The 114,887-nt window shown below is 73.0% G+C and carries 93 protein-coding genes, 1 tRNA gene and 1 pseudogene (2 of these 95 only partly in view); 35 read left to right on the top strand and 60 right to left on the bottom strand.

Annotation, left to right across the window (positions count from 1 at the left end; all coding sequences use genetic code 11):
- Positions 1–695, bottom strand: the 5' portion of a protein-coding gene (locus tag ACIGZJ_RS02690; RefSeq protein WP_396455557.1) for a LysR family transcriptional regulator. The gene continues 190 nt to the left of window position 1, outside the view; only the first 695 of its 885 coding nucleotides appear in the window; its start codon is at positions 693–695; its stop codon lies off the left edge, out of view.
- Positions 696–793: 98 nt separating this feature from the next.
- On the opposite strand from ACIGZJ_RS02690, the gene ACIGZJ_RS02685 reads away from it, so the two are divergent.
- On the top strand, positions 794–1,531 hold the full coding sequence (locus ACIGZJ_RS02685; protein WP_396455556.1) for a hypothetical protein: 738 nt from the start codon (positions 794–796) through the stop codon (positions 1,529–1,531).
- A 72-nt stretch (positions 1,532–1,603) separates the two neighbouring features.
- Here ACIGZJ_RS02685 and ACIGZJ_RS02680 read toward each other — a convergent pair whose 3' ends face one another.
- From ACIGZJ_RS02680 to ACIGZJ_RS02670, 3 genes are read right to left on the bottom strand one after another with little or no spacing between them, the layout of a single operon-like run.
- Positions 1,604–2,143, bottom strand: coding sequence for a GNAT family N-acetyltransferase (locus ACIGZJ_RS02680; RefSeq protein WP_396455555.1), 540 nt, complete (start codon positions 2,141–2,143; stop codon positions 1,604–1,606).
- A 38-nt stretch (positions 2,144–2,181) separates the two neighbouring features.
- Positions 2,182–2,778, bottom strand: coding sequence for a dephospho-CoA kinase (coaE, locus tag ACIGZJ_RS02675; RefSeq protein ID WP_396455554.1), 597 nt, complete (start codon positions 2,776–2,778; stop codon positions 2,182–2,184).
- A 32-nt stretch (positions 2,779–2,810) separates the two neighbouring features.
- Complete coding sequence (locus tag ACIGZJ_RS02670) at positions 2,811–3,452, bottom strand: MBL fold metallo-hydrolase (protein ID WP_396455553.1); 642 nt, start codon at positions 3,450–3,452, stop codon at positions 2,811–2,813.
- Between the two features lie 62 nt (positions 3,453–3,514).
- Here ACIGZJ_RS02670 and ACIGZJ_RS02665 point away from each other — a divergent pair, with 62 nt between their 5' ends.
- The gene (locus ACIGZJ_RS02665) at positions 3,515–3,955 is read left to right on the top strand and encodes a MarR family winged helix-turn-helix transcriptional regulator (protein ID WP_396455552.1); all 441 of its coding nucleotides are present in this window, start codon (positions 3,515–3,517) and stop codon (positions 3,953–3,955) included.
- A 16-nt stretch (positions 3,956–3,971) separates the two neighbouring features.
- Here the strand turns inward: ACIGZJ_RS02665 and ACIGZJ_RS02660 are convergent, their stop codons facing one another.
- Both ACIGZJ_RS02660 and rpsA read right to left on the bottom strand, forming a co-directional pair.
- A complete protein-coding gene (locus ACIGZJ_RS02660; RefSeq protein WP_396455551.1) occupies positions 3,972–6,206 on the bottom strand; it encodes an MMPL family transporter in 2,235 nt (744 codons plus the stop codon).
- Between the two features lie 234 nt (positions 6,207–6,440).
- The gene (gene rpsA / locus ACIGZJ_RS02655) at positions 6,441–7,931 is read right to left on the bottom strand and encodes a 30S ribosomal protein S1 (RefSeq protein WP_392927853.1); all 1,491 of its coding nucleotides are present in this window, start codon (positions 7,929–7,931) and stop codon (positions 6,441–6,443) included.
- Positions 7,932–8,346: 415 nt separating this feature from the next.
- Here rpsA and ACIGZJ_RS02650 point away from each other — a divergent pair, with 415 nt between their 5' ends.
- Both ACIGZJ_RS02650 and hrpB read left to right on the top strand, forming a co-directional pair.
- The gene (locus tag ACIGZJ_RS02650; protein WP_396455550.1) at positions 8,347–9,210 is read left to right on the top strand and encodes a class I SAM-dependent methyltransferase; all 864 of its coding nucleotides are present in this window, start codon (positions 8,347–8,349) and stop codon (positions 9,208–9,210) included.
- 74 nt (positions 9,211–9,284) lie between these two features.
- Entirely contained in the window at positions 9,285–11,795 is a 2,511-nt protein-coding gene (gene hrpB / locus ACIGZJ_RS02645; RefSeq protein ID WP_396455549.1) for an ATP-dependent helicase HrpB, read from the top strand.
- A 174-nt stretch (positions 11,796–11,969) separates the two neighbouring features.
- Here hrpB and ACIGZJ_RS02640 read toward each other — a convergent pair whose 3' ends face one another.
- The 3 genes from ACIGZJ_RS02640 to polA all read right to left on the bottom strand — a co-directional run bounded on the left by ACIGZJ_RS02640 (position 11,970) and on the right by polA (position 17,083).
- Positions 11,970–12,743, bottom strand: a complete 774-nt coding sequence (locus ACIGZJ_RS02640) for a GNAT family N-acetyltransferase (protein ID WP_396455548.1) — start codon at positions 12,741–12,743, stop codon at positions 11,970–11,972.
- 129 nt (positions 12,744–12,872) lie between these two features.
- Positions 12,873–14,045 (bottom strand): DUF3103 family protein, encoded by a 1,173-nt coding sequence (locus ACIGZJ_RS02635; protein WP_396455547.1) that lies wholly within the window; start codon positions 14,043–14,045, stop codon positions 12,873–12,875.
- A 353-nt stretch (positions 14,046–14,398) separates the two neighbouring features.
- Entirely contained in the window at positions 14,399–17,083 is a 2,685-nt protein-coding gene (gene polA, locus ACIGZJ_RS02630; RefSeq protein ID WP_396455748.1) for a DNA polymerase I, read from the bottom strand.
- A gap of 346 nt (positions 17,084–17,429) precedes the next feature.
- Here polA and ACIGZJ_RS02625 point away from each other — a divergent pair, with 346 nt between their 5' ends.
- From ACIGZJ_RS02625 to ACIGZJ_RS02600, 6 genes are all read left to right on the top strand, one after another.
- Positions 17,430–17,906 carry a PaaI family thioesterase gene (locus ACIGZJ_RS02625; RefSeq protein ID WP_392927841.1) on the top strand — a complete coding sequence of 159 codons (477 nt, stop codon included), beginning with the start codon at positions 17,430–17,432 and terminating at the stop codon, positions 17,904–17,906.
- 716 nt (positions 17,907–18,622) lie between these two features.
- On the top strand, positions 18,623–19,855 hold the full coding sequence (locus ACIGZJ_RS02620) for a branched-chain amino acid ABC transporter substrate-binding protein (protein WP_396455546.1): 1,233 nt from the start codon (positions 18,623–18,625) through the stop codon (positions 19,853–19,855).
- Between the two features lie 130 nt (positions 19,856–19,985).
- Positions 19,986–20,915: a branched-chain amino acid ABC transporter permease gene (locus ACIGZJ_RS02615; protein WP_392927838.1), complete on the top strand. Its 930-nt coding sequence runs from the start codon at positions 19,986–19,988 to the stop codon at positions 20,913–20,915.
- A 5-nt stretch (positions 20,916–20,920) separates the two neighbouring features.
- Entirely contained in the window at positions 20,921–22,855 is a 1,935-nt protein-coding gene (locus ACIGZJ_RS02610) for a branched-chain amino acid ABC transporter permease (RefSeq protein WP_396455747.1), read from the top strand.
- Positions 22,856–22,863: 8 nt separating this feature from the next.
- The gene (locus ACIGZJ_RS02605; protein ID WP_396455746.1) at positions 22,864–23,706 is read left to right on the top strand and encodes an ABC transporter ATP-binding protein; all 843 of its coding nucleotides are present in this window, start codon (positions 22,864–22,866) and stop codon (positions 23,704–23,706) included.
- Positions 23,703–24,419: an ABC transporter ATP-binding protein gene (locus tag ACIGZJ_RS02600; RefSeq protein WP_392927836.1), complete on the top strand. Its 717-nt coding sequence runs from the start codon at positions 23,703–23,705 to the stop codon at positions 24,417–24,419. The genes ACIGZJ_RS02605 and ACIGZJ_RS02600 overlap by 4 nt, the downstream gene beginning before the upstream one ends.
- Positions 24,420–24,491: 72 nt before the next feature.
- Here ACIGZJ_RS02600 and ACIGZJ_RS02595 read toward each other — a convergent pair whose 3' ends face one another.
- Positions 24,492–25,175, bottom strand: a complete 684-nt coding sequence (locus tag ACIGZJ_RS02595) for an ANTAR domain-containing response regulator (RefSeq protein ID WP_396455545.1) — start codon at positions 25,173–25,175, stop codon at positions 24,492–24,494.
- 70 nt (positions 25,176–25,245) lie between these two features.
- On the opposite strand from ACIGZJ_RS02595, the gene ACIGZJ_RS02590 reads away from it, so the two are divergent.
- Both ACIGZJ_RS02590 and ACIGZJ_RS02585 read left to right on the top strand, forming a co-directional pair.
- Positions 25,246–25,319 (top strand) — tRNA-Leu (locus ACIGZJ_RS02590).
- 118 nt (positions 25,320–25,437) lie between these two features.
- Complete coding sequence (locus ACIGZJ_RS02585) at positions 25,438–26,211, top strand: transcriptional regulator (RefSeq protein ID WP_396455544.1); 774 nt, start codon at positions 25,438–25,440, stop codon at positions 26,209–26,211.
- Between the two features lie 39 nt (positions 26,212–26,250).
- Here the strand turns inward: ACIGZJ_RS02585 and pyk are convergent, their stop codons facing one another.
- The 4 genes from pyk to ACIGZJ_RS02565 form a co-directional block, all read right to left on the bottom strand.
- On the bottom strand, positions 26,251–27,681 hold the full coding sequence (gene pyk / locus ACIGZJ_RS02580) for a pyruvate kinase (protein ID WP_392927831.1): 1,431 nt from the start codon (positions 27,679–27,681) through the stop codon (positions 26,251–26,253).
- A 146-nt stretch (positions 27,682–27,827) separates the two neighbouring features.
- Complete coding sequence (locus ACIGZJ_RS02575) at positions 27,828–28,988, bottom strand: Dyp-type peroxidase (protein WP_396455543.1); 1,161 nt, start codon at positions 28,986–28,988, stop codon at positions 27,828–27,830.
- Between the two features lie 204 nt (positions 28,989–29,192).
- Positions 29,193–29,549 carry a hypothetical protein gene (locus ACIGZJ_RS02570; RefSeq protein WP_392927828.1) on the bottom strand — a complete coding sequence of 119 codons (357 nt, stop codon included), beginning with the start codon at positions 29,547–29,549 and terminating at the stop codon, positions 29,193–29,195.
- A gap of 14 nt (positions 29,550–29,563) precedes the next feature.
- Entirely contained in the window at positions 29,564–38,503 is an 8,940-nt protein-coding gene (locus ACIGZJ_RS02565; RefSeq protein WP_396455542.1) for an RHS repeat-associated core domain-containing protein, read from the bottom strand.
- A gap of 319 nt (positions 38,504–38,822) precedes the next feature.
- Here ACIGZJ_RS02565 and ACIGZJ_RS02560 point away from each other — a divergent pair, with 319 nt between their 5' ends.
- The 3 genes from ACIGZJ_RS02560 to ACIGZJ_RS02550 are packed head-to-tail and all read left to right on the top strand — an operon-like array spanning position 38,823 to position 42,153.
- Positions 38,823–39,932: a hypothetical protein gene (locus tag ACIGZJ_RS02560; protein WP_396455541.1), complete on the top strand. Its 1,110-nt coding sequence runs from the start codon at positions 38,823–38,825 to the stop codon at positions 39,930–39,932.
- A gap of 18 nt (positions 39,933–39,950) precedes the next feature.
- The gene (locus ACIGZJ_RS02555; RefSeq protein WP_396455540.1) at positions 39,951–41,612 is read left to right on the top strand and encodes a VWA domain-containing protein; all 1,662 of its coding nucleotides are present in this window, start codon (positions 39,951–39,953) and stop codon (positions 41,610–41,612) included.
- Positions 41,599–42,153, top strand: a complete 555-nt coding sequence (locus ACIGZJ_RS02550; protein ID WP_396455539.1) for a hypothetical protein — start codon at positions 41,599–41,601, stop codon at positions 42,151–42,153. The genes ACIGZJ_RS02555 and ACIGZJ_RS02550 overlap by 14 nt, the downstream gene beginning before the upstream one ends.
- 92 nt (positions 42,154–42,245) lie before the next feature.
- Here ACIGZJ_RS02550 and ACIGZJ_RS02545 read toward each other — a convergent pair whose 3' ends face one another.
- Complete coding sequence (locus ACIGZJ_RS02545; RefSeq protein ID WP_396455538.1) at positions 42,246–45,320, bottom strand: AAA family ATPase; 3,075 nt, start codon at positions 45,318–45,320, stop codon at positions 42,246–42,248.
- Positions 45,321–46,028: 708 nt separating this feature from the next.
- On the opposite strand from ACIGZJ_RS02545, the gene ACIGZJ_RS02540 reads away from it, so the two are divergent.
- From ACIGZJ_RS02540 to ACIGZJ_RS02500, 9 genes and pseudogenes are all read left to right on the top strand, one after another.
- A complete protein-coding gene (locus ACIGZJ_RS02540) occupies positions 46,029–46,652 on the top strand; it encodes a LuxR C-terminal-related transcriptional regulator (RefSeq protein ID WP_392928319.1) in 624 nt (207 codons plus the stop codon).
- A gap of 211 nt (positions 46,653–46,863) precedes the next feature.
- Positions 46,864–48,690 (top strand): bifunctional metallophosphatase/5'-nucleotidase, encoded by a 1,827-nt coding sequence (locus tag ACIGZJ_RS02535; protein WP_396455537.1) that lies wholly within the window; start codon positions 46,864–46,866, stop codon positions 48,688–48,690.
- A 221-nt stretch (positions 48,691–48,911) separates the two neighbouring features.
- Positions 48,912–49,136, top strand: coding sequence for a hypothetical protein (locus ACIGZJ_RS02530; RefSeq protein WP_396455536.1), 225 nt, complete (start codon positions 48,912–48,914; stop codon positions 49,134–49,136).
- On the top strand, positions 49,117–49,632 hold the full coding sequence (locus ACIGZJ_RS02525; protein ID WP_396455535.1) for a DUF6879 family protein: 516 nt from the start codon (positions 49,117–49,119) through the stop codon (positions 49,630–49,632). The genes ACIGZJ_RS02530 and ACIGZJ_RS02525 overlap by 20 nt, the downstream gene beginning before the upstream one ends.
- A 5-nt stretch (positions 49,633–49,637) precedes the next feature.
- Positions 49,638–50,492: a helix-turn-helix domain-containing protein gene (locus ACIGZJ_RS02520; protein ID WP_396455534.1), complete on the top strand. Its 855-nt coding sequence runs from the start codon at positions 49,638–49,640 to the stop codon at positions 50,490–50,492.
- A gap of 199 nt (positions 50,493–50,691) precedes the next feature.
- On the top strand, positions 50,692–50,922 hold the full coding sequence (locus ACIGZJ_RS02515) for a DUF397 domain-containing protein (RefSeq protein ID WP_396455533.1): 231 nt from the start codon (positions 50,692–50,694) through the stop codon (positions 50,920–50,922).
- A gap of 81 nt (positions 50,923–51,003) precedes the next feature.
- Positions 51,004–51,483 (top strand): hypothetical protein, encoded by a 480-nt coding sequence (locus ACIGZJ_RS02510; protein ID WP_396455532.1) that lies wholly within the window; start codon positions 51,004–51,006, stop codon positions 51,481–51,483.
- 139 nt (positions 51,484–51,622) lie between these two features.
- A pseudogene (locus ACIGZJ_RS02505) lies at positions 51,623–51,847 on the top strand (M15 family metallopeptidase); the annotation flags it as partial.
- Between the two features lie 72 nt (positions 51,848–51,919).
- Positions 51,920–52,942, top strand: a complete 1,023-nt coding sequence (locus ACIGZJ_RS02500) for a phosphotransferase family protein (protein WP_396455531.1) — start codon at positions 51,920–51,922, stop codon at positions 52,940–52,942.
- Between the two features lie 84 nt (positions 52,943–53,026).
- Here ACIGZJ_RS02500 and ACIGZJ_RS02495 read toward each other — a convergent pair whose 3' ends face one another.
- The 3 genes from ACIGZJ_RS02495 to ACIGZJ_RS02485 form a co-directional block, all read right to left on the bottom strand.
- A complete protein-coding gene (locus ACIGZJ_RS02495) occupies positions 53,027–54,484 on the bottom strand; it encodes an aldehyde dehydrogenase family protein (protein WP_396455530.1) in 1,458 nt (485 codons plus the stop codon).
- A gap of 47 nt (positions 54,485–54,531) precedes the next feature.
- Positions 54,532–55,431, bottom strand: coding sequence for a helix-turn-helix domain-containing protein (locus ACIGZJ_RS02490; protein WP_396455529.1), 900 nt, complete (start codon positions 55,429–55,431; stop codon positions 54,532–54,534).
- Positions 55,432–55,511: 80 nt separating this feature from the next.
- Positions 55,512–56,762, bottom strand: a complete 1,251-nt coding sequence (locus tag ACIGZJ_RS02485) for an MFS transporter (RefSeq protein ID WP_396455528.1) — start codon at positions 56,760–56,762, stop codon at positions 55,512–55,514.
- Between the two features lie 104 nt (positions 56,763–56,866).
- Here ACIGZJ_RS02485 and ACIGZJ_RS02480 point away from each other — a divergent pair, with 104 nt between their 5' ends.
- A complete protein-coding gene (locus ACIGZJ_RS02480) occupies positions 56,867–57,841 on the top strand; it encodes a helix-turn-helix domain-containing protein (protein WP_396455527.1) in 975 nt (324 codons plus the stop codon).
- 142 nt (positions 57,842–57,983) lie between these two features.
- On the opposite strand, the gene ACIGZJ_RS02475 is transcribed toward ACIGZJ_RS02480, so the two are convergent.
- The 18 genes from ACIGZJ_RS02475 to ACIGZJ_RS02390 all read right to left on the bottom strand — a co-directional run bounded on the left by ACIGZJ_RS02475 (position 57,984) and on the right by ACIGZJ_RS02390 (position 76,787).
- Complete coding sequence (locus ACIGZJ_RS02475; RefSeq protein ID WP_396455526.1) at positions 57,984–59,444, bottom strand: glutamate synthase subunit beta; 1,461 nt, start codon at positions 59,442–59,444, stop codon at positions 57,984–57,986.
- Positions 59,437–64,038 carry a glutamate synthase large subunit gene (gene gltB / locus ACIGZJ_RS02470; RefSeq protein WP_396455745.1) on the bottom strand — a complete coding sequence of 1,534 codons (4,602 nt, stop codon included), beginning with the start codon at positions 64,036–64,038 and terminating at the stop codon, positions 59,437–59,439. Before gltB ends, ACIGZJ_RS02475 begins: the two co-directional genes overlap by 8 nt.
- Before the next feature lie 532 nt (positions 64,039–64,570).
- Positions 64,571–65,263 (bottom strand): VIT1/CCC1 transporter family protein, encoded by a 693-nt coding sequence (locus tag ACIGZJ_RS02465; protein ID WP_392928313.1) that lies wholly within the window; start codon positions 65,261–65,263, stop codon positions 64,571–64,573.
- Between the two features lie 193 nt (positions 65,264–65,456).
- Positions 65,457–66,437 (bottom strand): prolipoprotein diacylglyceryl transferase, encoded by a 981-nt coding sequence (gene lgt / locus ACIGZJ_RS02460; protein ID WP_396455525.1) that lies wholly within the window; start codon positions 66,435–66,437, stop codon positions 65,457–65,459.
- A gap of 206 nt (positions 66,438–66,643) precedes the next feature.
- Positions 66,644–67,507: a DsbA family protein gene (locus ACIGZJ_RS02455; protein ID WP_396455524.1), complete on the bottom strand. Its 864-nt coding sequence runs from the start codon at positions 67,505–67,507 to the stop codon at positions 66,644–66,646.
- Positions 67,508–67,593: 86 nt separating this feature from the next.
- Positions 67,594–68,115: a MauE/DoxX family redox-associated membrane protein gene (locus tag ACIGZJ_RS02450; RefSeq protein WP_392927800.1), complete on the bottom strand. Its 522-nt coding sequence runs from the start codon at positions 68,113–68,115 to the stop codon at positions 67,594–67,596.
- Positions 68,116–68,284: 169 nt separating this feature from the next.
- Entirely contained in the window at positions 68,285–68,542 is a 258-nt protein-coding gene (locus tag ACIGZJ_RS02445; protein WP_396455523.1) for a hypothetical protein, read from the bottom strand.
- 233 nt (positions 68,543–68,775) lie between these two features.
- Complete coding sequence (gene trpA / locus ACIGZJ_RS02440; RefSeq protein ID WP_392927796.1) at positions 68,776–69,585, bottom strand: tryptophan synthase subunit alpha; 810 nt, start codon at positions 69,583–69,585, stop codon at positions 68,776–68,778.
- Positions 69,586–69,587: 2 nt separating this feature from the next.
- Positions 69,588–70,838, bottom strand: a complete 1,251-nt coding sequence (trpB, locus tag ACIGZJ_RS02435) for a tryptophan synthase subunit beta (RefSeq protein ID WP_396455522.1) — start codon at positions 70,836–70,838, stop codon at positions 69,588–69,590.
- Between the two features lie 48 nt (positions 70,839–70,886).
- Positions 70,887–71,036 (bottom strand): tryptophan biosynthesis modulator TrpM, encoded by a 150-nt coding sequence (trpM, locus tag ACIGZJ_RS02430; protein ID WP_392927793.1) that lies wholly within the window; start codon positions 71,034–71,036, stop codon positions 70,887–70,889.
- Positions 71,037–71,046: 10 nt separating this feature from the next.
- The gene (gene trpC, locus ACIGZJ_RS02425; RefSeq protein ID WP_392927791.1) at positions 71,047–71,853 is read right to left on the bottom strand and encodes an indole-3-glycerol phosphate synthase TrpC; all 807 of its coding nucleotides are present in this window, start codon (positions 71,851–71,853) and stop codon (positions 71,047–71,049) included.
- 258 nt (positions 71,854–72,111) lie between these two features.
- Positions 72,112–72,558 carry a DUF2752 domain-containing protein gene (locus tag ACIGZJ_RS02420; protein ID WP_396455521.1) on the bottom strand — a complete coding sequence of 149 codons (447 nt, stop codon included), beginning with the start codon at positions 72,556–72,558 and terminating at the stop codon, positions 72,112–72,114.
- A gap of 84 nt (positions 72,559–72,642) precedes the next feature.
- A complete protein-coding gene (locus ACIGZJ_RS02415; RefSeq protein WP_392927788.1) occupies positions 72,643–72,894 on the bottom strand; it encodes an HGxxPAAW family protein in 252 nt (83 codons plus the stop codon).
- A 147-nt stretch (positions 72,895–73,041) separates the two neighbouring features.
- On the bottom strand, positions 73,042–73,680 hold the full coding sequence (locus ACIGZJ_RS02410; RefSeq protein WP_396455520.1) for a TIGR02234 family membrane protein: 639 nt from the start codon (positions 73,678–73,680) through the stop codon (positions 73,042–73,044).
- 32 nt (positions 73,681–73,712) lie between these two features.
- Positions 73,713–74,273, bottom strand: coding sequence for a Uma2 family endonuclease (locus ACIGZJ_RS02405; protein WP_396455519.1), 561 nt, complete (start codon positions 74,271–74,273; stop codon positions 73,713–73,715).
- A 41-nt stretch (positions 74,274–74,314) separates the two neighbouring features.
- Positions 74,315–75,835 (bottom strand): anthranilate synthase component I, encoded by a 1,521-nt coding sequence (locus ACIGZJ_RS02400; protein WP_396455518.1) that lies wholly within the window; start codon positions 75,833–75,835, stop codon positions 74,315–74,317.
- Positions 75,836–75,873: 38 nt separating this feature from the next.
- Positions 75,874–76,245: a phosphoribosyl-AMP cyclohydrolase gene (hisI, locus tag ACIGZJ_RS02395; RefSeq protein WP_392927781.1), complete on the bottom strand. Its 372-nt coding sequence runs from the start codon at positions 76,243–76,245 to the stop codon at positions 75,874–75,876.
- Between the two features lie 71 nt (positions 76,246–76,316).
- Positions 76,317–76,787, bottom strand: a complete 471-nt coding sequence (locus tag ACIGZJ_RS02390) for a hypothetical protein (protein ID WP_396455517.1) — start codon at positions 76,785–76,787, stop codon at positions 76,317–76,319.
- 122 nt (positions 76,788–76,909) lie between these two features.
- Here ACIGZJ_RS02390 and ACIGZJ_RS02385 point away from each other — a divergent pair, with 122 nt between their 5' ends.
- The 3 genes from ACIGZJ_RS02385 (at position 76,910) to ACIGZJ_RS02375 (ending at position 79,095) form a co-directional block, all read left to right on the top strand.
- Positions 76,910–77,488 carry a hypothetical protein gene (locus ACIGZJ_RS02385; RefSeq protein WP_392927776.1) on the top strand — a complete coding sequence of 193 codons (579 nt, stop codon included), beginning with the start codon at positions 76,910–76,912 and terminating at the stop codon, positions 77,486–77,488.
- 45 nt (positions 77,489–77,533) lie between these two features.
- Positions 77,534–78,181, top strand: coding sequence for a TIGR03085 family metal-binding protein (locus ACIGZJ_RS02380; protein WP_396455516.1), 648 nt, complete (start codon positions 77,534–77,536; stop codon positions 78,179–78,181).
- 128 nt (positions 78,182–78,309) lie between these two features.
- Positions 78,310–79,095, top strand: a complete 786-nt coding sequence (locus tag ACIGZJ_RS02375) for a VOC family protein (RefSeq protein ID WP_396455515.1) — start codon at positions 78,310–78,312, stop codon at positions 79,093–79,095.
- 48 nt (positions 79,096–79,143) lie between these two features.
- Here ACIGZJ_RS02375 and hisF read toward each other — a convergent pair whose 3' ends face one another.
- The 8 genes from hisF to hisD all read right to left on the bottom strand — a co-directional run bounded on the left by hisF (position 79,144) and on the right by hisD (position 84,985).
- Positions 79,144–79,914 (bottom strand): imidazole glycerol phosphate synthase subunit HisF, encoded by a 771-nt coding sequence (gene hisF, locus ACIGZJ_RS02370; RefSeq protein WP_387940530.1) that lies wholly within the window; start codon positions 79,912–79,914, stop codon positions 79,144–79,146.
- Positions 79,911–80,342 (bottom strand): RidA family protein, encoded by a 432-nt coding sequence (locus tag ACIGZJ_RS02365; protein ID WP_396455514.1) that lies wholly within the window; start codon positions 80,340–80,342, stop codon positions 79,911–79,913. Before ACIGZJ_RS02365 ends, hisF begins: the two co-directional genes overlap by 4 nt.
- Positions 80,339–81,064 (bottom strand): bifunctional 1-(5-phosphoribosyl)-5-((5-phosphoribosylamino)methylideneamino)imidazole-4-carboxamide isomerase/phosphoribosylanthranilate isomerase PriA, encoded by a 726-nt coding sequence (gene priA / locus ACIGZJ_RS02360; protein ID WP_392927766.1) that lies wholly within the window; start codon positions 81,062–81,064, stop codon positions 80,339–80,341. The genes ACIGZJ_RS02365 and priA overlap by 4 nt, the downstream gene beginning before the upstream one ends.
- Positions 81,065–81,086: 22 nt before the next feature.
- On the bottom strand, positions 81,087–81,722 hold the full coding sequence (hisH, locus tag ACIGZJ_RS02355) for an imidazole glycerol phosphate synthase subunit HisH (protein WP_396455513.1): 636 nt from the start codon (positions 81,720–81,722) through the stop codon (positions 81,087–81,089).
- An 85-nt stretch (positions 81,723–81,807) separates the two neighbouring features.
- On the bottom strand, positions 81,808–81,960 hold the full coding sequence (locus ACIGZJ_RS02350) for a hypothetical protein (protein WP_392927762.1): 153 nt from the start codon (positions 81,958–81,960) through the stop codon (positions 81,808–81,810).
- Positions 81,957–82,550, bottom strand: coding sequence for an imidazoleglycerol-phosphate dehydratase HisB (gene hisB / locus ACIGZJ_RS02345; RefSeq protein ID WP_209411986.1), 594 nt, complete (start codon positions 82,548–82,550; stop codon positions 81,957–81,959). The genes ACIGZJ_RS02350 and hisB overlap by 4 nt, the downstream gene beginning before the upstream one ends.
- A gap of 6 nt (positions 82,551–82,556) precedes the next feature.
- Positions 82,557–83,654: a histidinol-phosphate transaminase gene (locus tag ACIGZJ_RS02340; protein WP_396455512.1), complete on the bottom strand. Its 1,098-nt coding sequence runs from the start codon at positions 83,652–83,654 to the stop codon at positions 82,557–82,559.
- Positions 83,651–84,985 (bottom strand): histidinol dehydrogenase, encoded by a 1,335-nt coding sequence (hisD, locus tag ACIGZJ_RS02335; RefSeq protein WP_396455511.1) that lies wholly within the window; start codon positions 84,983–84,985, stop codon positions 83,651–83,653. The genes ACIGZJ_RS02340 and hisD overlap by 4 nt, the downstream gene beginning before the upstream one ends.
- Before the next feature lie 91 nt (positions 84,986–85,076).
- On the opposite strand from hisD, the gene ACIGZJ_RS02330 reads away from it, so the two are divergent.
- From ACIGZJ_RS02330 to ybaK, 3 genes are all read left to right on the top strand, one after another.
- A complete protein-coding gene (locus ACIGZJ_RS02330; protein WP_396455510.1) occupies positions 85,077–86,657 on the top strand; it encodes an oxidoreductase in 1,581 nt (526 codons plus the stop codon).
- Positions 86,658–86,756: 99 nt separating this feature from the next.
- The gene (locus ACIGZJ_RS02325; protein WP_387940663.1) at positions 86,757–87,428 is read left to right on the top strand and encodes an LON peptidase substrate-binding domain-containing protein; all 672 of its coding nucleotides are present in this window, start codon (positions 86,757–86,759) and stop codon (positions 87,426–87,428) included.
- 44 nt (positions 87,429–87,472) lie between these two features.
- Positions 87,473–87,967, top strand: coding sequence for a Cys-tRNA(Pro) deacylase (gene ybaK, locus ACIGZJ_RS02320; protein WP_396455509.1), 495 nt, complete (start codon positions 87,473–87,475; stop codon positions 87,965–87,967).
- Between the two features lie 5 nt (positions 87,968–87,972).
- On the opposite strand, the gene ACIGZJ_RS02315 is transcribed toward ybaK, so the two are convergent.
- From ACIGZJ_RS02315 to ACIGZJ_RS02290, 6 genes are all read right to left on the bottom strand, one after another.
- Positions 87,973–88,773, bottom strand: coding sequence for a hypothetical protein (locus ACIGZJ_RS02315; RefSeq protein ID WP_396455508.1), 801 nt, complete (start codon positions 88,771–88,773; stop codon positions 87,973–87,975).
- Positions 88,774–88,849: 76 nt separating this feature from the next.
- Positions 88,850–89,662 (bottom strand): ABC transporter permease, encoded by an 813-nt coding sequence (locus tag ACIGZJ_RS02310; RefSeq protein WP_392927751.1) that lies wholly within the window; start codon positions 89,660–89,662, stop codon positions 88,850–88,852.
- 76 nt (positions 89,663–89,738) lie between these two features.
- Positions 89,739–90,737, bottom strand: coding sequence for an ABC transporter ATP-binding protein (locus ACIGZJ_RS02305; RefSeq protein ID WP_396455507.1), 999 nt, complete (start codon positions 90,735–90,737; stop codon positions 89,739–89,741).
- A gap of 211 nt (positions 90,738–90,948) precedes the next feature.
- On the bottom strand, positions 90,949–92,169 hold the full coding sequence (locus ACIGZJ_RS02300) for an NYN domain-containing protein (protein WP_392927748.1): 1,221 nt from the start codon (positions 92,167–92,169) through the stop codon (positions 90,949–90,951).
- 251 nt (positions 92,170–92,420) lie between these two features.
- Positions 92,421–93,449: an aspartate-semialdehyde dehydrogenase gene (locus ACIGZJ_RS02295; protein WP_392927746.1), complete on the bottom strand. Its 1,029-nt coding sequence runs from the start codon at positions 93,447–93,449 to the stop codon at positions 92,421–92,423.
- A gap of 114 nt (positions 93,450–93,563) precedes the next feature.
- Entirely contained in the window at positions 93,564–94,499 is a 936-nt protein-coding gene (locus tag ACIGZJ_RS02290; RefSeq protein WP_396455506.1) for a dihydrodipicolinate synthase family protein, read from the bottom strand.
- Positions 94,500–94,571: 72 nt separating this feature from the next.
- Here ACIGZJ_RS02290 and ACIGZJ_RS02285 point away from each other — a divergent pair, with 72 nt between their 5' ends.
- Complete coding sequence (locus tag ACIGZJ_RS02285) at positions 94,572–95,459, top strand: LysR substrate-binding domain-containing protein (protein WP_396455505.1); 888 nt, start codon at positions 94,572–94,574, stop codon at positions 95,457–95,459.
- 26 nt (positions 95,460–95,485) lie between these two features.
- Here the strand turns inward: ACIGZJ_RS02285 and dnaE are convergent, their stop codons facing one another.
- Complete coding sequence (gene dnaE / locus ACIGZJ_RS02280; protein WP_396455504.1) at positions 95,486–99,019, bottom strand: DNA polymerase III subunit alpha; 3,534 nt, start codon at positions 99,017–99,019, stop codon at positions 95,486–95,488.
- Between the two features lie 188 nt (positions 99,020–99,207).
- Here dnaE and ACIGZJ_RS02275 point away from each other — a divergent pair, with 188 nt between their 5' ends.
- Positions 99,208–100,536 carry a DUF2252 domain-containing protein gene (locus ACIGZJ_RS02275; protein ID WP_396455503.1) on the top strand — a complete coding sequence of 443 codons (1,329 nt, stop codon included), beginning with the start codon at positions 99,208–99,210 and terminating at the stop codon, positions 100,534–100,536.
- 10 nt (positions 100,537–100,546) lie between these two features.
- On the opposite strand, the gene ACIGZJ_RS02270 is transcribed toward ACIGZJ_RS02275, so the two are convergent.
- The 3 genes from ACIGZJ_RS02270 to ACIGZJ_RS02260 all read right to left on the bottom strand — a co-directional run bounded on the left by ACIGZJ_RS02270 (position 100,547) and on the right by ACIGZJ_RS02260 (position 103,644).
- Positions 100,547–101,764: a hypothetical protein gene (locus tag ACIGZJ_RS02270; protein ID WP_396455502.1), complete on the bottom strand. Its 1,218-nt coding sequence runs from the start codon at positions 101,762–101,764 to the stop codon at positions 100,547–100,549.
- Positions 101,765–101,872: 108 nt separating this feature from the next.
- Positions 101,873–102,877: an alpha/beta hydrolase gene (locus ACIGZJ_RS02265; RefSeq protein ID WP_396455501.1), complete on the bottom strand. Its 1,005-nt coding sequence runs from the start codon at positions 102,875–102,877 to the stop codon at positions 101,873–101,875.
- Between the two features lie 176 nt (positions 102,878–103,053).
- The gene (locus ACIGZJ_RS02260) at positions 103,054–103,644 is read right to left on the bottom strand and encodes a dienelactone hydrolase family protein (protein WP_396455500.1); all 591 of its coding nucleotides are present in this window, start codon (positions 103,642–103,644) and stop codon (positions 103,054–103,056) included.
- Between the two features lie 191 nt (positions 103,645–103,835).
- On the opposite strand from ACIGZJ_RS02260, the gene ACIGZJ_RS02255 reads away from it, so the two are divergent.
- Positions 103,836–105,470, top strand: a complete 1,635-nt coding sequence (locus ACIGZJ_RS02255) for an alkaline phosphatase D family protein (protein ID WP_396455744.1) — start codon at positions 103,836–103,838, stop codon at positions 105,468–105,470.
- Between the two features lie 89 nt (positions 105,471–105,559).
- On the opposite strand, the gene ACIGZJ_RS02250 is transcribed toward ACIGZJ_RS02255, so the two are convergent.
- The 6 genes from ACIGZJ_RS02250 to ACIGZJ_RS02225 form a co-directional block, all read right to left on the bottom strand.
- Positions 105,560–106,417 carry an ABC transporter permease gene (locus ACIGZJ_RS02250; protein ID WP_396455499.1) on the bottom strand — a complete coding sequence of 286 codons (858 nt, stop codon included), beginning with the start codon at positions 106,415–106,417 and terminating at the stop codon, positions 105,560–105,562.
- The gene (locus ACIGZJ_RS02245) at positions 106,414–109,218 is read right to left on the bottom strand and encodes an alpha/beta fold hydrolase (protein ID WP_396455498.1); all 2,805 of its coding nucleotides are present in this window, start codon (positions 109,216–109,218) and stop codon (positions 106,414–106,416) included. Before ACIGZJ_RS02245 ends, ACIGZJ_RS02250 begins: the two co-directional genes overlap by 4 nt.
- Before the next feature lie 336 nt (positions 109,219–109,554).
- On the bottom strand, positions 109,555–110,025 hold the full coding sequence (locus ACIGZJ_RS02240) for a GNAT family N-acetyltransferase (protein WP_392927727.1): 471 nt from the start codon (positions 110,023–110,025) through the stop codon (positions 109,555–109,557).
- 11 nt (positions 110,026–110,036) lie between these two features.
- A complete protein-coding gene (locus ACIGZJ_RS02235) occupies positions 110,037–110,975 on the bottom strand; it encodes an RluA family pseudouridine synthase (RefSeq protein ID WP_396455497.1) in 939 nt (312 codons plus the stop codon).
- Between the two features lie 68 nt (positions 110,976–111,043).
- Positions 111,044–111,595 carry a signal peptidase II gene (gene lspA / locus ACIGZJ_RS02230; RefSeq protein ID WP_392927724.1) on the bottom strand — a complete coding sequence of 184 codons (552 nt, stop codon included), beginning with the start codon at positions 111,593–111,595 and terminating at the stop codon, positions 111,044–111,046.
- A 208-nt stretch (positions 111,596–111,803) separates the two neighbouring features.
- The gene (locus ACIGZJ_RS02225) at positions 111,804–112,310 is read right to left on the bottom strand and encodes a TraR/DksA family transcriptional regulator (RefSeq protein WP_396455496.1); all 507 of its coding nucleotides are present in this window, start codon (positions 112,308–112,310) and stop codon (positions 111,804–111,806) included.
- Between the two features lie 585 nt (positions 112,311–112,895).
- On the opposite strand from ACIGZJ_RS02225, the gene ileS reads away from it, so the two are divergent.
- Positions 112,896–114,887, top strand: the 5' portion of a protein-coding gene (ileS, locus tag ACIGZJ_RS02220) for an isoleucine--tRNA ligase (protein WP_396455495.1). Its footprint extends 1,137 nt past the window's final position; 1,992 of the gene's 3,129 nt are visible here — the first part of the coding sequence; its start codon is at positions 112,896–112,898; its stop codon lies off the right edge, out of view.

The following is a 114,887-nucleotide window of genomic DNA, read 5'->3' as shown; positions in this document are numbered from 1 at the left end:
CGGACATCGGTGCCGAGATAGCGGGTCGCGCAGCGGAAGCCGTCCACCCCGGTGGCCGCACGCAGGCGGTCCGGGCGCGGGGCGAGGTCCGGGGCGTCGAGCCAGCGGGCGGCGGAGAGGTCGGCGAGGGCGAGGCCGGGGCGGCCCGCCAGCGGGTGCCCGGTCGGGAGCGCCACGGCGAGCGGCTGCTCGGCGACGGCCACCGTGCCGAGCGGGCCGACGTCGGGGAGCGGAAGCGGGTCGCTGGGGGCGGCGAGGCCGTCGATCAGGGCGAGGTCGACCCGGCCGGTGGCGACCTGCGCGGGCAGCGCCTCCTGGGCGAGCACCCGGACGACGAGGTCGACCCGCGGGTGCACCCGGCGGACCTCGGCGAGGGCCTGCGCCAGTCCGGCGGTCACCGCCAGCGGGGTGGCGCCGAGTACCAGGCGGGCGCTCGGGGCGCCGACCAGGCGGGTGATGTCGGCGCGCGCCGCGTCCAGCCGGACCAGCAGCGGGCCGGCGTGCTCCAGCAGCCGCGCGCCGGCCTCGGTCGGGCCGACCGGGCGGCGGTGCAGCAGGGCCGCGCCGAGATCACCCTCCAGCGCGGCGATCTGCTGGGAGACGGCCGACTGGGTGTAGCCGAGCTCCCGGGCCGCCTCGGAGAAGGAGCCGAGGCGGGTGACGGTGACGAAGGTGCGCAGCAGGTGCGGGTCCATGGGGACAGGAGTATCAGAGTCCCGGCATCAGATCCTCTGATCGATGGGTAAGAAATCATCGTTGGTGCTGATCCGCGGGCGGGGGCGAGGATGGCCGCATGACGTACCTGACCCCCCGCATCGCCCTGGTCGGCGACCGCTCCCCCGCCGTCCGCTCGCACGCCCGGATCCCCGGTCTGCTCGACGCCCTCGCCGAGCGCGACCAGCTCGTCCTGGACGCCTACTGGATCCCGACCGAGGACGCCGGGACGCCCGCCGCGCTCGACGGCTTCGACGCGATCTGGCTGCTGCCCGGCAGCCCCTACCGCAGCGAGGCAGGCGCCCTGGCGGCCGTCCGCACGGCCCGGGAGCGCGGCATCCCGTTCCTCGGCACCTGTGCCGGCTTCCAGCACGCCGTGCTGGAGTACGCCCGCAACGTCTGCGGCATCGGCGGCGCCGCGCACGGCGAGTCCCACCCCGAGCTGGACGAGCTGCTGATCGTGCCGCTCACCTGTTCCCTGGTCGGGCACGAGGGCGCGGTGGAGATCGCCCCGGGCTCGCTCGCCGAGCGCGTCTTCGGCACCACCCGGACGCTGGAGCGGTACCACTGCGCGTACGGGCTGAACGCCGACTACCTGGAGCGGCTGCGCGAGCGCGGGCTGCGGTTCAGCGGCATGGACGACTCCGGTGAGATGCGCGTCCTGGAGCTGCCCGGCCACCCGTTCTTCCTGGCCTCGCTGTTCCAGCCCGAGCTGGCGGGCGACGGCACCCGGGCCCACCCCGCCGTCCGTGCGCTGGCGGCGGCCGCGGTTGAGCACGCCGCCGCCGCGGAGCGTGCGGCGGCCGTCCGGGCCTGACGCGGCCCGGCCCGCGAGCACCCGCGCCCGTGCCCGCGCCCGCGCCCGCGCCCGGCAAGGTCCGACCCGGGCTCACATGGGCAGCGAGCGCAGCCGGACGGCTCCCACGGGCCAGTCGGCGCCGTCGTGCAGGGGCGTCCACATCGTCCGCAGCGGCATCACCACCACCCGCCCCTCGGGCTGCTCCACCGCCACCTCCCCGTCCAGCTCCCGCCAGCCGAGCCGCCGGTAGAGCGCGACCAGCGGCGGGCGGCAGAACAGCAGCGCGTGCCGCGGACCGAGCGTGCGGGCGTGGCCCAGGGCCGCCCCGACGACCGCGCGCGCCAGGCCGCACCCCCGCAGGTCGGGGGCGACGGCCACGCCGCCGACACCCACCACCTCGGTGTCGAGGCCGCCCACCGTCAACGGCAGCCGTCGCAGCCCGGTGTGGGCGGCCAGCCGGCCGTCCTGCCGCCGGATGCCGAAGTGGATCTCCTTGGGCAGCCAGGTCAGCCCGGTGTCCGCGACGCCGAACGGGTCGGTGCCGGAGCCGAGGATCTCGTCCTGGTCGGCCCTGGTGTACTGCGCGAGCGGCGTCACCGCCGGAGGTATGGAGGCAAAGTGATCGGTCATCGGACCATGATCCCCCGCCCGGCCGTGCCATGGCCAGGTCAGGCCTGACGCCCCTTCAGCTCCGCCCAGAGCTCCGCGACCCGGGGGGCCAGGTCCTCCAGCGGGCCGCTGTTGTCGATCACCAGGTCCGCGATGGCGAGCCGGTCGGCCCGGGTGGCCTGGGCAGCCATCCGGGCCCGGGCCTCCTCCTCGGCCATGCCGCGCAGCCGGACCAGCCGGTCGATCCGCACCGGGTCCTCCGCGTCGACCACCACGACCAGGTCGTAGAGCGGGCCGAGCCCGTTCTCGGCGAGCAGCGGGACGTCGTGGACGACCAGCGCGCCCGGGGCCGCGGCCGCCTCCAACTCGGCGGACCGGGCCCGGACCAGCGGGTGCACGATCGCGTTCAGGGCCTTCAGCCGCTCCGGGTCGGCGAAGACCACGGCCCCGAGCGCCGGGCGGTCCAGCGAACCGTCGGCCCGGAGCACGCCGGGCCCGAACTCGGCGGCCACCGCCGCCAGGCCCGGCGTCCCGGGGGCGACCACCTCACGGGCGATCACGTCCGAGTCCACGATCACCGCGCCGTGGGCGGCCAGCAGCCGCGACACCTCGCTCTTGCCGGCACCGATACCGCCCGTCAGTCCGATCTTCAGCATGGCGTCAGGCTACCGGCGTCCACGGCGCCCGGTCAGCCCAGGTCGAGGCTCTCGCCGGCGGCCAGCGCCGATACCTCCGCCCCGGTGCCGGGCCCGCCGGGACCGACCAGCCGGGTGTGCACCGCGAGGCCCGCCGGGCTGAGCACCGCGTCGTGGATCGGCAGCGCCCGGCTCGGGCCCGCCTCCCGGACGTAGTCGATCAGCTCGGACACCTTGGTCCACGGCCCCGCGATCGGCAGCAGCAGCGTCTCCACCGCGTGCGGCGGCACGGTCAGCGCGTCCCCGGGGTGGAAGACCCGGCCGTCGACGAGGAAGCCGATGTTGCGCACCAGCGGGATCTCGGGGTGGATCACCGCGTGCCACTCGCCGTGCACCGAGACGCCGATCCCGCCGATCTCGAAGGCGTCGCCCTCGCCGACCACGGTGACCCGCTGCGCCACGCCGTCCAGCTGCTCGGCCACCGCGCGGTTGGTGTACACCCGCAGCTGCGGGTCCGCCGCCAGGGCGGCGCGCAGGGCGGCCGCCTCGAAGTGGTCGGCGTGCTCGTGGGTGATCAGCACGGCGTCCGCACCGGCGAGGGCGGCGGGCTCGGTGAACATCCCGGGGTCGATGACGAGGGTGGTTTCGCCCTGTTCCAGGCGAACACAGGCATGGCCGAACTTGGTCAGTCGCATGGGCCAGACAATACAGCAAAGCTGTACAGCTGCGCTGTATAGTTTCCGGGTAGGATTCCGCCATGACCGAAGAGCCGAACAGCACCCCGGGCCCCGAGGCCCTGGAGCTCGCCGCCGACCTGCGCACCGCCGTCGGCGAGCTGGTCCGCGCCCTGCGCTCGGACGACGGGCTGCCGCAGAACCAGGCCGCCGTCCTCGGCCTGCTGGTCCGCGACGAGCGCGCGTACACCGTCGCCGAGCTGGCCGCCCGCCAACACGTCCGCCACCAGTCAATGGCCCGCACGGTCACCCTGATGACCGGATCCGGGCTGGTCGCCCAGCAGCCGCACGCCACCGACGGCCGCAAGCTGCTGATCGCCGCCACCGAATCCGGCCGGGCCGCACTGTTCGAGCAGCGGGCCCGACGGGAGGCGCGGATCGCGGCGGCCATCGAGGCACGGCTCACCCCCGAGGAGCGGCGGACCCTGCGCGACGGCGTCGAACTGCTGCGCCGACTGCGCTGAACCGGTTGCCCCCGGGCTACTGCGTCGAGACCGCGGGCCCCGAACCCGCCAGAACGGGCGCCGGGCGCTGCCCCGGCAGCACGGCCGGCTCGATCGTCGGCAGGTCCACGTGCTCGCTCAGCCCGAACCGGTTGTGCAGGCGGCGCAGCGGCGCCGGGGCCCACCAGTTGAACTCGCCGAAGAGGCTCATCGCGGCCGGCACCAGCAGGCAGCGCACCAGCGTGGCGTCGACGGCCACGGCGACGGCGAGCGCGATGCCCATCTGCTTGACCATCAGCATGTCCCCGAGCGCGAAGCCGGCGAAGACGATCACCATCAGCAGCGCCGCCGAGGTGATGATCTTCCCGCTGCGCTGGACGCCCAGCTCCACGGCCCGCGTACAGCTGTGGCCCTTGTCCCGCAGCTCCTTGATCCGGGCCAACAGGAAGACCTCGTAGTCCATCGACAGCCCGAACGCGAAGGCGAAGACCAGCACCGGTATGAAGGTCTCCAGCCCGCCGGTGGGACTGAAGCCGAGCAGCCCGCTGAAGTACCCGTCCTGGAAGACCAGGGTGAGCGCGCCGAGCGAGGCGCCCAGCGAGAGCAGGTTCATCAGCAGCGCCTTGACCGGCATCACCACCGAGCCGGTCATCAGGAAGAGCAGCACCAGCGTGCCCAGCGCCACCAGGCCGAGGGCGATCGGCCCCCGGGTGAGCAGTTCGTGCTGGAAGTCGACGATCGAGGCGGCTCCGCCGGTGACGTGGGTGGTGAGACCGCCGCGGTCGGCACGCAGCTCCTCGACCACCTTCTTGGCCTCGCCGCCCTGCGGGTCGCCGTGCACCAGCACGTCGATGGTGGAGACCTTGTCGCTCACCGGGCTCACGGCACGGACGGCGCTGACGCCGGGCAGCTTGGCCACCACGTCGTCCGCGTAGGCCTGGGCGACGGGGGCGCCGCCCTCGACGACCACGGTGATCGGGGCCGCCGAGGCCAGCGGGAAGCGCTGGTCGACGGTCTCGGCCACCTGGCGGCCGGCCGAGGAGGCGGGCAGGACGGCGGCGCCGGAGCTGCGCATGTCGGCGTGCAGGAACGGCGCCCCGGCGGCCATCAGCAGGGCGACGCAGGCGAGCGCGACCGGCACCGCGCGCTTGCTCACCCGGCGGACGGTGCGGCTGAAGAAGCCCTCGTCGGGGACGGGCGCGGTGGGGGTCTTGATCCGGCTGCCGGCGAAGCCGAGCAGTGCCGGGACGAGCGTGAGCGCGGCCGCGACGGCGATCACCACCACGCTGACCCCGGCGGCGGCGACCGCACCGAGCACGGGGCTGGTGAAGACGAAGAGGCCGGAGAGCGCGACGGCGACGGTCAGTCCGGAGAAGGCGACCGTCCGTCCGGCGGTGGCGGCGGTCCGCTCGACGGCCGCGGCGATACCCGCGCCGTGGCCGCGTTCCTCGCGGAAACGATTCACCATGAGCAGCGCGTAGTCGATGGAGAGGCCCAGCCCCAGCACGGTGGCGATCGGCAGCACGCTGGTGTCGATGTCCATGATCTTGCTGAAGCCGAACATCGCGAGCAGCGCACCGCCCACCGAGGCGACGGCGCCGATCACCGGCAGGCTGGCGGCGGCCAGACCGCCGAAGACCAGGACCATGACGATCAGGGTGAGCGGCAGGGTGACGATCTCACCGAATCTGGTGTCCCGCTCGGTCTGCTTCTTCACCTCGTCCTGGAGCACGAGGTCGCCGCCGACGGTGACGTGCGCGCCGTCGGCGCCGATACCCGCAAGGCGCTGGGTGACGGCGTCGGTCTGGGCGGTGGTGCTGTCGTCGGCCATCCGGACCGAGACCAGGCTCGCGGTGCCGTCCGCCGAGCGGAGCGCGGCGCCGGCCGGGCCGGACCCGTAGGCGTCGGTGGCCGAGGAGACCCCGGGCAGGGCCGCGATCTCGGCGGTGGCCCGGGTGACGGCGTCCCGGACGGCCTGGTCCTCGACGGGCCTGCCGTCCACCACGGCCGTGACGGTGCCCTTGGCCGGATCCGCCGCGGTGACCACCGCAGAGCCCCGGTCCGCCTCGGAGGCGGCCGAGGAGGCCCCCGCCACCGAGCCCTCGAACACCCGTCCGCCGATCAGCACGCCGACGACCAGGACCACCGCCCAGAAACCGAGCACCCAGCGCCGGTGCCGGAAGCAGAACCGGCCGAGGGCGGCAAGGCGTCCGGCGACCTTCGGGTCGTCGGACGTACGGGGGGAGGGGGTCACTGCGGTGCTACGGCGCATGTGTGGGGGGTGCCTAGCGTGTGGGGCCGGGTGAGCGACCCATCGGGCAACTCATCCCAAGGTAGGCGCCAGCTCCCAAAACACCCAGGGGCATCTAATGAGCCCCTTATCACAAAAAACCATTCGCATAGGGGATAAATAAGTCAGGGGAAAAAACAATGGCCCCCACCCGGAAAACCGGGTGGGGGCCATTGGTGACGCTATGCGCTAGGCGCTAGCAGAAGGGGCAGAGCCTCAGCTCTGGCCACCCGCCAGCTTCTCACGCAGGGCGGCCAGGGCCTCGTCCGAAGCGAGAGCGCCGGAGCCCTCGTCGCTGCTGGAGGAGTACGAGCCACCGGCGGCGGCGGCAACAGCGTCGCCACCCTCGGCAGCGGCCTCGGCGTCGGCCTCGCGGCTCTTGATGACCTGGGCCTGGTGCTGCTCGAAGCGGGTCTGCGCCTCGGCGTACTGGCGCTCCCACTCCTCACGCTGCTTCTCGAAGCCGGGCAGCCAGTCGTTCGCCTCGGGGTCGAAGCCCTCCGGGTAGATGTAGTTGCCCTGGTCGTCGTACGAAGCGGCCATGCCGTACAGGGTCGGGTCGAACTCGACCTCGGCCGGGTTGGCACCGAGGGCCTCGTTGGCCTGCTTCAGCGAGAGGCTGATGCGACGACGCTCGAGGTCGATGTCGATGACCTTGACGAAGATCTCGTCGCCGACCTGGACGACCTGCTCCGGGATCTCCACGTGGCGCTCGGCCAGCTCGGAGATGTGGACCAGACCCTCGATGCCCTCGTCCACGCGGACGAACGCACCGAACGGAACCAGCTTGGTGACCTTACCCGGGACGACCTGGCCGATCTGGTGGGTCCGGGCGAACTGCTGCCACGGGTCCTCCTGGGTCGCCTTCAGCGACAGGGAGACACGCTCGCGGTCCATGTCAACGTCGAGAACCTCGACGGTGACCTCCTGGCCGACCTCGACAACCTCGGACGGGTGGTCGATGTGCTTCCAGGACAGCTCGGAGACGTGAACCAGACCGTCGACGCCGCCGAGGTCCACGAACGCACCGAAGTTGACGATCGAGGAAACGACGCCGGAGCGCACCTGGCCCTTCTGCAGGGTGGTGAGGAAGGTCTGGCGGACCTCGCTCTGGGTCTGCTCCAGCCAGGCACGGCGGGACAGGACCACGTTGTTGCGGTTCTTGTCCAGCTCGATGATCTTGGCCTCGAGCTCCTTGCCCACGTAGGGCTGGAGGTCGCGAACACGACGCATCTCGACCAGCGAGGCCGGGAGGAAGCCGCGGAGGCCGATGTCGAGGATGAGACCACCCTTGACGACCTCGATGACGGTACCGGTGACGATCCCGTCCTCTTCCTTGATCTTCTCGATCGTGCCCCAGGCACGCTCGTACTGAGCGCGCTTCTTGGACAGGATCAGACGACCCTCCTTGTCCTCCTTCTGGAGAACCAGGGCCTCGATGTTGTCACCGACGGAGACGACCTCGTGCGGGTCAACGTCGTGCTTGATCGAGAGCTCACGGGACGGGATGACGCCCTCGGTCTTGTAACCGATGTCGAGGAGCACCTCGTCACGGTCGACCTTCACGATGACGCCCTCGACGATGTCGCCATCGTTGAAGTACTTGATGGTCTCGTCGATCGCCGCGAGGAACGCCTCAGCGTCGCCGATGTCGTTGACCGCGACCTGCGGGGTGGTGCTGGTGGAGGAGTCGGTGGGGCTCGTCATTAGGAAAAGGGCTCCGGTACGGACATGAAGTCGTAGGTAATGCCACGCGGAGGGCCCGTATCGCTCCCACCGAAAGCCGGACAGCCAAGAACACGGCGCACCGGGGAATCCCGCACAGCGGGAAATTCGGTGTCCGTCTTGCGACCGTGGGGTCTTCGACAGATGCGAGCGCGACCTGCTCCGTCCGAGGCGCGCAGGCCCGCAGCGCAACTTGTAGCATACGGGGACGGCCAGGCACGGTCAACGCCAAGGGCGTCAAGACGGTGGAGGCCGGTATGGATCAGGCCATATCCTCCGACTGCGCACCTCATGGTGGCGGCCGCAGGATGCCCTTCCCCGGATGCCACCGCCAGGATCCGGGCCCTTGACGGGCCGGTTCGCGGCAGCGGCGCTTCCGCAGACCACACCCTACGCGATGGGCATTATCACCGTGGCCACCACCCCCCAGTCCGACCTGCATGATCTTGACGACGACGGCGACGACGCGCTAAGGCGCGAGGCCGAGGCGGGCGAGAGCAGCCGGGCCAGCCGCCACTGGTGGGACCGCAACGCGGACGAGTACCAGGACGAACACGGCGAGTTCCTCGGCGACGACCGGTTCACCTGGTGCCCGGAGGGCCTGGACGAGGCCGACGCCAAGCTGCTCGGCGACCCGGCGGAGCTGGCCGGCAAGGACGTGCTGGAGCTCGGCGCCGGCGCCGCCCAGTGCTCGCGCTGGCTGGCCGGGCGCGGCGCCCGGGCGGTGGCGCTGGACATCTCCTTCCGCCAGCTCCAGCACTCCCGGCGGATCGACCTCTCCCGGGGCCTGGCCCCCGTCCCGGTGGTGCAGGCGGACGCGGCGGTGCTGCCCTTCGCGGACCGCTCCTTCGACCTGGTGTGCTCGGCGTACGGCGCGGTGCCGTTCAGCGCCGACACCGCCGCCCTGATGCGCGAGGTGCACCGGGTGCTGCGGCCCGGCGGGCGCTGGGTCTTCTCGGTGACCCACCCGATCCGCTGGGCGTTCCCTGACGAGCCGGGCGTCGAGGGGCTGACCGCCACCGCGTCCTACTTCGACCGCACCCCGTACGTCGAGCAGGACGAGCAGGGCCGGGCCACCTACGTCGAGCACCACCGCACGCTCGGGGACCGGGTGCGCGAGCTGGTCGGCGCCGGGTTCCGGCTGCTGGACCTGGTCGAGCCGCAGTGGCCGGAGGGCCACGAACAGGAGTGGGGCGGCTGGTCGCCGCTGCGCGGACGGCTGATCCCGGGGACGGCGATCTTCGTCGCGGAGCGGGACTGACGGGCGGGAGCGGCCGGCGGGACCGGCGGGGTGTGACCTGTGGGCGCGACCTGCCGGTCGGGGAGACTGTCCGGGTGAACCCCGCCTGGCGCGAACTGCCCGTCCGTACCGCCCTGCCCGCCCTGCACCGCGCGCTCGACGAGCACGGGACCGCCGTGCTGGCCGCCCCGCCCGGCACCGGCAAGACCACGCTGGTGCCGCTGGCGCTGGCCGGCCTCCTCGGTGACGGCCGACCGCCCCGCCGGGTGCTGGTCGCCGAGCCGCGCCGGCTGGCCGTCCGGGCGGCCGCCCGCCGGATGGCCTGGCTGCTCGGCTCGGCCGTCGGCGCCGAGGTCGGCTACACCGTGCGCGGCGATCGGCGGGTCGGGCCGGGGACGGTCGTCGAGGTGGTCACCACCGGCGTGCTCCTCCAGCGGCTCCAGCGCGACCAGGAGCTCCCCGGCGTCGACGTCGTCGTCCTGGACGAGTGCCACGAGCGGCACCTGGACGCCGACACCGCGCTCGCCTTCCTGCTGGACGTCCGGGCCGCGCTGCGCCCCGAGCTGGGCGTCGTCTGCGCCTCGGCCACCTCCGACACCGCGGCCTGGGCGGACCTGCTCGGCGGCGCCGAGGTGGTGGAGGCACACGGCACCGCCCACCCGGTCGGGACCGTCTGGGCCCCGCCGCCGCGCGCCGTCCGCCCCGCCCACGGCACCCGGGTCGACCCGGCACTGCTCGAACACGTCGCCGCCACCGTCCGGCGGGCCCTCGCCGAACGCGACGGCGACGTGCTCTGCTTCCTGCCCGGCGTCGGCGAGATCACCCGCGTCGCCGGGCTGCTCGCCGGAGCGCCGGCCGAGGTGCTGCAACTGCACGGCCGCGCACCACAGGCGGTGCAGGACGCGGCGCTGACCGCGGGCGACGGACGGCGGGTGGTGCTGGCCACCGCCGTCGCCGAGTCCTCGCTCACCGTGCCGGGCGTGCGGGTCGTGGTCGACGCCGGACTCGCCCGCGAGCCGCGCACCGACCACGCCCGCGGCCTGGCCGGCCTGGTCACCGTCCGCGCCTCGCTGGCCGCCGCCCGCCAGCGCGCCGGCCGGGCCGGCCGCGAGGCCCCCGGCACCGTCTACCGCTGCTGGGCCGAGGCCGAGGACGCCCTCGCCGCCCGCTACCCCACCCCCGAGATCGCGCTCGCCGACCTCACCCCGTTCGCCCTCCAGGCCGCCTGCTGGGGCGACCCGGACGCCGCCTCCCTCGCCCTGCCCGACCGGCCGCCGGCCGGCGCGATGGCCGCCGCCCGGCAGACCCTGCACGCCCTCGGGGCCGTCTCCGCCGACGGCCGGGCCACCGCGCGCGGCGTCCGGCTCGCCCGCACCGGCCTGCACCCCCGGCTCGCCCGCGCCCTGGTCGACGGCGCACCCGCCGTCGGCGCCCGGCGGGCCGCCGAAGTGGTCGCCCTGCTCTCCGAGGAACCGCCGCGCGCCCTCGGCGACGACCTCGGCGCGGCCTGGCGCCTCGTCCGCACCTCCCGCGACCCCTACGCCGGGCGCTGGCGCGACGAAGTCCGCCGACTCCTGCGCGCCACCTCCGACCAGCCGGCCACCGACCTCTCCGACGCCACGGCCGTCGGCCTCGTCGTCGCCCTCGCCTTCCCCGAACGCATCGCCCGCGCCCGCGTCGACCGGCCCGCCCCCGGCGAGCGCAGCCCCTACCTGATGGCCTCGGGGACGGCCGCCGAACTCGCCCCCGGGACCGCCCTCGGCGCCCTCCCCTGGCTCGCCGTCGCCGCCGCCGACCGCCCCGCGGGCGCGCACTCCGCCCGGATCCTGCACGCCGCCGCACTCGACGAGGACACCGCCCTGACCGCGGGCGCGCCGCTGCTCACCGACCGCGCCGAAGTCCACTGGGACACCCGGCGGGGCGAGGTCGTCTCCCGACAGGTGGAATCCCTCGGTGCCGTCGAACTCACCGAGAAGCCGCTCGGCCGCCCCGACCGGGCCCTCGTCCGTGCCGCCGTCCTCGAAGGGCTCACCCGCGAAGGCGTCGGCACTCTGCTGACGTTCCCGTCCAACCTGCGCGAACGCCTCGCCTTCCTCCGCACCGCCATCGGCGACCCCTGGCCCGACGTCTCCGACACCGCCCTGCTGGAACGCGCCGACGAGTGGCTGGAACCCGAACTCTCCCGCGCCCGCCGCCGCGCCGACCTCGCGAGGATCAACACGACCGACGCCCTGCAACGCCTGCTCCCCTGGGCGAGCGGCCAGGCCGGCCGCCTGGAGGAGTTGGCCCCCGAACGCATCACCGTGCCCACCGGCTCGAGGATCCGGGTCGACTACAGCACCGGGCGCCCGGTGCTGGCCGTCAAGTTGCAGGAGCTCTTCGGATGGAAGGCCGCCCCGGCCCTGGCCGGCGGGCGGGTACCGCTCACCGTGCAGCTGCTGTCCCCCGCCGGCCGACCCGCCGCCATCACCGGTGACCTGGAGGGGTTTTGGCAGAACGGCTACCAGGCCGTCCGCGCAGACCTCCGAGGCCGCTACCCCCGCCACCCCTGGCCTGAGGACCCCACCACGGCCGAGCCGACCAAGCGCACCAACGCCCGGAAGTGAGCCTCGGCCGGCGCACCACGGGGAACTCCCCACAACGCCGGGCGGCCGGCCCCCTGCGGATGTCCGGGCGCATCGGCGGCCCGTCGGTTTCGGCCACCCGCCCTCCGCGCACGGGAAGTCGGCGCCACCGACTTCCCGTGCGGCGCCGGCACCGCGGGTGGGCGGGCTCCGGTGCTACGCCGTCCCGGACGGCGAGGCCCACCAGGTCGAGGGCGATGCCACGGTGTAGCCCAGCGACTCGTAGAGCGGGCGGCCCAGCTTCGAGGCGGTGAGGGTGGCCGGGAGGTCCGCCAGGTGGGCGAGGGCGCCGAGCATGACGGCGCGGCCCACGCCGCGGGAGCGGAAGGCCGAGGAGGTGGCGATCCAGTAGTGGCTGGCGACGCCGTCGGCCAGGACGCTCACGCCGGCTCCCGCGGCCACGCCGTCGACCGAGGCGACGAACACGTCCACCCCCGGCTGTTCGATCAGCGCGGTCGGGAAGAGCTCGCCGGGACGGTGGGGCTCGAAGCCGTCCAGTTCGAAGCCCTCGATCACGACCCGCTCGGCCACCTGGAGGTCCTCGGGCCGCCGCACCCGGGTCACGTCCAGTGCCGGGTCGGCGACGGGGCCGGGCAGGCGCAGCATGATCGGCATCTGCCAGGTGCGCATGCCCAGGTGGCTCAGGTCCGTGGAGCCGAACGGGTCCTCGACGGTCACGGAGCCCGCGGCGCGGCGGGTCAGCCCGCTCAACTCGGCCGCTTCGCCCGGGTCGAGGTCGGGCTCCTGGACCAGGATCCGCAGGCCCGCGCGTTCGTCGCCGTCGACGGCGACGAACCCGCGGCGCCGGATCACCTCGTGCCCCCGGGTTAGACCGGTCGCGGTCCAGAAGGCGGCGGAGTTGCGGGCCTGGAGCGTCGGCGCCTCGGCCAGGGAGGCGGGCCGGTCGATCGAAGTCGATTCCATGGTCATCGTGCCCACGGTAGTACGAAATCGTCCCCGCCACACGGGTCTTCAGCCGCTCGTCAGCCGTTCTTCAGCCGCCGGGCCGACGAAGCGCACCGATGCGCGACGCCGGCCCGGCAGGGGAGGTGCGACGGTTCAGAGCTGGCTGACCCAGTACGGCTCGACGGTCATCCAGCCGTTGCCGCGGGCGCCGTTGAGGCGGCCGGTGCTGGTGCGGGCGAGCGTGTACCAGGACTCCACGTAGTCCGGGTCGTCCGTCCACCACGAGGTGGGCAGGGCCGCCAGGACGGCGTTGACCAGCGGGATGTAGGCGCCCTGGTCGGCGATGGTGAGCAGGACGGCGGCCACGGCCTGGGCGAGGGCCAGGTAGTTGGTGTCGCCGTCGTCCTCCATCAGGACGACGTCGGCCAGGTTGTACTTGTAGTTCGACCAGTTCACCAGGATCTGGTTCGGGTAGTACACCGTGCCGTCGTACTGGAGGTACGGCATGGCGACCGAGTCGACCCGGACCTTGCCGTCCTGGCCGAAGCCGCTCACCAGGCTGAACATCTCGGCGGCGCCCTTGAACCAGGGCTCCTCGTCGTCGTTCACCCGGACCGAGGTGATCTTGGTGCCCCACCAGCCGCCGGCGGCCTGCGCCGCGTCGGGGCCCTTGGCGGCCAGACCGGTGGAGTCGAGGCCGCGCGCGCCGAACTCCCGCTGGAGGACGGCGATTCCGGCGGCCAGTGTCTTGGCCGTGTCGATGTCCACCAGGTAGACCGGCTGCCCGGGCACCGCCCCCGCGTCCAGGGCGTGGGCCCGGCCCGCGGTGTCGTAGGCGCGGATGGTGCGGGCGTGGTCGTCGGCGACGGCGGTGGCCACCAGCGGCGCCGCGCCCGCGTCCAGGGCGGCCCGCATCGACGGATCGGCCAACTGGACCCGCAGCAGCGGGCCGAGCTCGGCGCCGAGGCCCTTGGCGGCGGCGATCCGGCGGTCCGCGCCGGCGGCGGCGGCGGCGAGCCCGCGGGCGGCGGGGCCCTGGGCGGCGGCGGCCAGCGGGCCGAGGTCGGCGGCGCCGGCCGGCGCACTCGCGGTCGCGGACCGCAGTCGGTCGCGCAGCGCGGAGTCGGTGAGGGAGGTGGCCAGGGTGCGGGCGACCTCGTCCTCGATCGCGGACACCTGGGTGGCGGACGCCCGGGTGGCGGCCGCGGGGGCGACGGGAGCGGCGGGGGCGGATATCGGGGCGGCCACGGCCTGGCCCGCGGCGAGCGCGAGCAGGGGCAGGGCCGCGAGCGCCACGAGGGCGCGCCGCGAGCGGGGCAGGGGCATGAGGGGTCTCCAGACTCGTCGGGTGAGGCGTCGGAGCATCAGAGCGGTCGAGCGGGCGGAGCGGTCAGGCAGACACAGCGGCCGAGCAGGCACAGCGGTCGAGCAGGCACAGCGGCGACGCAAAGGGCCGGACGGCGCCACGCCGTGATCATGCGCGTCGGTGCCATGACAAGTGAAGGGGTTCCCTGACGCGGGATCAACCCCCGGGGCGCACCGCGATTTCCGGAAGGGCGCTCAGGTCCTGCCCTCCGGCCCGGGTCGCGGTCCGGGGGGCACCGGAGGCGACGCGGGCCGCCAAAGCCCGTGGGCGCCCGACCGGACCGGTCGGGCGCCCACGGGCCGGCGGGGTGGCGTCAGTGCGCGGCGGCCTCCCAGTCGGCGCCGACGCCGACCGAGACGTCGAGCGGGGCGCGCAGCGGGTAGGCGCCGGCCATCTGCTCGCGGACGACCGCCTCGACCTGCTCGCGCTCGCCGGGGGCGACCTCCAGCACGATTTCGTCGTGCACCTGGAGCAGCATCCGGGAGTTCAGGCCGGCCGCGGTCAGCGCCTCGTCCACCCGGAGCATGGCGATCTTGACGATGTCGGCGGCCGAGCCCTGGATGGGGGCGTTGAGGGCCATCCGCTCGGCCATCTCGCGGCGCTGGCGGTTGTCGCTGTTGAGGTCCGGCAGGTAGCGGCGGCGGCCGAGCAGGGTCTCGGTGTAGCCCGTGGCGCGGGCCTCGTCGACGACCCGGCGCAGGTAGTCGCGCACGCCGCCGAAGCGCTCGAAGTAGGTGTCCATCAGGCCCTGCGCCTCGCCGGGCTTGATGCCCAGCTGCTGCGAGAGCCCGTACGCGGAGAGGCCGTACGCCAGGCCGTAGGACATCGCCTTGATCTTGCGGCGCATCTCGGCGTCCACCGCGTCGCCCGGGACCTCGAAGACCTGGGAGGCCACCGTGGTGTGCAGGTCCTCGCCGGTGGCGAAGGCCTCCAGCAGGGCCTCGTCCTCGGAGAGGTGGGCCATGATGCGCAGCTCGATCTGCGAGTAGTCGGCGGTGAGCAGCGACTCGTAGCCCTCGCCGACGATGAAGGCCCGGCGGATGGCCCGGCCCTCCTCGGTGCGCACGGGGATGTTCTGCAGGTTCGGGTCCTGCGAGGAGAGCCGGCCGGTTGCGGCGACCATCTGGTTGAAGGTGGTGTGGATGCGCCCGGCCGGGGAGACCGTCTTGAGCAGGCCCTCGACGGTGGTGCGCAGCTTGGCCTGGTCGCGGTGGCGCAGCAGGATGACCGGCAGTTCGTTGTCGGTCTGGGTGGCGAGCCAGGTGAGGGCGTCGGCGTCGGTGGTGTAGCCGGTCTTGATCTTCTTGGTCTTGGGCAGGGCCAGCTCGCCGAAGAGGATCTCCTGGAGCTGCTTGGGCGAGCCGAGGTTGAACTCGTGGCCGGCGGCGGCGTGCGCCTCCTCCACCACGCGCTGGATCTCGGTGGCGAACTGGGCCTCCAGGCCGGTGAGCCAGGCGCGGTCGGCGGCGATGCCGGTGCGCTCGATGCGGGCCAGCAGGGCGGCGATCGGCAGCTCCATGTCGCGCAGCAGCTCGGTGGCACCGGCCTCGGCGAGGCGGGTGTCGAACAGCGCGGCGAGGTCGAGCACGGCGCGGGCCTGGAGCATCAGCGCGTTGGCGCCGGCGGTGGCGTCCTCCTCCGGTGCGTCGAAGGAGAGTTGGCCGCTCTCGGCGGCGGGGGCCGGGGTGAGCGAGCGGGCCAGGTACTCCTCGGCGAGCACCTCCAGGGTGAAGGTGCGCCGGCCGGGCTTCTCCAGGTAGGCGGCGAGGGCGGTGTCGGCGACGACGCCCTCGATCCGCCAGCCGCGCTCGGCGAAGGCCCGCATGACCTGCTTGGCGATGTGCAGGGCCTTGGGGGCGGCCGGGTCGGCGAGCCAGTCGGCGAAGGCGCGCTCGTCCTCCTCGGCGAGCAGGGCCGGGTCGAACCAGGCGGCGGCCTCCCCGGCGGCGAGGGCGATCTCGGTGACCTCGCCGGTGCCGAGCGACCACTGGTAGACCGCGGCGAGCGCGACCGGCGCCTTGCCGGCCGCGTGCTCGCGCAGCCAGCCGGCCAACGTGCCCGGGTCGGTGAGGAGTTCGCCGTCGACGTCGACGCCGGGGGCGAGCTCGGCGGCGGCCTCGGGCTCCGCGGCGGCCGGGTCGATGCCGTACACGCGGTCGCGGAAGTTGGCGTTGCGGAACTCCAGCGACTCCATCAGGGTGGCGACGGCCTCGCGGTCGAACGCGGCGCGGCCCAGGTCGTCGACGCCGAGCGGGAGTTCGACGTCGCGGACCAGTTCGGTGAGGACCCGGTTGCGCTTGACGGAGTCGAGGTGCTCGCGCAGCTTCTCGCCGATCTTGCCCTTCACCTCGTCGGCGCGGGCGACGAGTTCGTCGAAGGAGCCGAACTGGTTGACCCACTTGGCGGCCGTCTTCTCGCCGACGCCGGGGATGCCGGGCAGGTTGTCGGACGGGTCGCCGCGCAGCGCGGCGAGGTCGGGGTACTGGCGGGGCGTGACGCCGTACTTCTCGGCGACCTTCTCCGGGGTGTAGCGGGTCAGCTCCGAGACGCCCTTGGTGGGGTAGAGGACGGTGATGTGCTCGGTGACCAGCTGGAGCGAGTCGCGGTCCCCGGTGACGATGTCGACGTCGAAGCCGGCCGCCTCGGCGGCGGTGGCCAGGGTGGCGATGATGTCGTCGGCCTCGAAGCCCTCGGCCGTCAGCCGCTGGACGTGCATGGCGTCCAGCAGCTCGCCGATCAGGCCGACCTGGCTGCGGAACTCGTCCGGCGTCTTGGCGCGGTTGGCCTTGTAGTCGGGGAACTCGACGGAGCGGAAGGTCTGCCGGGAGAGGTCGAAGGCCACCGCGAGGTGGGTGGGCTGCTCGTCCCGGACGGTGTTGGCGAGCATCGAGGCGAAGCCGTACACCGCGTTGGTGGGCTGACCGGTGGAGGTGTTGAAGTTCTCCACGGGCAGCGCGTAGAACGCCCGGTAGGCCATCGAGTGCCCGTCGAGCAGCATCAGCCGGGGCCGCGCCCCGCCGCCACCCGCCGCGCCCTTGTCCGTACTCTGCGTAGCCACGTCAACGTCCGTTCCTGCCGATTCCACTACCGGCCACCGATCCTATGGCCCGGCACCGACAAAAGGGGCGCCGTGCAGGCCGGGCGCGGGGCGGTCGGCGGGCCGGGCGCGCACGGCGGCGGGTGACGCGCGGCGGGCCCGGTGCCCGGCGGGTGCGGAGCGTGGCGCGCGCCGGGTCCGCAGCGGGCGCCACGCCACCCTCCAACGCGATCACTACCGCCGAGTAGGACGGTCGTACGATCACTGGCAGCACGATGACGTGATCCCGAGCGGCAGGAGCTCCCCCATGACCGAAGCGGCCCCCGACGCGACCCCCGCCGGCGCCCCCGTCCTGAAGGTGCCGCAGGAGGTGCTGGACCACTTCGCCAAGCTCGGCGTCGACCCGGCCACCTTCTCCGGCGGCCACCTCGGCGAGAAGCTGGGCATCCGGATCGTCGAGGCCTCCCCGGACCGGGTGGTCGGCACCATGCCGGTCGAGGGCAACCAGCAGCCGTACGGGCTGCTGCACGGCGGCGCCTCGGCGGCGCTCGCCGAGACGCTCGGCTCGGTCGGCGCGATGCTGCACGCCGGCCCGGGCCGGTACGCGGTGGGCGTGGACCTGAACGCCACCCACCACCGCTCGGCCACCTCCGGCCTGGTCACCGCGGTGGCGACCGCCGTCTTCAAGGGCCGCACCGCCGCCACCTACGAGATCGCGATCACCGACGACACCGGCAAGCGGATCACCAGCTGCCGGCTGACCTGCATGCTCCGCGACCTCTGAGCGGCGGCCCGGACAGGACCCGGGCCGGGACCCGGACGGGGACCCCGGCGGCAGCGATCCGGCCAGCGATCCGGGTGAAGATCCGAGCAGGTTCGACCGGATCTGATCGAATCTGCCCGCAAACCTGACACCGTGTCGTCGGCGAGGACGGCCACCCGATGCAGGGTCAGCCACCCGACCGATCATCAAATCCCTTACCCGCCCCCTTGTTTGACCTTCGACTGCCCTGGGCAGGCGTTGGTCCAGACAAGGGGGCGGTGGCATGTCTACTCACTTCCGGGAATGTAACACTGCGTAACAGCTAGGAAATCCAAGCTTTTGGCGACTCCCGAGGCCCCGGCCACGCGGGAGCGGACGGTCATTCCGGCAATCGTCCGATATTCGGACGCACACGCCCGAAACCAGCACGGCGGATAGTCGTGTCCGATTATCGGAGAGGCCAGGAGTAACGCCCATTTCTGGGCCTTACAGCCACCTACCAGCGAGTAGAACCCCGACAGCGCAGGGTTCTTCGAGCCAGAACGACCACATGCTGAGACAACTGCTCCGTGTGCTCATAACAAGAGAATCACAGCCTCGCCGCACCACTGCCAGAGCCGCCCAGGGGCATCTAGAGTCACGGCCAGTCACCGCGCCACCGGATTGGGCCAGGCCCATCGCGCATCCCGGCTCCCGCCACTCCGGCGCGGCGCCTACCTGAACCGAAGGGGACCCTCGTGCGTCATCGTTCAGCTGTTGTCGTGAGCATTGCCGTGATCGGCGCCCTCAGCCTCACCGCGTGCGGCTCCCGCGGCGAGAAGAAGTCGGGCGACGGCAACAACGCCGGGGCCACCACCACCGTCACCATCGGCATCGACGCCCCGCTCAGCGGCGACCTCTCCGCACTCGGCCTCGGCATCCGCAACTCCGTGGAGCTCGCCGTCAAGCAGGCCAACGAGAAGAACGAGGTGCCCGGCGTCAAGTTCCAGATCAAGGCCCTGGACGACACCGGCAAGCCCGCCCCCGGGCAGCAGAACGCCACCCAGCTGGTCGCCGACAAGGACGTCATCGGCGTCGTCGGCCCGCTGAACTCCAGCGTCGCCCAGTCCATGCAGCAGATCTTCAACGACGCCAACCTCGTCCAGATCTCCCCCGCCAACACCGGCGTCGCCCTCAGCCAGGGCGAGAAGTGGGCCAGCGGCGTCAAGGCCCGCCCCTTCAAGTCCTACTTCCGCACCGCCACCACCGACGCCGTCCAGGGCCCCTTCGCCGCCGACTTCCTCGCGAAGGACGCCAAGAAGACCAAGGTCTTCCTCATCGACGACCAGAAGACCTACGGCGCCGGCCTCGCCGCCACCTTCAAGGCCCAGTTCATCAAGAACGGCGGCACCATCGTCAACGAGGAGCACGTCAACCCCGACGACCGCGACTTCGCCGCCGTCGTCACCAAGGTCAGGTCCTCCGGCGCCGAGGCGGTCTACTACGGCGGCGAGTACCCCGCCGCCGGCCCGCTCTCCCTCCAGCTCAAGGAGGCCGGCGTCAACATCCCCCTGATGGGCGGCGACGGCATCCAGAGCGGCGACTTCATCAAGCTCAACCCCAAGAGCCAGGGCGACTACGCCACCGCCGTCGGCCTGCCCGTCGAGCAGCTCCCCACCGCGGCCAAGTTCATCGCCGACTACAAGAGCGCCGGCTACAAGGACGCCTACGAGACCTACGGCGGCTACTCCTACGACAGTGGCTGGGCCATCATCCAGGGCGTCAAGGCCGTCGTGGCCGCCAACGGCGGCAAGCTCCCCGACAACCCCCGCGCCAAGGTCGTCGAGGCCGTCCAGAAGGTCGCCTTCGACGGCGTCACCGGCAAGGTCTCCTTCGACGAGTTCGGCGACACCACCAACAAGCAGCTCACCGTCTACGCCGTCAAGGACGGCAAGTGGGCCGTGGAGAAGTCCGGCACGTTCAACGGCTGAACCTGACCACACGTCAGAACCGGCCCGGCACGTCGGAAAAACCCCGCGCGGGGGCGCCACCAGTGCCCCCGCGCGTGCCCACATCCCCCACCCACGCGGACCCCACGCAACGCACAACGGAGGCCCAGCGGTGCACGACCTACCGCAGCAGCTGGCCAACGGCCTGATCCTCGGCGCCCTCTACGGGCTCGTCGCGATCGGCTACACGATGGTCTACGGCATCGTCCAGCTCATCAACTTCGCCCACGGCGAGATCGTCATGGTCGGCGGCTTCGGCGCCCTGACCGCCTACCTCGCCCTCCCCGGCGGCACCACACTCTGGCTGGCCCTACCGCTGATGCTGCTCGCCGGCATCCTGGTCTCCACGCTCACCGCCGTCGCCGCCGAGCGCTTCGCCTACCGGCCGCTGCGCACCGCACCCCGACTCGCCCCGCTGATCACCGCGATCGGCCTGTCGATCCTCCTCCAGCAGCTCGTCTTCTCGTTCTACCCCGACGCCAAGAAGGCCCGGGTCTTCCCGAAGATCCCCGGCGACCCGTTCTCGCTCGGCTCCGTCACCATCCAGCGCAGCGACATCTTCCTGCTCATCGCCGCGCCGCTCTGCATGATCGCCCTCGGCTGGTTCGTCACCCGCACCCGCTCCGGCCGCGCCATGCAGGCCACCAGCCAGGACCCGGACACCGCGAAGCTCATGGGCATCGACACCGACCGGATCATCGTGATGGCCTTCGCGATCGGCGCCGCCTTCGCCGCCGTCGCCGCCGTCGCCTACGGCCTGCGCAGCGGCCAGGTCGACTTCCGGATGGGCTTCATCCTCGGCCTCAAGGCCTTCACCGCCGCCGTCCTCGGCGGCATCGGCAACATCTACGGCGCCATGCTCGGCGGCCTCGCCCTCGGCCTCGCCGAGAGCCTCGCCACCGGCTACATCCAGCACCTGCCCGGCATGCACCTCTTCGGAGGCGGCGCCTGGAAGGACGTGTGGGCCTTCGTACTCCTCATCCTCGTCCTGCTCGTCCGACCCCAGGGCCTGCTCGGCGAACGCGTCGCGGACAGGGCGTGAGCACCATGACGACCACCAGCACCACGGAAACCACCCCCGTCATCACGCTCCCGCCCCGCGCCGGCGCACTCGTCACCGGCCTCGGCGCCCTCGCCACCACCGCGTCCGCCCTGATGTCCTGGACCTGGACCGCGGACTTCCCCGGCGACCTCACCTACTACGGCTCCCCCGCCGGACTCCAGTGGCTCGCCCTCACCGGCGGCCTGCTCACCCTCGTCCTGCTGCTCGCCACCCAGGGCGTCCCCGGCCTGCGCTGGGCCGCCCCCAGCCGCAGCAACAACGCGGTGCTCGTCGCCGCCGCCGGCGCCTTCGCCGTCAGCTGGTTCTCCGTCATCGCCATCGCGGTCGACCTCGGCGGCCTCGCCAACCTCGACCCCGGCGCCTGGGTCGCCGCCCTCGGCTCCCTGCTCGCCCTCGCCGGCACCCTCGCCCTGCCGCTCGACCGGCGCACCCGCGTCCCGCTGCGCATCCTCGACCGGCGGCTCTTCCTGCTCGTGCCCGTCGCACCGCTGGTCTGGTTCGGCGCCCACGCCGTCCCCGAGGACAAGCCCGTCGCCCCCGTGCTGACCGCCATCGCCGGCGGCCTGCTGATCGCCACCGGCGCCGTCCTGCTCGTCCAGCTCGGCCACCTCGCCAACAGCTGGCTGCGGCTCGGCACCGTCGAGCGCCCCGTCGCCGCCCCCCGCGAACTCCCCTCCTGGGCCGAGATCCTGCTGATCGTCGCGGCCTTCGCGATCGGCCTGTTCGCGATCACCTTCGGCATCGACACCGAGTACGGCGAGCTGTTCACCGGCTACCTGCTGCTGGCCGCCGCGGTGGCCGCCGCCCTCGCCAAGGCCGGCCTGGTGGCCCGGCTGCGCGCCCTGACCGTCAAGTACCGGCCGGTCACCACCGGCGCCGCCTTCGCCGCCGCCGCCAGCTTCCCGTTCACCCAGACCAGCGACCAGTACACCTCGGTCGCCACCAACATCCTGATCTTCGCCACCGTCGCCCTCGGCCTGAACATCGTCGTCGGCCTGGCCGGCCTGCTGGACCTCGGCTACGTCGCCTTCCTCGGCGTCGGCGCCTACGCCGCCGCCCTGGTCTCCGGCTCGCCCGCCTCCCCCATCCACGTCCAGTTCCCGTTCTGGGCCGCGATGCTCACCGGCGCCGTGGTGTCGATGGTCTTCGGCGTGCTGATCGGCGCCCCCACCCTGCGGCTGCGCGGCGACTACCTCGCCATCGTCACCCTCGGCTTCGGCGAGATCTTCCGCATCACCATGCTGAACCTCAACGGGACCACCGGCCCCAAGATCACCAACGGCTCCAACGGCATCCCGCGGATCCCCGACCTGCAGATCCTCGGCTTCGACCTCGGCAAGCCGCACGTCGTCGCCGGCGTCGAACTCGGCCGGTTCTCCAACTACTACCTGCTGATGCTGCTGGTCACCGCCCTGGTCGTGCTCGTCTTCGCCCGGGTCGGCAACTCCCGCATCGGCCGCGCCTGGGTCGCCATCCGCGAGGACGAGACCGCCGCCGAGGCCATGGGCATCAACGGCTTCCGGCTCAAGCTGCTCGCCTTCGCCCTCGGCGCCTGCCTGGCCGGCCTGGCCGGAACCGTCCAGGCCCACGTCAGCTACACCGTCACCCCCGACCAGTACACCTTCGCCGAGGCCCTGCCGCCCAACTCCGCCTTCCTGCTCGCCGCGGTCATCCTCGGCGGTATGGGCACCATCAGCGGACCGCTGGCCGGCGCCACCCTGCTCTTCCTCATCCCGAAGAAGCTCGAGTTCCTCTCCGACTACCAGCTGCTCGCCTTCGGCATCGCACTCATCGTGCTGATGCGGGTCCGCCCCGAGGGCCTCATCCCCAACCGGCGCCAACAGCTGGAGTTCCACGAGGCCGCCATCCCGGCGCAGCCCTCCGGCGACGCCGTCGCCCTCACCAAGGCAGGGGCGTGACCAGCCAGATGACCACCACCACCGCCCCCTCGCAGTCCGACACCCCGCCCACCCCGGCCAAGCCGCTGCTGGAGGTCTCCGGCGTCACCATGCGGTTCGGCGGCCTCACCGCCGTCAACAACGTCTCGCTGACCGTCGGCGAGGGCGAGATCATCGGCCTGATCGGCCCCAACGGCGCCGGCAAGACCACCTTCTTCAACTGCCTCACCGGCCTGTACGTGCCCACCGAGGGCCGGGTCGCCTACCGGGGCACCGTCCTTCCGCCCAAGCCCCACCTGGTCACCCAGGCCGGCATCGCCCGGACCTTCCAGAACATCCGGCTGTTCGCCAACATGACCGTCCTGGAGAACGTCCTCGTCGGCCGGCACACCCGGACCAAGGAAGGCCTCTTCTCCGCCATCCTGCGCGGCCCCGGCTACCACCGCGCCGAGGCCGAGAGCCGCGCGCGGGCCATGGAGCTCCTGGAGTTCACCGGCCTCGCCGCCAAGGCCGACCACCTCGCCCGCAACCTCCCCTACGGCGAGCAGCGCAAGCTGGAGATCGCCCGGGCGCTCGCCTCCGACCCCGGCCTGCTGCTCCTCGACGAGCCCACCGCCGGCATGAACCCCCAGGAGACCCGGGCCGCCGAGGAACTGGTCTTCGCCATCCGGGACCGCGGCATCTCCATCCTCGTCATCGAGCACGACATGCGGTTCATCTTCAACCTCTGCGACCGCACCGCCGTGCTGGTCCAGGGCCAGAAGATCGTCGAAGGCGACCGCGAGACCGTCCAGAACGACGAGCGGGTCATCACCGCCTACCTCGGTGCACCGCTCGAAGGCACCACCGCCGTTACGGAGACCGACCAGTGACCGCACTTCTCGAGGTCGAGGACCTCCGCGTCGCCTACGGCAAGATCGAAGCCGTCAAGGGCATCAGCTTCACCGTCAACCAGGGCGAGGTCACCACCCTCATCGGCACCAACGGCGCCGGCAAGACCACCACCCTGCGGACCCTCTCCGGCCTGCTCAAGCCCCTCGGCGGGAAGATCACCTTCGAAGGGCAGGACCTCTCCACCGTCCCGGCCCACAAGATCGTCGCGCTCGGCCTCGCCCACTCCCCCGAGGGCCGGCACATCTTCCCCCGGATGACCATCGAGGAGAACCTGCTGCTGGGCGCCTTCCTGCGCAGCGACACGGCGGGCATCGCGGCGGACGTCGAGCGGGCCTACGGCCTCTTCCCGATCCTCGGCGAGCGCCGCAAGCAGGCCGCCGGCACCCTCTCCGGCGGCGAGCAGCAGATGCTGGCCATGGGGCGGGCGCTGATGTCCCAGCCGAAGCTGCTGATGCTGGACGAGCCCTCGATGGGGCTCTCCCCGCTGATGATGCAGAAGATCATGGCGACCATCGTCGAGCTCAAGTCGAGCGGCACCACCATCCTGCTGGTCGAGCAGAACGCCCAGGCCGCGCTCTCGCTCTCCGACCACGGCTACGTGATGGAGACCGGCCGCATCGTGCTCAAGGGCACCGGCGCGGACCTGCTGCACGACGAGTCCGTGCGCAAGGCCTACCTCGGCGAGGACTGACCGGTCCCGCCCCCGGCACGGCGAAGGGGCCCCGTCCACCCGGACGGGGCCCCTTCCTCGTGTCTTCCAGCCCTAGGACCCGGCCTCCTCGGCCTTCTTCTTGTCCTGGGCCTCGCCCTCCTCGATCACGGCCTCCGCGACCGCGGCCATCGTCATCCGACGGTCCATCGAGGTCTTCTGGATCCACCGGAACGCGGCCGGCTCGTTCAGCCCGAACTTCGTCTGCAGGACGCTCTTCGCGCGGTCCACCAGCTTCCGGGTCTCCAGCCGCTGGGTGAGGTCCTGGATCTCCTCCTCCAGCGTCCGCATCTCGGTGTACCGGGAGACGGCCATCTCGATGGCGGGGACGAGGTCGCTCTTGCTGAACGGCTTCACGATGTACGCCATCGCACCCGCGTCGCGGGCCCGGTCCACCAGCTCGCGCTGCGAGAACGCGGTCAGCATCAGGACGGGCGCCAGGTGCGCCGCGTGGATCTGCTCGGCGGCGGAGAGCCCGTCCAGGACGGGCATCTTCACGTCCAGGATCGCCAGGTCGGGCCGCAGCTCCTCGACCAGCTTGAGCGCCGTCGCGCCGTCCCCGGCCTCGCCGACGACGGTGTACCCCTCCTCTTCGAGCATCTCCTTCAGGTCGAGGCGGATCAACGCCTCGTCCTCGGCGATCACAATTCGGGTGATCTGGGGCATATCGGTCTCAAGCGGCTCTGCCTGCTCGTCGGCGGTGCTCACGGGGCTCCTCGTTCCGGCGGGGTACTGCATGCACGAGGGTACCCAGACACGGTATGTTTGAGTTCAAGCAGGGTCGGGGGCAACCTTCGAATCTGTGGATGCCCCGGTAGCCCAGAGGTTAGAGGCAATGGTCTCAAACACCATCCAGCGTGGGTTCGAATCCCACCCGGGGTACTTTTCTTTCGATTACAAGGTCGCCTAAATCGCAAAATGATTGGCGATCTTCATTATTTCGAATGAAGACTCGCACGACTTTCGGATGTCGTGCCGTTGGCACTGCAGGCTCGGCCGCATGTACGACACGGCCACACGGCAGCGAGCCATCGACCTCCATGGGTCCGGGCTGACCTTCAGCGAGGTGAGCCGGGCCACCGGAATCTCCCGATTCGCGATCCGCGCGTGGACTTCGGGAACAATGCCGGCCCCGCGCCCAGTGGCCGACTGCCCGGTACGCCGCGGCAGTCCCGACCCGAGGCTCCCGCACTCCGACTACGCGTATCTCCTGGGCCTCTACCTCGGCGACGGCTGCATCAGCGAGGGCCGCCGCAACGTCCACGCCCTCCGGATAGCCTGCGGCGACGCGTGGCCCGGACTCATCGACGAGTGCGCGCGGGCTGTCGCCGCCGTCATGCCGTACAACAAGGTCATGCGCGTCCGCGCCACGGGGTACACCAGCGTGGTCAGCACGAGCAAGCACTGGCCCTGCCTCTTCCCCCAGCACGGACCGGGCCCGAAGCACCGGCGCCGGATCACCCTCGCGGTCTGGCAGCGGGAGATCGTGGACGCCCACCCCTGGGAGTTCCTGCGCGGCCTGATCCACTCCGACGGCTGCCGCATCACCAACCGGACCACCCGCACCGTCGGCGGCGTCCCGAAGCGCTACGAGTACCCGCGGTACTTCTTCACCAACACCTCGACCGACATCATCGGCCTCTTCACCGGCGCGCTCGACAGCGTCGGCGTGCAGTGGAAGTCCGTCACCCGCCCCACCGGCACAGTCAACGTCTCCGTCGCCCGCAGGGCGTCGGTGGCCCTGATGGACGCCCACATCGGGCCCAAGTACTGACGCCTGCGCCTCCGGGCGGAGGCGCAGGCGTGGTCGGGGTCAGTTGTCCAGGGTGCCGACGTGGTGGACGCGGACCAGGTTGGTGGAGCCGGCGAGGCCGGGCGGGGAGCCGGCCGTGATGACGACGATGTCGCCCTTCTGGCAGCGGCCCAGCGAGAGCAGTGCCGCGTCGACCTGCTCGACCATCTCGTCCGTGGTGGGGGCGAAGGGGCCGAGGAAGGTCTCCACGCCCCAGGTGAGAGCGAGTTGGCTGCGGACGGCGGGTTCGTAGGTGAAGGCGAGGACGGGGATCGGCGAGCGGTAGCGGGTGAGGCGGCGGGCGGTGTCGCCGGACTGGGTGAAGGCGATCAGGTACTTCGCCCCCAGGAAGTCGCCGATCTCCGCGGCCGCGCGGGCGACGGCGCCGCCCTGGGTGCGCGGCTTGCTGCCGGCGGTCAGCGGCGGGAGGCCGTCGGCCAGCACGTCCTGCTCGGCGGCCTCGATGATCCGGCCCATCGTCCGGACCGTCTCGACCGGGTACTTCCCGACGGAGGTCTCCCCGGAGAGCATCACGGCGTCCGTGCCGTCCAGGACGGCGTTCGCGACGTCCGAGGCCTCCGCACGGGTCGGCCGGGAGGTGTTGATCATCGAGTCCAGCATCTGGGTGGCGACGATGACCGGCTTGGCGTTGCGCCTGGCCAGCTTGACGGCGCGCTTCTGGACCATCGGGACCTGCTCGAGGGGCATCTCCACGCCCAGGTCACCGCGCGCCACCATGATGCCGTCGAAGGCGTCCACGATGGAGTCCAGGTTCTCGACCGCCTGCGGCTTCTCCACCTTGGCGATGACCGGGACGAAGCGCCCCTCCTCCGCCATCACCCGGTGGACGTCCTCGATGTCGCGGCCGCTGCGGACGAAGGAGAGCGCGATCAGGTCGGCGCCGGTCCGCAGGGCCCAGCGCAGGTCGGCGACGTCCTTGTCGCTGAGCGCGGGCACCGAGACGGCGACGCCGGGGAGGTTGAGGCCCTTGTGGTCGGAGATCAGCCCGCCCTCGATGACCAGGGTGCGGACCAGCGGCCCGTCCACCTCCAGGACCTCCAGGGTGACCCGGCCGTCGTCGACCAGGATCCGCTCGCCGCGCGCGACGTCCGCGGCGAGGCCCGCGTAGGTGGTGCCGCAGATGTTCTGATCCCCGACGACGCCCTTGTCGGTGGAGATCGTGAACTCGTCGCCGCGTTCGAGAAGTACGGGACCTTCGGCGAAGGTCTCCAGGCGGATCTTCGGACCTTGAAGGTCGGCGAGGACACCGACGCTCCGTCCGGTCTCGTCCGCGGCCTTGCGGACCCGGCGGTAGCGCTCCTCGTGCTCGACGTGGGAGCCGTGGCTCAGATTGAAGCGGGCGATGTCCATCCCGGCGTCGACCAGGGCCTTGATCTGGTCGTACGAGTCGGTGGCTGGCCCGAGAGTACAGACGATTTTTGCTCGGCGCATACTGCTGAGAGTAGGCATTACCAGCGCGTAACAACGACGCGGGTCCGGACCTCGGGATGACCTTTGCCGGAAGGCGAGTTGAACAATCTGACACGATGTCGGACGGCGCCTGCGGCCGGGCCTCCCCGAACGGGCGAAACGCGCGGTCAGCGCATTGACGCGGCCGCCAGCAGGGAGTCGCCGAGGCGGCCCCGGGCGCCGGGTGCGACGCCCGGCAGCGTGAAGTAGTAGCCGCCGCCGAACGGCAGCACGTACCGCTCCAGCGCCTCGCCCTGGAGCCGTCGCTGGACGGTGGCGAAGCCGAGTTCGAGGTCCCGCTGGTAGCAGACGAACAGCAGGCCCGCGTTCTCGTTCCCGGTGGCGTCCCGGTCGAGGCGGTAGGAGTAGCTGCGCCGCAGGATGCGGTTGGCGTCCGACTCGGGGGTACGGGGGTTGGCCCGGCGGATGTGCGAGTCGAGCGGGATGACCCTCCCCTCGGCGTCGCCCGCGTAGTCCGGGGTGTCGGTCTCCCGGGCGGCCCCGAGCGGTGCGGCGTTGTCCTTGCGGCGGCCGATGACGGCCTCCTGCCTGTGGACGGCGTCGGCGTCCCACAGGGGCATCGCGAAGCGGATCAGGCGGACGGCCTGGTAGGTGCCCCCGGCGGTCCAGGCGGGTTCGCCGCCGCCCGGCGCCACCCAGACCTGGCGGTCCATGAGCGCGGTGTCCTCGGCCTCCAGGTTGCCGGCGCCCTCGCGGAAGCCGAACAGGTTGGTGGTGAAGGCCCGGCCGCCGCGGCCGGTGTCGTTGTCGGGCCGGAACCCGGGGAGCTGCCAGAGGGGCTCCAGTCCGCCCACCGCGGCGGCGCCGGCGGCGAGTTCGGCGGCCCGCTCGGGGGTGGCCGCGCACACCTGGACGGTGAGGTCGCCGTGGCACCAGGCCGGGTCGAGCACGTCGCTGGGGAAGGCCGGCATCTCGGTGAGGCGCTTCGGGCGCAGCGCGCCGAGTCCGTACCGCTGGTCGAAGAGCGAGGCTCCGACGGAGACGGTGAGGCTCTCGCCGTCCCGCGTGCGGGCGGCTTCGGCGCCGAGGCGGTTCAGCACGTCGGCGAGGCCGGTGCGGTCGGCGGCGGTGACCCGGTAGGCGGCGAGTCGGGCGGCGGCGGGTGGCGGGGTGGTGACGCCGGGCTGGTGGTGGCCGGGGGTGCCGGTCGGGCCGGGCGCGTCGTCGGCCGCGCCGGGGTGGTCCGGTCCGCCGTGGTCCGGTCCGCAGGCCGTGGCGGCGAACGCCCCGACCAGTCCGGCCAGTAGGGGGCGCCGTCGGAGCGTCACGCTGTTCCTCTCGTTCGGTGGGTTCGCAGTCGGTGGGTTGGTGTTCGGCGGGTTCGCGGCCTGTGGCTTCGCAGTCGGCAGGACAGGGCCCAACCGCACACCCGCCCGGCGTCGGGCGCCGGGCGGGTGTGCGGCGGTGCGGTGTGCGGCGGTGCGGTGTGCGGCGGTGCGGTGTGCGGCGGTGCGTACGGGTCGTGTGTGCGGTCAGGCGCCGTCGAGGTACGCGGTGAGGCCTTCCAGGACGGCCTCGAACTGCCGCGCGTCGATCGTGCAGTCCTCGAACTGGCCGTACATGTCGACGATTTCGACCAGGTCCGGGCCGGTTCGCCGGGCGCCGGCGGCCGCGGTGCCGAGGCTGTATCCGGTGCCGTCCTCGGCCGCGAGGCGGTGCCACTCCTGGAGGTAGGTCCTGGGGGCGTCGCTGCTGAGGCCGAACGGGAGGATCAGGGTCTCGATCGCCAGCCGCAGGTTCTCGTCGGTGCCGGCGGGTGCCTCGACGATGACCATGTCGTCCTCGTCGGTGTGGAACTCCCACCGGGTGCTGCCGGGCCTGGTGTTCACTGCTGCGCTCCCGTTCACTGCTTCACTCCCCTGGGGAAGAAGGTCGACGGGGTGTAGCTGCCGTCCGGCTGCTTCTCCAGGAAGCCGGTCATCTTCACGCCGTTGTACTCCCCCTGGACCAGCGTCCCGCCGCGCTTGTAGGTGCCGTTCGCGAACAACTCGCGGCCGGCTGCCAGGATATCCGCCCTGGTCCAGTCCTCCGGGAAGAAGTGGTGCCCGGCCCGCGCGACCTTCTCGATCTTGTCGCCGTTCACGATGGCCCCGACGGCGCCGTCGACGACCTTCACGGAGCCGTCGGACTGGGTGACCAGCCTGCCGCTGATGTAGCGGCCCTCGGGGATGCCGCCGCTCTGCTTGGGGTGGAGGTGCCACCCGGCGAACTCGCCCTTCTTGGTGATGACTCCGTTCATGACGTGGTCGGCGGCCCCTTCGGAGATCTTGACGAAGCTCCCGGAGGAGGCGGGCTTGTTGCCGCTGGGGTCGGTGAGCGCGGTGGGGCGGTTGTCGGCGTAGGCGTGGAGGTTGATCCCGCCCTTGAAGCCGATCGGGTCCTCGCTGAGGAAGCGGTGCAGGCCGGGGCTGTAGTAGCGGGCGCGGTTGTAGTAGAGGCCGGTGCCGTCGTCCTCGCGTCCGGCGTAGCGGCGGCCGTTGCCCTTGTCGTCGCCGCTGACCGCGGTGGCGCCGAAGGGGTCGTAGAGGTAGCGGGCGGTGAGGGCGCCGGAGTCGTCGGCGAGGGCGACGACGCCGCCGAGCGGGTCGGTGAGGTAGCGGGTGGTGGTGCCGCCGGTCTCGCGCAGTTGGAGGCGGTCGGTGCCGGCGTCGACGGTGGTGGTGACGGTGGCGCCGGTCTTCTCCTGGAGCGGGTTGTCCCCGTCGTTCAGGTAGCCGGTGGTGACGCCGCCGACGGTGCGGGTGGTGCGGCGGCCCTGGGAGTCGTAGCCGAAGCTCGCCGTGGTGCCGGGGCCGTTCACCGCGCCGAGTTGGCCGCGGGCGTTCCAGGTGTAGGTGTTGGTGCCGTCGCCGGTGAGGTTGCCGTCGGCGTCGTAGCCGACGGTCCTGGCGCCGGTGCTCTTGAGCTGGTTGGCGGCGTCGTAGACGGATGTCTCGGTGGTGCCGGGGATCGCGGTACGGGCGTAGCTGCCGCCGACCCGGATGGGGAGTCCGGCCGCGTCGTAGGTGTAGGTGAGGCTGCCGAGGTCGGTGGTGCCCTTGCGGTAGGTGACGGAGCTGATCCGTCCGGCCGGGTCGTACTGGTAGTCCTGGTGGACGCCGTCGCCGGGTGCGCCGCTGCGGGTGATCCGCCCGGCGTCGTCGTGCTGGAGGGCGACCGCCTCGGTGCCGTTCCTCCTGACGGAGGTGAGGGTGCCCGTTTCGTCGGAGAGGTGTTCCAGCAGCGGCTGTCCGCCGACCAGGACCTGGCGGGTGCGGCTGGTGGCGCCGTAGGCGTAGCCGACGGTGCCCTGGGGGGTGGTCTCCTGGGTGATCCGGTCGAAGGCGTCGTAGGTGGCCGTGGTGGCACCGTTCACCGTGTCGTCGATGCGCACGACACGGCTGCCGGTGTCGTAGCCGATGGTGGTGCTGCCCTGGTCGGTGGTGCCGGAGACGCCGTAGCGGGTGGTGGTGGGGCGGTCGAGCTGGTCGTGGTCGACGGTGGTGACCAGGCCGCTGCGCGCGGTGGTCTTGACCGGGTTGCCGTTGCGGTCGTATTCCTGCCGGGCGGTGCGGCCGAGCGGGTCGGTGACGGCGGTGGCGTGGTCCATCGCGTCGAACTCGTAGCCGGTGGTGCCGCCGCGGGGGTCGGTCACCTTGGTCCGGTTGCCGTTGGGGTCGTACTCGTAGCCGGTGGTCCGGCCGAGTCCGTCGGCGGTGGTGCGGATCCGGTCGAGCGCGTCGTAGCCGGTGGTACGGGCGTTGCCGCGCTGGTCGGTGACCTGGTAGACGCGGCCGGCCGCGTCGAAGAGGCGGCGCTGTACCCCGCCGAGCGGGTCGGTGACGGCGACCGGGTCGCCGAACTCGTAGGTGTAGCCGGTCCTTCGGCCGGTGGGGTCGGTCTCGCTGGTGATCTGGCCCGCGTCGTCGGTGGTGTAGACGGTCTTGTGGCCGAGTGCGTCGGTGCTGGAGAGCAGTCCGCCGCGGGGGTCGTACTCGGTCCGGCTGGTCTTGCCGTAGGTGTCGGTGACGGCGGTGACCTCGCCGAACGGGCCTGCCCGTTCGACGCGTTCGGTGCGGGCGTCCGGGGTGCCGGCCAGCGTCGTGGTGCGGGTGAGCTGTCCGTTGGTGTCGTATTCGAGCTCGGTGCGGCGGCCGAGTGCGTCGATGGTGGCGGTCGGACGGCCGCCGGTGGGGTCGTACTCGGTGCGGTCGGTCTGCTCGACCGGGGTGCCGAGGGCGGTGGTGCGGCTGGTGGCGAGGCCCTGGGCGTTGAAGGTGAAGCGCTGGACGCCGCCGCGCGGGTCGGTCATCCGGGTTTCGGAGATCTTGCCGTCGGTGCCGGTGGTGTAGTCGAACCGGGTGACGCCGCCGTCGGCTGCGGTCTGCTGGAAGACGCGGCCGGCGCTGTCGTAGGTGTTGGTGAGGAAGACGGTGCCGCGCGCGTCGGTGATGGTCTTCATCCGGCCGGACTCGTACGTGTACTTCATCACGCCGCCGGCCGGGTTGGTGACGGTCTCCAGGTGTCCGTCGGCGGTGTAGGTGTAGCTGACGGCGCGTCCGAGGTTGTCCTCGGCCCTGACGATCCGCGGCGGGCCGGCGGTGTCGTAGGAGAACTTGATCCACTTGCCGTTGGGCGAGGTGACCTGGGTGATCGGGCCGCGCAGGCGGACCTTGCCGTCGCTGTCCGGGGGTGCGGGGGCGCGGGTGATGGTGGTGGTGTTGCCGAACTTGTCGCGGATCGCCTGGAGCGGTGCCTCGTCGCCGAGCACGTAGGTGGTGCCGTTGCGGAGTTTGACGTCCCAGCCGTTGCCGTTCCAGCCCATGGTGGCGCCGGAGAACTCGGTGGGGGTGGGGTCGGCGAGGAACAGGGCGTCCTCGTAGGTCTTCTCGCCGGGGGTGATCCGACGGAAGTGGATCTTGCTGCCGTCCGGCTGGACGAGGTCGACCTCGAGGTACCGGTAGTAGCCGATGTTGCCCGTCGACCACGGGAAGTAGCCGAAGTTGAAGTTCATCCCGACGCCGAAGGCCCGGGAGTCCTGGTCGCCCTGCTGGTAGGTGCGGCGCAGGGCGAGCGGGACGACGTCGTCGAGCAGGAGGTCGGTGTTCTCGTCGACGAGCAGGCCGGTGGCCGGGTCGACGGGGTCGCCGACCCGCGGGCCGGGCTTCGGGGCGACCGGCGGCGGGTTGTGGCCGGGGACGGCGGTCATGGCGCCGGTGAAGCGGTAGACCTTGACGTCGGCGTCCGGCACGACCTGGTTGCCGTCGGGGGTGACGGTGCCCTTGCCGTAGATGTGCCAGCCCTGGCCGTCCGGGTCGTAGTTCCAGAAGATCATCCGCGTGCCGGGGGCCTCGCGGGTGTAGTTGGGGTAGACGATCTGGGCGCCGTCGGGGAAGAGGTAGCCGCTGCCCGGCTGGACGGTGAAGTAGATCGGCACCTGGGTGGGCGGCAGCGGGAACGGCGTGCGGTCGATCGGGATCGGCGTGATGGACAGCTCGGTGGCGAGCTTGCCGTCACCGTCGCGGACCACGGCCCCCGCCGGGATGCGTACCTCCAGGCCCGGGATGGCGGGGGTCTTGAGGACGGTCGGCCCGGTGGTCGGGGAGGCGATGCGGACGGTGCTCGCGGTGTCCGTCTGCGGGATGAACACCGTGCCGGGCACCCGCAGGGTCTGTCCGGCCGGGACGTCGACGCCGATGTCGAAGACGCCGTAGCCGCGGTCGCCGCTGCTCGCGGTGCGTCCGTCGACGCGCAGCACGCGGTGGCCCGGGTCGCTGCCCTTGACCAGGAAGCGGCCCTGGTCGTCGGTCTTCGCGACGGCCTTGCCGACGCTGACGGTGGCGTTCTTCAGCGGGGTGCCGGAGACGGTGCGGATCTGACCGGAGACGGCGGTGGTGCCCTTCGGCGCGTCGGCCGGGTAGGCCGGTGCCGGGGCCGCGCCGTACCGGGTGTACCAGCCCTTGCCGGCGAGGTTCTCGGCGTCCGGCTTCCAGACGGTGTCGGCGGGCTTGGGCGCCTCGCCCAGGGCCTGGCGGGGGAACCCGCAGGCGGCCCAGCCGGCCGACGGCTCGCCGGGGCGGGGGGCCTTGCGGGCGCTGCGCGGGTCGGCGGCCGGTACGGCGCGGTTGGTGCCGGCCGGGGCCTCGGCGACGGTGTCGCACTGCTCGGGCGCCGCTCCGGTGGACGGTGCGGGCTGCTGCGGTGCGCCGGCCGGGGCCTGTGCGGTGGCGGCTTCGGCGGTGGCGGCTTCGGTGGCTTCGGCGGCAGGAGCGTCGGCGGCCGGGGCGGCCGCCGCCTTGGCCTGCGCGGTGGCGGCGACCCGGTCGACGCCGACCGTGGCGGAGCCGGTGGCGGCGGCCCTCGGGTCGATGAGCACCCGGTAGGTGCCGGCCGCCGCGAGCGAGGCGGAGAGCTTGTACGGGCTCTGGTCGTAGCGGGTGACGCGGTCGACCAGGGTGCTGCCGTCCGGCTTGACGACCGTCAGCTGGTAGCCGCCGCCGACGAAGGTGGTGTTGCTGAAGGTGATCTGGAGCGAGTCGCCGACCGCACCGGTGAAGGAGAGCAGGCCGTCCTGGCCCGGGCGGCTGAGCGTCAGTGCGGCGCCCGCGCCGCCGACGGCGACCTGGCCGCCGTCGAAGGCGGTGGACAGGGTGTAGGTCGCGGTGCCGGTGACTCCGGCGTCCGGGTCGTCGGTGATCTCGTAGGTGCCGGTGGCCGGGAGCGCAGGCAGCATGTAGCTGTCGTTGGCGATGACGAAGCCGACCGAGCCGAGCTGGCTGCCGTCCGGCTTGGTGATGCGCAGGTTGTGGTAGCGGTAGCCGGCCGTGACCGCGGTGACGGCGACGCTCAGCCGCTGGCCGGCGGTGCCGTCGAAGCGGAGCACGGCGTTCTGCCCGGCGCGGCCGACGGTGACGGTCCTGGCGGCGCCGTCGACGGCGAGCGGGCCGGCGTCGACGGTCTCCGAGAGCTGGAGCGTGTAGTCGCCGAGCGCCGAGGTGTTGGGGCTCGCGACGATCTCGTAGGTGCCGGTGGTCGGGAGCGGCGGCAGGTCGGGGCCGCCGGAGGTGCGGGAGGCGATCTGCTTGCCGTCCGGCCCGTTGACCGTGAGGGCGACGGTGCCGGTGTAGCCCTTGGGCAGGGTGCCGACGCTGAGCCGCTGGCCGGCGGTGCCCTGGAAGGTCAGCCGGGCGTTCTGGGACGGCCGGGTGATGGCGACCGTCTTGTCCTCGCCGGCCGCGATGGTGCCCGCGGCCGCGTCGGAGTTGAGCCAGAGGGTGACGGTGCCGGTGGCGGCGCCGCCGCCGACGGTCAGTTCGTGGCGGCCGGTGGCGGCGAGCCTCGGCAGGTCGGCGCCCTCACCGGAGCTGGAGAGGTTGCTCTGGGTACCGTCGGGCCGGGTCAGCGAGACGCCGGGCAGGTAGGTCGTGGAGCCGATCTTGAGGTTCAGGGCGGTGTAGCCGAGGCCGAGCTGCTGGCCCTCGGTGCCGTCGAAGTTCAGCCGCACCTGCTGGCCGGGCCGGGCGAGGGTGAGCTGCTTCTCGGCGCCGTCGCGGGTGATGGTGCCGGCGTCGGTCTCCTCGGAGAGCCAGAGCCGGGCGCCGCCCACGCTGGCGTCGGTGAAGCCGATCACCAGGCGGTAGGTGCCGGGCGCGAAGGTCTTGAGCCGCAGGTAGTTGTCCAGGCTGAAGCTGCGCCAGGTGCTGAACTTGGCTCCGCCGGGCTCGTAGAGGGTGGCGGTCAGGTACTTGTACTTGACGGCGGCCGTCGCCTCGGTGAAGGCCAGCCCGTACCAGCCCTCCTTCTTTCCCTCGAAGGAGAGCTCGACGAACTGTCCGGGGGTGGCCAGGTTGAACGCGAAGCCCTGGTCGGTGGTGCTGGTGGTACCGGTGACGTTGCGGGTCAGCGCGGTGGTGAGCGAGCCGGTGCCGGTGCCGTCGGGGTCGATGACGAGCTGGTAGACGCCGCTGGTGGTCAGGGCGGGCAGCGGCACGTTGCGGCCGGTCCGGGCCTCCAGCGGCCACGGGGTGTCGTACTGGTCGGCGGCGAAGGAGCGGCCGAAGGGGTCGTACAGGCGGAACTTCGACGGGGTGCCGATGGTGTTGGCGGACATGCCGAGGCCGAGGCGGTCGCCGGCCTTGCCCTCGAACCGCAGGCCCAGGGCCTTCCCCGCGGCGATGGTCGAGGTGACCGGGGCGCCGTCGACGGTGAGCGCGCCGCCGTCGACCAGGGTGCCCGGGGCGGTGCCGGTCGGCGGGACGATGAAGTCGGTGCCGCTGGTGACGGTGCCGCCCGGGGTCCGCACGGTGATCCGGCCGGAGGAGACGGCGCCGGGCACGACGACGGTGAGGCTGGTGGGCGTCGCCTGGGTGACCTTGGCGAGTGTGCGGTGGAACAGGACCGAGTTGCGCGACGGGTCCGGGTCGAAGCCGCTGCCGGTGAGGGTCACGGTGGTGTCGGGGGCGCCGGTGGCGGGCGAGAAACCGGTCAGCGCCGGGGCGGGTCGGGCCGCGCCGATCCGGAACCGCTCGGTGCCGGTCGCGGTCGACGCGCCGACGGTGACGGTGACCGGGCCATCGGTGGCACCTGCGGGGACGACCACGGTGAGGCGGTTCCGCTCGGCGGTGACCACCTGGGCCGGTGTGGCGGTGCCGGTGAAGGTCACCTTGACGGCCGCCGGGTCGGTGGCGAACGCGGTACCGCTGATCTCGACCCGGGCGCCGCTCGGCGCCTGGTTCGGCACGGTGGACAGGACGGTCAGCTCGGCCGAGGAGGTGCGCTTGGTGGACACCGTGTTGCCGGCGGCGTCGTACTCGTAGCGGGCGCTCTCGCCGTTCGGCTGCGAGACGCCGACGAGCTGGCCGGCGGCGTCGTAGAACAGGTCGTGCGGGTCGCCGGAGGCGAACGCGTCGACGACGAAGGAGTGGGCGGCCGAGGTGGAGGCGTGACCGGCGGCGTCGAAGGCCCGCACGGTCAGGGTGCGGCGGCCGGCGGAGGTCGGGGTGAGGGTGACCGCGGCGGAGCCGTCGGCGGCGGCCGCGATCTCGGTGGCCGCGGCGTCGGTGTCCAGCTGGTAGCTGTACTTGGCGATCTGCTCGCTGCCGCCCGGCTTGAGGGCGAAGGTGCCGGACCGTCCGATGCCGCCGTGCGGCTGGTTGTCGGCGGGGTACTCGGCGGAGGAGACCAGCGGGGCGGCCGGGGCCTGGACGGCGTCCTCGTAGGTGACGGACAGCTTGGGGTCGGCGGCGAACCGGGTGAACGCGTTCTTGTCGGCCTCGGCGGAGCTGCGCAGCGCGAAGGTGAGGCTGCTGCGTCCGTTGCTGAGGGCCTGCGCGGTGGTCGCGGTGGCGTCGATCCGGCCGACCACCGGGGCCGGGTTGGCGGCGCACGGCCCCTGGAGGGTGGCGCTGCCGACCAGTTGCAGTTGGGCGGGCTGGTTGAGCCAGGTGGTGGCGGGGCTGATCGGGCCGGTGCTCCAGGCCTGGACGGTGTTGGGCAGGCAGGCCGAGGCGAAGGTCTCGGTCGCCGTCAGGTCGGCGCTCAGCACCCGCTTGCCCACCAGGCCGGCCGGGACGGCGAGTTGGAAGTACGTCCGCTGGATGCCGCTCGGCGCGGTCCAGCCCTGGTAGCCGACCCCGAGGCCGGAGCCCGACGGGGGTGCGTTGTAGAACACCGCCGTCGGGTACTGCGACTTGACCTCGGTGTAGGCCACGGTGTCGAGGGTGGCGAACGAGGGGTCGATGAACACCGGGTAGACGGTGTCCGCCGCGGTCAGCAGCCCGGTGTCGGGGGTGATCCCGATCGTGCCGTCCTGCACGCTGGTGGCGACCGCGGCCTCCCGGGCGCCGGGGCCGGGGCCGCCGGAGCCGGACCGGGCGGCGCCGGGGGCCGCGGCCGCGCCGGCGGGGCCGCCCTGAGCCTGCGGGGCCTTCGCGTCCTTCGGAGCCTTCGTGTCCTGCGGGGCCTTCGCGTCCTGGCCGCCGGCCGCCGCGGAGACCGCGGAGTCCCACATCCGGGCGGGCGGGGAGGTGAACACCGCGCGGCCCTGGGCGTCCTTGACGGTCAGGCCGTCGCCCGGCCCGGCCGCGAGGGTCAGTCCGGGGCTCGTCCGGGTGACGAGCTTGAGGGCGGCCAGCCCCGGATCGGCCGCCGCCTTGGCGTTCTTGACGACCAGGACCTCCTGGACGCCGCCGGCCGGCGTGACGGTGACGACCAGGTCGACGCCGCTCGGCAGGACGTCGGGGTAGGTCAGGGCGGCGCCGTCGGCGGTCGGCGCGGGGAGCGTGTCCGGCCAGAAGAGCTCCAGCCGCTGGCCGCCCTCGACGGTGAGCGTGGCGAGCGGGCCGGAGCCGCCGCCCGACAGCTCCACGGCGGTGGAGGTGGCCTTCGGCAGGTAGCGCCCGTCGGAGCTCCGGTGCAGGGTGGGGTCGACATCCACCCAGCCGTCGCCCTGCCGGGTGCGGCGGGGCTGCGGGGAGATCTCGGTGGTGAAGGTGCCGTCGGGGTTGGCGAAGGTCTGCGCGGCGGCGGCGCGGGCGTCCGCGACCTCGACCCGGCCGTGCTGGCGGCGGGCCGCCCTGCTCGCGGCGGCCACGTCGGGGGCGGCGTCGACGCGCTCGCTCTTCGGCGCCTCCGCCCGGGCGGGCTCCTGGCCGTGTGCGAGCGCCAGGAGCAGGGACAGCGAGAGCGCCGCAGCCCCCGCGACCTTGGACAGCCGGGTGCGCGCCCGCCGTCCGTCCGACCCCGGTGCTCCGGGTGGTCCGGATGCACCGGACTTCGCTGACGTGTCGTGACCGAACGCAGGCATGGCGATGAGGCCCCCCGTCTGACTTCCCGCGGACGGCGCCGAGACGCCACCCATGATCGGCAATCACGATCTCTTCACTGAAGATGCACTGTCAAGAGGAACTCCTGTCCGGTGGCTCGATCCTGACGGTCCGACAACCGGGCGGTGCGCATCGGTACGAGTCGGGCGGGCGGTGACGCCCGGGCCATCCGATGCGATTCCGTGAAGGGCTGTTCACCCCTGGTTCACCGTCACTTCCGATGCCGCTCCAACCCCGGCGGGACGCTCGTCACCCGGGTGGACGCCCGGACCCGGATGCGGCGAGGGGGAAACGTTCGGCATGAGGCGTGTTTTCGGGGTACTTGCGGCGCTGGTGCTGCTTGCCGGGGTGGGGGTCGCGCTGTTCTGGCCGGACGGCGGCGATCCCGACGGGGAGGACAAGGTCATCACCATCTCGGGGGTGATCGGCTCGGAGAAGCGGGAGTTCTTCGCCGACCCCGACGTCGTCGCGGAGTTGCGGAAGAAGGGCCTCAAGGTCGACACCGTCACCACCGGCTCCTGGCTGATGGGTGACAGCGACCTCAAGGACTACGCCTTCGCCTTCCCCTCCAGCCTCTCCCCGGCGGAGGACATCCGCCGCCGGCGGCAGATCAACACCGAGCCGGTGCGACCGTTCTACTCCCCGCTGGTGGTGCTCGCGCACCGGCAGGTGGCGGACGTCCTCAAGGCCAACGGCCTGGCCACGGTGTCGGATTCGGGGGTCTGGACGTTCAAGATGGACCCCTACCTGAAGGCCGTCCAGGACGGCCGCAGATGGCAGGACCTCACCGGCACCAAGGACCACGCGGAGCTGTCCGGCTCGATCTTCCTGACCACCACCGACCCGTCCACCTCCTCGTCCGGGGCGCTGCACCTGGCGGCGATCTCGTACCTGGCCAACGGCCACCAGGTGGTCTCCGACGACGCCGGCGTGGCCCGGGTGGCGGGCGTGGTCAAGCAGGTGACCTCGATGCAGGGCGACCAGAAGACCAGCAGCGACGGCCCGTTCAAGGACTTCCTGTCCGGCGTGGGCAACCCGCTGGTGCTGGTGTACGAGTCCCAGGTGGCGGCGCTGAGCGCCAAGGGCAGCACGACACCGGGCGGTTCGGCGGGCGATCTGGTGGTGCTCTACCCGGACACCACGGTGTCCAGCGACCACACCCTGGTCGCGCTCCAGCCCGGCGGCGAGAAGCTCGCCGCGGCGCTCCGGGACGACCCGGTCCTGCGCGACCTGGAGGCCCGGTACGGCTTCCGTCCGCAGGCCGATCCGACGGCCCTCGGCAGGGCGGTCAAGGACGCCAAGGGCGGCCCGGTCTACGCACCCGACCTGTCGGCGGCGGGCGTCCAGCAGGCCCAGGTGCCCACGGTGGCGATCCTGAACAAGCTGATCAACGCGGCCAAGGGGAAGTGACGGGGGATGACGACGGCAATGCGTGTGAAGACCGCGGCACGGCGCGGCGGCGGGCGGGCGCTCGCGGCGGCCATAACCCTGCTGGTGGCGACGGCGTGCACCTCCTCCCCCTCGCCCACCCCCTCCCCCAAGCCGACCGACGCCCCCGCGCCGACCGCCCAGCCGGGCGTGCTGCGCGTCCTGGCCGGGAGCGAACTCCAGGACATGGCACCGGTGTTGGAGGAGGCCCAGAAGGCCACCGGGGTGACGGTGCAGTTCGCCTGGACCGGCTCGCTGGACGGCGCCGACGCCGTCTCCTCGGGCCGCGCGGACGGCAAGTACGACGCGGTCTGGTTCCCGTCCAACCACTACCTGCGGCTCGACGACGCGGGCAAGTCCAAGCTGCTCTCCGAGACCCCGGTGATGGTCTCGCCGGTGGCGGTCGGCGTGCGCTCCTCGACCCTCAACGACCTCGGCTGGGGCGACGGTTCGAAGGTGACCTGGGCGCAGGTCGCGGACGCGGCCTCGGCCGGGAAGCTCTCCTACGGGATGTCCGACCCGTCGCGCTCCAACTCCGGCTTCTCCGCGCTGGTCGCGGTGGCCTCGGCCTTCTCGGGCGCCAACTCGGCGCTCACGGAGGCGGATGTGCAGAAGGCGACGCCGTCGCTGAAGAAGTTCTTCACCGGGCAGAAGCTCACCTCGGGCTCCTCCGGCTGGCTCGCCCAGGCCTACGCCCGCGCCGAGCCGGGCCGGGTGGGGGCGCTGGTGAACTACGAGTCGGTGCTGCTGTCGCTGAACAAGACCCTGCCCCAGGACCAGCAGTTGACGGTGGTGCGGCCCACCGACGGGGTGGTGTCGGCGGACTACCCGCTGTCGCTGCTGGGCTCCTCCGCGCAGCGTGAGCGGGACTCCTTCCAGCGGCTCACCGCCTACCTGCTGAAGGACGACGTGCAGCACCGGATCTCGGAGCTGACGCTGCGCCGCCCGGTGGGCTCGGGAGCGGCTCCGGCGTCCGTGCTCCCCACCGACCGGCGGCGTGAACTGCCCTTCCCCGGCAGCAAGTCGGTCGCGGACGGGCTGCTGGCCTCGTACCAGAACGAGCTGCGCCGGCCGTCCCGGACGGTGTACGTCCTGGACACGTCGGGCTCGATGACCGGCGGCCGGCTGGCCTCGCTGAAGACGGCGCTCGGCCGGCTGACCGGGGCCGAGGACACCCGGGGCGTGCGGCGGTTCCGGGACCGCGAGGAGGTCACCCTGATCGACTTCGCGTCCAAGGTGAAGTCCACGAAGACGCACCTGGTACCGGCGAGCGGCACGCAGCCGGGCCCGCAGGCCGAGTTGGCGGCGATCAACGCGGACGTCCAGGCGCTGCGGGCGGACGGCGGCACGGCGGTGTACAGCTCACTGGAGGAGGCGTACCGGGTGATCGAGCGCCAGCAGGCGGCGGCCGCGGACGACCGGTTCACCTCGATCGTGCTGATGACGGACGGCGAGAGCAACGAGGGCGCGACGGACAAGGACTTCAAGACCTTCTACACCGGGCTGTCCTCGGCGCAGAAGGCGGTGCCGGTGTTCCCGATCCTGTTCGGCGACGCGGCGAAGGGCCAGCTGCAGGGGATCGCGGAGACGACCGGCGGCAAGCTGTTCGACGGCACGAGTTCGCTGGACGGCGCGTTCGAGGAGATCCGTGGCTACCAGTAGCAGCGGCGGCCGACGGGTGCTGGGCTACCTGGAGTCGGCCCGGAACCTGGTCGGCTGCACGGCCGGGGCGGGCGGCCTGGTGCTGCACTTCCTGGGGATGGGCGGCAGGTGGTGGCCGGCGGTGGTGGTCGCCCTGTACGGCGCTGGCGCGCTGCTCACCCCGTCGAGGCGGCCCTCGCCCGGGACCGCGCTGCCCGCGCGGCCGGTGGTCCCGGAGCACCCGGTGGTCCCGGAGCCCGAGGTGCCGCCCGCGCTCCCGGTCGAACCCGTCGACCCCTTCACGGTCGAGGTGGACGCGTTGGCCCGAAGCCTGGCGGACCTGCCGCTGCCGGCCTCGGCCCGGTTGGACGAGCTGCTGGACCGGCTGCGGATCGCCGGGCCGGACGGCGAGGCCGAGCGGATCCTGCGGGACCGGCTGCCGCTCGCGGTGGACGGCTATCTGCGGGCCCGGACCTGGCAGCGCTGGGCACCGGGTTCGCCCGATCCGGCCGTCGAACTGGACCGCGAGGTCGGCCGGATGGCCGCGGCGCTGGCGGACTGAGCCCGCGGACGCGAGGACGGGTCCGGGTTGCCCGATCGGGCAACCCGGACCCGTTTTCGCGTCCGCCGGCCTCCGGCGGCGGGCCTTCGCGCTCAGCCAGCCAGCGTCCCCGCCAGCTCCGCGCGCCGGCGCACGCCCAGCTTCCGGAAGCTGTTGGTCAGATGCGTCTCCACCGTGCGCCGCGCCAGGTGCAGCATCCCGGCGATCTCCGCGTTGGAGTGGCCGGCCACCGCCAGTCGGCAGATCCGCAGCTCGCTGTCGGTCAGCGCCTCCGCCCCGGCGTGCTCGCCCCGGCCGATCCGCGCGCCAGAGGCCCGCAGCGACTCCACGGCCACCGCCCGCAGCCGGACCGCGCCCAGCCGTTCGGCCCGCCCGGCGGCCTCCCGCAGCGCCCGGCGGGCGGCCCCGCGCCGGCCGCCGTCGGCGAGCAGCCGCCCGTAGGTGACCAGCGCGGGGATCAGCTCGGCCTCCACCTCGCCGCCGCGCAGCAGGTCGACGGCCTCGGCGGCGAGGTCCAGCCCGTGCCGGCCCCCGGTGGCGGCGGCGAGCGCGCGCAGGGCGCGGCCGACGGTCCGCGGGGTGCCCCAGATCCGGGCGAGCCGCAGTTCCTCCTCGGCGAGCGCGACGGCCGGGCCGGGTTCGCCGAGCAGGGTGTGGCAGTCGGCGGCGGCGGAGCGCCAGGGGGTGACGATCGGGCTCCAGACGCGTCGCTCGCCCTGCCGGCGCCCGCACTCCATCAGGTCGACGAGCGCCTCGGCGGGCTCCCCGGAGGCGAGCCGCAGCATTCCGCGGGCGTACAGGTACTCGTTCCACTCCCAGGAGCCCTGGGAGTGGTCGGCGACGACGGCCCGGGCCAGGCCGTGGGCCTGCCAGAGCCGGCCGGTCTCGGTGAGGGCGATGACGGCCTGGGCGACCAGGTGGGCGTTCTGCTGGCCGAGCAGCCCGGCGTAGTGGGCGCCGATCGCACCGGCGTCGCCGGGCGCGGCCGGCCCCGGATCCGCCGGATCGCTCACGCTCTCCGGACCAGCACCAGCACCCGCACCCGCAGGCTCGGGCTCAAGCTCCGGGGGTGCCTCCGGCTCTGCCGGGACGCCGCACCACCAGGACCATTCGGGGCCGGAGGCCGGGCCGCCGCCGGGCCGGGGCGCGGGTGCGGCGGGCTCGGTGAGGGCGAACTCGTCCAGCAGCGCCTGGTACTCCCCGCGCATCACCCTCAGCTCGGCCCGGACGCTCAGCAGGCACTGGTAGCCCGGCTCCAGGGTCGGCCCCTGGTAGCCGGCCAAGCCGGTCGCCACCAGCCGGTCCGCCTCGGGCAGGAGGTCCGCCCACTGGGCGAGGGTGGCGGCGGAGACCAGGACGTAGGAGCGGCAGAGCGGGTCCACCGGGGAGTCGAGCAGCTCTCCCACCCGCTCGGCCACCTCGGCCGCGGAGAGCACCCCGCTGGTGGAGTCGAACTCGGTGAGCAGGGCCTGGGCGGCCGGGGCGAGCCGGTGCGGGGTGCGGGCGGCGAACCGCTGCAGGCCCTCGACGACCTGCAGCCAGCTGTGGCCGTCGTGCGCGGCGATCAGCGCCGCGGCGGCCTGCACGGCGTGGACGATGTCCTCCCGGTCGCCGAAGCGCTCGGCCAGCTCCTCCATCACCTCCAGCGCGGCGGGGGTGTCGCCGCGGGCGGCCAGGACGGCCCCGAGGGTGTTGGCGGTGCGGAAGACCCCCTCGTCGGACTGGTGGACGTGGACGGCCTCGGCGAGGTGTCGGACCCCTGCCGTGCGCTCGGCGGGGCCCAGGGTGACCTCCAGGCCGCCGAGTTCGGTGAGGACCAGGCCCCGGCGGCGGGCGGTGAGCGGTTCGGCGAGCAGTCGGCGCAGCAGGGTGACGGCGTCGGCGGGGCGGGCGGCGGCGGAGGCGCTGCGGGCGGCGCAGCGCAGGGCGTCGGCGGCCCAGCGCGGGGCGGGGGCGGGGGTGAACAGCAGGTGGCCGGCGACGCGTTCGTCGGGTGCGCCGTGGCGGTGCAGGAACTCGGCCGCGGCGCGGTGGGTCTCGGCGCGGTGGCCCGGGCCCTGGCGGGCGAGGACGGCGTCGGCGAGCAGCGGGTGCGCGAACCTGGGCCAGCGGCCCGGGCCGGGGTTGTCGAGCAGCCCCTGGGTGGTGAGTTCGGTGAGCCAGCCGCCGACCTGGCGGGGGTCGGCGCCGGCGAGTTCGGCGAGCATCGGTGCGGGGTCGCAGTGGCCGGCGCCGGGCAGCGGTGCGGTCCGGGCGGCGGGGTGCTCCTGCATCCGGGCGAGGGCCCGGGCGACGGCGAGGGCCCGGTCGCCGCCGCCGCGCAGCCACTGTTCGACGGCGTCGGGGAAGGCCCCGCCGGGCAGCCGGGCGCAGGTGTCGGGCAAGGCGTCGGGCCGGGCGTCGGGGTGCGGGCCCGGGTGGCCGGGGCGGGGCGGGTGTTCGCCCAGGTCGGCGAGGAGGGCGCTGAGCAGCAGCGGGTTGCCGCCGGTGGCCCGGACGCATTCGGCGGCGAGTGCGGGCGGTGTGCCGGGGCCGAGCCGGTGCTCGGCGAGCCGGAGGGCGGCGGGGGTGTCGAGCGGGCCGAGCCGGCTGGTGCCGGCCAGGGTCGGGGGCAGGCCGCGGGCGAACCGTTCGACGGTGGCGCCGAGTTCGGACTGGCGGCGTTCGGTGGCGAGCATCAGGACGGGCAGCCGGTCGATACGCCGGGCGATCTGCAGCAGCCAGCGGCGGGAGGGCTCGTCGGCGAGGTGGATGTCGTCGACGGCGAGCAGCAGCGGGTGGTGTGCGGCGTGCAGGCGCAGCAGCGACCAGAGGGTGGTGTCGGCGCCGGGGTGGCGGTCCGTTCCCTCGGTGCGGGTGCCGTAGGCGTCCGGTCCGGTTTCGAAGAGCTGGCGGGCGGCGGCGTGGGGGATGGCCGACTCGTCGGCGGAGCAGCGGGCCCACAGGACGGTCATGCCGTGGGCGGCTTCGCGGCGGGCGGCTTCGGCGAGCAGTGCGCTGCGGCCGGTGCCGGTGGCGCCGGCGAGCAGCAGGACGCTGCCGGTACCGGCCCGGGCGCGTTCGGCGAGTTCGGCGATCCGACGCAACTGCGGGTGGCGTTCGGCGAGTTGTGGCGGCGCGGGCGCGTCCGGACCCGGCCGCCGGCTCCGTGTGCTGACGGTCTTCATCTGCTGTCCCCTCCCCCAGGCCCTTGCCGGGGATGACCGGGCGGGCAGTCTTGGCCCTCATGCGGGGAAACGGCTTGACGCCCCTCCAGCGCCTGGGCTAGAGATGTGATTCTTGTCGCACCCCTTTCTTCGCGGTACGGCGCCCCCCGTTCCGCGGGTCGGCGCGTCCGCGCGCGAGGGAGGGCGTGCGGTCCGGGCGGGTGGTCGGCCAGCGGTTCACGGCACATCCGCGCACCTGTTCACGGGCCCGGCGGGTCGGCCTCGGCGGGCCCGGCGGGGGCCCTGGCGGCCGGTGGCCCGGGGTTCCGGTCCGGCACCCGGCGGGCCCGGTACCGGCCGCGGCCGCCCTCGCGGGCCGCCCCGATCGCGGCCGGTGGCCTGATCTCGTGGTTGACCACGATGGCCGCGGCCGTCCGCGGCGTGGAGCATGAAGGCACGGCCGGGGCAGCACCGCACCGGGCCGCATCGACTCACCACCCATCTTCTGTCGGGTACATGCAATGCTCCCCGGCGCCGCATACCGGCCACGGGGCAGGTGGGTCGGACTTCCAGGAGGGGGCCAGATTGACTGTCCTGCACACCGAGTACGACCGCCGCGGTACGTCCTACCGCCTGCCGTCGCCGGCCCAGGCACACCGCACCGTCCCGCCGCAGCGCCCGACGCCCGGCCACCACACGACCCGGTCGGCCGCGACGGCGCCCGGCACCGTGCGCACCGGTGTCGTCGTCCAGGCCGCGGACCCGATCTCGCGGGCCGGCGCGGAGGCGCAGCTGCGGCGGTGCCCGGGGCTGGAGCTGGCGGAGGACGCCGCGGCGGCCGCCCCGGGCACGGTCACCGTGCTGCTCGCCGAGTCGGCCGACAGCAGCACCACCGCGACGCTGCGCCGGCTGGTGCGCGGTGGCGACCACCGGGTCGTCCTGGTGGTCGAGCGGATGCGCGAGGCGGAGCTGCTGGAGGCCGTGGAGTGCGGGGTCGCCGCGATCCTGTGGCGCCGTGAGGCGACCGCCGACCGGCTGGGCCGGGCGGTGCTCGCGGCGGCGCGCGGCGACGGCGACCTGCCGGCCGACCTGCTGGGCCGGCTGATCACCCAGATGGGCCGGCTGCAGCGCAGCGTCCAGGGCCAGCCGGGCTACACCCCGCCGGGGCTCTCGGAGCGCGAGGCCGACGTGCTGCGGCTGGTCGCGGACGGCTTCGACACCGGCGAGATCGCCGCCAAGCTGTCGTACTCCGAGCGCACCGTCAAGAACGTGCTGCACGGGCTGACCACCCGTCTGCAGCTGCGCAACCGGGCGCACGCCGTCGCCTACGCCGTGCGCGAGGGCTACATCTAGGCCGCTCACGGAGCTTCCGCGGCGGGGCGGGCGGGTGGTGCGGCGCCCGCCCGCCCGCGTCACGAACGAGTCGCCAAGATCTCACCTGCTGGAAACGTCCGGGGACTATCAATCCGTCTGACCTCGCGGCACACTTCTACGCGCGTACCTCTACGCGCGTCACCAGCACCGTTGACGATCCGTTCGCAGTCCCCACCCGGGAGAGTCGTCCATGTCCCTGAACCGCCGTGACTTCGTCACCCGGTCCGCCGCCACCGCCGCCGGCGCCGCCCTCGTCGGCGGCACCGCCATCGCCGCCGCCACCCCCGCCGCGGCGGCCGGGCCGGACGACGCCCGTGGCAAGGGCAAGAGCAAGAAGCAGGCCTTCACCGTCATGGGCACCACCGACCTGCACGGCCGGGTGCTCAACTGGGACTACTTCACCGACGCGGTCTACGCCGACAAGGCGCACAACGAGGTCGGCCTCGCCAAGATCTCCACCCTGGCCAAGCAGGTCCGCGAGGAGAAGGGCTGGGACCGCACCCTGCTCATCGACGCCGGCGACACCATCCAGGGCACCCAGCTGACCTACTACTACGCCCGGGTCGAGCCGATCGCCACCGAGGCGGACACCGCTCCCGAGCACCCGATGGCGCTCGCCATGAACACTATGGAGTACACCGCCGCCGCCCTCGGCAACCACGAGTTCAACTACGGCATCGACACCCTGCGCGCCTACGAGGAGCAGCTGGACTTCCCGCTGCTCGGCGCCAACGCGCTGAACGCCAAGAACGACAAGCCGGCCTTCCCGCCGTACGTGATCCGCAAGATCAAGCTTCCCGGCGGCCCGGCCGTCAAGGTCGGCATCCTCGGCCTGACCAACCCGGGCATCGCGATCTGGGACAAGGCGAACGTCTCCGGCAAGATGACCTTCCCCGGCATCGTGGAGACGGCCAAGATCTGGGTCCCCAAGGTGAAGGCCGCCGGCGCCGACGTCATCGTCGTCGCCTGCCACTCGGGCATGGACGAGGCCACCTCCTACGGCGACCAGCTGCCCTGGGCCGAGAACGCCTCCGTCGCGCTGGCCGAGCAGGTCCCCGGCGTCGACGCGGTCCTGGTGGGCCACGCGCACAAGGAGATCCCGCAGCGGCTGGTCGTCAACAAGCAGACCGGCCGGACGGTCGTGCTCTCCGAGCCGCTCTGCTGGGGCCAGCGGCTGACCTGCTTCGACTTCGAGGTGGAGTTCGACCAGGGCGCCTGGAAGGTCGTCTCGCTCTCCTCCCGGGTGCTGAACTCCAACACCGTCCCGGAGGACCCGGAGATCGTCGACCTGATGACCGACCAGCACAAGAAGGTGGTCGCGTACGTCAACCAGGTCATCGGCACCTCGAAGATCGCGCTGTCGATCGCCGACGCGCCCTTCAAGGACGTCCCGATCATCGACCTGATCGGCCGGGTCCAGGCCGACGTGGTCCGGGAGGCGCTGGCCGGCGGCCAGTACGCCAAGCTGCCGGTGCTGGCGCAGGCCGCGCCGTTCAACCGCACCGCGCTGATCCCGGCCGGCCAGGTCAAGCTGCGGGACGCGGCCGGCCTGTACATCTACGAGAACACCCTGGAGGCCCGCATCCTGACGGGCGCCCAGATCAAGGACTACCTGGAGTTCTCGGCCCGGTACTACGCCCAGGTCGCCCCGGGCGCGCCGATCGACCGGGCGACGCTGACCAACGCGGGCAACACGCCGGACTACAACTACGACTCGGTGTACGGCGTCTCGTACGACATCGACATCGCCCAGCCGGCCGGCTCGCGGATCGTCAACTTGTCCTTCGAGGGCAAGCCGATCGACCCGACCGCGCAGTTCGTGCTCGCGGTGAACAACTACCGCGCCAACGGCGGCGGCAACTTCCCGCACGTCGCGGCCGCGACGAAGGTGTGGGCGAACTCGGACGAGATCCGCAACGCGATGATCTCCTGGGTGAAGGCCAAGGGCGTCATCGACCCGGCCGACTTCGCCACCGAGTCGTGGCGCCTGGTGCGCGCCGGCCAGCCGGTCTTCTAGCCGTACCGAGACAAGGGCCGGCGGGGGTCCCCACCCCCGCCGGCCCTTTCCCGTGTTCGCTCCTCGTTCAACAGCCACGAGCACTCCCGGTATTACCAGTCCTACCCCCTCAGCGGGCCCCCCACGGGCTCGTGCAAGTTCGCGCAAGTCCGTCGTGCCACGACTACCGATGGTGCAGGCTCTGTCACGGCAGCCGTGTTCTGGCACGAAGGAGAGCAACTATGGCCTTGCACATGCTCGGCAAAGACCCCAACAGCCCCGATGGCAAGTCTCCGACCGTCTACTACGACGACGTGACGGACACCTACCTTCTCCAGGGCTGGAGGATCACAGACCCCGAGCGGCTGGCTCAACTGGATATCCCGGCACACGAGACCGTGATCGGGTTCCCGCGCCGCATGATGCAGTTCTTCCCGGAGGTGAACGGTGGCGGCACCCACGCTTGAGGACCTCTTGCTCAACTCCAAGCACTCGGCGGTCCACTTGGAGTTGCGAGACGGCTACATGACCGACGACCCGCTCTACATCCGTTGGCTCGACGGCCAGCGCGACGACCCTACCGACCGAGCAGCCTGGTGGGGCCCCTGGCTCCAGCTCATGGCCGATATCACGGCAAAGGGGGTCGACGTACGGCGGGCCCGGATCATCTCCGAGCCGGTCTCTGAGTACATCCGGTTCGAGCACGACATCACGTTCCGAAATGTCGCGGCCGGGGAGCAGGTCCGATGGCTCCCCCGGCGTCAGGCAACCGACCTAGCGCTCCCGGGAAACGACTTCTGGCTGATCGACGGCGGCCTGGTCATGGTCCACCACTTCTCCGGCGGTGGTGACTTCATGGATGATGAAGTCACCACCGACCCGGCCGTGGTCAGGCTGTGCGCCTCGGCCTTCGAGGCGACCTGGGACCGAGCCATCCCACACGAGGACTACCGGCCAAACTGAGCCGTATGCCCCCGCCCTCACCATCATCAAGCGTCCAACAGGCGAAGAACGCTCTCGGCCAGCGCCTGCGCGAGATCCGGAAGGACTCCGGACTCACCGCGCGGGCGCTGGCCGCGTCGGCCGGCTGGCACGAATCGAAGTGCTCGCGCATCGAGCACGGCCGAACCCCGCCCTCCGATGGCGACCTCAGGGTCTGGGCCATGCTCTGCGGCGTACCGGAGCAGGCAGCGGACCTCATCGCGACCGCCCGGGCCGTCGAGGGCATGTACGTGGAGTGGCGCAGGATCGAACGCCCCGGCCTGAAGCAGGTTCAGGAGGCCGTCCTGCCACTCTTCGAAAGGACCCGGCGGTTCCGGGTCTACCAGTCGTGGGTGGTGCCGGGCCTCCTCCAGACAGCGGGCTACACCGCCGCGGTCCTCAACACGATCGTCTCCCTGCGCTCGGTTCCCGACGACGTCGCCGACGCCGTCGCCGTCCGGATGGACCGCCAGCGGATCCTCCATTCCGGCCGCCACCGCTTCGCGATGCTGGTCGAGGAGTGGGTACTGCGAACGGTCATCGGCGACAGCACGGTCATGGCGGAGCAGCTCCGGCACCTCATCGCGGTGGCGTCCTTGCCGTCGGTCAGCCTCGGGATCATCCCGTTCGGCACGGCGCGCGGCGGAGGCTGGCCGGTCGAGTCGTTCACCGTGTTCGACGACGCGCAGGTCAACGTGGAACTGGTCTCCGCCCACCTGACCATCACGCAGCCCCGTGAGATCGACGAGTACGCGCAGGCATTCGCCGAACTGTCCGGCATCGCCGTGTACGGGCCCTCGGCCAGGCAGCTCATCACCTCGGCGATCGACTCGCTCGGGTGAACCCGTGCAAGTCGGCGCACGTTCCTGGAAGCCGACTGCCCGTGCTCCCTAGCGTCTAACCCACCGCTGGTGGCCCATACGGAGACCCGACGTCCGCGCCCGTTGACGGCCTCCTCGGATCCCCGTCCCCAGACGGGACGGGCTCACGACGACGCAGGCGCAGCACGCCCGCGTCGTCACGTCGAAGGAGGTAGCACCCATGGCAGACCTCGGCATCTACGACCTTGCGGCCGACCCGGGCGCGGTGTCCACCGCGTACTGCGGCGGCGCCTGCACGGACGGCTGTGTGGAGATCACCCCGTTGGCGGAGAACGCCTTCTCCGTCACCGACAACAAGCTCCGGGGTCACAGCCCCGAGCTGCGGATGACCGGCGACGAGTTGGACGTCTTCGCCGTCCGGTGGGCGAGGGAGCGCGGTCTGTCCCTCTGACCGGCTGGGACCGCAGTGGCGGGCCCTTCGCTCTCAGGACAAGTGAGAGCGAAGGGCCCGCCCCCACCGAGGGTAGGCGCGATGAGCCATCACGTGCACGGATACCGCTGGATCGGCCAGGGCGGGCGACTGGGCCAGGAGGGCGTCCGGCGGCCGTACCACCCGGAGTTCGGCGGTGACGACCGGCCGCCGATGATGATGCACCACTGGCTGCTGAAGCCCGGCCGGATGGTCCGGGGCACCTGGACGAGTGCCGTGGAGGCGGTCGACTGGTTGGCCGAGGAGTGGCGGCGGCTGGACGCGCCGCCGCCCGTGGCAGCGGCCCTGTCCGAGGCCGACCGGTGCCGGAACGCCCAGGATCAGCTGGAGCAGGGCAACGACGCGGTGTGGGCCGGATGGCTGCCGGGCGACCGGTTCGTCTCCCTGGCCGCCGTCTGCTGTCCCCACCGGGGACTGCACGGCCCCGCGCTCCCTTGCCCGTTGGCCGTCAGCCCGAGCGCGGGCCCGGATCCGGATCCGGATCCGGTGCCACCGGCCGGTTCGCGGCGCGAGCCGCCATGACGGTGTGCGCCGCGCGGAGTGGGAAGTCGGCCGGACCGACTTTCCACTCCCCGCTCGTCCCTCCGGGCCGGGTGCCGCGTCCCGCGGCGGTGCACTGCCCGCTTCACCGCCGGTCCCTTCTCCACGGCTTCCCCGGGCAGGTAGTTTCCTCCCGTACGAACTCCCCTCCGCCCCCACCCCCGAACAGGAGACGACGGTGACCGAGATCGCCCGCCGGCACCGGATCATCCTGGGCTCCGCGCTGCGCGCGACCGGACTGGTCAACTACCCCACGGAGTGGTGGCACTGGTCCTACGGGGACCGCTACTGGGCCCTGCTCTCCGGGGAGCCGGCCGCCCGCTACGGGCCGAAGGACCTCGGCTGACCGCACGACCGACCCCGCTCCCCCGGGGAAACCGGCTGGCGGGCGGTGCCGCCCGCCCGGCAGCATGGCCGCATGACGGTCACCATCAGCGCCCGCCCGCAGTACGAGTCCACCGCCGCCCGCCCGGCCTGGCGCGACCTTCCGGCCGCCGTCCGGCAGTTGGTCGTGCGGCGGGGCGGCGGGGCGGTCGCGGGGGTGACGACCGCGGGCGGCGGCTTCACCCCGGGGTTCGCCGGCGTGGTCCGGGGGCCGCACGACACGCAGTTCGTCAAGGCGGTCGACACCGCCGCCCACCCGGTGATCGCCGACTGCTACCGCCGCGAGGTCGGGATCAACCGCGCGCTGCCGGCCGGCGTGAGCGCACCCCGGGTGCGCTGGGCGCAGGAGGCGGCGGGCTGGCTGGTGCTCGGCTTCGACGCCGTCGACCGCGCCCGGATGCCCGCCAACCCTTGGCGGCCCGAGGAGTTGGCCGCCACCCTGGACGCCTGCGCGGCCTACGCCGAGGCCCTGGCGGCGCCCTCCCCGGAACTGCTCGCCCTCGGCCTGCAGCCGATCGCCGAGGCGGAGACCTTCGACCACTGGCGTCGCCTCGCCGGCGGCGGCACCGACCCGCTGCCCGCCTGGTTCCCGCGCGAGCTGATCGCCCCGCTGGCGGAGCTGGAGGCGGACTGGGCCGCGGCCGCCACCGGCGGCTCCGTCGTGCACCTGGACCTGCGCCGGGACAACGTGCTGCTGGACACCGACGGCCGCGCCTGGATCTGCGACTGGAACTGGCCCTGTCTGGGCGCGTCCTGGTTCGACCTGCCCCTCCTGCTGGCCACCGCCCACGCCGACGGCCACGACGCGGACGCCCTGTTCGCCGCCCAGTCCGTCGCCCGGGGCGTGGCGCCTGAACAGCTGGACGCCGTCCTGGCCGGGCTGGCCGGCTACTTCCTGGTGACCGGCGCCCAGCCGGATCCGCCCGGCACCACCCCGGCGCTGCGCCGCCACCAGACCTGGAGCGGCGAGGTCGTCCTGCGCTGGCTCTCCGAACGCCGCGGCCTGCCCGGCCGGTTGACCGCGCAGAACGCCGGTTGGCCGCGCAGAACTACGTGAGACCGCGCGAGGACGCGTGCCGCCCTCCTCGGCCCGAGGAGGGCGGCACGCGCACACCGGACCGGAGCCCGGACCGGAACCGGCCTAGAACGGGAAGCGGCTGCGCCCGTGCTGGATCGAGACCCACTTCACGGTGGTGAACGCGTCCACCGTGGACTCGCCGTTGAGGCGGCCCACCCCGGAGTTCTTCTCGCCGCCGAACGGCACGCCCGCCTCGTCGGCGATGGTCCCGTCGTTGATGTGGATCATGCCGGTCTCGATCCGCTGCGCGACCCGCACGCCGCGCTCCACGTCGGCCGTGTGCACCGCGCCGCTCAGGCCGAACGGGGTGTCGTTGGCGATCCGGACGGCCTCGTCCTCACCGTCGAAGGGGACCACCAGCACGACCGGGCCGAAGAGTTCGCGCTGCAGGATCGGCGCGTCCGCCGGCAGGCCGCCCAGCACCACCGGGTCCATCAGGCTGCCGTTGGTCTCCCCGCGCAGCAGCGCGGTGGCACCGGCGGCGACGGCCTGCTCCACCTGGGCGGTGATGGCGTCGGCCTGGACGGGGTTTATCAACGGGCCGATCTGGGTGGCCGGGTCCTTCGGGTCGCCGACCCGCAGCGAGGCGATCTTGCGGACGAACTTCTCGGTGAACTCCGCCTCGACGCTCCGGTCCACCAGCACCCGGTTGGCGGCCATGCAGACCTGCCCCTGGTGCGCGAAGCGGCTGAACACGGCCGCGTCCACGGCGTAGTCGACGTCGGCGTCGTCCAGGACGATCAGCGCGCTGTTGCCGCCGAGCTCCAGCACCGTCCGCTTGAAGTGCGAGGCGGCGACGGTCGCGACGTGCCGGCCGACCTTGTCGGACCCGGTGAAGGAGATCACCTTGGGCACGGGGTGCTCGATGAAGGCGTCGCCGATCTCGGCGATGTCCGTCACCACGACGTTCAGCAGGCCGGCCGGCAGACCCGCCTCCTCGAAGACCTTGGCGATCAGCGTCCCGCCGACCACCGGCGTCTCCTGGTGCGGCTTGAGCACCACGCCGTTGCCCAGCGCGAGGGCCGGCGCCACGGCCTTCAGCGAGAGGAACAGCGGGAAGTTGAACGGGCTGATCACACCGACGACGCCCGCCGGCAGCCGGTAGAGGCGGTTCTCCTTGCCGGGCACCGGCGAGGGCAGCAGCCGCCCCTCCGACCGCAGCGCCAGGGCCATCGACTCGCGCAGCATGTCCTTGGTGAGGGCGAGTTCGAACCCGGCCTTGAGGGCGGTGCCGCCGAGCTCGACCATGATCGCCCGGGTGATCTCCTCCTCGCGCTCCTCGACGATGCGCAGCGCGCGCTCGAAGACGAGCCGGCGGGCGTAGGGGCTGGTGGCGGCCCACTCCTTCTGCGCCCGCTCGGCGGCCCGGTAGGCCCGGTCGACCTCCTCGACGGTGGCGACGGTGATGGTGGCCAGTTTGTCGCCGGTGTAGGGGTCGACGTCGACTATGTCCCAGGAGCCGCTGCCGTTCAGCCACTCGCCATCGATGTACTGCAGCGCCAACTCGGAGAAGTACGACATCTGAAGCCTCTCATGCCGATTCGGAAGGCTTTGGGAGGCCTTCGCGATCAGATCTGATCGGCACTCATCGTACTTACGCCGGACAGCTCTTGGCGTACGGAGCGAAGAAGTTCCCGTGTCAGCTCGGGGGAGAGACTGTCGGCCGCCAGCGAGTCCATCGCCTCCGAGTACTCGGCCACCTCCACCGGCTTGTCCAGGTACAACGCGCTGGTGAACTGCTCCAGGTACACCACGTCCGCGAGCTCCGGCTCGGCGAAGCGCAGCACCGAGAAGGCGCCGCCCTCGGCCCGCAGGCCGCCGAAGCCGAGCGGCATCACCTGGAGCACCACGTTCGGCAGCTCGGTCAGCTCCAGCAGCCGGTCGATCTGCGCCCGCATCACCTCCGGCCCGCCCCAGGGGCGGCGCAGCGCGGCCTCGTCGAGGACGGCCAGCAACCTCGGCGCCCGCTCGGCGGTGAGCACCTCCTGCCGCTTGAGCCGGACCTCCACCCGCCGTTCGATCTCCTGCGGCTCGGTGACGTGGCCGCCGACGGCGATCACGGCGCGCGCGTAGTCGGCGGTCTGCAGCAGCCCGTGCACGAACTGGACCTCGTAGCTGCGGATCTCCGCCGCGGCCTCCTCCAGGCCGACGTAGTTCTGGAACCAGCCGGGCAGCACGTCCCCGTACCCGTGCCACCAGGAGGTGGCGTTGGCGTCCCGGACGAGTCCGAGCAGCGAGGCGCGCTCCTGGTCGGCCTCGACGCCGTAGAGCGTCAGCAGGTCGGCGACGTCGCGCTCCTTGAAGCCGACCCGGCCGAGTTCCATCCGGCTGATCTTGGACTCGGAGGCGCGGATCGAGTACCCGGCCTCCTCCCGGCTCACCCCCCTGGCCTCTCGGAGCCTGCGCAGCTGGGAGCCCAGTAGCAGGCGCCGCACCGTGGCGCCGCCACCAGCCTGAGTCGTGCTCATCGCGTCGAACCTCCGCACCTCGCGCAGCCCCCCGGCCGTCGGCCGCAGTCTGCCACCTGGCACGGACAAACAACAGTCCGTCAGCGCACGCGTTCCAGGCGTAGCAGGCCGGGCACCGCGGCCACGCTGACGACCAGCAGGAAGAGCCAGGGCCAGGCGGCACCCTTGCCGAGGAGGAGGGTGAGCAGGGCCGGGGCGACGGCCTGGCCGACGTTCCAGGAGAGTTGGTAGACGGCCAGGTAGCGGCCGCGCCGGGCGGGGTCGGCGAGGGCGACGCTGAGGTCCTCGCGGAACGGCGTGCCGACGGCCTCGGCGACGTTGTAGACGAACATCGCCAGGTAGAGGCCGGCCACCACGGCCCAGCCGGGGGCGGCGGCGAGGGCGGCGAACAGGCCGAAGGCGAGCGCGTTGAGCAGGGCGCCGGCCGCGACCACCCGGGTGGGCCGGAAGCGCTCCAGCCGGCGGGCCACCACGTTCTGGGTGAGGACCACCTGGACGCCGTTGAGCACCAGCAGCGAGCCGGCCAGCCAGGCCTCGCGGTGCAGGCCCTCGGTGAGGTAGACGGCCAGCAGCATGCTGATGATCATCGAGGCGAAGACGAAGGTGAGGTTGACGGCGACCAGCAGCAGGTAGCGCCGGTCGCGCAGCACCGCGCCGTAGCCGCCCCGCTGCGCCCCGCCCGCCGAGGGCTCCGCCGCGTCCGTGGCGGCCTCCTGTGCCGCGCCGGCCCCGTCGGGCCGCCAGGAGGCCAGCAGGCCCGCCGCGAGGGCGTAGCTGGCCGCGTTGAGCACCACCAGGGCCCGCAGGCTCGCGGTGCCGCCGCCGGCCACCAGGAAGGCGCCGAGCGCCGCGCCGAGGCCCATGCCGGTGTTGCGCAGCGTCTGCACCAGGGCGAACCAGCGGGTGCGCTCGCCCTCCTCCGAGGCGAGCACCACCAGGCCGGTGGAGGAGGTCCAGTAGGCGACGTGGCCGATCTGGGCGAGCAGGCAGACCAGCACGATCTGCCAGGCCTGTCCGGCGAGCAGGAACCCGCCGTAGGCGACGCCGGAGAGCGCGTTGCCGCAGACGGCCACCGCGCGGGCGCCGTGGCGGTCGATCAGCGGGCCGACGACGATCGCGGTGGGCAGCGCGAGCAGCCGGGCGGTGGAGACGGCGGCGCCGATCGCGGTCACGCCCAGCGTGGTGGTGCGGGCGAAGAAGACGAGGGTGAAGGCCAGGATCAGCCCGGTGCCGAGGCTGTCGATCAGGTGTGCTCCGACCAGGCGGTGGCGGCCGGTGGTGTCCGGGAGGCCGAGCCGGTCCCGGAGCGGGGGGAGTTCGACGGTGGTCATGCACCGAGCCTCTCGGCGATGATCAACCAGGCCCAGAGATTCCATCCTGGTCGAATCCTCACCCGTCTTTTCGCCCCGCCACCGCCGCCCGACGAAGGAACACCGTGCTCACCTTGGACTTCTCGGCCCAGGACGTGGCCGCCACCCGGTTCGCGAGCTCACGCGTCATGGAGGTGGTGACGAGCGTTCAGGTCCTGAAGGATCCCGGTGCCAAGGCCGTCCACCTGCCCTGGGTGCGCCAGGCCCGGGAGCGGCTGGCGGCCGCCGGCGTCCGCTACGAGCTGCTGTCGCAGCTGGTGCCGATGCCGGCCTGGCACCTGCCGCACTTCCTGATCGCGACCCCGGCGGCGACGGCGCCCGGCATCGAGGCCGAACTGGCCGTGCTGGCCGCCACCGGGCCGGAGACCGTCCGGGCCGACCTGGTGGGGGTGGCGCTGCCGCTGCCGCCCCTGGTGGCCGCCCTGCACGAGGACCCGGCGGCCGGCCTGGAGCGGCTGACCGGCGAGATCCGGGCGTACTGGGCCGCGGCCGTGGAGCCGTACTGGGGCCGGATCGTGCGGCTGGTGGAGGGCGAGATCCTCTACCGGGCGCGCCGGATGGCGGCGGGCGGTCCGGCGGCGCTGTTCGACGGGCTCCACCCGAAGCTCCGCTGGGAGGACGGCCGGATGACGGTGGCGCAGCGGCGCTACGAGATCGAGCGGCGGCTGGAGGGCGGGCGCGGCCTGGTGCTGGTGCCGTCGGTGTTCGTCTGGCCGGGCCTGGTCTGGCACGCCGAGACGCAGGGGCAGCCCGGTCTGATCTATCCGCCGCGCGGGGTCGCCACGCTCTGGGAGGCCTCCGGCGCCACCGCCCCCGACGGCCTGGCCAGGGTCATCGGCCGCACCCGGGCCCGGCTGCTCGCCGAGCTGGACGCCCCGGCCTCCACCACCGAACTGGCCGCCCGCACCGGGCTGTCCGCGGCGAACGTCTCGCACCACCTGACCGCCCTGCGCGAGGCCGGGCTGACGGACCGCCACCGCACCGGCCGTACCGTCCTGTACCTGCGCACCGAGGCCGCCGAGCTCCTGCTGGGCGGCTGACCTTGGGAACGCAAAGGCGGCGCCTGCCCTCTACTGGTCGGGGAGAGGGCAGACGCCGCGGGGACCGCATAGGCCCGGCGACACTGGCGGGAAGCGGTTCGTGCAGCCCGGCGATGCGGCGCCGGGCGGCCTAAGGGGCCGTTCAGACCACCAGCGGGCGGTCCGTGGGCCGGATCGGGGCGGGCAGCGCGGTCTTGCCGCCCAGGTACACGTCCACCGCGGCGGCGGCCGAGCGGCCCTCCGCGATGGCCCAGACGATCAGCGACTGGCCGCGGCCGGCGTCACCGCAGACGTACACGCCGTCCACGTTGGTGGCGAACCTGCCGTCGCGCGCCACGTTGCCGCGGGCGTCCAGGTCGACGCCGAGCTGCTCGACGAGGCCGTTCTTCACGTCGGTGCCGGTGAAGCCCATGGCCAGGGTGACCAGCTGCGCCGGGATGGCGCGCTCGGTGCCGGGGACGGGCTCGAAGCGGCCGTCCTTGAACTCCACCTCGACGAGGTGCAGCTCCTGGACGTTGCCGTCCTCGTCGCCGGTGAAGTGGGTGGTGTTGACCGCGTAGACACGCTCGCCGCCCTCCTCGTGCGCCGAGGTGACCTTGTAGGTCATCGGCATGGTCGGCCACGGCTGGTGGCCGGGGCGGTCGTCGCCCGGCCGCGGCATGATCTCCAGCTGGGTGACCGAGGCCGCGCCCTGGCGCAGCGCGGTGCCGAGGCAGTCCGCGCCGGTGTCGCCGCCGCCGATGACCACGACGTGCTTGCCCTTGGCGGAGATGGGGGGCTCCACGAAGTCGCCCTCCTGCACCTTGTTGGCCAGCGGCAGGTACTCCATGGCCTGGTGGATGCCCTTGAGCTCGCGCCCGGGCACCGGCAGGTCGCGGGCCGTGGTGGCGCCGGCGGCCACGACGACCGCGTCGAAGCGCTCGCGCAGCTGCTGCCCGGTGATGTCCTCGCCGACGTGGACGCCGGTACGGAACCGGGTGCCCTCCGCGCGCATCTGCTCGATGCGGCGGTTGATGTGGCGCTTCTCCATCTTGAACTCGGGGATGCCGTAGCGCAGCAGGCCGCCGATGCGGTCGGCGCGCTCGTACACCACCACGGTGTGCCCGGCCCGGGTGAGCTGCTGGGCGACGGCCAGGCCGGCCGGGCCGGAGCCGACGACGGCGACGGTCTTGCCGGAGAGCCGCTCGGGGATCTGCGGCGTGACACCGCCCCGGTCCCAGGCCTTGTCGATGATGGTGACCTCGACGTTCTTGATGGTCACCGCGTCCTGGTTGATGCCCAGGACGCACGCCGACTCACAGGGGGCCGGGCAGAGCCGCCCGGTGAACTCCGGGAAGTTGTTGGTCGCGTGCAGCCGCTCGATGGCTCCGGTGAAGTCCTCCCGGTAGGCCAGGTCGTTCCACTCGGGGATGAGGTTCCCGAGCGGGCAGCCGTTGTGGCAGAACGGGATGCCGCAGTCCATGCAGCGGCCGGCCTGCTTGGTGATGATCGGCAGGAGGCTGCGCTCGACGTAGACCTCGTTCCAGTCCCGCAGACGCACGTCCACGGGCCGGCGCTCGGCCAGCTGCTTGCCGGTGGTCAGGAAGCCCTTGGGGTCAGCCACGTGCCGCCTCCATCATCTTGCGAGTGGTCTCGGACTCGGAGAGTCCATCGCGCTCAGCGGCGTCCTTGGCGGCGAGCACAGCCTTGTAGTCGGTCGGCATGATCTTGGAGAAGCGGGAGACCCCGCTGCCCCAGTCGGCCAGGAGCTCGGCGGCGACGGTGGAGCCGGTCTCCTCGTAGTGCTGCTGCACGGTCTCGCGCAGCCATTCGCGGTCGGCGGCGGTCGGGGCCTCGATGCCCACCATGCCGTCGTTGACGTTCGCGGGGCGAAGGTCCAGCACGTAGGCGATACCGCCGGACATGCCCGCTGCCAGGTTACGCCCGGTCTCGCCGAGGACGACGACCCGGCCCCCGGTCATGTACTCCAGGCCGTGGTCGCCCACGCCCTCGACGACCAGGGTGGCACCGGAGTTGCGGACGCCGAAGCGCTCGCCGGCCTTGCCCCGCAGGTGGACGCGGCCGCTGGTGGCGCCGTAGCCGATGGTGTTGCCGGCGATGACGTGGTTCTGGGCGTCGGCGCCGATGGCGGCGGCGTCGCGCGCCGGGCGGACGATCACCACACCGCCGGACAGGCCCTTGCCGACGTAGTCGTTGGCGTCGCCCTCCAGCCGCAGCGTGATGCCCTTCGGGACGAAGGCGCCGAACGACTGGCCGGCGCTGCCGGTGAAGGTGACGTCGATGGTGCCCTCGGGCAGGCCCTCGCCGCGGTACCGCTTGGTCACCTCGTGGCCGAGCATCGTGCCGACCGTGCGGTTGACGTTGCGGATCGGCAGCTGGATGCGGACGGCGTCGCCGTTCTCCAGCGCGTCCTGGGCCAGGTCGATCAGCTGGTTGTCCAGGGCCTTGTCGAGCGCGTGGTCCTGCGTGGTGGTGCGGTGCAGGGCCGCGCCCTCGGGCAGCTCGGGGACGTGGAAGAGCGGGGCCAGGTCGAGGCCGGCGGCCTTCCAGTGGTCGATCGCGGCGGCCGCGTTGATGTGCTCGGCGTGGCCGACGGCCTCCTCGATGGTGCGGAAGCCCAGCTCGGCCAGGATCTCCCGGACCTCCTCCGCGATGAACTCGAAGAAGTTCACCACGAACTCGGGCTTGCCGGAGAAGCGCTCGCGCAGCACCGGGTTCTGGGTGGCGACGCCGACCGGGCAGGTGTCCAGGTGGCAGACGCGCATCATGATGCAGCCGGAGACCACCAGCGGGGCGGTGGCGAAGCCGAACTCCTCGGCGCCCAGCAGCGCGGCGATGACGACGTCGCGGCCGGTCTTCAGCTGGCCGTCGGTCTGCACCACGATGCGGTCGCGCAGGCCGTTGAGCAGCAGGGTCTGCTGGGTCTCGGCGAGGCCGAGCTCCCAGGGGCCGCCCGCGTGCTTGAGCGAGGTGAGCGGCGAGGCGCCGGTGCCGCCGTCGTGGCCGGAGACCAGCACCACGTCCGCGTGCGCCTTGGAGACGCCGGCCGCGACCGTGCCGACGCCGACCTCGGAGACCAGCTTCACGTGGATGCGGGCCGCCGGGTTGGCGTTCTTGAGGTCGTGGATCAGCTGGGCCAGATCCTCGATCGAGTAGATGTCGTGGTGCGGCGGCGGGGAGATCAGGCCGACGCCCGGGGTGGAGTGCCGGGTCTTGGCGACCCACGGGTAGACCTTGTGGCCGGGCAGCTGGCCGCCCTCGCCGGGCTTGGCGCCCTGGGCCATCTTGATCTGGATGTCGTCCGCGTTGACCAGGTACTCGGAGGTGACGCCGAAGCGGCCGGAGGCGACCTGCTTGATCGCGGAGCGGCGCTCCGGGTCGTACAGGCGGTCCGGGTCCTCGCCGCCCTCACCGGTGTTGGACTTGCCGCCGAGGCGGTTCATCGCGATGGCCAGGGTCTCGTGCGCCTCGCGCGAGATGGAGCCGTAGGACATCGCGCCGGTGGAGAAGCGCTTGACGATCTCGGAGACCGGCTCGACCTCGTCGACGGGGATCGGGGTGCGGCCCAGGCCGTCCAGCTGGAACAGGCCGCGCAGCGTCATCAGGCGCTGGGACTGCTCGTTCACCCGGTCCGTGTACTGCTTGAAGATGTCGTACCGGCGGTTGCGGGTGGAGTGCTGGAGCCGGAAGACGGTGTCCGGGTCGAACAGGTGCGGCTCGCCCTCGCGGCGCCACTGGTACTCGCCGCCGATGTCCAGCGCGCGGTGCGCGGCGGGGATGCCGGAGGCCGGGTAGGCCTTGGCGTGGCGGGCGGCCACCTCCTTGGCGATCTCCGTCAGGCCGATGCCGCCGAGCTTGGTGGTGGTGCCCGCGAAGTAGGCGCCGACCAGCTCCTCGGAGAGGCCGATGGCCTCGAAGACCTGCGCGCCGCGGTAGGAGGCGACGGTGGAGATGCCCATCTTGGACATGACCTTGAGAACGCCCTTGCCGAGCGCCTTGATCAGGTTCTTGATGGCCTTCTCGGGCTCGATGCCGGTCAGGAAGGTGCCCTGGGCGACGAGGTCCTCGACGGACTCCATGGCCAGGTACGGGTTGACCGCGCCGGCGCCGTAGCCGACCAGCAGGGCCACGTGGTGGACCTCGCGGACGTCGCCGGCCTCGACCAGCAGCGACACCTGGGTGCGCTGCTTGGTGCGGATCAGGTGGTGGTGGATCGCGGAGGTGAGCAGCAGCGAGGGGATCGGGGCGTGCTCGGCGTCGGAGTGCCGGTCGGAGAGCACGACGATCCGGGCGCCGTCGGCGATCGCGGCGTCGGCCTCGGCGGCGATCGCGGCCAGCCGGGCGGCCAGGCCCTCGCCGCCGGTGGCGACCTTGTACAGGCCGGACAGGGTCACGGCCTTGAGGCCGGGCTGGTCGCCGTCGGCGTTGATGTGGACGAGCTTGGCCAGCTCGTCGTTGTCGATCACCGGGAAGGTGATGCCGACCGAGCGGCAGGCGGCGGCCTCGGCGGCCAGCAGGTTGCCCTCGGGGCCGAGGTTGCTCAGCAGCGAGGTGACGAGCTCCTCGCGGATGGCGTCCAGCGGCGGGTTGGTGACCTGCGCGAAGAGCTGTACGAAGTAGTCGAACAGCAGGCGCGGCTTCTCGGAGAGCGCGGCGATCGGGCTGTCGGTGCCCATCGAGCCGAGCGCCTCACCGCCCGTCCCGGCCATCGGCGCGAGGATGACCCGCAGCTCCTCCTCGGTGTAGCCGAAGGTCTGCTGACGGCGCGTCACCGAGGCGTGGGTGTGCGCGATGTGCTCGCGCTCGGGCAGCTTGGCGAGCTGGATCTGACCGCCCGCGACCCACTCCCCGTAGGGGTGCTCGGAGGCCAGCGCGGACTTGATCTCCTCGTCCTCGACGATGCGGTGCTCCGCGGTGTCGATGAGGAACATCTTGCCGGGCTGCAGGCGGCCCTTCTTGGCGACCTTCTCCTGCTCGATGTCGAGCACGCCGACCTCGGAGGAGAGGACGACCAGGCCGTCCTCGGTGATCCAGTAGCGGGCGGGGCGCAGGCCGTTGCGGTCCAGCACGGCGCCGATCTGGGTGCCGTCGGTGAAGGTCACGCAGGCCGGGCCGTCCCAGGGCTCCATCAGGTTGGAGTGGTACTGGTAGAACGCGCGGCGGGCCGGCTCCATGGTGGCGTGGTTCTCCCACGCCTCCGGGATCATCATCAGCACCGAGTGCGGCAGCGAGCGGCCGCCGAGGTGGAGCAGCTCCAGGACCTCGTCGAAGGACGCCGAGTCGGAGTGGTCCGGGGTGCAGATCGGGAAGATCCGCTCCAGGCCCTGCCCGTTGCGGTTGGCGGGGATGAGGTCGGTGGCGAGCTGGGACTCCCGGGCGGTCATCCAGTTCCGGTTGCCCTTGACCGTGTTGATCTCGCCGTTGTGCGCGACGAAGCGGTACGGGTGGGCGAGCGGCCAGCTCGGGAAGGTGTTGGTGGAGAAGCGGGAGTGCACCAGGCCGAGCGCGGAGGCGTAGAGCCGGTCCGACAGGTCGGGGAAGAACGGCTCCAGCTGCCCGGTGGTGAGCATGCCCTTGTAGACGATGGTGCGCGCGGAGAGCGACGGGAGGTAGACACCGGCCTCGCGCTCGGAGCGCTTGCGGACGACGAAGGCGAGCCGGTCCAGCGCGATGCCCTCGACGCCGTCCTTGGCCAGGAACACCTGGCGGAAGCGCGGCATCACCGAGCGGGCGGTGGCGCCCAGCAGGTCCGGGCTGACCGGGACGTCACGCCAGCCGAGGACGGTCAGGTCCTCCTCGGCGGCGATGGCCTCGATCCGCGCGACGGCGGCGGCGTCGGCCTCGTCCTCGTCGGGCAGGAAGGCGATGCCGACCGCGTAGGCGCCGGCGGCCGGGAGCTCGAAGGGGACCTTGGCCCGCAGGAAGGCGTCCGGGACCTGGGTCAGGATGCCCGCGCCGTCACCGGAGTCCGGCTCGGCGCCGGTGGCACCCCGGTGCTCCAGGTTGCGCAGCACGGTGAGCGCCTGCTCGACGATCTTGTGGTCGGCGATGCCGGTCAGCGTGGCGACGAAGCCGACGCCGCAGGCGTCGTGCTCGTTTCGCGGGTCGTACAGGCCCTGAGCAGCAGGTCGCGCATCCGGAACGAGCGCGTACGGCGGGCGCGCGGCGCCGGCCTGGGGCTCGTTGGCGGAGTGCATGGATGCAGACAGCATCGGCTCTCCCGTCGTCGTCTTGAGCAATGAGCTTGTGCAATAGGGACGACGTTGGCCCTCTGCGATTTCGTGCAGGTTACATGATGCCGGAGATCCCGGGAAGTGGAATCCTGCGTCCACATCGCGGACATGACCCCAGGTCAGGGGCTATTACCGGCGAGTAATGCGAGCAACGGGAGATGGAAACTCGTCCGCACGCTCACTCAAGTGTGCCCGCGCCCCGGAGGGCCGAAACAGGGGCGAAATGCCTCGTCGACATGATCGCCACAGGCCCGCCTGCGATTCGATCCCCCAAAGCCGGTCCGACCGGGGTAATCCTCGGACCGGCAGGCCTGCGACCGATGCTAGAAGAGCCGGACAGCCGGACCCATGTGTGGAACGTCACGCATGGTAGCGCATAATCATGCAGAAGTCCGTACCATCCGCCGGACAGGCCCTAAGGCCCTGGGCCTCCCACCTGCCCGGTCGGTCCCACTGGCCCCGGCAGCCCCGCCGATCCCGCCCGGGTATGCGGCCGTCAGCCGACGTGGCCGCCGATCAGCCAACCCAGCAGGTAGGTCACCCCGGCCGCCGCCCCACCCAGCACCAGCTGCCGGAGCCCGCTGTACCACCAGCTGCGCGCCGTCACCCGGGCCACCACCGCGCCGCAGGCGAACAGGCCGAGCATCGAGAGCACCAGCGCCGGCAGCAGCGAGGTCGCCCCCAGCAGGTACGGCAGCAGCGGCAGCAGCGCACCGACCGCGAAGCAGACGAACGAGGACCCGGCGGCGACCCACGGCGAGGGCAGGTCGTTGGGGTCGACGCCCAGCTCCTCCCGGGCGTGCACCTCCAGCGTCCGGTCCGGATCGGCGGACAGCTGCCGGGCCACCTCCTGCGCCAGCCCCGGCTCCACCCCGCGCGCGACGTACAGCTGCGCCAGCTCGGCCAGCTCGCCGTGCGGGTTGCGGCTGAGCTCCAGCCGCTCGGCCTCGATCTCGGCCTGCACCAGCTCGCGCTGCGAGGCCACCGAGGTGTACTCCCCCGCCGCCATCGAGCAGGCGCCGGCCGCCAGGCCCGCCAGTCCGGTCAGCACCACCGTGCCGCTGGAGACCGCGCCGCCGGTGACCCCGGTCATCAGCGCGAAGTTGGAGACCAGCCCGTCCATCGCACCGAACACGGCGGGCCGCAGCCAGCCGCCGTTCACATCACGGTGGTGCCCCGCGGCGGGAATGCGGGGGTGGTTCCCGGCCTCGGGTTCAAGGGTGGTCGCACTCACGGTTGTCGGGCCTCCGTCCGATCGTCTGATGAATCGAACGTAGTCCGCGCGGCCTGGGCATTTCCAGCAAAGTAAGGCTGTCCGAACAGCATTCCGGCCGCCCTCCGCGAAATGCGGAAGAGCGGCCGGAGGCGAGCGGACTCGCAGGTCAGGTGAGGTTCTTGGCGTTCTTGTCGGCCTGGTCCGCGGCCGTGTCGGCGTCCGCCTTTTCGTCCACGGGCCGAGACGGCTCGGCAATCTTCTCCGAGGCATCCGGGGCACCCGGGGCACCGGAGGCCGCCGGGGCGTCCGAGGGGTCGGTCGCCATCGGGTCGATGCTGGCCGGATCCTCCCGCCCCGGGCGCTTCTTCCCCACGATCACCAGGTAGGCGACGGCCCCGAGGAAGACCAGGATCGCGACCCAGTCGTTGATCCGCAGGCCGAGGACGTGGTGGGCCTCGTCGATCCGCAGCCACTCGGTCCAGAACCGGCCCACCGTGTACGCGGCGACGTACAGCGCGAAGGCCCGGCCGTGGCCGAGGGTGAACCGGCGGTCCGCCCAGATCACCAGCAGCGCGACCCCGACGCACCAGAGCGACTCGTAGAGGAAGGTCGGGTGGTAGATCCCGGTGACCACCTCGCCGCTCGGCAGCGTCTTGTCGATCTCCAGGCCCCACGGCAGGGTGGTCTCCCGGCCGTACAGCTCCTGGTTGAACCAGTTGCCCCAGCGGCCGAGCGCCTGGGCGAGCGCGATGCCCGGCGCGATGGCGTCGGCGTAGGCGGGCAGCGGCACACCCCGGCGGCGGGCGCCGATCCAGGCGCCGACCGCGCCGAGCGCGATGGCGCCCCAGATCCCGAGGCCGCCCTCCCAGATCTTGAGGGCGTTCCAGGGGTTGCGGCCCGCACCGAAGTACAGCTGGTGGTCGGTGATCACGTGGTAGAGCCGGCCGCCGACCAGGCCGAACGGCACAGCCCAGACGGCGATGTCGCCGACCGTGTGCTTGCCACCGCCCCGGGCGACCCAGCGCTTGCTGCCGAGCCAGACGGCCACGACGACACCGAGGATGATGCAGAAGGCGTAGGCGCGCAGCGGGATCGGTCCGAGGTAGAGGACGCCCCGCGACGGGCTGGGAATGTAGGCGATATCCATGGCAGCTCCGACGCTACAGGGTCTGCGGCCCGCCCCGGGCACCCCGTGGGTCACAGATGCCGAACAACGGCCGGTGGGCCGGGCCTGGTGCGCGGCCCCACCCGGGGTTTCAGCCGGGACCGCAGCCGGGACCGCAACCGGGGTTGCGCCGCCCCCTCCGGACGGGGAGGGGGCGGCGGCGGCCGACCGGGGGCGGGGTCCAGGGCCTAGCCGGCGTTCGGCGAGGGGTTGTTGCTCTCCGAGGCGGTGCTGGTCGGCGCCGGGGTCTGGCCGTTCGAGCCGGGGGTGCCGAGCTGCTTGCCCTGGTTCGCCGCGTCCACCCACTTCACCAGGTTCGCCGGGCTGATCTCCTCGCTGCCGTTCTTCGGGTAGATCGGCTGGCCGTTGAGCAGCACCGTCGGCGTCGACTTGTAGCTGGACTTGTCGAAGTCCTGCTGGACCGCGGACACCCACCCGCCGAACTTGTTGTCGTTGACGCAGGCCTCGAAGGCGGGTGTGTCCAGGCCGTTGACCTGCTTGGCGAGGCTGATCAGCGTCGCCTTGTCGCCGAAGGCGTCGTTGGTCTCGTCCGGCTGGTTGCGGTAGAGCACGTCGTGGTAGTCGCGGAAGTGCCCGGCGTCCTGCGCACAGGCCAGCGCGTTGGCCCCGTACTTGGAGCCCTTGCCCGGGACGGCCCGGTCGATGAACGACACGATGTGGTAGTTGGAGTAGATCTTGCCCGCGTCCTCCAACTGGTCGATGGTCGGCGCGAAGTCGCGCTCGAAGGTGCCGCAGGCGGGGCAGCGCGGGTCCTCGTAGACGGTGAGGACGGACGGGGCGTTCGCGGCGCCGACCGGGATGACCAGGTTCTTGTCGCCGATCGCGCCGGCCGGGGCCGCGGTCGGGGTCTCCGGCTTGGAGCGCTGGTTCTGCACCACCACGCCGGTGACCACGGCGGCGGCGATCACCGCCAGCACCACCCCGCCGACCACCAGCTTCTTCTTGCGCCGGGCGCCGGCCTCGTCGGCCGCCCGCTCCGCCAGCATCCGCTCGCGGGCGGTGCGCTTGCCTTCTCGGTTCTTCTCGCTCATTGCCTTGGACATCCAGGTCGGGGGTGGGGGCAGGGTCGGGGGTGGAGGTGCGGCCGGTCTGCGCCGGCCGGGCCCGGTCCGGTCGGCTAGCTCGCCAGCCAGCCGTCCACCGAGAGCCTGGTGCGGGGCCGCCAGAGCAGCCAGCCGGCCAGCAGCAGGAACCCGGTGTCGCGCAGGATCTCCTGCAGGTACTCGGTCTGCGAGGCGTCCACCGCCCCGCCGCCGCCGAAGCAGCCGCAGTCGATCGAGATGCCGCGCGCCCAGGCGGAGGCGATCCCGGCGATGAAGGCGAGCAGCAGCAGCGCGGAGACCGCGGCCACCAGCCGGACGCCGAGCCCGATCACCAGCAGCAGCGCGAGCGCCAGCTCCAGGAAGGGCAGCGCGTAGCCGACCGGCTTGACCAGCGACTCGGGCAGGATCTCGTAGGCGCGCACCGCCTGGGCGGCCTCGGCCGGGTCGGCGATCTTGGCCAGACCGGCCCAGCCCCAGACCACGGCGAGGCCGAGCCGGGCGGCCGTACCGATCCACTCCGTCCAGGCCGGCCACGGCGCCCGCGCGGTGCCACCGCGCCGCGCCGGACCGGGCCGCGCCGGGTCACCGGGCTGCACTGGGTCACCGGGCTGCGCTGCCGGGCCGGCCATCGGGAAACCCCCCTCGGGAAACACGTTCACTTCCTGATGAACCGTAAGGGATGAAGGGCGGTTCCTCCATATTCAGGAATTAAGCCGTATGGGTGACACCTGATGACGATGTGTCCGAATACGTTCCCATCGTGTTCTAGCGCCCGTTCGGGACGCAGCCCGGCGGCCGCCCCGGGTCGTAGAGGTCCTGGCGGCCCTCGTGCTCCGAGCGGGTGGCCCGGACCGCCGCGTCCACCCGGGCCGCCTCGGCGCAGACGTACGCGTCCCGCTCGGCCCGCTCCGCACCCCGCCTGGCCAGCGCGTGCCCGACCGCGGTGTCCGCCCCGACGGCGGCGCACAGGGCGAGGGCGGCCGCGGCCGCCCGCAGCAGGACGGCTCGCTGGAGACACGGCACCGGCAGACCCCTTCGCTCGCTTCGCGCCCGCCTCTGGCCCCGGGCTCGTCGTTCGTGCACTCGTCCCTCCACTCAACGCCGGTCAACCCCGGCTGATGCGTGTCCCCGGCAGTGTTCACCCGTTCGGGGTGGCCGGGCCGCCGCCGGGAACGCCCGACGGCCCGCCGCCCCCGGTACAGCGGGGCGACGGGCCGTCGGACGGAGCGCGGTGGAACGCGGTCGAGCAGGGTGGACTACCGGCGGCGGACTCCCGCGGCCAGCTCGCCGGCCAGGCCGCGGACGGCGTCCAGCGCGGCCTGCTCGTCCCCGTCGGCGTCCAGGATCCGCTGGACGAAGGCCGAGCCGACGATCACACCGTCCGCGAAGCCGGCCACCTCGGCGGCCTGCACCGCCGTCGAGACGCCGAGGCCGACGCAGACCGGCAGGTCGGTGGTGGCCCTGGTCCGGGCGACCAGGTCCTCGGCGAGGTTGCCGACCCGGGCCCGGGTGCCGGTCACGCCCATCACGGCGGCCGCGTACACGAAGCCGCTGCCCGCCGCGGTGACCTCGGCAAGGCGCTTGTCCCGGCTGCTCGGGGCGACCACGAACACGGTGTCCAGCCCGTGCTCGTCCGCCGCCTTGCGCCACTCCTCGGACTCCTCCACCGGCAGGTCCGGCAGGATGCATCCCGCCCCGCCCGCGGCGGCCAGGTCCGCGGCGAAGCGCGCGGTGCCGTAGCGGTCGACCGGGTTCCAGTACGTCATGACCAGGACCGCCGCCTCGGGGTGCGCGGCGGCCACCTCCTGGACGGTGCGCAGCACGTCCTTGATCCGCACGCCGCCGCGCAGCGCGATGTCGTCGGCGGTCTGGATGGTCGGGCCGTCCAGCACCGGGTCGGAGTGCGGCAGGCCGACCTCGACGATGTCGCAGCCGCCCTCGATCAGCGCGTTGACCGCGCGCACGCCGCCGTCCACGCTCGGGAAGCCGGCCGGCAGGTAGCCGATCAGCGCGGCGCGGTTCTCCGCCTTGGCGGCGGCCAGGATGCCGCTGAGCTTCGAAGCCATGGTCACTTACCCCCGTCAGCGGCGCCGTTGGCAGCCTCGTCGTACAGGCCGAAGTACTCGGCCGCGGTGTGCATGTCCTTGTCGCCGCGCCCGGAGAGCGAGACCAGGATGGTGGCCTCGGGCCCGAGCTCGCGGCCCAGCTCCAGGGCGCCGGCCAGCGCGTGGGCGCTCTCGATGGCCGGGATGATGCCCTCGGTGCGGGACAGCAGCCGCAGCGCCTGCATGGCGGCGTCGTCGGTGACCGGGCGGTACTCGGCCCGGCCGGTGTCCTTCAGCCAGGCGTGCTCCGGGCCGACGCCCGGGTAGTCCAGGCCGGCCGAGATCGAGTGCGACTCGATGGTCTGGCCGTCCTCGTCCTGCAGCACGTAGGTCCGCGAGCCGTGCAGCACACCCGGGTCGCCCTTGGTGAGGGTGGCGGCGTGCTTCGGGGTCTCGGCGCCCTCGCCGGCCGCCTCGCAGCCGATCAGGCGCACCCCGGCGTCCGGGATGAACTCGTGGAAGATGCCCATCGCGTTGGAGCCGCCGCCCACGCAGGCGACGACGGCGTCCGGCAGCCGCCCGGTCCGGTCCAGCACCTGCTGACGGGCCTCGACGCCGATCACCCGGTGGAAGTCGCGGACCATCATCGGGAAGGGGTGCGGGCCGGCCACGGTGCCGAACAGGTAGTGCGTGGAGTCCACGTTGGCGACCCAGTCGCGGAACGCCTCGTTGATGGCGTCCTTGAGCGTGCGGCTGCCGGACGTCACCGAGACCACCTCGGCGCCGAGCATCCGCATCCGGGCGACGTTCAGCGCCTGCCGCCGGGTGTCGACCTCGCCCATGTAGATGGTGCAGTCGAAGCCGAACAGCGCGCAGGCGGTGGCGGTGGCCACGCCGTGCTGGCCGGCCCCGGTCTCGGCGATGATCCGGGTCTTGCCCATCCGCCTGGTGAGCAGGGCCTGGCCCAGCACGTTGTTGATCTTGTGCGAGCCGGTGTGGTTGAGGTCCTCGCGCTTGAGCAGGACGCGCGCGCCCCCCGCCTCGGCGGAGAAGCGGTGGACGTCGGTCAGCGGGCTGGGACGGCCGGTGTAGTCCTTGAGCAGCCCGTCCAGCTCGGCGGCGAACGCCGGGTCGGCCTTGGCCTTCTCGTACTCGTCGGCGACCTGTTCGACGGCGGCGACCAGCGCCTCCGGAATGAAGCGGCCCCCGTAGGCACCGAAGTAGCCGCGGGCGTCCGGCACCTCGGCGCCGGGCAGGTAGTCCTTCTCGGACATGGTGGAGTCCTTCTGGAAGATGACGGCAGTGACGTCGGAACGGCTGGCTCAGCCGTGCGACCTGCGCCATCGACGGCCGGGCACCTGTCCGGGCTCGCAACCGATCACGTAGCGCACCCGCCTGCCCAGCACCCGGCGTGCGGGCGCGCGGCAGCCGCGCGGGCGGCAGCCGGGGGCGAGGCGGGAGGCTAGTTTCATGGCGGCGCGGTCAGTCCTTGTGCCGCAGCGCGGGGTGCGCGCCGGCCGCGACCAGGTCGGCGACGGCCGCCCGCGGGTCCTTGCCGGTCACCAGGGACTCGCCGACCAGCACCGCGTCGGCGCCGAGGTTGGCGTAGGAGATCACGTCCAGCGGACCGCGCACACCGGACTCGGCGACCTTGACGACGTGGTCCGGGATGGCGTGGACGACGTTGCCGAAGGTGTTGCGGTCCACCTCGAGGGTCTTGAGGTTGCGGGCGTTGACGCCGATGATGCGCGCCCCGGCGTCGACCGCGCGGGCGATCTCCTCCTCGTCGTGCACCTCCACCAGCGGCGTGAGGCCGATCGACTCGGCGCGCTCGATCAGCGACACCAGGGCCGGCTGGTCGAGGGCGGCGACGATCAGCAGCGCGAGGTCGGCGCCGTGGGCTCGGGCCTCCCACAGCTGGTAGGCGGTGACGATGAAGTCCTTGCGCAGCACCGGGGTGTCCACCGCGGCGCGGACGCTGTCCAGGTCCGCGAGGGAGCCGCCGAAGCGGCGCTGCTCGGTCAGGACGCTGATCGCGGCGGCGCCGCCGAGCGCGTAGTCGCGGGCCAGTGCGGCCGGATCGGCGATCGCGGCCAGTGCGCCCTTGGACGGGCTGGAGCGCTTGACCTCGCAGATCACCCGGACACCGTCGCCGCGCAGGGCCGCGACGCCGTCCTTGGCGTCGGGGGCCTTGGCGGCGATCTCCTTGAGCTCGTCCAGGGAGACCTTGGCCTGGCGCTCGGCGAGGTCCTCGAGGACACCTTCGACAATCGTTTCGAGCACAGTCATACGCCCACCTCGCTCCGCTCGGCAGGCGCTGCGCGCAACACGCACCTGACACTTGTTCGCTCGCTCACGCGGGCGCCCCCATCATTTCTGCCGGCTCGGCCGGCCAGGGGCCGGGCGGCCAAACGGCCAGCCGGCCCTTCGATGGTATCGGCACCGGGGAGCGCGGGGCGCATCCACCCGGCGTGCGTCTCGCGGACCGGACGCCCCCCGAGGCGGCTCCCAGCTGCGGTTTCACACCTTTTACACCGGCTGTCGGACTCATACCAGCGGTGGCGCCAGTCCCGCCCCGACGGGCAGGTTGCGCACGACCGTGAACACCAGCACCAGCAGCGCGATCAGCGCCCAGCGCCGCGCCCCCGGCGCGATCCGCGGCGCCGGGCCGCCGACCGCCACGGCCCACAGCCAGCGCAGCCAGAGCACCGCCAGCACCGCGAACAGCAGCACCGCGGACGCGTTGTCGTGCAGGGCGCCGGAGAGGTCCCCGTGGGCGAGCGCGTGGACGCAGCGCAGGCCGCCGCAGCCGGGGCACCACCAGCCGGTGGCCGCCAGGAAGGGGCAGTCGGGGTAGTGGCCGGGGGCGTTGGGGTCCACCGCGGCGATGTACACGGCGGGGACGGCCACGGCGGCCAGGGCGGCCAGCGGCGGGCCCAGCCTGCGCAGCACGGGCGGCCGGGTGGAGGCGGTGGGAGCGGCGTTCACGCCCATGATTGTGCCCGCCCGGCGCAAGCGGGGGGCAGAACGAAACGGCGGGCGTGGCGCCCGCCGTTCGGCCGTACGAGGGGTCGCGCGTCAGGCGGTGACGGCGGCGGCCGCCGCAGCACGGTCCTCAAGGGTCTCCACGTGCGGGCTGGGCTGCTTGCCCATCCCGGCCATCGACATGGCCTTGCCGACCACGCCGCCGAGCACGACGACCGCCAGGCCGGCCCAGACGATCAGCACCGACGGGAGGATCATCGCCACGCCCGAGATCGCGAAGCCGACGAACGCGATGGTCACGCCGGTCCAGGCGGCGGGGTTGTGGCCGTGTGCTGCTGCCGACATCTGCGGTGCTCCTTGGTTCTCCGGGGCCCGGCCGGGCCCACGGGCCCCTGGCGGGTTGACGTGTTCCATTGTGCCGGGCCACACGGCGCTCACCCAAAGGGGGTGCTCGTCTATCGGGTCACACCCGCGCGGGCCCGCTCGCGGCGCTCAGCCGGCGGTCGGGTCCTCGCCCCGGTCCAGCGCCTTCCACAGGTCGGCCGGGCTCTCGGCGGCCTTTGCGGGCGCCTTGCGGGTCGGCGCGTCGTAGCGGCTGCCCATGGTCGGCCAGCCCCGGCCGTACCGGACGGTCAGCAGCCCGGCCAGCGCCAGCAGCAGTCCGCCGAGCAGCGCCAGCCAGGGCCAGGCGGTGTGGCTGATCCCGGTGGCCTGGGTGCCGGACAGCGCCAGCTTGCGGGCCGCCTCGGCGTGCAGCGCCGTGCTGTCGCCCGCCCCGGCCGCCGCCGTGGCGGCCACCCCGAGGCCGGACAGCAGCGTGAGCACCCCGACCGCGATCCGTCCGACGCCGCGCACCGCGAACACCGCGACCGCCGCCGCCAGCGCCACCAGGGCCAGCCCGCCGGGCAGTTCGGAGATCCGGCTGCCGGTGGCGGACACCTCCAGCATCCCGGCGGCCGATCCGGCGACCCGGCCCTCGGCCCAGACCCGGCCGACGGCGGTCAGCACCAGGACGGCGCCGAGCGCGGTCAGCAGCAGCATCACGCCGAGCATCCGCCGCCCGACCGCGGCGGGGGCGGGGGCGGTAGCTGCGGGGGCGGCTTCGGCACGGGGCTGGGTAGGAACGCTCACCCGTCCACTATCCACGACCCTGCGCGCCGCCCCTACTCCGGGTCCGCCGGGAACCCGTCGGTGGACAGCACCAGGGTCCGGTCCGCCAGCGGCAGGAACAGGTCGTTGCCGAAGGGCACCCGCTCCGCCTCCCGGTAGTTCCCGGTGCGCTGCGGGGCGCTGTGCACCGTGCAGACCGCCTCGGCCACGTCCACCACGACGTAGAGCGGGATCCCGCACTGGGCGTACGTCCGGACCTTCCCGAGGCGGTCCTCGTCCCGGTCCGAGGGCGAGGCCACCTCGATCACCGCTTCGAGGTCGTGCCACTCGAACCGGTGACGGGCGTTGCGCTCCGCCCCCGGGGCGACGACCGCCAGGTCGGGGGCGTAGCCGAAGCGCGGCGAGGGGAAGTCGATCATGACGTCCGACAGCACCCGGCCGTGTCCCGCGAGCTGCGCCCTGATCTGCGGCGCCGCGCTGAGGACGACCTCCCACCGGCTCTCCCCGTGGGGCGTCATGATGATCTTCCCGTCCGTGATCTCCACCCGGTAGCCGCGCGGAGGGTTGACACCTTCGAGCGCCTCCCAGGCGCTCTCCGTGCTCGCCGACGTCATCCCGGCCGCCTTCCCTCAGCGGTTCAACGCGCCCGTCGTCCTCACGATAGCGGCGTGCGCAGCGTGTTCGCGGTGGCCACGGCCCGCAGGACGGCGGCGGCCTTGTTGCGGCACTCGGTGTCCTCGCCGTGCGGGTCGGAGTCGGCGACCACGCCCGCGCCGGCCTGGACGTAGGCGGTGCCGTCCCGCAGCACCGCGGTGCGGATGGCGATCGCGGTGTCGGAGTCCCCGGCGAAGTCCAGGTAGCCGACGCAGCCGCCGTACAGGCCCCGGCGGGTGGGCTCCAACTCCTCGATGATGCGCATCGCGCGCGGCTTCGGCGCGCCGGAGAGGGTGCCGGCCGGGAAACAGGCGGTGAGCACGTCGAAGGCCGTCCGCCCGGGGGCGACCCGGCCGGTGACGGTGGAGACGATGTGCATGACGTGGCTGTAGCGCTCGATGTGCATGAAGTCGACCACCTCCACGCTGCCGGGCTCGCAGACCCGGCCGAGGTCGTTGCGGCCGAGGTCGACCAGCATCAGGTGCTCGGCCCGCTCCTTGGGGTCGGCCAGCAGCTCGGCGGCGAGCCCGGCGTCCTCCTGCGGGGTGGCGCCGCGGTGCCGGGTGCCGGCGATCGGGTGCAGCATCGCCTCGCCGTCGGTGACCTTGACCAGCGCCTCCGGGCTGGAGCCGACCACGTCGAAGCCGCCCTCCGCGGTGCCGTCCGGGCCGGGGAACCGGAACAGGTACATGTACGGGCTGGGGTTGGTGGTGCGCAGCACCCGGTAGACGTCCAGCGCGGAGGCCGGGCAGGGCGCCTCGAAGCGCTGCGAGGGCACCACCTGGAAGGCCTCGCCGGCCCGGATCCGCTCCTTGATCTCCTCGACGGCGGCCCGGTAGGGCGCCCCGCCGAACGGTGAGTGGACGTCGCCGGCGCCGGCCGGGGTGAAGGTCGCCAGGCCCGGGTCGACCGGCTTCAGCAGGTCGGCCTCCATCGCGTCCAGCCGGGCCACCGCGTCCGCGTAGGCCTCGTCGGCGCCGCTGGCCAGGTCGTTGTGGTTGACGGCGTTGGCGATCAGCAGCACCGTGCCGTCCACGTGGTCGAGCACGGCGAGGTCGGTGGCGAGCAGCATGGTCAGCTCGGGCAGCCGCAGGTCGTCCGGGTTGAGGTCGGGCAGCTTCTCCAGCCGGCGCACGACGTCGTAGCCGAGGTAGCCGACCAGTCCCCCGGTGAGCGGCGGCAGGCCGTCGTCGGCGCGGCGCGGGGTGTGCAGGGCGTCCAGGGCGGCGCGCAGCACCTGCAGCGGGTCGCCGGAGGTGGGGATGCCGACCGGCGGGGCGCCGAGCCAGCGGGCGTTGCCGTCCTGGTCCGCGGTGAGGGTGGCGGCGCTGCGCACGCCCACGAAGGAGTAGCGGGACCAGCTGCGGCCCTGTTCGGCGGACTCCAGCAGGAAGGTGCCGGGGCGCTCGCCCGCGAGGCTGCGGTAGAGGCCGATCGGGGTGAGACCGTCCGCGAGGAGCCTGCGGGTGACCGGGATGACCCGGGTGTCGACGGCGAGCTTGCGGAAGGCTTCGAGGTCCATGGAGAGCGGCACCTTCTGGTCGTGGCGGAGTGTGGGGGTCAGGCGAGCGGGAGCACGTCGGCGTCGAAGCAGGTGCGGTCGCCGGTGTGGCAGGCGGCGCCGGTCTGGTCGACCCGGACCAGCAGGGTGTCGCCGTCGCAGTCCAGGGCGACGGACTTGACCTGCTGGACGTGGCCGGAGGTGTCGCCCTTGACCCAGTACTCGCGCCGGCTGCGGCTCCAGTAGGTGCAGCGGCCGGTGGTCAGGGTGCGGTGCAGGGCCTCGTCGTCCATCCAGCCGAGCATCAGCACCTCGCCGGTGTCGTACTGCTGCGCGACGGCCGGGAGCAGGCCCTCCTCGGTGCGCTTGAGGCGGGCGGCGATCTCGGGGGCCAGGGCGGTGCTGCCGGGGGCGGCGGGTGTGGTGGACATGGCCCCATTGTGTCAGTCCGGTCCGGCCCGCCGGGCGGGTGCCGAGGCCGGTCCGGCCCGCCGGTCGGACCTCATGGCCGCTCGCAGCCCGCCGGCCAGATCCGGTGGACGTGGAGCCCGGCCTGCTGGGCGAGCCCGGCGACCCGGGCGGGCTCGCCGTCCGGGGTACCGTCCCAGACCGCGATCACCTCGTCGACCATGCCGACCAGGGCGCGCGCGGTGTCGTCGCCGAGGCCGCCGTGCTCGACGGCGGCGAGCCGGTGGACGGCGTTGGCCTCGTTCATCAGCCGCAGTCTCGTCCCCCGGTGGTGGTCGTCTGCGCGGCCGACGAGGGGCGCCCCGGCGGGGACGAGCACCTCCAGCTTGCCGCCGTGCTCCAGCACGGACCGGGCGAACCAGCTCTCCGGGCCCTCGTCGACGCAGCTGACGCCGACCAGCTCGTACGGGCCGAAGGTGGTGACCAGCCGCCAGAGCTCCCCGCGGACCAGCATCTCGGTGATGCCACCCGACAGGCCCCGGTGACCGGTGATTCCGACGCGCATCCGCATACTCCTGGGATCGTGTCGTGCCACGGGGAGCCTATCGGACCAGTGCGACAGGTCCGCTCGTACGAGTTGTGCCAACCGCCTGCCGAGACGGCCCCGGTTGGGCCATCCTCGTGCCCATGAGCACCGAGCAGCCGCCCGAAGCCGCCTCCCGTCCCTCCCGCGGGCTGGTCATCGCCGTCGCGGCGGTCCTCGCCGTGCTGCTGGCCGTGGTCGCCACCGTGCTGCTCTGGCCGGAGGACCGGCCGGTCGCGCTGCCGCCGCCGCAGCCCTCCCCCACCGCGACCACCCCGAGTCCGACGCCCACGCCGAGCCCCACCCCGACGCCGACCCCGACCAGGGTGGTCCCGTACCCGTTCCTCCCGCTCGGAGCCTGCTTCGACCACCCGCAGCTCAGCAAGGGGATCACCAGGCCGGAGGCCCGGCCCTGCGAGGGCGAGCACGACGGCGAGTCGATCGCGGCCCTGCTGCTGCCGGACGGCCTGACCGCCGAGAGCCAGATCACCAAGGCCATGCGGGACGCCTGCAAGGAGCCGCTGGCCGCCGCCGAGGCCCGCCAGGGCGGCGGAGGCCCGTACTACGGCTTCCCCTTCGGCCCGGCGATGACGGTCTACCAGCAGGGCTGGCGGGACTTCAGCTGCACGATGACGGCGAGCAACCGCCAGGGCGGCACCAGGCTCACCGGCCACCTGCGCTAAGCCCCCGCCAGTCCCCGGGCGCTTCCTCACCCTAGGCTGGGCCGCATGTCGAACCATGCCCTCGCCGAGCGCCACCGACTGGCCGAACTCCTGGCCGCCGCCGGGCCGGACGCCCCCACCCTCTGCACCGGGTGGACCACCCGGGACCTCGCCGCCCACCTGGTGATCCGCGAGCACCGGCCGGACGCGGCGGCCGGCATCCGGATCGGCCCGCTGGCCGACTGGACCCGCCGGGTGCAGAGCGGCTACGCCGAGCGCCCGTACGAGGAGCTGCTGCGGGTGTTCCGGGCCGGCCCGCCGGTGCTCTCGCTGTTCGCGCTGCCCGGCGCCGACGAGGCGGCGAACACGGTGGAGTACTTCGTGCACGCCGAGGACGTCCGCCGGGCCGGCGGGTCCTGGCAGCCGCAGCCGGTGCCGCCCGGCCGGGCCGCGGCGCTCTGGCGGCGGCTGCCGATGCTGGCCAGGCTGGAGGCGGGCCGCCGTTCCCCCGTCCGGCTGGAGCTGCGCCGTCCGGACGGCCCGGACGACCCGGGCGTGACCGTCGGCCCCGCCGGGGCCCCGGTCGTCCGGATCACCGGCGAGCCGGGCGAGCTGGTGCTCTTCGTCTACGGCCGGGGGGCCCGCACCGAGCTGGCCGTGGACGGCCCGCCGGACGCGGTCACCGCGCTGCGCCACGTGCTGCCGCTGCCCTAGGGCCTGGACCGGTCCCGGCTGCGGATGTCAGTGGCGGGGTGCAGACTCGCAGATGGTCGGGGAGGGGTGCCCGAGCGCCCTCGACAAGCCGCCCGGCCGCTCTTTCCCGTCGTTAGGAGCACCACCTCATGCTCACCACCGACTTTCCCACCGGCTCGCCCTGCTGGATCGACCTCGGCGCCCCGGATCCGGCCGCGGCCGCCGCCTTCTACGGGGCGGTGTTCGGCTGGACGTTCCAGCAGCTCGGCCCGGAGGCCGGCGGCTACGGCTTCCTCCAGCTGGACGGCAAGACGGTGGGCGCCGTCGGGCCGCTCACCGAGGAGGGCGCCCGGTCCACCTGGACGACGTACTTCAAAACGCCTGACGCGGACGCCACGGCCAAGGCCGTCGAGCAGGCCGGCGGCACCGTCCGGGTCGCGCCCTTCGACGTGATGGACGCCGGGCGGATGGCCCAGCTCACCGACCCGCAGGGTGCGCAGTTCGCGATCTGGCAGGCCGGCTCGACCACCGGGCTGGACGTGGTGTCCAGCGACAACGCCCTGGTCTGGTCCGAGCTGCACACCACCGACCAGGAGGCCGGATTCGGCTTCTACCGGACGGTGTTCGACTGGCGCTCGGAGAAGTTCCCGGCCCCCGGTATGACGTACCTGGTGGTCTCCACCGCCGAGGGCGACCAGCAGGCCACCAGCTTCGGCGGCATCGCCCCGATCATGTCGGAGGGCCAGCCGCCCTCCTGGACGCCGTACTTCGCCACCGAGCAGGTCGACGAGCTGGTCCGCCGGGCGCAGGAGGCCGGCGGCGCGGTGCTGATGGCCGCCGAGGACGTCCCCGAGGTCGGCCGGATCGCCTGGCTGGCGGACCCGTCCGGCGCGCCGTTCGCCCTGATCAAGGGCGAGCCGCGGCAGGGGTCCTGAGGCCCGGCCCCGGTGCTGTCCGCGGGCGCGGACAGCACCGGGCGCAGCTCAGCGCACCGGGTGCCCGGCCTCGCGCAGCGCGTTCTTGACCTCGCCGATCCGCAGGTCGCCGAAGTGGAAGACGCTGGCCGCCAGCACGGCGTCCGCGCCGGCCTCCACCGCGGGGGCGAAGTCGGCGAGCCGGCCGGCGCCGCCGGAGGCGATCACCGGGACGGAGACGGTCTTGCGGACGGCCCCGATCAGCTCCAGGTCGTAGCCGTCCTTGGTGCCGTCCGCGTCCATCGAGTTGAGCAGGATCTCGCCCGCGCCCAGCTCCGCCGCGCGGCCCGCCCACTCGACGGCGTCCAGGCCGGTGCCCTGCCGTCCGCCGTGCGTGGTGACCTCGAAGCCCGAGGCGGTCTCGGTGCCCGGGGGGCAGCGCCGGGCGTCCACCGAGAGCACCAGCACCTGGCGGCCGAAGCGCTGCGCGATCTCCCGGATCAGCTCGGGGCGGGCGATCGCCGCGGTGTTGACGCCGACCTTGTCGGCGCCGGCCCGCAGCAGCTTGTCGACGTCCTCGACGGCGCGGATGCCGCCGCCGACGGTCAGCGGGATGAACACCTGCTCGGCGGTGCGGCGGACCACGTCGTAGGTGGTCTCGCGGTCCCCCGAGGAGGCGGTGATGTCGAGGAAGGTCAGCTCGTCGGCGCCCTCGGCGTCGTAGAGCTTGGCCATCTCGACCGGGTCGCCGGCGTCGCGCAGGTTCTGGAAGTTGACACCCTTGACCACCCGGCCGGCGTCGACGTCCAGACAGGGGATGACACGTACGGCGAGGGTCACGGCTGTTGGCCTTCCAGAGTGCTTGCGAGCCCGGCACGGTAGGCGTCGAGTTCGACCTCGACCATCATCCGGGAGTCGATCAGGCCGTCGACGACCACCATGGTGGCCGCCGGGCGGGTGTCGGCGAAGAGGGTGCGGTGCGCGCGGCCCACCTCGTCGGCGTCGCGGGCGTGGGTGATGTACATCCGGGTGCGGACCACGTCGTCCGCCGTCAGTCCGTACGCGGCCAGGGCCGTGAGGCCGACGCCGAAGGCGGCGAGGGTCTGCCGGTACGGGTCGCCCTCGTGCTCGATCCTTCCGTCGACCCAGGCGGTGGAGCCGGCCACGTGGACGTGGTCCCCGGCCGCCACCGCCCGCGCGTAGCCGAACTGGTCCTCCCAGGGGGAGAATCCGCCGACCCGACCGCGTACGATCTGACGTTCCGTCATCCTGAAACCGCCTCCAGGGCCTCTTCGAGGGTGAACTTCTGCTCGTAGAGTGCCTTGCCCACGATGGCCCCCTCGACACCCTCGCCGACCAGGGTTGCGATGGCCCGCAGGTCGTCGAGCGAGGAGACGCCGCCGGAGGCGACCACCGGCTTGTCGGTGGCGGCGCAGACGTCGCGCAGCAGCTGGAGGTTGGGGCCGGTCAGGGTGCCGTCCCGGTTGACGTCGGTGACGACGTAGCGGGCGCAGCCCTCGGCGTCCAGGCGGGCCAGCACGTCGAAGAGCTGGCCGCCGTCGCGGGTCCAGCCGCGGCCGCGCAGGGTGGTGCCGACCACGTCCAGGCCGACGGCGATCTGGTCGCCGTGCTCGGCGATGACCTTGGCGACCCACTCGGGGCTCTCCAGGGCGGCGGTGCCGAGGTTGACCCGGGTGCAGCCGGTGGCCAGGGCGGCGGCCAGCGACTCGTCGTCGCGGATGCCGCCGGACAGCTCGACCTTGATGTCGAGCGCGCCGGTGACCTCGCGCAGCAGGTCGCGGTTGGTGCCGGTGCCGAAGGCGGCGTCCAGGTCGACCAGGTGGAGCCACTCGGCGCCGGCGTTCTGCCAGGCGAGGGCGGCGGCGAGCGGCTCGCCGAAGGAGGTCTCGGTGCCGGAGGCGCCCTTGACCAGGCGGACGGCCTGGCCGTCGCGGACGTCGACGGCGGGGAGCAGTTCGAGGCGACTCATCGTTGTGACAACTCTCAGACGGTCAGAGGGTGTTGACCCAGTTGGTCAGCAGGGCGGCGCCGGCGTCGCCGGACTTCTCGGGGTGGAACTGGGTGGCCCAGAGCGGGCCGTTCTCGACGGCGGCGACGAACGGCTGCCCGTGCGTGGCCCAGGTGACGAGCGGGGCGTGCATCCGGGCGCTGTGGACCTCCAGCTCCCAGCGGCGCACGCCGTAGGAGTGCACGAAGTAGAAGCGGGTGTCGGTGTCGAGCCCGGCGAAGAGCCGGCTGCCCTCGGGGGCGTCGACGGTGTTCCACCCCATGTGCGGGACGACCGGGGCCTCCAGCGGCTCGACGGTGCCGGGCCACTCGTCGCAGCCGGCCGTCTCCACGCCGTGCTCGACCCCCTTCTCGAAGAGGATCTGCATGCCGACGCAGATGCCCAGCACCGGCCGGCCGCCGGCCAGCCGGCGGCCGATGATCTGCTCGCCGCGGACGGCCTTCAGCCCGCGCATGCAGGCCTCGAAGGCGCCGACGCCGGGGACGAGCAGGCCGTCCGCGTCCAGTGCGGTCCGGAAGTCGGAGGTGACGGTGACGTTCGCCCCGGTGCGCTCCACGGCGCGCTGGGCCGAGCGGAGGTTGCCCGACCCGTAGTCGAGTACGACGACGTTCTTGCCCATGTTCAGGTGTCCAAGTCTCTCAGCGGGTCCTGGCGGCTCTCCTCGCACCGGGCCGTGTCCGACACGGCCCGGTGCGGGGCGGGGCCTAGAGGCGCATGGCTCCGGAGGCCAGGCAGAGCACCGAGCCGATGGCGAGCACGGCGATGACGCCCTTCGGGAGCTTCTGCTTCCAGAACGAGATCACCCCGCCGGCCAGGAAGAGTCCGACGAAGAGGAGGACGATCGCGGACTTGCTCACAGCGCACCCTTGGTAGACGGGAGGATGCCGGCCGCGCGCGGGTCGCGCTCGGCGGCGTAGCGCAGGGCCCGGGCCAGCGCCTTGAACTGGCACTCCACGATGTGGTGCGCGTTGCGCCCGTACGGCACGTGGACGTGCAGGGCGATCTGGGCCTGGGCCACGAAGGACTCCAGGATGTGCCGGGTCATGGTGGTGTCGTAGGCGCCGATCATCGGCGCCATGTTCTCCGGCTCGGTGTGCACCAGGTAGGGGCGGCCGGAGAGGTCGACGGTGACCTGGGCGAGCGACTCGTCCAGCGGCACCGTGCAGTTGCCGAAGCGGTAGATGCCCACCTTGTCGCCGAGCGCCTGCTTGAAGGCGGCGCCCAGCGCGAGGGCGGTGTCCTCGATGGTGTGGTGGGTGTCGATGTGCAGGTCGCCGTCGGTCTTCACGGTGAGGTCGAAGAGGCCGTGGCGGCCGAGCTGGTCGAGCATGTGGTCGTAGAACCCGACGCCCGTGGAGATGTCGGTCCGGCCGGTGCCGTCGAGGTCGATCTCGACCAGGACCGAGGTCTCCTTGGTGGTGCGCTCGATGCGTCCGATACGGGACATACGGGGTTACAGCTCCTTGATCACAAGTCGGACGGCGTCCAGGAAGGCGTCGTTCTCGGCGGGGGTGCCGGCGGTGACGCGCAGCCACCCGGGGACACCGTTGTCGCGGACCAGGACGCCGTGGTCGAGGATGGCCTGCCAGACCGCGTGGGTGTCGTCGAAGCGGCCGAACTGGACGAAGTTGGCGTCCGAGTCGGTCACCTGCAGCCCGAGGCCGCGCAGCGCGTCGACCAGCCGGTCGCGCTCGGTCTTGAGCCGGCCGACGTAGCCGAGCAGGGTGTCGGTGTGCTCCAGGCAGGCCAGTGCGGTGGCCTGGGTGACGGCCGACAGGTGGTACGGCAGCCGGACCAGCTGCACCGCGTCCACCACGGCCGCGTCGGCGGCCAGGTAGCCCAGGCGCAGCCCGGCCGCGCCGAAGGCCTTCGACATGGTGCGGGTGACCACCAGGTTGGGGCGGCCCTCCAGCAGCGGCAGCAGCGAGGCGCGGTGCGAGAACTCGACGTACGCCTCGTCGACGACCACCAGGCTGGGCCGGGCGGCCTGCGCGGCCTCGTACAGCGCCAGCACGGTGTCGGCGGCGACGGCGGTGCCGGTCGGGTTGTTCGGCGAGCAGACGAAGACCACGTTCGGCCGGTGCTCGGCGATCGCCCGGACGGCGGCGTCGAGGTCGATGGTGAAGTCCTCGTTGCGCGGCCCGGAGATCCACTCGGTGCCGGTGCCCCGCGAGATCAGGGCGTGCATCGAGTACGAGGGCTCGAAGCCGAGCGCGACCCGGCCAGGCCCGCCGAAGGTCTGCAGCAGCTGCTGGAGCACCTCGTTGGAGCCGTTGGCGGCCCAGACCTGCTCGCGGCTGCGGGCGAACCCGGTGGTCCGGGTCAGGTACCCGGCCAGGCCCTCACGCAGCTCGACCGCGTCCCGGTCGGGGTAGCGGTTGAGGTTGCGGGCGGCCTCGGCGACCCGCTCGGCGATCCGGGCGACCAGCTCCTCGGGCAGCTGGTACGGGTTCTCGTTGGTGTTGAGCTGGACGGGGACGTCCAGCTGCGGCGCACCGTAGGGGGACTGCCCGCGCAGCTCGTCGCGGATGGGGAGGTCGTTCAGGTTCATGCGCCGGGCACACTCCAGTCGCTCTGCCAGTTCTTCTCGTCTCCGACGAAACGCGCCTTGACGGCGTCGCCGTGGCCCGGCAGGTCCTCGGCGTCCGCGAGGTTGACGACGTGCGCGGCGATGCCGGCCAGTGCCTCGCGGTCGTACTCGACGACCTGGACCCCGCGCAGGAAGGTCTGCACGGACAGCCCGGCCGAGTGGCAGGCGCAGCCGCCGGTCGGCAGCACGTGGTTGGAGCCGGCCGCGTAGTCGCCCAGCGAGACCGGGGTGTAGCGGCCGATGAAGATCGCGCCGGCGTTGCGGACCTTGGCGGAGACCGCGTGGGCGTCCCGGGTCTGGATCTCCAGGTGCTCGGCGGCGTAGGCGTTCACCACGGCCAGGCCCTGCTCCAGGTCGTCGACCAGGATGATGCCGGACTGCCGGCCGCCCAGCGCCTCGGCCACCCGCTCGCCGTGCTTGGTCCGGGCGGTCTGGATCTTCAGCTCGGCCTCCACCGCCTCGGCCAGCGCGGGCGAGTCGGTGACCAGCACCGAGCCCGAGGTCGGGCCGTGCTCGGCCTGGCTGATCAGGTCGGCGGCGACCTCGGCCGGGTCGGCGCTGTCGTCGGCGAGGACGGCGATCTCGGTCGGACCGGCCTCGGAGTCGATGCCGATCCGGCCCGCGAAGTAGCGCTTGGCCGCGGCCACGTAGATGTTGCCCGGGCCGGTGACCATGTTCACCGGCTCGCACTCCTCGGTGCCGAGCGCGAACATGGCGACCGCCTGGGCGCCGCCGACCGCGTACACCTCGGTGACGCCGAGCAGCGCGCAGGCCGCCAGGATCGTCGGGTGCACCCGGCCGCCGAAGGCCTTCTGCGGCGGCGAGGTCACCGCGATGCCGGCCACCCCGGCCTCCTGCGCGGGCACCACGTTCATCACCACGGAGGACGGGTACACGGCGAGGCCGCCGGGCACGTAGAGGCCGACCCGGTCCACCGGGACCCAGCGCTGGGTGACCGTGCCGCCCGGCACGACCTGGGTGGTGTGCCCGCTGCGGCGCTGGTCCGCGTGGACCAGCCGGGCGCGGCGGATCGACTCCTCCAGCGCGGCGCGGACCTTCGGGTCCAGCGTCTCCAGGGCCTCGGCGATCTGCTCGGCGGGCACCCGGGTGGTCTCCAGCCGCACACCGTCGAACCGCTCGGTGATCTCGATCAGCGCCGCGACCCCGCGATGGTGCACGTCCTCGGCGATCGGCCGCACCGTCTCCAGGGCGGCCGCGACGTCGAACTCGGCACGGGGCAGCAGGTCACGCGGGTCGTCGAGCGAGCCGCGGAGGTCGATTCGAGAGATCACGCCACCCAGTGTAAGGAGTGGCCGGAACCGGCGGCCCCGCATTTCAGTCCGTGATACGAAAGGCGAGACGACCGGGGGAGACGGGGGAACGATGGCGGATCGCGCGCCGGACGGCTGGACGCAGGTGGAGCAGGGGCTCTGGGAGGCGTTCCGGCAGGGCGAGGTGTATGACCGGCGCACCCGTGACGCCGAACAGGACGACCCCTTCGGCGACGCCGTCTGGGACCCCGGGCGCACCGTCCGCGCCGAGGTGCTGGCGCGTCTGCTGCTGGACGGGCCGACGGCCGCCCCGGGCCGGGTCGCCTCGCTGCGGCTGAGCGGGGTACTGGTCACCGGCTCGCTCAACCTGGCCGGCGGCGCCATCGACCACTACGTCGAGGTGCACGACTGCCGCTTCGAGCAGAAGATCCTGATCTCCGAGGCGGAGGCCGGCACGCTGCGCTTCGTCAACTGCCGGATACCCCGGCTGGAGGCCTCCCGCCTGGCCACCTCGGGCGACCTGCACCTGGCCCGCTGCCGGATCCCGCAGGGAATACGGCTGACCGACGCCCGGATCGGCACCGACCTGCTGCTCAACCAGGCCGTCCTCGGCGGCGACCGCTTCGGCCGGGCGCTGTCCGCCGACGGCATGGCCGTCAGCCAGGACTTCGAGGCCGACCGGATGGAGTCCCGCGGCGAGGTGAGCCTGCGGACCGCCCGGATCGGCGGCCGGCTCTCGCTGCGCGGCGCCCAGCTGCACGCCGTCCCGGAGAACCCGACCGTCCTCAACGCGGTCCGGATAACCGTCGGCCACACCGCCTACCTCAGCGGGTCGGTGGACGGCGGCTGGCACAGCTCGCAGACCTACTACGGCTCCGGCTACGGGCAGACCCCGCCGCCCGGCGCGCCGACCACCCCGTTCCGCGCCCACGGACAGGTCAGGCTCTCCGACGGCCGGTTCGAGGCCGCCTGTCTGCTCTCCGACGCCGAGTTCCACCTCCGCCCGGGCGACGAGCTCGCCCTGCGCCGCATCCAGACCCCCGAGCTGCGGTTCACCTGCCGGCTCCCGGCCGGCGGCGCCGTCTCGCTCTCCCGCGCCCGGGTCGGCAACCTGGTCGACGCCCCCGGCTCCTGGCCGCACGGCAGGTTCCTCGGCCTCACCGGCTTCACCTACGAGTGCCTGCGCCCGGCCGTCCCGTTCACCATCCAGCAGCGGATCGCCTGGCTGGAGGACTCCTCGGTGGAGTTCCAGCCCGAGTCGTACGAGCAGCTGGCCTCCGCGCTGCGCCGCGACGGCGCCGACGACGACGCCCGCGAGGTGCTCTACGCCAAGCAGCGCCGCCGCCGGCAGAGCCTGCCGCTGCCGGCCCGGCTCTGGGGCCGGATCCAGGACGCCACCGTCGGCTACGGCTACCGGCCCGGCCGGGCCGCCCTGTGGCTGCTGCTCGCCTGGGCGCTCGGCAGCGTCTACTTCGCGACCCACGAGCTGCAGCCGCTCAAGGCCGACGAGCGGCCGCACTGGAACCCGGTGCTGTACGCGCTCGGCCAGCTGCTGCCGGTCGTCGACCTCGGCCAGCAGGGCTGGAACCCCGGCGGCGCCGCCCAGTGGGTGGCCTCCGGGCTGGTGGTGGTCGGCTGGATCCTGGCCACCACGGTCGCCGCCGGCGCCTCCCGGATGCTCCAGCGCGGATAACCCGGCGGCATTCGCCCGGTCCGGGGAACTACGCTGTCCGCCGTGACAGAACGGCTGCCGCTCTTCCCGCTGAACACCGTGCTCTACCCGGGGCTGGTGATGCCCCTGAACGTCTTCGAGGAGCGCTACCGCCGTCTGGTCGCCGACCTGCTGGCCGGCCCGGAGGACCGGCCGCGCCGCTTCGGCGTCCTCGCCATCCGGGACGGCCGCGAGGTCGCCCCGGTCCGCCCGGGCGAGGGCCCGGCCGGACCGCTCGACGGCCTCGGCACCGTCACCGGGGATCCGCTGGAGGCGATGCACCACATCGGGTGCGTGGCCGACATCGCCTCGGTGCAGGAGCAGCCGGACGGCCGCTACGAGCTGCTGGTCACCGGCACCACCCGGTTCCGGCTGCGCTCGGCGGACACCGGCGGACCGTACCTGACCGGTGAGATCGAGCCGATCGAGGAGGAGCCCGGCGAGGGCGCCGGGGCGCTGGCCGCCGGCGTGGAGCGGGCCTTCCGGGCGTACCAGAAGCGGCTCGCCGGGGCCCGCGAGGCCAGCACCGTCGGCCGCCAGGACCTGCCCGACGACCCGCAGGTGCTCTCCTACCTGGTCGCGGCCGCCTCGGTGTTCGACACCCCGGTCAAGCAGCGGCTGCTGGCCTGCCCCGACACCGCCCAGCGGCTGACCGCCGAGCTGGAGCTGCTGCGCCGCGAGACGGCCGTGCTGTCCTGGCTGCCGTCGCTGCCCGCCGTCGACCTCACCCGCCAGGCCTTCAGCCCCAACTGAGCCCGCGACCGGGCCCGCGACCGGGCCCCCTACCGAGGACCTCCATGGCCAGGAAACCGAAGAAGGGCGGCCAGGGCACGCCCGCCACCGTCGCCCTGGAGAACGCCGCGGTGCCCTTCACCGTCCACGCGTACGAGCACGACCCGGCCGCCGCCTCCTACGGCGGGGAGGCCGCGCAGGCCCTCGGCATCCCGGCCGACCGGGTGTTCAAGACCCTGGTCGCCGAGGTCGACGGCGTCCTGACGGTCGGCGTCGTCCCGGTGGCCGGGCAGCTGGACCTCAAGGCCCTCGCGGCGGCCGTCGGCGGCAAACGGGCGGCGATGGCCGACCCGGCGGCGGCGGAGCGCAGCAGCGGCTACGTGCTCGGCGGGATCTCCCCGCTCGGCCAGCGCCGCGCCCTGCGCACCGTGGTGGACGACAGCGCGCTCGCCCACCCCACGGTGTACGTCTCGGCGGGCCGGCGCGGCCTGGAGGTCGAACTCTCCCCCGCCGACCTGATCGCCCTCACCACCGCCCGGACCGCCCCGATCGGCCGCTAGGCCGCCTAAGCCGTAGGCCTGTCCGGCCGGTGGTCGTGGGTCGGTGCGTCGTGGGTCGGTGCGTCCTGGGTCGGTCCGGCCTGGAGCGGCTGCCCGTCCTGGCCGGGCGCCGGCGCCGCGTAGGGTCCGGCCCAGTACGGCGGCGGGTCCTCCTCGCGCTTGCCGAACGCGGCCGAGAAGGCCAGCAGCGCCACCATCGCGACCATCGGCCAGACCAGCAGCGCCCCGTGCGCGCCCAGCTCCAGGGCCGCGTCGAAGTGTCCGCCGTTGCCGGCCTTCGAGGCCTGCGCGATCAGGTCGTCGCCCGGCCCCATCCAGATGCCCAGCCGCCACCCGGCCACCGACCCGAGCAGGCCGCCGAGCGCCAGCCCGACCGCGACGGCGATACCGCCGCCGCGCCGCCGGGACAACAGGAAGGCGCCCAGCGCGGTCACGATGCCCGCGCCCAGTCCGATCAGCGCGAACACGGAGTCGGCGCCGGCCCGCTGCTCGCCCTCGGGGTCGCCGTACAGGATCCGGTTGCCGTCGACCACCAGCGGCACCTTCGGCGCCAGCCACACCCACAGCGCCGCCACGACCAGGCCCAGCAGGACGCAGACCAGGGTGATGAGCACGCCCAGCCGCAGCTCGGGCAGCAGCCGTTGCAGCCGCTCCCGCCCGGTCGGCCGGCCGAGCGGCGCCAGATCCAGGGCGGGCGGCGGCCCGTACGGGTTCGGGGCGGCGTCCGGGCGGCGCTCGACGGCGGCGTCCGCATCGGTGCCCGCCGCGGTACGCGCGGGATCCGGAGGTGTGTTCGGTACGGTCACAGGGCCATCGTTTCACGATCGCCACCCGGACGACCGCGCCACCCGCACACCGCCCGCCCGGGCGGCCGGGCACGCCCTACCGGGTGGTCGCCCGCCGGTACGCCCAGGTGGCGACGGCCAGCGAGACCACGCCGACCCCCGCACAGACCGCCAGGTCGCCCATCACCCGGGTCCAGTCCGGATCGGGCGTGAACGTACGGGCGAAGGCCTCCACCCCGTACGTGGACGGCAGCAGGTCCCGCAGCCAGAGCACCGGCTGCGGCAGGTTGTCCACCGGGAGCACCCCCAGCAGCAGCGCCGCCGACATCCCGAGCTGCCCGAGCATGGTGGCGATCTCCTGCCGGGGCGCGAGCAGCCCGCAGGCCGCGCCGAGCCCGGAGAGCGCCGCACCGGCCAGCGGCACCACCGCGAGCAGCATCCACAGCTGCGCCATCGACAGCCCGAACATCCAGGCCCCGACGGCCGCCGTCACCAGCGCCCCGGGCAGCGTGAAGGACGCGTACGCGGCGGCCGCGCCGAGCACCACCGAGGCGGCCGGCACCGGCAGCGTCGCGTAGTGGTCGAGCCCGCCGGTGGCCCGCAGCCGGCCGAAGTACTGGGCGAGCAGGTTCAGCGCCACGAAGGCCACCACCAGCACGCTGGAGCCGGCCACCACCGAGCGCGCCGCCGAGGTCTCCCCCGGGTCGACGACGCCCCGCATCATCACCAGGATGCCCAGCGACTGGAAGGTGGCCACGAACAGCAGCGGGATGCGCGCCACCTTGGCCCGCGCCAGCTGCGCCCGGTAGACGGCGGCCAGCGCGGGCAGCAGCCGCGCGGCGGGCGCCAGCGGGGCGGGCCCCTCGTCCGCCGCGGCCGTGGCCTGCGGGGGCGCCGAGAGCAGGGTCATCGCCGGGCACCCCCTCGCGGGCACCGCGGGCACCTCGGCCCGCTCCGGCCGCCGGGGCCGCTCCGTGCTTGCAGCGTCACTTCGCCAGTCCTCCGTGGCGGCCGCCCAGCTTGAGGTAGGCGTCCTCAAGGCTCGGGGTGGCCAGGGTGAAGTCGTCCAGGGCGGCGAAGGCCGGCCCGGTGGTGACGGCGGCGACCAGTTCGCGGGCCTGCTCGGGGCTGGTCCGCACGGTCCAGCGGCGGCCGGTGCGCTCGGCCCGCCCGGCGAGCGCCGCCACGGCCGGCACGTCCATCGGCGCCTCGGTCCGCCAGACCAGGTCCAGCCGGACGTCGCCGTCCACCAGGGCCTTGAGCCCGCCCGGCGTGTCGCAGGCGATCACCCGGCCCTCGTCCATCACGGCGACCCGGTCCAGCACGGTCTCCGCCTCGATCACGTTGTGGGTGACCAGCAGCACGGTCGTCCGCCGCTCGGCCCGGCGCCGTTCGACGGCGCTCCAGACGGCCCGGCGGGCGATCGGGTCCATGCCGGTGGTCGGCTCGTCCAGGACGAGCAGCGGCCGCTCCCCCACCAGGACGGCGGCGAAGCAGGCGAGCCGGCGCTGTCCGCCGGAGAGCTTGGCGAGCGGCCGGTCGGCGAGCGGTTCGAGGCCGAGCTCGGTGAGCACCTCGCCGGCCTCGGCCCGGGCCGCGGTGCGGCTCAGACCGCGCAGCCGGCCGGTGGTCTCGGCGGCGAGCGCGACGGTCAGCTCGTCCAGCGCGGTGGACTCCTGGCCGAGGTAGCCGAGCAGCCGGGCGGCCCGGTCGGGGTGGCGGACCACGTCGTGGCCGAGGATGTCGATCGCGCCGGAGTCGGGGCGCAGCAGTCCGGTGAGCTGACGGACGAGGGTGGACTTGCCGGCGCCGTTGGGGCCGAGCAGCCCGAAGATCTCACCCCGGCGGACGGTCAGGGTGACGCCGTCGTTGGCCCGGATCCCGGTGGCGGAGGCGCCGCGCCCGGAGCGGTAGGTCCTGACCAGGTCGCGCACGGAACAGCACGGCGAGGCCTCCCGGGGTGCCTCCCCGGTGCCCTCGTTCATGCGGTCGCCCCGCGGAAGGCGCACCGCCGGACGGTTCGCCCGCTGCCCTCGCTCATGCGCCCGCCGCCCCGCTCCGCTCAGCGGTCGCTTCGCGGTGCGCGCCCCTTTCGACGGTTCGCCCGTTGCCCTCGCTCACGAGCGAAGACTCTACGCGGTGGAGCCCCCGAACCGGACAAGGGGGCCTGATCCCCCGAATCCAGTCAGCAGGGGTTCAGTCGTCGACGACCAGGTCGCCGCCGGGCACCCTGGCGGCGAGCTCCTTCCAGAAGCCGGCCCGGATCGCGTACCGGTCGTGCTCGTCGATCTGGTCGTCCTTGTGCGCGAGCAGCCCGAAGCGGGCGGCGTAGCGGAGCAGCTCGCCGTCGACCCGGTGCGGGATGCGCGGGTAGTCGGGCCACAGCACGGTGAGCCGTTCGACGTCGCCGAGCCGTTCGGTCCAGCGGCGGGCGAACACCTGGCCGACCTCGTGGGCGTCGCCGCCGATGGTGGTGATGTCCTCCTCGCGGTCGGCCCACCGCTGTTCGGCGGTGGTGAGCTGGGCGAGGGTGGGCAGGGTGTCGCCCGCGGTGACGGCGGGCTCGGGGACGGGCCGGTCGACCCAGCCGCGGTCGGAGGACCAGCGCAGGACGGGGCCGCCGCCGTTGGCGGCGGTGACGGGGTGCGGGGCGACGACGCGCCCGGCGAGGTCCTTCGGGGTGGGCACGACCTTGAGCGCGGCGGCGGGCTGCGGGCGTCCGACCGGTCCGGCGACGGCCGCGACGGCGGCGGGTGCGGGGGCGCCGTTGGCGGTCCGGCCGGCGGCGGCCACCGCGGCGGCGGGCGGGGCGGCGAGGATCTTGGCGATCTCGTGGCGCGGGCCGGGCGCCGGGAAGACGGTGGCGGCCTCGCGCAGGCTGAAGGAGCCCTCGATCCACTCGCGGTCCAGCACCCGGCGCTCGTCGGCCTCGCCGACCAGGTCCTCGGACTGGTTGAAGTCGCCGTCGGCGGCCTGCAGCGCCCAGAGGTGGACGACGACGCCGTGCTCCTTGGCGGACATCATGCCGGGCAGCAGGTCCCCGTCGCCGGTGATCAGGACGACGTCGGCGCAGGCCCGGTTGCGGGCGAGCTCGGACAGCTCGGCGTGCATGGCGGCGTCCACGCCCTTCTGCACCCAGCGGCCCTCGGCCCGGGTGAGCGCGCCGAGCCGGACGGTGACGCGGGGCAGTACCCGCAGCCGGCGGTGCTCGGGCATCGGCCGGCGGTCGGGGGCGGCGTCGAACCAGTAGATGCGCAGCAGCGGCAGGCCGGTCTCGGCCTCGGCGCGCTCGCGCAGGGCGGTGATCAGCGCGGTGTGGTCGACCGTCACCCGGGAGCGGGACGGGTCCCCGGCGAGCAGGCTGGCGGCGGCGCCCAGTAGGTATCCGGCGTCCACCAGGACGACACAGCGGTCCATCGCGCACCTCTTTTCGCTCGCCCTCGGGGCCAGGCGCCACCGGTTCGGCGGTACCGGGTGGGCGCGGTCCGCCCGGCGCTCGGGCCCAGGTGGGGCGAGGGGGTACCCGCAGCCGCCCGATCGTTGGGTCACCTTTACCCCTGGTTCGCTTGCCGAACCTCGGCGTTTGTCGCGGTCCGGCAACGGCCTGCCCGGGATAAACACGCAGCGGGCCCCGTCCGTGGACGGGGCCCGCTGCGGAGGTCGCGGGGTCAGCCCCTGAGCTCGGCGGCGACCAGCTCGGCCAGCTGGACGGCGTTGAGCGCGGCGCCCTTGCGGAGGTTGTCGTTGGAGACGAACAGCGACAGCCCGTGCTCCACCGTCTCGTCGGCGCGGATGCGGCCGACGTAGCTCGGGTCCCGGCCGGCGGCCTGGAGCGGGGTGGGGATGTCGCTGAGCTCGACGCCGGGCGCGGCGCCGAGCAGCTCGGCCGCCCGCTCGGGGCTGATCGGACGCTCGAAGCGGGCGTTGATCTGCAGCGAGTGGCCGGAGAAGACCGGCACGCGCACGCAGGTGCCGGCCACCTTCAGCTCGGGGATGCCGAGGATCTTGCGGCTCTCGTGGCGGAGCTTCTGCTCCTCGTCGGTCTCGTTGGAGCCGTCGTCGACGATCGAGCCGGCCAGCGGCAGCACGTTGAAGGCGATCGGGCGCTTGTAGACCTTGGGCTCGGGGAACTCGACCGCGGAGCCGTCGTGGGCGAGCGCGGAGGCGCCGTCCACCACCTTGGCGGCCTGGTCCTGGAGCTCGGCGACACCGGCCACGCCGCTGCCGGAGACGGCCTGGTAGGTGGAGACGACCAGCGCGACGAGGCCGGCCTCCTCGTGCAGCGGGCGCAGCACCGGCATGGCGGCCATGGTGGTGCAGTTCGGGTTGGCGATGATGCCCTTGGGGCGGTCGGCGATCGCCTGCGGGTTGACCTCGGAGACGACCAGCGGGACGTCCGGGTCGCGGCGCCAGGCGGAGGAGTTGTCGATGACGACGGCACCGGCGGCGGCGGCCTTGGGGGCGAGGGCCTTGGAGGTGGAGCCGCCGGCCGAGAAGATCACGATGTCCAGACCGCTGTAGTCGGCCGTGGCCGCGTCCTCGACGGTGACCTCGGTACCCTGCCAGGGCAGCGTGCGGCCGGCCGAGCGGGCCGAGGCGAACAGCCGCAGCTGCTCCACGGGGAGGTTGCGCTCCGCCAGGATCTCGCGGACGACGCCGCCGACCTGGCCGGTGGCACCGACAATGCCGATCTTCATTCCGACTACTCCTCTTGATGGTGCTGTTCACAGCCGCACTCCGCCCATCATGCCTTGTCACGGGGGCGGGGCGACCTGGTATTCCACGGTGTGAGAGCGAGGCCCGCCCCGGGGCTAGTGGTCCAGACCAGTAACCAGCTCCAGCGCGGCCGCGACCTCCGCCGCGCCCGCCGGCAGCAGCGGCAGCCGCACGTCCGGGGTGGGGATCCGGCCCTGGGCGTGCAGCACGCCCTTGACCACACCGGGGTTGGGCGCGGCGAAGACGGCGTTCGCCAGGGCGGTGAGCCGGTGCCCCAGCGCGCGGGCCCGCGGCACGTCCCCGGCCGCCCAGGCGGCGGCCAGCTCGACGAACCGGCCGGTGGCCAGGTGGGCGGAGGCCAGGATGCCCCCGGCGGCGCCGAGCGCCAGCATCGGCGAGAGGAAGGCGTCCTCCCCGGCCAGCACCGCGAAGCCGGCCGGACCGGCGGCGAGCAGGTCCACGGCGTCCTGGTCCAGCCCGCCGGTCGCGTACTTGACGCCGGCCACGCCCGGGACGGCGGCCAGCCGGAGCAGCGCGGCGGCGCTCAGCGGCTGCCCGGTGCGGTAGGGGATGTGGTAAACGATCAGCGGCAGCGGGCCGGCCTCCGCGAGCGCGCGGAAGTGCGCAAGCGTCCCGTCCTCGCCGGGCCGCAGGAAGCCGGGGACGGTCACCAGCGCCGCCGCGGCCTGCGGCGCCTGCTCGCCGAGCTCGGCCAGCGACCGCGCCACGCCCGAGGTGTCGGCGCCGCCCGCCCCGACCACCAGCTGTGCGCCGTGCTCGGCGCAGACGGCCGCGCAGACCCCGACCACCGCGCGCTTCTCGGCCGCGCTCAACGCGGCCGGCTCCCCGGTGGTGCCGAGTGCGACCAGCCCGGCCGCCCCCTCCTCCAGGACGGATCGGGCCAGCTTGTCCAGCGCGTCCAGGGCCACCGAGCCGTCCTCGGCGAACGGGGTGACCAGGGGGACGTAGACGCCCCCGAGTTCCACGGCCGAGGGCTCCACCGATGCGGGTTCCACCACTGCGAGTTCCATAGGCGTGATCCTGCGACCCGCCGATCCCCCAGGTCCAGTTCACATTTCCGAGGCTTCTCGTAAGCTGAGCCGATGCTCGACGTACGACGCCTGCGCCTGCTGCGCGAACTCGCCCATCTCGGCACCATCGCCGCGGTCGCCGAGGCGCTCTCCTTCAGTCCTTCGGCGGTGTCCCAGCAGCTGTCCGTCCTGGAGAAGGAGGCGGGCCTGCCCCTGCTGGAGCGCACCGGCCGACGGGTCGCGCTGACCCCCGCCGGGGCGAACCTGGTCCGGCACGCCGAGGCGGTGCTGGAGCGGCTGGAGCAGGCGGACGCCGAGCTCGCCAACGCCCGGCAGGGGCTGGCCGGCCCGCTGCGGATCGGCACCTACCCCTCGGCGGCCCGCGCGGTCATCCCGGCGGTGCTGGCCGAACTGGCGGGCTGGCACCCGGGCCTGGAGCCGATGGTCACCGAGGTGGACCCGGCCGGCGTCGCGGCGGCGCTGCGCGCGGGCGAGCTGGACGTGGCCCTGGTGCACGAGTACGACCTGGTGCCGGCCGACCCGGAGCCGGGCCTGGCGGTGACCCGCCCGGTGTTCACCGAGCCGATGTACCTGGCGGCCCGCACGGCGGCCACCGTCGCCGGGCAGCGCACGGCGCCGTGGATCATGTCACCGCCGGGCACGCTCTGCCACGCGATGGCCGTCCGGGCCTGCGAGAGCGCCGGCTTCGCGCCCCGGATCCGGCACCACATCGACGACTTCGCGACGGTGCTCGCCCTGGTGGCGGCCGGTCAGGGGGTGGCGCTGGTGCCGCACCTGGGCATCGCGGGGGCGCCGCCCGGCGTGGTCCTCACCCGGCTGCCGATGTACCGCCGCACCCGCGCCGCCTTCCGTGCGGGCGCGGGCTCGCACCCGGCGATCTCCGCCTTCGTCTCGGCCCTGCACTCGGCCGTCCCGCCGGGCCTCGGCGGCGGGGCGTAGCAGCCCCCACCGCCGAGGTCCTGCGCTCAGCCGGCCAGGCAGCTCGGCCCGAGCAGCTGCTTGAGGTCCCCGAACAGCGCCGGGTCGGACTTCACCCGGTGCCGGTCCAGCCGCAGCACGGTGGTGCGCCGGTTCCCCTCCAGCCGCAGCCGGACCTCGGTGGTGCCCCGGTGGCTGTTGAGCACCTCGCCGAGCCGGGCGACCAGCGGCGGGGTGATCTTCACACTGGGGATGTTGATGATGATCGGCGCGTCGGCGTGCGCGTTGGAGAGGTCCGGGACGGACAGCTCCATGCCCATCAGCCGCGGCACGTCCTCCCGCTTGTCCAGCTTGCCGCGGACGAACACCACGGCGTCCTCGACGAGTTGCGAGGAGACCAGCTGGTAGCTGGCGGGGAAGAACATGCAGTCGATGGAGCCCGCGAGGTCCTCCACGGTGGCGATCGCCCAGGCGTTGCCCTGCTTGGTCATCTTCCGCTGGAGGCCCGAGATGATGCCGCCGATGGTGACGATGGTGCCGTCCGGCCGCTCGGCGAGGTCGGCGACCGCGCAGTCCGCCTTGTCGGCGAGCACGTGCTCGATGCCGTGCAGCGGGTGCGAGGAGACGTACAGGCCGAGCATCTCCCGCTCCTGGGTGAGCAGGAAGGACTTCTCCCACTCCTCCTCGGAGAAGACCACGTCCAGGCCGAAGCTCGGCTCGTCGCTGACCGCGTCGCCGCCGAAGAGGTCGAACTGCCCCTCGGCCTCCTTGCGCTTGACCCCGACGACGTTGTCGATCATCGGCTCGAACTGGGCGGTCAGGCCCTTGCGGGTGTGCCCGAGCGAGTCGAACGCACCGGCCTTGATCAGGGATTCGACGGTCCGCTTGTTGCAGACCACCGACTCCACCTTGTCCAGGAAGTCGGGGAAGGAGCTGAACTTCCCCTTGCCCTTCCGGGTGCGGATCATCGAGTCCACCACCGGACCGCCGACGTTGCGGATCGCGGTGAGGCCGAACCGCACCAGCTCGTCACCGTGCGGGGTGAAGTCGGAGTCCGACTCGTTGACGTCCGGCGGCAGCACCTGGATGCCCATCTTGCGGCACTCGTTGAGGTACACCGCGGACTTGTCCTTGTCGTCCTTGACGGACGTCAGCAGGCCGGACATGTACTCGGCCGGGTAGTTGGCCTTGAGGTAGGCCGTCCAGTACGAGACCAGCCCGTACCCGGCGGTGTGCGCCTTGTTGAACGCGTAGCCGGAGAAGGGGACGAGGACGTCCCACACCGCCTGGATCGCCGCGTCCGAGTAGCCGTGCTCCCGGCAGCCGCGCTGGAAGGGGACGAACTCCGCCTCCAGGATCTCCTTCTTCTTCTTGCCCATCGCGCGGCGCAGCAGGTCGGCCTGGCCGAGCGAGTAGCCGGCCAGGATCTGCGCGGCCTTCTGCACCTGCTCCTGGTAGACGATCAGGCCGTAGGTCGGCTTGAGGATCTCCTCCAGGGGCTTCTCCAGCTCCGGGTGGATCGGGGTGATCTCCTGCTGGCCGTTCTTGCGCAGGGCGTAGTTGGTGTGCGAGTTGACGCCCATCGGGCCCGGCCGGTACAGCGCGAGAACGGCGGAGATGTCCTCGAAGTTGTCGGGCTTCATCAGGCGCAGCAGCGAGCGCATCGGCCCGCCGTCGAGCTGGAAGACGCCGAGCGTGTCGCCGCGGGCGAGGAGTTCGTAGGTGGGCTTGTCGTCGAGCGGCAGCTTGAGCAGCTCGATCTTCTCGCCCTTGTTCTTCTCGATCGCCTTGACGGCGTCGTCCATGATCGTCAGGTTGCGCAGGCCGAGGAAGTCCATCTTGAGAAGGCCGAGGCCCTCACAGGTGGGGTAGTCGAACTGCGTGATGGTGACGCCGTCGGTGTGCCGGGTCCAGACCGGGATGTGGTCGGTCAGCGGTTCGGCGGACATGATGACGCCGGCCGCGTGCACACCGGGCTGGCGGATCAGGCCCTCGATACCGCGGGCGGTGTCGATCACCTTGCGGACGTCCGGGTCGTTCTCGTAGAGCCCGCGGATCTCGCCGGCCTCGCCGTAGCGCGGGTGCGAGTTGTCGGTGATCCCGGAGAGCGGGATGCCCTTGCCCATGACGTCCGGCGGCATCGCCTTGGTGATCCGGTCGCCCATCGCGTAGGGGTAGCCCAGGACCCGCGAGGAGTCCTTGATGGCGGCCTTCGCCTTGATGGTGCCGTACGTGACGATCATGGCGACCTTGTCGGAGCCCCACTTCTCCGTCACGTACCGGATCACGTCACCGCGCCGGCGCTCGTCGAAGTCGATGTCGACATCGGGCATGGAGATGCGCTCGGGGTTGAGGAAGCGCTCGAAGATCAGGCCGTGCGGGATGGGGTCGAGGTCGGTGATGCCCATCGCGTAGGCGACCAGCGAGCCGGCCGCCGAGCCACGGCCCGGGCCCACCGCGATGCCCTGCTCCTTGGCCCACATGATGAAGTCGGCGACCACGAGGAAGTACGCCGGGAACCCCATCTGGATGATGGTGTCCATCTCGTACTCGGCGAGCTTCTTGTGCTCCTCGTCGTACCCGTCCGGGAAGCGCCAGTCCATGCCCTTCCACACCTGGGCCTTGAAGAAGTCCGACTCGGACTCGTAGCCCTCGGGGATCGGGAAGCGCGGCATGAGGTTCTTGAACTCGAACATGCCCGCGGTGTCGACCCGCTGGGCGATCAGCAGCTGGCTGTTGCGGCAGCCCTCCTGCCAGGCGTCCGAGGAGTCCAGCCCGTACATCTCGGCGGCCGACTTGATGTAGTAGCCGGTACCGTCGAAGCGGAAGCGGTCCGGGTCCGAGAGGTTCTTGCCGGTCTGCACGCAGAGCAGCAGGTCGTGCGCCCCGGCGTCGCTCTCGGTGGTGTAGTGCGAGTCGTTGGTGACCACCGGCGGGATGTTCAGCTTCTTGCTGATCTCCAGCAGCCCGTCGCGGACCCGCTTCTCGATGTCCAGGCCGTGGTCCATCAGCTCGAGGAAGTAGTTCTCCTTGCCGAAGATGTCCTGGTACTCCGCGGCGGACCGGACGGCCTCGTCGAACTGGCCGAGCCGCAGCCGGGTCTGCACCTCTCCGGACGGGCAGCCGGTGGTGGCCATCAGGCCGGCCGCGTGCTCGGAGATGATCTCCTTGTCCATCCGGGGCCACTTCACCAGCCAGCCCTCGGCGTACGAGCGCGAGGTCAGCTTGAAGAGGTTGTGCAGGCCCTGCTTGTCCCGGGCCCAGATGGTCTTGTGGGTGTAGGCGCCGGACGCGGAGACGTCGTCCTTCTTCTGGTGCGGCTGGCCCCAGAGGATGCGCTTGGTGTTGGAGCGCGCCTCCGGCGCGACGTACGCCTCGATGCCGATCACCGGGGTGATGCCGGCGGCGGTGGCCTGCTTGTGGAACTCGGCCGCGCCGTACATGTTGCCGTGGTCGGTCATCGCGACATGGGTCTGGCCCAGCCGCTCGACCTCCTTGAACAACTGCTTCAGCCGGGCGGCACCGTCCAGCATCGAGTACTCGGTGTGGACGTGCAGATGCGCGTACGGCTGGTCGCTCAAGGCGGGGCCTCCGGAGGCTCGTGCTGTCTGGTTGGCCGGCGAACGCGCAGGTCACGACGGTGCCTGGAAACAGATGAGGCCCGAGCCACTGCCAGGGCCCGGACCAGCTCTCACACGTTCACGCTCCTACTCTAGCCTCCAGTCACGACCGTCCCCCCGCACCCACTCGCCGCAAGGAACCCGACACCATGTCCCACCAGCAGTCCACCGCCGATCAGCGCGCCGAGACCGTCCTGGGCGTCTTCGACTCGGCCTTCGGCGACCTGCTCGCCAAGGACCCGGCCGCCTTCCGGGTCAAGTTCCGCAAGATGGCGGCCTCCGCCTTCGCCTTCTACCGGGGCACCGCCGCGCTGTACTACGCCGACCTCGTCGACGGCCCCTTCGCCGGCCACGGCGGCACCTTCCTGGACGAGCGCACCAGCCGGGTGTGGATCCACGGCGACCTGCACGCCGAGAACTTCGGCACCTACCTGAACGCCGAGGGCCGCCTGGTCTTCAACGTCAACGACTTCGACGAGGCCTACGTCGGCGCCTTCACCTGGGACGTCCAGCGGCTCGCCGCCTCGCTGGCGCTGATCGGCTACGCCAAGGCGCTCTCCGACGAGACGATCACCCGGCTGGTCACCTCCTTCGCCGCCGCCTACCGCAGCCGGATCGCCGCCCACGTCTCCTCGGGCGACGCCACCCCGTTCACCCTGGACAGCGCGACCGGCCCGATCCTGGACACCCTGCGCCGGGCCCGGCTGCAGACCCGGGTCGCCCTGCTGGACGGCGACACCGTCGTCGACGGCTGGGACCGCCGCTTCCGGCTCGGCGGCGGCGCGATCGAGCTCGACGAGCCCACCAAGGCCGAGGTGCTGGCCGCCTTCGACGCCTACCTGGCGACCCTGCCGCCGGCCTCCCGGACCCGCCCGGAGTCGCTGAAGGTCAAGGACGTGGTCGGCCGCCGGGGCATCGGCATCGGTTCGGCGGGCCTGCCCTCGTACAACCTGCTCCTGGAGGGCCACACCGACGCCCTGGAGAACGACGTGATCATCTACATGAAGCAGGGCCAGACGCCCGCCGTCGCCCGCCACGTCACCGACCCGGCGATCGCCGGCTACTTCGAGCACGAGGGCCACCGCACGGTCATCTCCCAGCGCGCCCTCCAGGACCACAGCGACCCGTGGCTCGGCCACACCACCCTGCACGGCCGCGGCCAGCTGGTCGCCGAGGTCTCCCCGTACGCGGCCGACCTCGACTGGACGGACCTCAACGAGCTGCCCGAGCTGCTCGCCGTCACCGAGTACCTCGGCCACGCGACCGCCACCATGCACGCCGCCGCCGACGAGTCCTCCAGCGGCCACACCCTGGTGCCGTTCTCCACCGAGCACGCCATCGACGCCGCGATCTCCCGCGACGAGGCCGGGTTCACCGCGATGCTGGTCGACTTCGCCCACGCGTACGGGGCGCAGGCCCGCGCCGACCACCAGCTGTTCGTCGACCTCTACCGCAACGGCCGCATCCCCGGCCTGTAGGGCCCGGGCCCTACCCGTTCAGGGCCGCCAGCCGCTCCCCGGCGGCGGCCCTGACCTCGGGCTCCTCCATCGGGTCGTCCCGCAGGTACGCCAGCCGACCGCCGATCCCGGGCCCGTCCGGGGCGTGCGCGATCCCCAGCAGCCGGGCGTCCGCCTCGCAGTCCCAGAGGCACTCCGGGTACACCGCGCCCAGGCCTGTCGGATCGATGGCGGCCAGCGCCTCCAGGTAGGCCGCCCGCTCGTACGAGTGCGGCGTCCACAACCAGAACCGCCGCAGCAGCGAGACGGCCTCCCCGGCCCCGGCCCCGAACCGCCGCAGCCCCTCGGCCGTCCGCTTCGGCCCGCACCACCGCCGCTCCACCCAGTCCCGCTCCAGCCGGGCGACCAGCACGGGGATGTCCTGGATCGTGCCGTGCTGGGCGAGCACGCCGTGCCCGAGCCCCGCCAACCAGCCCTCCTGCGCCCTCGCCCACTCCCGCGCGTCGGGCACCGCGAGCACCCCGAGCTTTTCGACGACCCCGATCAGGGGCCACAGCAGGTGCTTCCCGTCGGCCTTCCCCAGCGACGGCACCAACGGAATCACCCCGGGCTCCGGCCCCCGGTCATCGATCACATCCAGCGCGGCGGTCCTTCTCTCCTCCGTCTCCCCGGGATCCGCCAAGAGCTGCAGCAGCCCGGCGTTGTCGACCTCCGCCAGCGGCTTCGGCCCCCGGGGCCCGCGCACCGGGCGCGGCCCGGCCAGCCCCCAGCGGTCCCAGGGCTCCCCCCACAGCTCCGCCCGGTCCCGGCCCCCGAGCCGCTCGCGAGCCGCGTCCGCCAGGTCGTCCCACCACTCCACCGGCCAGGCCACCGCCACGGACTCCAGCACGTCCTGCCAGTGCCCGCCCTCCCGGACGTACCCGCGCAGCGCCTCCCGCGCCTGCGCCGAGCCGTCGAGCGCCAACAGCTCCAGCACCCGGGCGGCCCGCTCGCAGGTGTGCTCGTCCCCCGCCAGCAGCTCGACCACCGGCCCGAGCGGCAGCGCCAGGTCCCGGACGAGCCGCGCCAGGTACAGGGCCCGGTCGTCGACCTGCCGGTCCCACCGCCACTCCCAGCGGATGCACCCGTACACCAGCTCGGCGGCCGCCGCCGGATCCTCCTGCGCCATCCGCGCGCCCAGCCCGCGCCCCCGCTGCAACAGCCCCGGAAGCGTGTGCGCCGGCGCGTGCTCGTATCTCCGCTCTGCCACGCCCCCATCGTCCCCCAGCCCCCGCCCCACGCCGACGGCGGGCCTACCAGCGCAGGAAGTCGGCCCACCCGACTTCCTGCGCCACCCCTCAGCGCACCCGTCCAGTCCCTACCCGGCCGCCGCGGCGCTCCCACCGGACTGCGCTAGGACGCGCCGCAGCCAACGGAGGCGGGCCTCCCGGGCGTCCCGGGTGAGTGCCGCGTCCGGGGCCAGGCTGTCGAAGCCGTGGAAGGCGCCGGGCCAGACGTGCAGCTCGGCCTGGCCCCCGGCCCGCCAGATCGCGTTGGCGTAGGCCACGTCCTCGTCCCGGAAGGTCTCGGCCGACCCGACCTCGATGTAGGCCGGGGGCAGGCCGGACAGGTCGGTGGCGCGGGCGGGGGCCGCGTAGGGCGACAGGTCCGCCGCGCCCACCCGGTCGCCGAGCAGCGCCTGCCAGCCGGTGGCGTTGGAGGTCCGGTCCCAGAGGTCGACGCCGGCCATCTGGTGGCTGGAGAAGCTGTCGTTGCGGTCGTCGAGCATCGGGCAGAGCAGCAGCTGCCCGATCGCCGCGGGGCCGCCCCGGTCGCGGGCCAGCAGGGCGATCGCCGCGGCGAGTCCGGCGCCGGCGCTCTTCCCCCCGAGGATGATCCGGTCCGGGTCGATGCCCAGGGCCCGCGCGTTCGCGGCCGTCCAGACCAGTCCGGCGTAGCCGTCCTCCACCGGCCCGGGGTACCTGGCCTGCGGTGCCAGCCGGTACTCGACCGAGATGACGGCCAACTCCAGGGCGAGGGCCCACTCCTGAAGCGCCTGCCGGAGCACGGACCAGGCGTTGCCCACGACCATGCCGCCGCCGTGCAGGTAGTACAGCACCGGCAGCGGCCCCCGGACCCCGGCGGGCCGCGCACTCACCAGGGTGACCTCGGGCGCGCCCGTCGCACCCGGCGCGCGCAGCTCCTCGACCTCGAACCGGCCGTCGGCCCGCAGCTCCCGAAGCGTCGGCCTCGGCCGGGTCGCGGCGTCCCGCTGCTGCCGGTCGGCGAGGTTCTCCGGGGTGAACGGCTCCCGCAGCGCACTCTCCCGGGCACTCCCCAACGCCGCCAGCGCCGCACCCAGCTCGGGATCGAACGCAGGCACCCCCTCGGGGCTCACGACCACCCTCCCGGCCGAGCTCCCCCAGACAGGCCGAAACGGGCCTCCAGCACATCCGTACCGGTACGAAACGCCCGCGCTAGGTCCATACGGCGCAGTCAACCACCCATCACCGCACCCCGAACAACAAAGCCGACAGCCCGTCAGCGCCGCCCGTCCGGTCAGCCCTCCTGGTCGTCCAGCTCCGCGAGGAAGTCCAGCGCCACCGCCCAGGTCTGCTCGGCCGCCTCGGCGTCGTAGTCCGGCAGGTCCGGGTCGGTGAAGACGTGGCCCGCGCCCCGGTAGCGGTGCACCTCCACGTCCGCACCGGCCTTGCGCATGCCCAGGTACCAGGCGTTCAGCCAGTCCTCGGGCTCGAACGGGTCGGGCTCGGCGATGTGCAGCTGGACGGGGATCGAGGTGGCCGCGTCCTCCCGGATGTCCGAGGTGCCGTGCAGGAGCAGCAGCCCGAGCGCCTTCTCGTCGGCCAGCGCGAGGTTCTGCGCGAGCGAGCCGCCGAGCGAGAAGCCGGCGTAGACGAGCGCGGCGTCCGACCCGAGCAGCGGCGCGGCGGCGGTGACGGCCCGGCGGAGCAGTTCGTCGCTGCCGAGCTCCTCCTTGTACGCCATGCCCTCCTCGACGTCGTCGAAGGTCCTGCCGTCGAACAGGTCGGGGCTGTGCACGGTGTGTCCGGCGGCCCGCAGCCGGTCGGCGGCGGCGTGGACGGCCGGACGCAGCCCGTAGACGGAGTGGAGGAGCAGGATCTGGGCCACGGTCGGACTTCCTTGCAGCGGTGGTCGGGGGTGTCCCCATCATCGCTCATGACCGCCGGGTGACCTCGCGCACCCGCACCGGTGGCGGGACGTCACACCCCGGTGAATCGGCGACAAACAGTCAGTTCAACATATGGAACGCATCATTACCGCCCGGTAGCCTGTCCGCCGTGACTGACCTTGTCGATGACATGACCGCTGCCCGCCCGCACCGCCGCCAGGTGCTGAAGGCCACCGCCCTCGTGGCCGGCGCCGCCGCCCTCCCGCTCGCCCTCGGCACCACCGCCGAGGCCGCGACCGCCCCGCAGTTCCTCCACGGCATCGCCTCCGGCGACCCGCTGCCCGACGGCATCCTGCTCTGGACCAGGGTCACCCCGACTCCCGAGGCCGTCCCCGGCTCCGCCACCGGCCCGGACACCGACGTCCGCTGGGAGCTGGCCACCGACAAGGCCTTCACCCGGATCGCGGCGAGCGGCACGGTGATCGCCACCGCCGCCGCCGACCACACCGTCAAGGCCGACGTCCGCGGTCTGACCCCGGACACCGCCTACTGGTACCGCTTCAGCGCCGGCGGCACCGTCTCGCCCGTCGGCCGCACCCACACCACCCCGGCCGCCAACGCCGCCCTCGCCCGTCTGCGCTTCGGCGTGGCGTCCTGCGCCAACTGGGAGGCCGGCTACTTCTCCGCGTACCGCCACCTCGCGGCCCGGGGCGACCTCGACGCCTTCCTCTTCCTCGGCGACTACATCTACGAGTACAAGACCGGCGAGTTCTGCGCCCGCGGCACCGTCGTCCGCCCGCACGCGCCCACCCACGAGATCCTCGACCTCGCCGACTACCGCACCCGGCACGGCCGCTACAAGACCGACGAGGACCTCCAGGCGCTGCACGCGCAGATCCCGACGATAGCCATCTGGGACGACCACGAGTTCGCCAACGACGCCTGGTCCGGCGGCGCCGAGAACCACACCCCCGGCGCCGAGGGCGACTGGTCGAACCGGATGGCCGCCGCCAAGCAGGCCTACTTCGAGTGGATGCCGGTCCGCCCGTCCGTCGCCGGCACCACCTACCGCCGGCTGCGCTACGGCAAGCTGGCCGACCTGCACCTGATGGACCAGCGCTCGTTCCGCTCGCAGCAGGTCAAGGTCGGCAACGGCGACGTCGACTCGGCGGACCGCACCATCACCGGCCGCGCCCAGATGGACTGGCTGAAGGCCGGGCTCACCGCCTCCGACACCACCTGGCGGCTGATCGGCAACGAGGTGATGATCTCCCCGGTCGCCTTCTTCTCGCTGCCCGACTACATCCTGCGCCCGCTGGCCAAGCTGCTCGGCCTGCCCGGCGAGGGCCTGGCGATCAACACCGACCAGTGGGACGGCTACACCCACGACCGCCGCGAGCTGCTCGGCCACCTCACGTCGAACGGCATCAACAACACCGTCTTCCTGACCGGTGACATCCACTCCGCCTGGGCGTCGGACGTCCCGAACGAGGCCGCCACTTACCCGCTCTCGGGCAGCGCCGCCACCGAGTTCGTGGTCACCTCGGTCACCTCCGACAACATCGACGACATCCTCAAGGTCGCACCGCAGACCATCTCGCTGGCGGCCGCCGCCGCGATCAAGGCCGCCAACCCGCACATCAAGTGGGTGGACCTGGACTCGCACGGCTACGGCGTCCTGGACATCACCCCGGGCCAGACCCAGATGGACTACTACGTCCTGTCCGACCGGACCCGCAAGGACGCCACCACCAAGTGGACGCGCTCCTACCGCACCCGTACCGGCACCCAGCAGATCGAGCGGGTCTACTCGCCGGTCAAGTGAGCCCGCCCGGGTGGGGCCGCCCCGGCCCCACCCGGCGTCAAACCCCACCCCGCGTCAGGCCCCACCCCGCGTCCGGCAGCCACCCGGCGTCAGGACACCACGTCCTTGCGGGCGAAGCCCCGGAAGGCCAGCGCGAGCAGCACCACCGCGTAGGAGAGCGACAGCGACACCCCCTGCACCATGCCGCCCCACTCCAGCTGCGGCTGCAGGGCGTCCGCCCACGCGTACTGCCAGTGCGCGGGCAGCCACTCCCGCAGGTCGCCGAGCGCGGTCACGGCGTCCAGCACCCCGGTGACGATCGAGGCGAACACCGCCCCGCCGACCGCGCCGAGCGGCGCGTCGGTGGCGGTGGACAGCCAGAACGCCAGCGCGGCGATCACGATCTCGCTCAGGAACACGAAGGCCACCGCGACCGCCAGCCGCGGCAGCGCCTCCCCCGCCGACAGGCTCGCCCCGGCCGGGAGCCTCAGGTCCCCCCAGCCGTACGCGGCCGTGCCGACCAGCAGCCCGATCGCCGGCAGCAGCACCACGGCCGCCGCCGAGAACGCCAGCCCCACCGCGAACTTGCGGGCCAGCAGCCGGGCCCGCGGCACCGGTGCGGCCAGCAGGTAGCGCAGCGAGGACCAGCTGGCCTCCGAGGCCACGGTGTCCCCGCAGAACAGCGCGACCGGGATCACCAACAGGAAGCCGGTGCCCATGAAGAGCATGGTGGTCGCGAAGTTGGGCCCGGAGGCGGTGGCCAGCTCGATGAAGGTGGTCCGGTCGGCCCGGCTCGGGGTGCCGCCGATCTGGAACGCCGCCAGGATCACGAACGGCATCGCCGCCAGCACCCCGCCGATCACCATGGTGCGCCGGCGCCGCAGCTGGCGCATGGCCTCGATCCGCAGCGGGAGCGTGCGGCCCGCCCGGTACCCGGGCGCGTGGTCCGGCGAAACGGCCGTCGTCATGCGGCACCTCCGATCAGCGACAGGAATGCGTCCTCCAGCCGGCGGTGCGGACCGGCCCGCTCCACCGGCACCCCCAGCCGGACCAGTTCGGCCAGCAGCTCGCTGGCCGCCATGCCGTCCAGCCGGACGAGCAGCCCGCCCTCGACCGCGTCCACCGAGCCGACGCCCGCCAGCTCGCCCGCCTTGTCGGCGGCCACCGCCAGCTCCTGCGGGCCGTACGAGGCGGGTGTGCCGATCAGCAGCAGCTCGCCGCCGCCCACGATCTCGGCGACCGCGCCGGTGGTGACCAGCCGGCCGTGGTCCATCACCACCAGGTCGGTACAGCTCTGCTCCACCTCCGACAGCAGGTGGCTGGAGACGATCACGGTCCGTCCGGCGGCCGCGTAGCGGATCATCACCTCGCGCATCTCGCGGATCTGCGGCGGGTCCAGCCCGTTGGTCGGCTCGTCCAGGATCAGCAGGTCCGGCAGGCCGAGCATGGCCTGGGCGATCGCCAGCCGCTGGCGCATGCCCTGCGAGTAGGTCCGCACCGCCCGGTCCAGCGCCTCGCCGAGGTCGGCGATGGCCAGTGCCTCGTCGAGGTGCGCGTCCTCGGTCGGGCGGCCGGTGGCCTGCCAGTAGAGCCGCAGGTTGGCGCGGCCGCTGAGGTGCGGCAGGAAGCCCGCGCCCTCGACGAAGGCGCCGACCCGGGAGAGCACCGGCGCGCCGGGGCGCACCGCGTGCCCGAAGATCCTGATCTCGCCCTCGTCGGGCCTGATCAGGCCCATCAGCATCCGCAGCGTGGTGGTCTTGCCCGCGCCGTTCGGGCCGAGCAGACCGAGCACCTGGCCCTGCTCCACCCGGAAGCCCAGCTCCCGGACGGCGTACCGGTCGGCGGCACCCTTGTAGCGCTTGCTGAGGCCGGTGATCTGCAGCGGGACGCCGGCCAGCGCCGGGTCGAACGCGGGCCCGCGCCGCCGGCCCCGCCGCCGCATCCGGGGCACCAGCAGCGCCGCCGCAACCGCGACGGCCACCAGCGGCAGCAGCCAGGTCCGGGCGGGCAGCGGCGCGGCCTCGGTGACCAGCGCGTCCACGGTCGGCACGGTGAGCGCCCCGGCCACGGCGGCCTTGTACGCGGCCGGCTCGGCGGGCGAGGCGTACGCCAGGTCGGTGCTGGCCAGGACGAGGCGCAGCCGGTGCCCGGCGGCGAAGGTGTGGTCGACGGCGGGCAGGGCGACGGTGACGGTGCGTCCGCCGGGCGCGTCGGCGCCGGTCACCCGCAGCGGGGCGACCAGCTGCTGCGGCAGCGTCTGCCCGCCGTCCGGCCCGACGTCGTAGAGCTTGGCGAACAGCACCGCGTCCGGCCGGTCGGCCTGGACCTTCACCGCGACCGTCGGCTGCCCGGTCAGGTGCAGCGGGGCGTCCAGCGCCGCGGAGTCGAAGGTGGCGTGCTGTCCGGGGAAGTCCAGCGAGATCCCGGCCCCCAGCGCGGCGGCCTGGCTGAGCGCGCCGATGCCGGGGAGCGTGGAGATGTTCGGCGGGGCGCCGCCGGGCGGATTGGCGAAGGTCTGCTCGGGGCCGTTCAGCGGGACGGTGCGCGAGCCGGTGCCGCCGAGGCCGGGGTAGGCGTCGGCGGTGGCGCCGCGCAGCACGGCCTGGAAGCCGGTGGAGTCGACGCCGCCGGTGCGGGTGACCCGGAAGGCCGGACCGGTGTCGCCGCCCGCGCCCGGGGCGGCGGGGTTCTTCAGGTAGCGGTCGAACCAGGCGCCGACCCGGTCGTCCACCCGCTCGCTGGTGTCGGTGCCGCCGTCGTGTCCGCCCGCGAACCAGTCGACGGCCACCGGTGCGCCGTTGGCGGCGACGGCCCGGGCGATCGCGTCGCCCTGGTCGAGCGGGAACAGCGAGTCCTGCTGGCCCTGGACGACCAGGGTGGGCGCCTTGAGCCGGTCGGCCACCGAGCTCGGGCTGGAGCGGTCCAGCAGGGCGACGGCCTCCGCGTCGGCGTGCCCGTTGGTGGCGACCCGGTCGTACATCCGGCACAGCGTGTCCAGGAACCGCCCGCAGCCGACCGGGCCGTCCGGGGCCGGCTCCGGCCGGGTGCCGCCGCGCGGCGCGCCGCCCGAGGGGCCGAGGTCGCCGGCAGCACCGGTGGTGAAGAAGATGCCGGCCCAGAGCTTCTTGAACACCCCGTCCGCGGCGCCCGAGCCCTGCACCCCTTGCGGGAACAGCGCGTCGGCCAGGTTCCACCAGGTGATCTGGGAGGCGACCGCGTCGATCCGCTGGTCGTAGGCGGAGCCGAGCAGCGCCACCGCGCCGCCGTACGAGGCGCCGGTGATTCCCACCCGGGGGTCGCCGGCGGCGTCCAGGCGCACCTCGGGCCGCTGGGCGAGCCAGTCGACCAGGTGCCGGACGTCCTCCACCTCCCGGTCGGGCGCGTTGAGGCCGATCCGGCCGCCGGAGCGCCCGAAGCCGCGGGCCGACCAGGTCAGGACGGCGTAGCCCTGCCGGGCGAGCTGCTCGGCCCGCTCCCGCTCGCCCTCCTTGGACCCGCCGAACCCGTGGGCCAGCAGGATCGCCGGGCGCGGGCCCTCGCCGGCGGTGAAGAAGGAGGTGTCCAGCTGGACCTGTTGGTCGCTGCCGGGGGTCTCCGGCATGGCGAGGAAACGATCCTCCTGGCGGACCGCCTGCTCCCCGCCGGCCGCCACGGCCACCGCCGTACCCACCCCGGCCACCAGCACCAGGGCCGCGGCACCGGCCAGCAGCCTCCGTCCGGCCGTCGTCCCACGGCCGCGCCACCGGCGCCACGCCCCACCGAACTCCATGGTCGGTGATCGTATCCGCCGGGCCGGTAGGCGTCCGATAAAGGCCGCCGGAACACCCCCGAGCCACCCCGGCACCCGCCCCCGTCGACGGAGGAGTGCCAGGACAGCCCTAGGCCCTGTCCGGTCGATCTTGGCGGATCAGCGCGCGGCTCCCCCAGCCTTCGGCCGGGAGGTACCCCCAATCCGCGCCCGGCTGGGCGTGCGCCCGGATCGTCCTCGTACTGGACGTACTCGGGCGATTCGGGCGCGCGGTCAGGTGGGGGCACCTCCCGGCCGGAGGCTGGGGGAGGATGCCCGGCGTCGTGCGCCCGGCAAGATCGGCCGGACAGGGCCTAGCTAGAGGACCCGGGTCATCGTCCGGTGCGGGATCCCCGCGTCGTCGTAGACCGGCCCCTCGGCGGCGTAGCCGAGCCGCTCGTAGAAGCCCAGCGCCTGGACCTGGGCGTGCAGCTCGACCTCACGCGCTCCCCGCGCGCGTCCGGCCGCCTCCACCGCCCGCACCAGCTCGGCGCCCAGCCCGGTGCCGCGCGCCGCCTTCACCACCGCGAGCCGGCCGAGCAGCACCCGGCCCTCGATCCCGCCGGTGAGCTTGAGCGCCTGCTCCCCGTGGATCAGCCGGGCGGTGCCGAGCGGCTCGCCCTGCGGGCCGACCGCGAGCAGGTGCTCGGAGGTGGCGTCGAGGTCGTCCCACTCCTCGTCCTCGGGGATCTCCTGCTCGACGATGAACACCGCGCGCCGCACGCCGTGCACCAGCGCCAGGTCGTCCTCGCCCCCGGCCACCCGGATCCGCGCCGCGAAGGCACTCATGGCCGTACCCCTCAGCTCTCGGAGGAGATGATGTCCAGCGCCTTGCGCAGGTCCGCCGGGTACTCGCTGGAGAACTGCACCCACTCGCCGTCGGCCGGGTGCTCGAAGGCCAGCGAGACGGCGTGCAGCCACTGTCGGCTCAGCCCGAGCCGCTTGGCGAGCGTCGGGTCGGCGCCGTAGGTGAGGTCGCCGACGCAGGGGTGGCGCAGCGCGGACATGTGCACCCGGATCTGGTGGGTGCGGCCGGTCTCCAGCTTGATGTCCAGCAGCGAGGCGGCCCGGTAGGCCTCGATCAGGTCGTAGTGGGTGACGGAGGCCTTGCCGTCCTTGGTGACCGCCCACTTCCAGTCGGAGCTGGGGTGGCGGCCGATCGGCGCGTCCACGGTGCCGCTCATCGGGTCCGGGTGGCCCTGGACGAGGGTGTGGTACTTCTTCTCGGTCACCCGGTCGTGGAACTGCCGCTTGAGGTCGGTGTAGGCGCGCTCGGACTTGGCGACCACCATCAGACCGGAGGTGCCGACGTCCAGGCGGTGCACGACACCCTGGCGCTCGGCGGCGCCCGAGGTGGAGATCCGGTAGCCGGCCGCGGCCAGGCCGCCGATCACGGTCGGGCCGGTCCAGCCGGGGCTGGGGTGGGCGGCGACGCCGACCGGCTTGTCGACGAGCACGATGTCCTCGTCGTCATGGACGATGCGCATGCCCTCGACGTGCTCGGCGACGATCTGCACGGGCGCGGCGGGGGCGGGGATCTCGACCTCCAGCCAGGAGCCGGCCGTCACCCGGTCCGACTTGCCGGCCACGGCGCCGTCGAGCGTCACCTTGCCGTCGGCGGCCAGCTCGGCGGCCTTGGTCCGGGAGAAGCCGAACATCCGGGCGAGGGCGGCGTCGAGGCGCTCGCCCTCAAGGCCGTCGGGAACGGGGAGGCTGCGGATCTGCGCTGCGGTACTCACCCGTACGAGTATGCCGGACTGCGGGGCCCGCCCCCGACGCCCGGCGGCGGCCGCCCCTCGGACCGCCCCTACTCGCCCTTGGCCGGCTGGTGGACGGTCCCGTCCGGGTTGCTGCCCCGGAAGGAGAGCAGCACCACGAGGATGCCGCCGCAGACGATCGCCGAGTCGGCCAGGTTGAAGACGGCGAAGTGCTGGACGGAGATGAAGTCCACCACGTGGCCCCGGAAGACGCCCGGGGCGCGGAACAGCCGGTCGGTGAGGTTGCCGAGCGCCCCGCCGAGCAGCAGGCCGAGCGCGATCGCCCAGGGCAGGCTGTACAGCTTGCGGGCGATCCGCCAGATCACCACGATGACGGCCGACGCGATCATCGTGAACACCACGGTCAGCGCCTGGCCCATGCCGAAGGCCGCACCGGAGTTGCGGATCACCTGGAAGGTCATCACATCGCCGATGACCTTGATCGGCGCGTGGTTCTCCAGCCGGGCCACCACCAGCAGCTTGCTGCCGAGGTCGATCAGGTAGGCGAGCAGGGCGACGACCAGCAGCACACCGATCCGGCGGCGGCCCTTCGGCGCCGCCGCCTCCCCGGTCGCGGCGACCGCCTCATCGGGCTCGGCCACGGCCTCCTCCACAACGTCGGCGGGGGTCGGGACGGACTCGTCCCGCGTCTGAGGGGAACCTTGCGTACTGATGATCCGCTCCGCTGCCGATGGGGGTCCCCCCGGTCGAAGGGTGGGGGAGGGTGGGCCGACGATCGTCGATCGCGACGAGTCGGGCGACGTTACGGGGTCGAGCGTACGGCAAGCCCGACCCCCCGCGTCGCCCCGGTCAGCGGCGTTCCTGCTTGGCCTTGCACTGGACGCAGAGCGTCGCCCGGGGGAAGGCCTGCATCCGCGCCTTGCCGATGGCCTGGCCGCAGGATTCGCAGGTGCCGAAGCCGACGCCCTCCAGCCGGGCCAGCGCGCGCTCGGTCTGGGCGAGGCTGTCCCGGGCGTTGTTGGCCAGCGCCAGCTCGCTCTCCCGCGAGATGTTCTTCGTACCGGCGTCCACCTGGTCGTCGCCGGCTCCGTCGTTGGAGTCGCGCATCAGCCCGGAGATGGCCGCCTCGGAGGCGTCGATCTCGTTCTGCAGCCGGTCCAGCTCGCTGATCAGCTCGGCGTGCAGCTCGTGCACCTCCTCGGAGGTCCACGGGTCCTCGCCCGGGCGGACCGGCAGCTCGGCCGGGTCCACCGACTCGGCGCCGCCGCGGGCCCCGGTCACGACCGGTGTCCGGACCCGGCTCGCGGCCACCCGGGCGCTGTCGGTGCTGGTCTTGTGCCGTGCGGTAGTGGTCACGGTCCCCTCCCCTGGATCGCCTGCCACGGCCTTGCGTGCCCGCTTGGTGGCGGTGCCCGCGCCGGTTGCCTTCTCAGCCATGGCTTCGACCCCATCTACGAACGAATCGAGCCGCCGGTTCCCGGCGGCTTCCAGTGCCGGAACGATAATCCCCATCAAAACCGGTCACAACCTGACATACCGACGCCTCACAATGATCCCACCCAGGCAGCCGTCACAGCCGCCCCGCCCCGCGCGCTGACCTGAGTTGTGCCCAGAACACCCCCGGCTAACCGCACCCTGCGCGCCGGGCAAACCGACTTGCCGCGGCCGATACACTGGGCCTGCAAGGCGCAGATGGGACGAGTACCGACGCACGCAGCCAGCAGAGACCCGGGGACGGTGTGAGCCCGGGGGCGTGCGCGGCGGGAAGATCACCCCGGAGCCGCCGGAAGAACGGCCACCGGCCTACTAGACCCGGCAGCAAGCCCAAACAAGAGGGCCGCGAGCAGTACTGCGGCCAAGGAGGGTGGTACCGCGGGGCGGCATGCCGTCTCGTCCCTCCGTCGGATCCCGTCCACATCCGCCGGAGGTATGACAACCGCGATGACCACTTACAACTCCGTCCCCGCCCAGGTCGATCTGCCTGTGCTGGAGCACCAGATCCTCTCCTTCTGGCAGGACAACAAGGTCTTCCAGCGCAGCCTGGAGCAGTCCGAGGGCCGCCCCGAGTGGGTCTTCTACGAGGGCCCGCCGACCGCCAACGGCATGCCCGGCGCCCACCACATCGAGGCCCGCGTCTTCAAGGACGTCTTCCCGCGCTACCGGACCATGAAGGGCTACCACGTCGCCCGCAAGGCCGGCTGGGACTGCCACGGCCTCCCGGTCGAGCTGGCCGTCGAGAAGGAGCTCGGCTTCTCCGGCAAGCAGGACATCGAGGCGTACGGCATCGCCGAGTTCAACGCCAAGTGCCGCGAGTCGGTGACCCGCCACACCGACGCCTTCACCGAGCTGACCACCCGCATGGGGTACTGGGTCGACCTCGACGAGGCGTACCGCACCATGGACCCGTCCTACGTGCAGTCCGTCTGGTGGTCGCTCAAGCAGATCTTCGACAAGGGCCTGCTGGTCCAGGACCACCGGGTCGCCCCCTGGTGCCCGCGCTGCGGCACCGGCCTGTCCGACCACGAGCTGGCCCAGGGCTACGAGACCGTCGTCGACCCCTCGGTCTTCGTCCGCTTCCCGCTGACCGGCGGCCCGCTGGCCGGCGAGGCCGCGCTGCTGGTCTGGACGACCACCCCCTGGACCCTGGTCTCCAACACCGCCGCCGCCGTCCACCCCGAGGTCACCTACGTGGTGGCCACCGACGGCAACGAGCGGCTGGTCGTCGCCGAGCCGCTGCTGGCCAAGGCCCTCGGCGAGGGCTGGGAGGCCACCGGCCAGTCCTTCACCGGCGCCGAGATGGAGCGCTGGGCCTACCGGCGCCCGTTCGACCTGGTCGAGATCGAGAACGCGCACTACGTCCTCAACGCCGACTACGTCACCACCGAGGACGGCACCGGCATCGTCCACCAGTCCCCCGCCTTCGGCGCGGACGACCTCGCGACCTGCCGCCGCTACGGCCTGCCCGTGGTCAACCCGGTGCTCGCCGACGGCACCTTCGACCCGGCCGTCCCGCTGGTCGGCGGCCAGTTCTTCAAGAAGGCCGACGAGGCGCTGGTCAAGGACCTCCAGGAGCGCGGCCTGCTCTTCCGCCACCTGCCGTACGAGCACAGCTACCCGCACTGCTGGCGCTGCCACACCGCGCTGCTCTACTACGCGCAGCCGTCCTGGTACATCCGGACCACCGCCGTCAAGGACGCGCTGATCCGCGAGAACGAGGCCACCAACTGGTACCCGGAGACGGTCAAGCACGGCCGCTTCGGCGACTGGCTGAACAACAACATCGACTGGGCGCTGAGCCGCAACCGCTACTGGGGCACCCCGCTGCCGATCTGGCGCTGCGAGGAGGGCCACCTGGCCTGCGTCGGCTCGCTGGCCGAGCTCTCCGAGCTCACCGGCACCGACCAGAGCGGCCTCGACCCGCACCGCCCGTTCATCGACGACGTCACCTTCGACTGCCGCGAGTGCTCCGGTACCGCCACCCGCGTGCCCGAGGTGATCGACGCCTGGTACGACTCGGGCTCGATGCCCTTCGCCCAGTACGGCTACCCGTACCAGAACAAGGAGCTGTTCGAGAAGCGCTACCCGGCGCAGTTCATCTCCGAGGCGATCGACCAGACCCGCGGCTGGTTCTACACGCTGATGGCCGTCGGCACCCTGGTGTTCGACAAGAACAGCTACGAGAACGTCGTCTGCCTGGGCCACATCCTGGCCGAGGACGGCCGCAAGATGTCCAAGCACCTGGGCAACATCCTGCAGCCGATCCCGCTGATGGACCAGCACGGCGCCGACGCCGTCCGCTGGTTCATGGCGGCCGGCGGCTCGCCCTGGTCGGCCCGCCGGGTCGGCCACGGCACCATCCAGGAGGTGGTCCGCAAGACCCTCCTCACCTACTGGAACACCGTCGCCTTCCAGGCCCTGTACGCCCGGACCTCC

The sequence above is a fragment of the Kitasatospora sp. NPDC052868 genome (assembly GCF_044547105.1).
Lineage (GTDB): Bacteria > Actinomycetota > Actinomycetes > Streptomycetales > Streptomycetaceae > Kitasatospora.
This window is presented reverse-complemented; position numbering and strand designations above follow the sequence as displayed.

Excerpts from the sequence above, each read along its gene's own strand:
- ACIGZJ_RS02685 (WP_396455556.1), top strand. The coding sequence starts at position 794 with ATGACGTACCTGACCCCCCGCATCGCCCTGGTCGGCGACCGCTCCCCC.
- ACIGZJ_RS02680 (WP_396455555.1), bottom strand. The coding sequence starts at position 2,143 with ATGACCGATCACTTTGCCTCCATACCTCCGGCGGTGACGCCGCTCGCG.
- coaE (WP_396455554.1), bottom strand. The coding sequence starts at position 2,778 with ATGCTGAAGATCGGACTGACGGGCGGTATCGGTGCCGGCAAGAGCGAG.
- ACIGZJ_RS02670 (WP_396455553.1), bottom strand. The coding sequence starts at position 3,452 with ATGCGACTGACCAAGTTCGGCCATGCCTGTGTTCGCCTGGAACAGGGC.
- ACIGZJ_RS02665 (WP_396455552.1), top strand. The coding sequence starts at position 3,515 with ATGACCGAAGAGCCGAACAGCACCCCGGGCCCCGAGGCCCTGGAGCTC.
- ACIGZJ_RS02660 (WP_396455551.1), bottom strand. The coding sequence starts at position 6,206 with ATGCGCCGTAGCACCGCAGTGACCCCCTCCCCCCGTACGTCCGACGAC.
- rpsA (WP_392927853.1), bottom strand. The coding sequence starts at position 7,931 with ATGACGAGCCCCACCGACTCCTCCACCAGCACCACCCCGCAGGTCGCG.
- ACIGZJ_RS02650 (WP_396455550.1), top strand. The coding sequence starts at position 8,347 with ATGGGCATTATCACCGTGGCCACCACCCCCCAGTCCGACCTGCATGAT.
- ACIGZJ_RS02640 (WP_396455548.1), bottom strand. The coding sequence starts at position 12,743 with ATGACCATGGAATCGACTTCGATCGACCGGCCCGCCTCCCTGGCCGAG.
- ACIGZJ_RS02635 (WP_396455547.1), bottom strand. The coding sequence starts at position 14,045 with ATGCCCCTGCCCCGCTCGCGGCGCGCCCTCGTGGCGCTCGCGGCCCTG.
- polA (WP_396455748.1), bottom strand. The coding sequence starts at position 17,083 with ATGCTGCTCGACGGGCACTCGATGGCCTACCGGGCGTTCTACGCGCTG.
- ACIGZJ_RS02625 (WP_392927841.1), top strand. The coding sequence starts at position 17,430 with ATGACCGAAGCGGCCCCCGACGCGACCCCCGCCGGCGCCCCCGTCCTG.
- ACIGZJ_RS02610 (WP_396455747.1), top strand. The coding sequence starts at position 20,921 with ATGACGACCACCAGCACCACGGAAACCACCCCCGTCATCACGCTCCCG.
- ACIGZJ_RS02605 (WP_396455746.1), top strand. The coding sequence starts at position 22,864 with ATGACCACCACCACCGCCCCCTCGCAGTCCGACACCCCGCCCACCCCG.
- ACIGZJ_RS02595 (WP_396455545.1), bottom strand. The coding sequence starts at position 25,175 with ATGCAGTACCCCGCCGGAACGAGGAGCCCCGTGAGCACCGCCGACGAG.
- ACIGZJ_RS02585 (WP_396455544.1), top strand. The coding sequence starts at position 25,438 with ATGTACGACACGGCCACACGGCAGCGAGCCATCGACCTCCATGGGTCC.
- pyk (WP_392927831.1), bottom strand. The coding sequence starts at position 27,681 with ATGCGCCGAGCAAAAATCGTCTGTACTCTCGGGCCAGCCACCGACTCG.
- ACIGZJ_RS02565 (WP_396455542.1), bottom strand. The coding sequence starts at position 38,503 with ATGCCTGCGTTCGGTCACGACACGTCAGCGAAGTCCGGTGCATCCGGA.
- ACIGZJ_RS02560 (WP_396455541.1), top strand. The coding sequence starts at position 38,823 with ATGAGGCGTGTTTTCGGGGTACTTGCGGCGCTGGTGCTGCTTGCCGGG.
- ACIGZJ_RS02555 (WP_396455540.1), top strand. The coding sequence starts at position 39,951 with ATGCGTGTGAAGACCGCGGCACGGCGCGGCGGCGGGCGGGCGCTCGCG.
- ACIGZJ_RS02545 (WP_396455538.1), bottom strand. The coding sequence starts at position 45,320 with ATGAAGACCGTCAGCACACGGAGCCGGCGGCCGGGTCCGGACGCGCCC.
- ACIGZJ_RS02535 (WP_396455537.1), top strand. The coding sequence starts at position 46,864 with ATGTCCCTGAACCGCCGTGACTTCGTCACCCGGTCCGCCGCCACCGCC.
- ACIGZJ_RS02530 (WP_396455536.1), top strand. The coding sequence starts at position 48,912 with ATGGCCTTGCACATGCTCGGCAAAGACCCCAACAGCCCCGATGGCAAG.
- ACIGZJ_RS02520 (WP_396455534.1), top strand. The coding sequence starts at position 49,638 with ATGCCCCCGCCCTCACCATCATCAAGCGTCCAACAGGCGAAGAACGCT.
- ACIGZJ_RS02515 (WP_396455533.1), top strand. The coding sequence starts at position 50,692 with ATGGCAGACCTCGGCATCTACGACCTTGCGGCCGACCCGGGCGCGGTG.
- ACIGZJ_RS02510 (WP_396455532.1), top strand. The coding sequence starts at position 51,004 with ATGAGCCATCACGTGCACGGATACCGCTGGATCGGCCAGGGCGGGCGA.
- ACIGZJ_RS02500 (WP_396455531.1), top strand. The coding sequence starts at position 51,920 with ATGACGGTCACCATCAGCGCCCGCCCGCAGTACGAGTCCACCGCCGCC.
- ACIGZJ_RS02495 (WP_396455530.1), bottom strand. The coding sequence starts at position 54,484 with ATGTCGTACTTCTCCGAGTTGGCGCTGCAGTACATCGATGGCGAGTGG.
- ACIGZJ_RS02490 (WP_396455529.1), bottom strand. The coding sequence starts at position 55,431 with ATGAGCACGACTCAGGCTGGTGGCGGCGCCACGGTGCGGCGCCTGCTA.
- ACIGZJ_RS02485 (WP_396455528.1), bottom strand. The coding sequence starts at position 56,762 with ATGACCACCGTCGAACTCCCCCCGCTCCGGGACCGGCTCGGCCTCCCG.
- gltB (WP_396455745.1), bottom strand. The coding sequence starts at position 64,038 with ATGCACTCCGCCAACGAGCCCCAGGCCGGCGCCGCGCGCCCGCCGTAC.
- lgt (WP_396455525.1), bottom strand. The coding sequence starts at position 66,437 with ATGGATATCGCCTACATTCCCAGCCCGTCGCGGGGCGTCCTCTACCTC.
- ACIGZJ_RS02455 (WP_396455524.1), bottom strand. The coding sequence starts at position 67,507 with ATGAGCGAGAAGAACCGAGAAGGCAAGCGCACCGCCCGCGAGCGGATG.
- trpA (WP_392927796.1), bottom strand. The coding sequence starts at position 69,585 with ATGGCTTCGAAGCTCAGCGGCATCCTGGCCGCCGCCAAGGCGGAGAAC.
- trpB (WP_396455522.1), bottom strand. The coding sequence starts at position 70,838 with ATGTCCGAGAAGGACTACCTGCCCGGCGCCGAGGTGCCGGACGCCCGC.
- trpM (WP_392927793.1), bottom strand. The coding sequence starts at position 71,036 with ATGAAACTAGCCTCCCGCCTCGCCCCCGGCTGCCGCCCGCGCGGCTGC.
- trpC (WP_392927791.1), bottom strand. The coding sequence starts at position 71,853 with ATGACTGTGCTCGAAACGATTGTCGAAGGTGTCCTCGAGGACCTCGCC.
- ACIGZJ_RS02420 (WP_396455521.1), bottom strand. The coding sequence starts at position 72,558 with ATGGGCGTGAACGCCGCTCCCACCGCCTCCACCCGGCCGCCCGTGCTG.
- ACIGZJ_RS02415 (WP_392927788.1), bottom strand. The coding sequence starts at position 72,894 with ATGTCGGCAGCAGCACACGGCCACAACCCCGCCGCCTGGACCGGCGTG.
- ACIGZJ_RS02405 (WP_396455519.1), bottom strand. The coding sequence starts at position 74,273 with ATGACGTCGGCGAGCACGGAGAGCGCCTGGGAGGCGCTCGAAGGTGTC.
- ACIGZJ_RS02400 (WP_396455518.1), bottom strand. The coding sequence starts at position 75,835 with ATGGACCTCGAAGCCTTCCGCAAGCTCGCCGTCGACACCCGGGTCATC.
- hisI (WP_392927781.1), bottom strand. The coding sequence starts at position 76,245 with ATGTCCACCACACCCGCCGCCCCCGGCAGCACCGCCCTGGCCCCCGAG.
- ACIGZJ_RS02390 (WP_396455517.1), bottom strand. The coding sequence starts at position 76,787 with ATGCGCGTCGGAATCACCGGTCACCGGGGCCTGTCGGGTGGCATCACC.
- ACIGZJ_RS02385 (WP_392927776.1), top strand. The coding sequence starts at position 76,910 with ATGAGCACCGAGCAGCCGCCCGAAGCCGCCTCCCGTCCCTCCCGCGGG.
- ACIGZJ_RS02380 (WP_396455516.1), top strand. The coding sequence starts at position 77,534 with ATGTCGAACCATGCCCTCGCCGAGCGCCACCGACTGGCCGAACTCCTG.
- ACIGZJ_RS02375 (WP_396455515.1), top strand. The coding sequence starts at position 78,310 with ATGCTCACCACCGACTTTCCCACCGGCTCGCCCTGCTGGATCGACCTC.
- ACIGZJ_RS02365 (WP_396455514.1), bottom strand. The coding sequence starts at position 80,342 with ATGACGGAACGTCAGATCGTACGCGGTCGGGTCGGCGGATTCTCCCCC.
- priA (WP_392927766.1), bottom strand. The coding sequence starts at position 81,064 with ATGAGTCGCCTCGAACTGCTCCCCGCCGTCGACGTCCGCGACGGCCAG.
- hisH (WP_396455513.1), bottom strand. The coding sequence starts at position 81,722 with ATGGGCAAGAACGTCGTCGTACTCGACTACGGGTCGGGCAACCTCCGC.
- hisB (WP_209411986.1), bottom strand. The coding sequence starts at position 82,550 with ATGTCCCGTATCGGACGCATCGAGCGCACCACCAAGGAGACCTCGGTC.
- ACIGZJ_RS02340 (WP_396455512.1), bottom strand. The coding sequence starts at position 83,654 with ATGAACCTGAACGACCTCCCCATCCGCGACGAGCTGCGCGGGCAGTCC.
- ACIGZJ_RS02330 (WP_396455510.1), top strand. The coding sequence starts at position 85,077 with ATGGCGGATCGCGCGCCGGACGGCTGGACGCAGGTGGAGCAGGGGCTC.
- ACIGZJ_RS02325 (WP_387940663.1), top strand. The coding sequence starts at position 86,757 with ATGCCCCTGAACGTCTTCGAGGAGCGCTACCGCCGTCTGGTCGCCGAC.
- ybaK (WP_396455509.1), top strand. The coding sequence starts at position 87,473 with ATGGCCAGGAAACCGAAGAAGGGCGGCCAGGGCACGCCCGCCACCGTC.
- ACIGZJ_RS02310 (WP_392927751.1), bottom strand. The coding sequence starts at position 89,662 with ATGACCCTGCTCTCGGCGCCCCCGCAGGCCACGGCCGCGGCGGACGAG.
- ACIGZJ_RS02305 (WP_396455507.1), bottom strand. The coding sequence starts at position 90,737 with ATGAACGAGGGCACCGGGGAGGCACCCCGGGAGGCCTCGCCGTGCTGT.
- ACIGZJ_RS02300 (WP_392927748.1), bottom strand. The coding sequence starts at position 92,169 with ATGGACCGCTGTGTCGTCCTGGTGGACGCCGGATACCTACTGGGCGCC.
- ACIGZJ_RS02295 (WP_392927746.1), bottom strand. The coding sequence starts at position 93,449 with ATGAAGATCGGCATTGTCGGTGCCACCGGCCAGGTCGGCGGCGTCGTC.
- ACIGZJ_RS02290 (WP_396455506.1), bottom strand. The coding sequence starts at position 94,499 with ATGGAACTCGCAGTGGTGGAACCCGCATCGGTGGAGCCCTCGGCCGTG.
- ACIGZJ_RS02285 (WP_396455505.1), top strand. The coding sequence starts at position 94,572 with ATGCTCGACGTACGACGCCTGCGCCTGCTGCGCGAACTCGCCCATCTC.
- ACIGZJ_RS02275 (WP_396455503.1), top strand. The coding sequence starts at position 99,208 with ATGTCCCACCAGCAGTCCACCGCCGATCAGCGCGCCGAGACCGTCCTG.
- ACIGZJ_RS02255 (WP_396455744.1), top strand. The coding sequence starts at position 103,836 with ATGACCGCTGCCCGCCCGCACCGCCGCCAGGTGCTGAAGGCCACCGCC.
- ACIGZJ_RS02250 (WP_396455499.1), bottom strand. The coding sequence starts at position 106,417 with ATGACGACGGCCGTTTCGCCGGACCACGCGCCCGGGTACCGGGCGGGC.
- ACIGZJ_RS02245 (WP_396455498.1), bottom strand. The coding sequence starts at position 109,218 with ATGGAGTTCGGTGGGGCGTGGCGCCGGTGGCGCGGCCGTGGGACGACG.
- ACIGZJ_RS02240 (WP_392927727.1), bottom strand. The coding sequence starts at position 110,025 with ATGAGTGCCTTCGCGGCGCGGATCCGGGTGGCCGGGGGCGAGGACGAC.